Annotated in this window: 113 protein-coding genes and 3 tRNA genes (1 of these 116 only partly in view); 41 read left to right on the forward strand and 75 right to left on the reverse strand. The window is 68.6% G+C overall.

Annotation, left to right across the window (positions count from 1 at the left end):
* Positions 1-142: 142 nt before the first annotated feature.
* The 4 genes from DW298_RS13100 to DW298_RS13115 are packed head-to-tail and all read right to left on the reverse strand — an operon-like array spanning position 143 to position 1681.
* Positions 143-709, reverse strand: a complete 567-nt coding sequence (locus DW298_RS13100) for a hypothetical protein (RefSeq protein WP_136042899.1) — start codon at positions 707-709, stop codon at positions 143-145.
* Positions 706-1011: a hypothetical protein gene (locus tag DW298_RS13105; RefSeq protein ID WP_205820374.1), complete on the reverse strand. Its 306-nt coding sequence runs from the start codon at positions 1009-1011 to the stop codon at positions 706-708. The genes DW298_RS13100 and DW298_RS13105 overlap by 4 nt, the downstream gene beginning before the upstream one ends.
* Before the next feature lie 38 nt (positions 1012-1049).
* On the reverse strand, positions 1050-1241 hold the full coding sequence (locus DW298_RS13110; protein ID WP_136042901.1) for a DUF2273 domain-containing protein: 192 nt from the start codon (positions 1239-1241) through the stop codon (positions 1050-1052).
* Positions 1238-1681, reverse strand: a complete 444-nt coding sequence (locus DW298_RS13115; RefSeq protein ID WP_240745128.1) for an Asp23/Gls24 family envelope stress response protein — start codon at positions 1679-1681, stop codon at positions 1238-1240. The genes DW298_RS13110 and DW298_RS13115 overlap by 4 nt, the downstream gene beginning before the upstream one ends.
* A gap of 176 nt (positions 1682-1857) precedes the next feature.
* On the opposite strand from DW298_RS13115, the gene DW298_RS13120 reads away from it, so the two are divergent.
* From DW298_RS13120 to DW298_RS13135, 4 genes are all read left to right on the forward strand, one after another.
* Positions 1858-2469: a TetR/AcrR family transcriptional regulator gene (locus DW298_RS13120; RefSeq protein ID WP_136042903.1), complete on the forward strand. Its 612-nt coding sequence runs from the start codon at positions 1858-1860 to the stop codon at positions 2467-2469.
* Positions 2470-4140, forward strand: a complete 1671-nt coding sequence (locus DW298_RS13125) for an MDR family MFS transporter (protein ID WP_136042904.1) — start codon at positions 2470-2472, stop codon at positions 4138-4140.
* 109 nt (positions 4141-4249) lie between these two features.
* Positions 4250-4561 carry a hypothetical protein gene (locus DW298_RS13130; RefSeq protein WP_240745129.1) on the forward strand — a complete coding sequence of 104 codons (312 nt, stop codon included), beginning with the start codon at positions 4250-4252 and terminating at the stop codon, positions 4559-4561.
* Positions 4562-4649: 88 nt separating this feature from the next.
* A complete protein-coding gene (locus DW298_RS13135) occupies positions 4650-5480 on the forward strand; it encodes a CPBP family intramembrane glutamic endopeptidase (RefSeq protein ID WP_136042905.1) in 831 nt (276 codons plus the stop codon).
* Between the two features lie 70 nt (positions 5481-5550).
* Here the strand turns inward: DW298_RS13135 and DW298_RS13140 are convergent.
* The 8 genes from DW298_RS13140 to DW298_RS13175 form a co-directional block, all read right to left on the reverse strand.
* Positions 5551-5624, reverse strand: a tRNA-Met gene (locus DW298_RS13140).
* Between the two features lie 34 nt (positions 5625-5658).
* A tRNA-Thr gene (locus tag DW298_RS13145) sits at positions 5659-5730 on the reverse strand.
* A 69-nt stretch (positions 5731-5799) separates the two neighbouring features.
* A complete protein-coding gene (locus DW298_RS13150) occupies positions 5800-6963 on the reverse strand; it encodes a M23 family metallopeptidase (RefSeq protein WP_240745130.1) in 1164 nt (387 codons plus the stop codon).
* A 225-nt stretch (positions 6964-7188) separates the two neighbouring features.
* Positions 7189-7983: an inositol monophosphatase family protein gene (locus DW298_RS13155; RefSeq protein ID WP_136042907.1), complete on the reverse strand. Its 795-nt coding sequence runs from the start codon at positions 7981-7983 to the stop codon at positions 7189-7191.
* Positions 7980-8975 carry a hypothetical protein gene (locus DW298_RS13160; RefSeq protein ID WP_136042908.1) on the reverse strand — a complete coding sequence of 332 codons (996 nt, stop codon included), beginning with the start codon at positions 8973-8975 and terminating at the stop codon, positions 7980-7982. The genes DW298_RS13155 and DW298_RS13160 overlap by 4 nt, the downstream gene beginning before the upstream one ends.
* Before the next feature lie 117 nt (positions 8976-9092).
* A complete protein-coding gene (locus DW298_RS13165) occupies positions 9093-9893 on the reverse strand; it encodes an enoyl-CoA hydratase/isomerase family protein (RefSeq protein ID WP_136042909.1) in 801 nt (266 codons plus the stop codon).
* A 45-nt stretch (positions 9894-9938) separates the two neighbouring features.
* Positions 9939-10430: an FBP domain-containing protein gene (locus DW298_RS13170; protein ID WP_136042910.1), complete on the reverse strand. Its 492-nt coding sequence runs from the start codon at positions 10428-10430 to the stop codon at positions 9939-9941.
* 9 nt (positions 10431-10439) lie between these two features.
* Positions 10440-11339, reverse strand: coding sequence for a bile acid:sodium symporter family protein (locus DW298_RS13175; RefSeq protein ID WP_136042911.1), 900 nt, complete (start codon positions 11337-11339; stop codon positions 10440-10442).
* A 121-nt stretch (positions 11340-11460) separates the two neighbouring features.
* On the opposite strand from DW298_RS13175, the gene DW298_RS13180 reads away from it, so the two are divergent.
* Positions 11461-12039 (forward strand): DUF2087 domain-containing protein, encoded by a 579-nt coding sequence (locus DW298_RS13180; RefSeq protein WP_136042912.1) that lies wholly within the window; start codon positions 11461-11463, stop codon positions 12037-12039.
* Here DW298_RS13180 and DW298_RS13185 read toward each other — a convergent pair.
* The 9 genes from DW298_RS13185 to DW298_RS13225 all read right to left on the reverse strand — a co-directional run bounded on the left by DW298_RS13185 (position 12019) and on the right by DW298_RS13225 (position 27344).
* Positions 12019-12492, reverse strand: coding sequence for a heme-binding protein (locus tag DW298_RS13185; protein WP_136042913.1), 474 nt, complete (start codon positions 12490-12492; stop codon positions 12019-12021). The two genes, DW298_RS13180 and DW298_RS13185, sit on opposite strands and share 21 nt — an antisense overlap.
* A gap of 175 nt (positions 12493-12667) precedes the next feature.
* Positions 12668-12752: transfer RNA gene (locus DW298_RS13190), tRNA-Tyr, on the reverse strand.
* A gap of 86 nt (positions 12753-12838) precedes the next feature.
* The gene (locus tag DW298_RS13195; protein WP_136042914.1) at positions 12839-13768 is read right to left on the reverse strand and encodes a PfkB family carbohydrate kinase; all 930 of its coding nucleotides are present in this window, start codon (positions 13766-13768) and stop codon (positions 12839-12841) included.
* 344 nt (positions 13769-14112) lie between these two features.
* The gene (gene rpoC / locus DW298_RS13200) at positions 14113-17988 is read right to left on the reverse strand and encodes a DNA-directed RNA polymerase subunit beta' (RefSeq protein ID WP_029261838.1); all 3876 of its coding nucleotides are present in this window, start codon (positions 17986-17988) and stop codon (positions 14113-14115) included.
* Between the two features lie 85 nt (positions 17989-18073).
* Positions 18074-21577, reverse strand: coding sequence for a DNA-directed RNA polymerase subunit beta (locus tag DW298_RS13205; RefSeq protein ID WP_136042915.1), 3504 nt, complete (start codon positions 21575-21577; stop codon positions 18074-18076).
* A 297-nt stretch (positions 21578-21874) separates the two neighbouring features.
* Complete coding sequence (locus tag DW298_RS13210; protein ID WP_136042916.1) at positions 21875-23581, reverse strand: ABC transporter ATP-binding protein; 1707 nt, start codon at positions 23579-23581, stop codon at positions 21875-21877.
* A complete protein-coding gene (locus DW298_RS13215) occupies positions 23578-24543 on the reverse strand; it encodes an ABC transporter permease (RefSeq protein WP_136042917.1) in 966 nt (321 codons plus the stop codon). The genes DW298_RS13210 and DW298_RS13215 overlap by 4 nt, the downstream gene beginning before the upstream one ends.
* 34 nt (positions 24544-24577) lie before the next feature.
* A complete protein-coding gene (locus DW298_RS13220; protein ID WP_136042918.1) occupies positions 24578-25582 on the reverse strand; it encodes an ABC transporter permease in 1005 nt (334 codons plus the stop codon).
* An 88-nt stretch (positions 25583-25670) separates the two neighbouring features.
* The gene (locus DW298_RS13225) at positions 25671-27344 is read right to left on the reverse strand and encodes an ABC transporter substrate-binding protein (RefSeq protein ID WP_136042919.1); all 1674 of its coding nucleotides are present in this window, start codon (positions 27342-27344) and stop codon (positions 25671-25673) included.
* Between the two features lie 163 nt (positions 27345-27507).
* Between DW298_RS13225 and DW298_RS13230 the strand changes: the two genes are divergently transcribed.
* Positions 27508-28428, forward strand: coding sequence for a sugar kinase (locus DW298_RS13230; RefSeq protein ID WP_136042920.1), 921 nt, complete (start codon positions 27508-27510; stop codon positions 28426-28428).
* Positions 28429-28530: 102 nt separating this feature from the next.
* On the opposite strand, the gene DW298_RS13235 is transcribed toward DW298_RS13230, so the two are convergent.
* The 5 genes from DW298_RS13235 to DW298_RS13255 are packed head-to-tail and all read right to left on the reverse strand — an operon-like array spanning position 28531 to position 34027.
* A complete protein-coding gene (locus DW298_RS13235) occupies positions 28531-29400 on the reverse strand; it encodes a MurR/RpiR family transcriptional regulator (RefSeq protein WP_136042921.1) in 870 nt (289 codons plus the stop codon).
* A 15-nt stretch (positions 29401-29415) separates the two neighbouring features.
* On the reverse strand, positions 29416-30924 hold the full coding sequence (locus DW298_RS13240; RefSeq protein ID WP_136042922.1) for a glycoside hydrolase family 3 N-terminal domain-containing protein: 1509 nt from the start codon (positions 30922-30924) through the stop codon (positions 29416-29418).
* Entirely contained in the window at positions 30921-31754 is an 834-nt protein-coding gene (locus DW298_RS13245) for a carbohydrate ABC transporter permease (protein ID WP_136042923.1), read from the reverse strand. Before DW298_RS13245 ends, DW298_RS13240 begins: the two co-directional genes overlap by 4 nt.
* Entirely contained in the window at positions 31751-32725 is a 975-nt protein-coding gene (locus tag DW298_RS13250; protein WP_136042924.1) for a sugar ABC transporter permease, read from the reverse strand. Before DW298_RS13250 ends, DW298_RS13245 begins: the two co-directional genes overlap by 4 nt.
* A gap of 15 nt (positions 32726-32740) precedes the next feature.
* The gene (locus DW298_RS13255) at positions 32741-34027 is read right to left on the reverse strand and encodes a sugar ABC transporter substrate-binding protein (protein WP_091035297.1); all 1287 of its coding nucleotides are present in this window, start codon (positions 34025-34027) and stop codon (positions 32741-32743) included.
* A 205-nt stretch (positions 34028-34232) separates the two neighbouring features.
* Here DW298_RS13255 and DW298_RS13260 point away from each other — a divergent pair, with 205 nt between their 5' ends.
* The 4 genes from DW298_RS13260 (at position 34233) to DW298_RS13275 (ending at position 37601) form a co-directional block, all read left to right on the forward strand.
* Complete coding sequence (locus tag DW298_RS13260; RefSeq protein ID WP_136042925.1) at positions 34233-35501, forward strand: LCP family protein; 1269 nt, start codon at positions 34233-34235, stop codon at positions 35499-35501.
* A 29-nt stretch (positions 35502-35530) separates the two neighbouring features.
* Positions 35531-36391 (forward strand): fused MFS/spermidine synthase, encoded by an 861-nt coding sequence (locus DW298_RS13265; protein ID WP_136042926.1) that lies wholly within the window; start codon positions 35531-35533, stop codon positions 36389-36391.
* 146 nt (positions 36392-36537) lie between these two features.
* Positions 36538-37065 carry a hypothetical protein gene (locus tag DW298_RS13270; RefSeq protein ID WP_136042927.1) on the forward strand — a complete coding sequence of 176 codons (528 nt, stop codon included), beginning with the start codon at positions 36538-36540 and terminating at the stop codon, positions 37063-37065.
* Positions 37066-37112: 47 nt separating this feature from the next.
* Complete coding sequence (locus DW298_RS13275; protein ID WP_136042928.1) at positions 37113-37601, forward strand: SprT-like domain-containing protein; 489 nt, start codon at positions 37113-37115, stop codon at positions 37599-37601.
* A 15-nt stretch (positions 37602-37616) separates the two neighbouring features.
* On the opposite strand, the gene DW298_RS13280 is transcribed toward DW298_RS13275, so the two are convergent.
* From DW298_RS13280 to DW298_RS13335, 12 genes are all read right to left on the reverse strand, one after another.
* Positions 37617-38036, reverse strand: coding sequence for a DUF3054 domain-containing protein (locus tag DW298_RS13280; RefSeq protein WP_136042929.1), 420 nt, complete (start codon positions 38034-38036; stop codon positions 37617-37619).
* A gap of 164 nt (positions 38037-38200) precedes the next feature.
* A complete protein-coding gene (locus tag DW298_RS13285; RefSeq protein WP_136042930.1) occupies positions 38201-38860 on the reverse strand; it encodes a 2-phosphosulfolactate phosphatase in 660 nt (219 codons plus the stop codon).
* A gap of 18 nt (positions 38861-38878) precedes the next feature.
* A complete protein-coding gene (locus DW298_RS13290) occupies positions 38879-40339 on the reverse strand; it encodes an FtsX-like permease family protein (RefSeq protein ID WP_136042931.1) in 1461 nt (486 codons plus the stop codon).
* Positions 40336-41097, reverse strand: coding sequence for an ABC transporter ATP-binding protein (locus DW298_RS13295; RefSeq protein WP_136042932.1), 762 nt, complete (start codon positions 41095-41097; stop codon positions 40336-40338). The genes DW298_RS13290 and DW298_RS13295 overlap by 4 nt, the downstream gene beginning before the upstream one ends.
* 191 nt (positions 41098-41288) lie before the next feature.
* On the reverse strand, positions 41289-41924 hold the full coding sequence (locus tag DW298_RS13300; RefSeq protein ID WP_136042933.1) for a response regulator transcription factor: 636 nt from the start codon (positions 41922-41924) through the stop codon (positions 41289-41291).
* A complete protein-coding gene (locus DW298_RS13305) occupies positions 41921-43099 on the reverse strand; it encodes a histidine kinase (RefSeq protein WP_136042934.1) in 1179 nt (392 codons plus the stop codon). Before DW298_RS13305 ends, DW298_RS13300 begins: the two co-directional genes overlap by 4 nt.
* Before the next feature lie 65 nt (positions 43100-43164).
* Complete coding sequence (locus DW298_RS13310) at positions 43165-43956, reverse strand: class I SAM-dependent methyltransferase (RefSeq protein WP_205820375.1); 792 nt, start codon at positions 43954-43956, stop codon at positions 43165-43167.
* Positions 43957-43961: 5 nt separating this feature from the next.
* Positions 43962-45038, reverse strand: a complete 1077-nt coding sequence (locus DW298_RS13315) for a hypothetical protein (protein ID WP_136042936.1) — start codon at positions 45036-45038, stop codon at positions 43962-43964.
* Between the two features lie 23 nt (positions 45039-45061).
* Positions 45062-46216, reverse strand: a complete 1155-nt coding sequence (locus DW298_RS13320) for an AMP-binding protein (protein WP_136042937.1) — start codon at positions 46214-46216, stop codon at positions 45062-45064.
* Between the two features lie 13 nt (positions 46217-46229).
* On the reverse strand, positions 46230-47150 hold the full coding sequence (locus DW298_RS13325) for a 1,4-dihydroxy-2-naphthoyl-CoA synthase (protein ID WP_136042938.1): 921 nt from the start codon (positions 47148-47150) through the stop codon (positions 46230-46232).
* An 81-nt stretch (positions 47151-47231) separates the two neighbouring features.
* Positions 47232-48227 (reverse strand): permease prefix domain 1-containing protein, encoded by a 996-nt coding sequence (locus DW298_RS13330; protein ID WP_136042939.1) that lies wholly within the window; start codon positions 48225-48227, stop codon positions 47232-47234.
* Position 48228: 1 nt separating this feature from the next.
* Complete coding sequence (locus DW298_RS13335; RefSeq protein WP_136042940.1) at positions 48229-48561, reverse strand: PadR family transcriptional regulator; 333 nt, start codon at positions 48559-48561, stop codon at positions 48229-48231.
* Positions 48562-48811: 250 nt separating this feature from the next.
* Between DW298_RS13335 and DW298_RS13340 the strand changes: the two genes are divergently transcribed.
* Positions 48812-49795 (forward strand): o-succinylbenzoate synthase, encoded by a 984-nt coding sequence (locus DW298_RS13340; RefSeq protein WP_136042941.1) that lies wholly within the window; start codon positions 48812-48814, stop codon positions 49793-49795.
* Between the two features lie 54 nt (positions 49796-49849).
* Here DW298_RS13340 and DW298_RS13345 read toward each other — a convergent pair whose 3' ends face one another.
* On the reverse strand, positions 49850-50473 hold the full coding sequence (locus DW298_RS13345; RefSeq protein WP_136042942.1) for a TetR/AcrR family transcriptional regulator: 624 nt from the start codon (positions 50471-50473) through the stop codon (positions 49850-49852).
* Between the two features lie 131 nt (positions 50474-50604).
* Here DW298_RS13345 and DW298_RS13350 point away from each other — a divergent pair, with 131 nt between their 5' ends.
* The 3 genes from DW298_RS13350 to DW298_RS13360 are packed head-to-tail and all read left to right on the forward strand — an operon-like array spanning position 50605 to position 55681.
* Positions 50605-53394: an MMPL family transporter gene (locus DW298_RS13350; protein WP_136042943.1), complete on the forward strand. Its 2790-nt coding sequence runs from the start codon at positions 50605-50607 to the stop codon at positions 53392-53394.
* Entirely contained in the window at positions 53391-55364 is a 1974-nt protein-coding gene (locus tag DW298_RS13355) for a YhgE/Pip family protein (RefSeq protein WP_136042944.1), read from the forward strand. The genes DW298_RS13350 and DW298_RS13355 overlap by 4 nt, the downstream gene beginning before the upstream one ends.
* A gap of 17 nt (positions 55365-55381) precedes the next feature.
* The gene (locus tag DW298_RS13360) at positions 55382-55681 is read left to right on the forward strand and encodes a hypothetical protein (RefSeq protein ID WP_136042945.1); all 300 of its coding nucleotides are present in this window, start codon (positions 55382-55384) and stop codon (positions 55679-55681) included.
* 195 nt (positions 55682-55876) lie between these two features.
* On the opposite strand, the gene ccsB is transcribed toward DW298_RS13360, so the two are convergent.
* The 5 genes from ccsB to DW298_RS13385 form a co-directional block, all read right to left on the reverse strand.
* Positions 55877-56851: a c-type cytochrome biogenesis protein CcsB gene (gene ccsB / locus DW298_RS13365; RefSeq protein WP_136042946.1), complete on the reverse strand. Its 975-nt coding sequence runs from the start codon at positions 56849-56851 to the stop codon at positions 55877-55879.
* A 4-nt stretch (positions 56852-56855) separates the two neighbouring features.
* Positions 56856-58703, reverse strand: a complete 1848-nt coding sequence (locus DW298_RS13370; RefSeq protein ID WP_136042947.1) for a cytochrome c biogenesis protein ResB — start codon at positions 58701-58703, stop codon at positions 56856-56858.
* Positions 58684-59469, reverse strand: a complete 786-nt coding sequence (locus DW298_RS13375; protein WP_136042948.1) for a cytochrome c biogenesis CcdA family protein — start codon at positions 59467-59469, stop codon at positions 58684-58686. Before DW298_RS13375 ends, DW298_RS13370 begins: the two co-directional genes overlap by 20 nt.
* Before the next feature lie 16 nt (positions 59470-59485).
* Positions 59486-60136 (reverse strand): TlpA disulfide reductase family protein, encoded by a 651-nt coding sequence (locus tag DW298_RS13380; protein ID WP_136042949.1) that lies wholly within the window; start codon positions 60134-60136, stop codon positions 59486-59488.
* Between the two features lie 63 nt (positions 60137-60199).
* Positions 60200-60604, reverse strand: coding sequence for a MerR family transcriptional regulator (locus DW298_RS13385; RefSeq protein WP_136042950.1), 405 nt, complete (start codon positions 60602-60604; stop codon positions 60200-60202).
* Between the two features lie 56 nt (positions 60605-60660).
* Here DW298_RS13385 and DW298_RS13390 point away from each other — a divergent pair, with 56 nt between their 5' ends.
* On the forward strand, positions 60661-61566 hold the full coding sequence (locus DW298_RS13390) for an NAD(P)/FAD-dependent oxidoreductase (RefSeq protein WP_136042951.1): 906 nt from the start codon (positions 60661-60663) through the stop codon (positions 61564-61566).
* Positions 61567-61637: 71 nt separating this feature from the next.
* On the opposite strand, the gene DW298_RS13395 is transcribed toward DW298_RS13390, so the two are convergent.
* Positions 61638-62267 (reverse strand): histidine phosphatase family protein, encoded by a 630-nt coding sequence (locus DW298_RS13395; protein WP_136042952.1) that lies wholly within the window; start codon positions 62265-62267, stop codon positions 61638-61640.
* Between the two features lies 1 nt (position 62268).
* The gene (locus tag DW298_RS13400) at positions 62269-62667 is read right to left on the reverse strand and encodes a DUF5684 domain-containing protein (protein ID WP_240745131.1); all 399 of its coding nucleotides are present in this window, start codon (positions 62665-62667) and stop codon (positions 62269-62271) included.
* Between the two features lie 114 nt (positions 62668-62781).
* On the opposite strand from DW298_RS13400, the gene aspS reads away from it, so the two are divergent.
* A complete protein-coding gene (gene aspS / locus DW298_RS13405; RefSeq protein WP_136042953.1) occupies positions 62782-64563 on the forward strand; it encodes an aspartate--tRNA ligase in 1782 nt (593 codons plus the stop codon).
* 91 nt (positions 64564-64654) lie between these two features.
* On the opposite strand, the gene DW298_RS13410 is transcribed toward aspS, so the two are convergent.
* On the reverse strand, positions 64655-65482 hold the full coding sequence (locus tag DW298_RS13410; protein WP_136042954.1) for a TSUP family transporter: 828 nt from the start codon (positions 65480-65482) through the stop codon (positions 64655-64657).
* 66 nt (positions 65483-65548) lie between these two features.
* Between DW298_RS13410 and DW298_RS13415 the strand changes: the two genes are divergently transcribed.
* The 6 genes from DW298_RS13415 (at position 65549) to DW298_RS13440 (ending at position 70517) form a co-directional block, all read left to right on the forward strand.
* Positions 65549-66064, forward strand: coding sequence for a GNAT family N-acetyltransferase (locus DW298_RS13415; RefSeq protein WP_136042955.1), 516 nt, complete (start codon positions 65549-65551; stop codon positions 66062-66064).
* Positions 66065-66295: 231 nt separating this feature from the next.
* Positions 66296-67435 (forward strand): ABC transporter substrate-binding protein, encoded by a 1140-nt coding sequence (locus DW298_RS13420; RefSeq protein WP_136042956.1) that lies wholly within the window; start codon positions 66296-66298, stop codon positions 67433-67435.
* The gene (locus DW298_RS13425; RefSeq protein ID WP_240745132.1) at positions 67432-68370 is read left to right on the forward strand and encodes an ABC transporter permease subunit; all 939 of its coding nucleotides are present in this window, start codon (positions 67432-67434) and stop codon (positions 68368-68370) included. The genes DW298_RS13420 and DW298_RS13425 overlap by 4 nt, the downstream gene beginning before the upstream one ends.
* Positions 68367-69161 carry an ABC transporter permease subunit gene (locus tag DW298_RS13430; protein WP_136042958.1) on the forward strand — a complete coding sequence of 265 codons (795 nt, stop codon included), beginning with the start codon at positions 68367-68369 and terminating at the stop codon, positions 69159-69161. Before DW298_RS13425 ends, DW298_RS13430 begins: the two co-directional genes overlap by 4 nt.
* Positions 69158-70249: an ABC transporter ATP-binding protein gene (locus DW298_RS13435; RefSeq protein WP_136042959.1), complete on the forward strand. Its 1092-nt coding sequence runs from the start codon at positions 69158-69160 to the stop codon at positions 70247-70249. The genes DW298_RS13430 and DW298_RS13435 overlap by 4 nt, the downstream gene beginning before the upstream one ends.
* Positions 70250-70337: 88 nt before the next feature.
* Positions 70338-70517, forward strand: coding sequence for a YegP family protein (locus DW298_RS13440; protein WP_136042960.1), 180 nt, complete (start codon positions 70338-70340; stop codon positions 70515-70517).
* A 101-nt stretch (positions 70518-70618) separates the two neighbouring features.
* Here the strand turns inward: DW298_RS13440 and DW298_RS13445 are convergent, their stop codons facing one another.
* The 11 genes from DW298_RS13445 to DW298_RS13495 form a co-directional block, all read right to left on the reverse strand.
* Positions 70619-71374 carry an amino acid ABC transporter ATP-binding protein gene (locus DW298_RS13445; RefSeq protein ID WP_136042961.1) on the reverse strand — a complete coding sequence of 252 codons (756 nt, stop codon included), beginning with the start codon at positions 71372-71374 and terminating at the stop codon, positions 70619-70621.
* Positions 71371-72168: an amino acid ABC transporter permease gene (locus DW298_RS13450; RefSeq protein WP_136042962.1), complete on the reverse strand. Its 798-nt coding sequence runs from the start codon at positions 72166-72168 to the stop codon at positions 71371-71373. Before DW298_RS13450 ends, DW298_RS13445 begins: the two co-directional genes overlap by 4 nt.
* A gap of 34 nt (positions 72169-72202) precedes the next feature.
* Positions 72203-73021 (reverse strand): basic amino acid ABC transporter substrate-binding protein, encoded by an 819-nt coding sequence (locus DW298_RS13455; RefSeq protein ID WP_136042963.1) that lies wholly within the window; start codon positions 73019-73021, stop codon positions 72203-72205.
* 173 nt (positions 73022-73194) lie between these two features.
* Positions 73195-73497 carry a Dabb family protein gene (locus tag DW298_RS13460; protein ID WP_136042964.1) on the reverse strand — a complete coding sequence of 101 codons (303 nt, stop codon included), beginning with the start codon at positions 73495-73497 and terminating at the stop codon, positions 73195-73197.
* Complete coding sequence (locus tag DW298_RS13465; RefSeq protein WP_136042965.1) at positions 73494-73790, reverse strand: glutaredoxin family protein; 297 nt, start codon at positions 73788-73790, stop codon at positions 73494-73496. The genes DW298_RS13460 and DW298_RS13465 overlap by 4 nt, the downstream gene beginning before the upstream one ends.
* Entirely contained in the window at positions 73787-74089 is a 303-nt protein-coding gene (locus DW298_RS13470) for a rhodanese-like domain-containing protein (RefSeq protein WP_136042966.1), read from the reverse strand. Before DW298_RS13470 ends, DW298_RS13465 begins: the two co-directional genes overlap by 4 nt.
* 78 nt (positions 74090-74167) lie before the next feature.
* Positions 74168-74266 carry an AURKAIP1/COX24 domain-containing protein gene (locus tag DW298_RS13475; protein ID WP_003792170.1) on the reverse strand — a complete coding sequence of 33 codons (99 nt, stop codon included), beginning with the start codon at positions 74264-74266 and terminating at the stop codon, positions 74168-74170.
* A 112-nt stretch (positions 74267-74378) separates the two neighbouring features.
* Entirely contained in the window at positions 74379-74864 is a 486-nt protein-coding gene (locus tag DW298_RS13480; protein WP_136042967.1) for a hypothetical protein, read from the reverse strand.
* A gap of 18 nt (positions 74865-74882) precedes the next feature.
* Entirely contained in the window at positions 74883-75074 is a 192-nt protein-coding gene (locus DW298_RS13485) for a helix-turn-helix domain-containing protein (protein ID WP_017204627.1), read from the reverse strand.
* 75 nt (positions 75075-75149) lie between these two features.
* Positions 75150-76073 carry a cyclase family protein gene (locus tag DW298_RS13490; protein WP_136042968.1) on the reverse strand — a complete coding sequence of 308 codons (924 nt, stop codon included), beginning with the start codon at positions 76071-76073 and terminating at the stop codon, positions 75150-75152.
* Between the two features lie 39 nt (positions 76074-76112).
* Positions 76113-77045 carry a TetR family transcriptional regulator gene (locus DW298_RS13495; RefSeq protein WP_136042969.1) on the reverse strand — a complete coding sequence of 311 codons (933 nt, stop codon included), beginning with the start codon at positions 77043-77045 and terminating at the stop codon, positions 76113-76115.
* Between the two features lie 103 nt (positions 77046-77148).
* Here DW298_RS13495 and DW298_RS13500 point away from each other — a divergent pair, with 103 nt between their 5' ends.
* Together DW298_RS13500 and DW298_RS13505 are read left to right on the forward strand one after the other, a co-directional pair.
* Entirely contained in the window at positions 77149-78042 is an 894-nt protein-coding gene (locus tag DW298_RS13500) for an ATP-binding cassette domain-containing protein (RefSeq protein ID WP_205820376.1), read from the forward strand.
* Positions 78039-78866 (forward strand): ABC transporter permease, encoded by an 828-nt coding sequence (locus DW298_RS13505; protein WP_136042970.1) that lies wholly within the window; start codon positions 78039-78041, stop codon positions 78864-78866. Before DW298_RS13500 ends, DW298_RS13505 begins: the two co-directional genes overlap by 4 nt.
* Positions 78867-79075: 209 nt before the next feature.
* On the opposite strand, the gene DW298_RS13510 is transcribed toward DW298_RS13505, so the two are convergent.
* Positions 79076-79483, reverse strand: coding sequence for a metalloregulator ArsR/SmtB family transcription factor (locus DW298_RS13510; protein WP_136042971.1), 408 nt, complete (start codon positions 79481-79483; stop codon positions 79076-79078).
* 106 nt (positions 79484-79589) lie between these two features.
* Here DW298_RS13510 and DW298_RS13515 point away from each other — a divergent pair, with 106 nt between their 5' ends.
* The 4 genes from DW298_RS13515 to DW298_RS13530 all read left to right on the forward strand — a co-directional run bounded on the left by DW298_RS13515 (position 79590) and on the right by DW298_RS13530 (position 84113).
* Positions 79590-81020, forward strand: a complete 1431-nt coding sequence (locus tag DW298_RS13515) for a potassium transporter TrkG (protein ID WP_136042972.1) — start codon at positions 79590-79592, stop codon at positions 81018-81020.
* On the forward strand, positions 81013-81684 hold the full coding sequence (locus DW298_RS13520; protein ID WP_021198064.1) for a TrkA family potassium uptake protein: 672 nt from the start codon (positions 81013-81015) through the stop codon (positions 81682-81684). The genes DW298_RS13515 and DW298_RS13520 overlap by 8 nt, the downstream gene beginning before the upstream one ends.
* A 78-nt stretch (positions 81685-81762) precedes the next feature.
* Positions 81763-82539, forward strand: coding sequence for an ABC transporter ATP-binding protein (locus DW298_RS13525; protein ID WP_136042973.1), 777 nt, complete (start codon positions 81763-81765; stop codon positions 82537-82539).
* The gene (locus DW298_RS13530) at positions 82521-84113 is read left to right on the forward strand and encodes a hypothetical protein (protein ID WP_136042975.1); all 1593 of its coding nucleotides are present in this window, start codon (positions 82521-82523) and stop codon (positions 84111-84113) included. The genes DW298_RS13525 and DW298_RS13530 overlap by 19 nt, the downstream gene beginning before the upstream one ends.
* Before the next feature lie 13 nt (positions 84114-84126).
* Here the strand turns inward: DW298_RS13530 and DW298_RS13535 are convergent, their stop codons facing one another.
* Both DW298_RS13535 and proC read right to left on the reverse strand, forming a co-directional pair.
* Positions 84127-84414: a DUF1905 domain-containing protein gene (locus DW298_RS13535; protein WP_136042977.1), complete on the reverse strand. Its 288-nt coding sequence runs from the start codon at positions 84412-84414 to the stop codon at positions 84127-84129.
* 3 nt (positions 84415-84417) lie between these two features.
* On the reverse strand, positions 84418-85257 hold the full coding sequence (gene proC / locus DW298_RS13540; RefSeq protein ID WP_136042979.1) for a pyrroline-5-carboxylate reductase: 840 nt from the start codon (positions 85255-85257) through the stop codon (positions 84418-84420).
* A gap of 59 nt (positions 85258-85316) precedes the next feature.
* On the opposite strand from proC, the gene DW298_RS13545 reads away from it, so the two are divergent.
* Positions 85317-86288 carry a cation diffusion facilitator family transporter gene (locus DW298_RS13545; RefSeq protein ID WP_136042980.1) on the forward strand — a complete coding sequence of 324 codons (972 nt, stop codon included), beginning with the start codon at positions 85317-85319 and terminating at the stop codon, positions 86286-86288.
* A 12-nt stretch (positions 86289-86300) separates the two neighbouring features.
* Positions 86301-86726 (forward strand): hypothetical protein, encoded by a 426-nt coding sequence (locus DW298_RS13550; protein ID WP_136042982.1) that lies wholly within the window; start codon positions 86301-86303, stop codon positions 86724-86726.
* Between the two features lie 28 nt (positions 86727-86754).
* Here the strand turns inward: DW298_RS13550 and DW298_RS13555 are convergent, their stop codons facing one another.
* Entirely contained in the window at positions 86755-87210 is a 456-nt protein-coding gene (locus DW298_RS13555) for a nucleoside deaminase (protein ID WP_136042983.1), read from the reverse strand.
* A gap of 94 nt (positions 87211-87304) precedes the next feature.
* Between DW298_RS13555 and upp the strand changes: the two genes are divergently transcribed.
* Positions 87305-87937 (forward strand): uracil phosphoribosyltransferase, encoded by a 633-nt coding sequence (gene upp, locus DW298_RS13560; RefSeq protein ID WP_021198071.1) that lies wholly within the window; start codon positions 87305-87307, stop codon positions 87935-87937.
* Positions 87938-88038: 101 nt separating this feature from the next.
* On the opposite strand, the gene DW298_RS13565 is transcribed toward upp, so the two are convergent.
* The gene (locus DW298_RS13565; protein ID WP_136042984.1) at positions 88039-91509 is read right to left on the reverse strand and encodes a bifunctional RecB family nuclease/DEAD/DEAH box helicase; all 3471 of its coding nucleotides are present in this window, start codon (positions 91507-91509) and stop codon (positions 88039-88041) included.
* Positions 91510-91598: 89 nt separating this feature from the next.
* Complete coding sequence (nadE, locus tag DW298_RS13570; RefSeq protein WP_136042985.1) at positions 91599-92417, reverse strand: ammonia-dependent NAD(+) synthetase; 819 nt, start codon at positions 92415-92417, stop codon at positions 91599-91601.
* A gap of 109 nt (positions 92418-92526) precedes the next feature.
* Here nadE and DW298_RS13575 point away from each other — a divergent pair, with 109 nt between their 5' ends.
* On the forward strand, positions 92527-93084 hold the full coding sequence (locus DW298_RS13575) for a nucleoside phosphorylase (RefSeq protein ID WP_136042987.1): 558 nt from the start codon (positions 92527-92529) through the stop codon (positions 93082-93084).
* Positions 93085-93129: 45 nt separating this feature from the next.
* Here the strand turns inward: DW298_RS13575 and DW298_RS13580 are convergent, their stop codons facing one another.
* The 5 genes from DW298_RS13580 to DW298_RS13600 form a co-directional block, all read right to left on the reverse strand.
* Positions 93130-96126 carry an SMC family ATPase gene (locus tag DW298_RS13580; RefSeq protein WP_136042989.1) on the reverse strand — a complete coding sequence of 999 codons (2997 nt, stop codon included), beginning with the start codon at positions 96124-96126 and terminating at the stop codon, positions 93130-93132.
* Positions 96127-97296, reverse strand: coding sequence for an exonuclease SbcCD subunit D (locus DW298_RS13585; protein WP_136042990.1), 1170 nt, complete (start codon positions 97294-97296; stop codon positions 96127-96129).
* Positions 97297-97407: 111 nt separating this feature from the next.
* The gene (locus DW298_RS13590; RefSeq protein WP_136042992.1) at positions 97408-98853 is read right to left on the reverse strand and encodes an MFS transporter; all 1446 of its coding nucleotides are present in this window, start codon (positions 98851-98853) and stop codon (positions 97408-97410) included.
* Positions 98854-99163: 310 nt separating this feature from the next.
* The gene (locus DW298_RS13595) at positions 99164-99646 is read right to left on the reverse strand and encodes a DIP1984 family protein (RefSeq protein WP_136042994.1); all 483 of its coding nucleotides are present in this window, start codon (positions 99644-99646) and stop codon (positions 99164-99166) included.
* Positions 99647-99698: 52 nt separating this feature from the next.
* Positions 99699-100007 carry a GNAT family N-acetyltransferase gene (locus tag DW298_RS13600; protein ID WP_136042995.1) on the reverse strand — a complete coding sequence of 103 codons (309 nt, stop codon included), beginning with the start codon at positions 100005-100007 and terminating at the stop codon, positions 99699-99701.
* A 332-nt stretch (positions 100008-100339) separates the two neighbouring features.
* Here DW298_RS13600 and DW298_RS13605 point away from each other — a divergent pair, with 332 nt between their 5' ends.
* Genes DW298_RS13605 through DW298_RS13615 form a run of 3 tightly spaced genes read left to right on the forward strand, consistent with a single transcriptional unit; the run spans position 100340 to position 102273 of the window.
* Positions 100340-101047, forward strand: coding sequence for a winged helix-turn-helix domain-containing protein (locus DW298_RS13605; protein WP_136042997.1), 708 nt, complete (start codon positions 100340-100342; stop codon positions 101045-101047).
* Positions 101048-101090: 43 nt separating this feature from the next.
* A complete protein-coding gene (locus DW298_RS13610; RefSeq protein ID WP_136042998.1) occupies positions 101091-102053 on the forward strand; it encodes a DNA-3-methyladenine glycosylase 2 family protein in 963 nt (320 codons plus the stop codon).
* Between the two features lie 22 nt (positions 102054-102075).
* On the forward strand, positions 102076-102273 hold the full coding sequence (locus DW298_RS13615; protein WP_136043000.1) for a hypothetical protein: 198 nt from the start codon (positions 102076-102078) through the stop codon (positions 102271-102273).
* A 28-nt stretch (positions 102274-102301) separates the two neighbouring features.
* Here DW298_RS13615 and DW298_RS13620 read toward each other — a convergent pair whose 3' ends face one another.
* From DW298_RS13620 to DW298_RS13635, 4 genes are read right to left on the reverse strand one after another with little or no spacing between them, the layout of a single operon-like run.
* The gene (locus tag DW298_RS13620; RefSeq protein ID WP_136043001.1) at positions 102302-103057 is read right to left on the reverse strand and encodes an ATP-binding cassette domain-containing protein; all 756 of its coding nucleotides are present in this window, start codon (positions 103055-103057) and stop codon (positions 102302-102304) included.
* On the reverse strand, positions 103054-104091 hold the full coding sequence (locus DW298_RS13625; RefSeq protein WP_136043003.1) for an iron chelate uptake ABC transporter family permease subunit: 1038 nt from the start codon (positions 104089-104091) through the stop codon (positions 103054-103056). The genes DW298_RS13620 and DW298_RS13625 overlap by 4 nt, the downstream gene beginning before the upstream one ends.
* 4 nt (positions 104092-104095) lie before the next feature.
* Positions 104096-105082 carry an iron chelate uptake ABC transporter family permease subunit gene (locus tag DW298_RS13630; protein ID WP_136043005.1) on the reverse strand — a complete coding sequence of 329 codons (987 nt, stop codon included), beginning with the start codon at positions 105080-105082 and terminating at the stop codon, positions 104096-104098.
* Positions 105083-105130: 48 nt separating this feature from the next.
* Entirely contained in the window at positions 105131-106123 is a 993-nt protein-coding gene (locus tag DW298_RS13635; protein ID WP_136043006.1) for an ABC transporter substrate-binding protein, read from the reverse strand.
* A 100-nt stretch (positions 106124-106223) separates the two neighbouring features.
* Here DW298_RS13635 and DW298_RS13640 point away from each other — a divergent pair, with 100 nt between their 5' ends.
* The 5 genes from DW298_RS13640 to DW298_RS13660 all read left to right on the forward strand — a co-directional run bounded on the left by DW298_RS13640 (position 106224) and on the right by DW298_RS13660 (position 109784).
* Positions 106224-106991 carry a siderophore-interacting protein gene (locus tag DW298_RS13640; protein WP_136043007.1) on the forward strand — a complete coding sequence of 256 codons (768 nt, stop codon included), beginning with the start codon at positions 106224-106226 and terminating at the stop codon, positions 106989-106991.
* Positions 106992-107083: 92 nt separating this feature from the next.
* Complete coding sequence (locus DW298_RS13645) at positions 107084-107470, forward strand: MmcQ/YjbR family DNA-binding protein (RefSeq protein WP_136043009.1); 387 nt, start codon at positions 107084-107086, stop codon at positions 107468-107470.
* Between the two features lie 31 nt (positions 107471-107501).
* Positions 107502-107906, forward strand: a complete 405-nt coding sequence (locus tag DW298_RS13650; protein WP_136043011.1) for a VOC family protein — start codon at positions 107502-107504, stop codon at positions 107904-107906.
* Positions 107907-108184: 278 nt separating this feature from the next.
* Positions 108185-109354: an RtcB family protein gene (locus tag DW298_RS13655; protein WP_136043012.1), complete on the forward strand. Its 1170-nt coding sequence runs from the start codon at positions 108185-108187 to the stop codon at positions 109352-109354.
* A gap of 184 nt (positions 109355-109538) precedes the next feature.
* Positions 109539-109784 (forward strand): hypothetical protein, encoded by a 246-nt coding sequence (locus DW298_RS13660; RefSeq protein ID WP_240745133.1) that lies wholly within the window; start codon positions 109539-109541, stop codon positions 109782-109784.
* Between the two features lie 11 nt (positions 109785-109795).
* Here DW298_RS13660 and DW298_RS13665 read toward each other — a convergent pair whose 3' ends face one another.
* Positions 109796-111256, reverse strand: a complete 1461-nt coding sequence (locus tag DW298_RS13665; protein WP_136043015.1) for an MFS transporter — start codon at positions 111254-111256, stop codon at positions 109796-109798.
* Positions 111257-111311: 55 nt separating this feature from the next.
* Complete coding sequence (locus tag DW298_RS13670) at positions 111312-112661, reverse strand: M20/M25/M40 family metallo-hydrolase (RefSeq protein ID WP_168429459.1); 1350 nt, start codon at positions 112659-112661, stop codon at positions 111312-111314.
* Positions 112662-112803: 142 nt separating this feature from the next.
* On the opposite strand from DW298_RS13670, the gene DW298_RS13675 reads away from it, so the two are divergent.
* A protein-coding gene (locus DW298_RS13675) for an NAD(P)H-binding protein (protein WP_136043018.1) crosses the window boundary here: on the forward strand, positions 112804-113343 show its 5' portion. Its footprint extends 210 nt past the window's final position; only the first 540 of its 750 coding nucleotides appear in the window; its start codon is at positions 112804-112806; its stop codon lies beyond the right edge, outside the window.

Below are 113343 nucleotides of genomic sequence, written 5' to 3' on the forward strand. Positions count from 1 at the left end.
CCGGGGGCCCCCGCCCGCCGCAGCCACGCGGGCGGCTCCCCCGCGGCGAGCAGTCCGGCAGCGAGCGCGACGGCTCCCGCGGCCAGCAGTACCGCGCCCACGAGGAAGAGCACGCTGCGATTCACGAATCGGTTCGTCGCGTTCATGCGACCACTCCGTGCGCTTCGATGACGACGCGCGGGGTGGCCGAGAAGCCGAGCCCCGCGAGGATGTCGTTCGCCGCGTCCTCGGCGTCGGCTACCCGCACGAACACGCCGCTGGTCGGAGTGATGCGGACCTCGACCGTGCGCCGGCCCACGAACACGGCCACGCGACCGCGGTCGACCCCGGCGCGACGGGCGACCGCCGCGGCGATCGAGTCGGCGATCACGCCGTCGTCCACGAGCAGCGCGGTGCGCTCGGTGATGCGCGCGCGCCGCGCCCGGCGCCCGGGCAGCAGTGCGAGCGCGAGGAGCACGACGGCGAGGACTGTGAGCCCCCCGCCGATGCCGAACAGCACCGCCGGCTGCTGCACCCCGACGGAGATCCCCTCGAGCCGTGACGCGGCCGCGTCACGGAAGCCACCGTCGACCAGCCACCACACGGCGCCCGCAAGCAGCGCGATCAGGAGCAGTGCGCCGATGGACGCCACCACCATCGCCGCGGCCGTGCGAGACGTGTACGTCTCGCGACGCAGGACGCGGCGATACGTCGTCTGTTCGTTCGTCATCGCACTCTCCTCTCGGTACTCCGGCGCACGCCCGAGTACCGGACGTCCACGGTGCCGACCTCGCGGCCGGCCAGTTCTCGCATGCCGTCGATCAGACCGTTGCGGAGGTCCTCCCCGCTGTCGACCAGGGGCCGTCCGCTCTTCGTCGCGATGGCCACGGGCACCGTGACCGCGATCCGCAGTGCACCGTGCTCATCCGACAACTGCACCCCGACGTCGCGGACGGAGACCCGGGCGACATCGTGCGCGATGCCGACGGCGAGCCGCTGCAACGCGCGGGCGGTGAAGGTCGTCGTCCCCACGACGATGCCCTCCTCCGCCCGCGATGAGCGGTCGACCGTCATGAGGAGGAGCGCCGGCCTCGGAAGACCGCGGCGAGCGCCCGCAGGTCGAGCCGACCGTCGATGATGCGGCCGGCGACCGCGCCCACCAGCATCGCCAGAGCCACGAGCACGAAGGCCCAGAAGCCCAGGGCCAGCCAGGTCAACGCGAGAGCGGCCGCAGCCGCCGCTCCGATCACCGACGCGGTCACTGGACTCGCGTCTCCTGCGTGCCGTCGCCCTCGTCGTCGGAGGGGATGTGCACGTCGTTGACGGTCACGTTGACCTCGGCGACGTCCATGCCGACCAGTTCCACCATGGCGCGGTGGATGGCGGCGCGGACCTCATCCGCGACCTTCTGCAGGGAGACCGGGTACTCGGCGACGATCGTCACGTCGACCGCGACCTGCGTCTCGCCCACTTCGACGCTGATCCCCTGCGAGAGGTCGGTCGTGTTGAGCGCATCGCGGATCGCTCCCACCATGCGCGCGGCTCCCCCGCCGAGCGCGTAGACGCCGCTGACCTCGCGAGCAGCGATGCCGGCGATCTTCGCCACCACCGCATCCTCGATCGTGGTCTTCCCCGCAGCAGCCCCCAGCTGCGGTGCGACGATCTGGGTCTTGGGCTGAGTACTGCCGGTCACGTTCGCCATCTCGAGCTCCTTCATCCGTGTGTCCGTTCCCCCTGCGGAGTGCGGGTCGCCGTACAGCGACACCACTAGGACGGATGCCGGGCGGAGAACGTCACAGATTCGTCGGAACGTTTTCCGATCGATGGGTACGGACGCTCACAGTGCACTCCAAGGAAGAGAGTGCAATATTGCACTCCATGAGCGACAGTGCAGATTCATTGCGAGAGCAGCGCAAGCGCGAGACGTCCCGCGCACTCACCGATGCCGCACGCCGACTGACGACCGAGCAGGGCTTCGCCGGTTTCACCATCGAAGAGCTGTGCGCCGAGGTGGGTGTGTCCCGACGCACCTTCTTCAACTACTTCGAGAGCAAGGAGAACGCGGTCTTCGGGTTCGCGACCATCGACTCGCGTCAGGAGGCCCTCGAGGAGGAGTTCGCCTCTCAGCACGGCGACCTGCTCGACGACTTCATCCAGCTGACCATCCGCCGCTTCGAGCTCTTCAACCCGGTCGAGGATGCTCCGGCGATGTTCGCCGTGATCGAGCAGGAACCGCGTCTGCTCAAGGCCGCGTTCGAGCAGCTCGCGAAGAACGAACGCCGCGACATGGGGCTGATCGTCCGCCGCACCCCGGATGCCGCCGACGCCGAACTCCGCGCCGAGGTGATCGTGCACACCGTCGGCGCGCTCGTCCGGATGAGCATGGACCAGCTCCTGCACCACCACTCCACCGAGCCGTTCAGCGACCTCATCGCGCGACGCCTCGACCTCGCCCGCTCGCTCTACGCACCGTCACAGAAAGACCACTGAATGTCCGCCACCGCCACGAAGGATGCGCCCTTCCTGCTCACGAAGCGCCGCATCTGGATCATCTTCAGCGCGCTCATCGCGGGCATGCTGCTCTCCAGCCTCGATCAGACCATCGTCTCCACCGCCATGCCGACCATCGTCGGGCAGCTCGGCGGCGTGGACCACCAGGTCTGGATCACCACCGCCTACCTGCTGGCCACGACCATCGTGATGCCGATCTACGGCAAGTTCGGTGACGTCCTCGGCCGACGCAACCTGTTCCTGGTCGCCATCGCCCTGTTCACGCTGGCTTCGGTCGGCTGCGCGTTCGCCACCGACTTCTGGATGTTCGTCGTCTTCCGTGCCCTGCAGGGCCTCGGCGGTGGCGGTCTGATGATCCTGTCGCAGGCGATCATCGCCGACATCGTGCCGGCCAACGAGCGCGGCAAGTACATGGGCCCGCTCGGCGCCGTGTTCGGCCTGTCCGCTGTCGCCGGTCCGCTCCTCGGCGGCTACTTCGTCGACCACCTGACCTGGCAGTGGGCGTTCTACATCAACATCCCCGTCGGCATCGCCGCGTTCATCATCGCGCTGGTCGCGCTGAAGCTGCCGAGCAAGAAGGCCGAGAAGCCGATCGACATCTTCGGTGTGATCTTCCTCTCCATCGCGACCACCTGCCTGATCTTCTTCACCGACTTCGGCGGCGACAAGGAGTTCGGCTGGGATTCGCTGGCCACCTGGGCCTGGGGCGCCGGCCTGATCGTCGCAGCCACGGCCTTCGTGATCACCGAATCGCGGGTCAAGGACCCGATCATCCCGCTCAGTCTCTTCCGCAACCCGATCTTCGTGAACGCGACTGCGATCGGGCTGGTGCTCGGAATCGGGATGTTCGCGGCGATCGGCTTCGTGCCGACGTTCCTGCAGATGTCGTCCGGCACCTCGGCGGCGGAATCCGGTCTGCTGATGATCCCGATGATGGTGGGCCTCATGGGCACGTCGATCTTCACGGGCATCGCGATCTCCAAGACCGGCAAGTACAAGATCTATCCGATCCTCGGCACGATCATCACCGGCATCGCGATGGTCTCCATGACCACACTGTCGGCCTCGACACCGATCTGGCTGATCTGCACGTTCCTATTCGTGTTCGGCGCCGGGCTCGGCCTCATCATGCAGGTCGTCGTCCTGGTCGTGCAGAACGCGGTTCCCGCGGGCGAGCTCGGCACGGCCACCAGCACGAACAACTACTTCCGCGAGGTGGGGGCGTCGCTGGGCACCGCCGTGTTCGGCACGATCTTCACCACGCGCCTGACCGAAAATCTCACCGGGGTCTTCGCCGGGGCCGGAGCCTCGCCGGATGCCGCATCGCAGGCTGCGTCCACGATCGACCCGGCGACGTTGAGCACCCTTCCCGACGAGGTGCGCGACGGCATCGTCACCGCCTACGCCGATGCTCTGGCGCCGGTGTTCTGGTACCTCGTGCCCTTCATCGTGCTCGCGCTCGTGCTGTCGCTGTTCCTGAAGCAGATCCCCCTGTCGGATCAGGCCGGACTCGGCGCCCGCGGCGAGGCGATCAGCGGCGAGGAGGCGGAACGGCTGGAAGCCGAGCAGCGCGGCATCGCCCGTCCGAACGATCTCGCTGCGATGGAGGCTGGACCGGCCGACACGGCTCCCACCCCGACCGTCCGCTGACGCCGCCGGCGCCCTCGCCTTCCGATGAAGGGTGAGGGCGCTGTGGTGTCAAGCCCCTCCCCTTCTGCCACGCCATCGGTCATTCTTCACCGTGGGGACAGGTAGGAGAATGATGGAGCACGACCCGGACCGCAGGTTCGCCCTGGTGCACGTCAGCGACACCGATTGGGCGATCCACGATCTGCACTACCCGGAGGGCGACCACCGCCGGGTGGTCTGCACGATCTTCGAGGACGCACCGACGGAGTTCGAAGTCCTCTGGCGACGCGACCTCCCCCTCGCGTTGCGGTACTGCTCCGCCGAGGAGGTCCTCGACGCCGTGCGCCGGTTCCAGGACGCCTCACGGGCGACCCGCCCCATCCCCATCCCGCACCTGCCTCCGACGCGCAACCGGGGAGCCGGTCGAAGCGCTCCTCGCTGACGCACCGAGTCACCCTGCTGGACGCGATGGACCGGTGTGCGCAAAACTGACGAGAACACGCCGGCCTTCCCCACCGCCTGGAGCCCCCATGTCCTCTCCCGCACCCGCCCCCTCGTTCTGGAAGAGCTTCTGGGAGAAGGGCGGCTGGTGGCGAGCGCTCCTCCTCACGGCCGCCTACTTCATCCTCTTCCAACTGCTCTCGCTGGCATTCACCCCGCTCGCGCTGAACATCGAGGAGCCGAGCAGCGCGGCGGGCATCGCCGTGTTCTATGTGCTCCCCGAACTCGTCGGAGCCGTCATCCTCGCCGCGTTCACCCTCTCGGTCGGGTGGTGGGCTGAGCTCTTCGGCCGGCAGCCGATCCGCGGGAGGGGCTGGATGTGGATCGCCATCGTGGTGGTGCTGCTGTTCAACGTCCTCCGCTTCGCGACGATCGACTACGGTCGCGCCGGTTTCGACGTCGTCGCGACCTGGCTCCTGGCGGGACTCCTCATCGGGTTCACCGAAGAGGTGCTCACGCGCGGTCTGGTGGTGAACCTGTTGCGGAAGGCCGGCTACCGCGAGGTCGTGGTGGCCGTGATCTCGGCCGCGCTGTTCGCGGGGCTGCACGCGGGCAACCTGCTCAGCGGGCAGAACCTCTTCGCGACCGGATTCCAGCTCATCTACACCTTCGCCTTCGGCATCCTGATGTACCTCGCCCTCCGCGTCACCGGGACGATCATCGCGCCGATCCTGCTGCACGCGAGCACCGACCCGAGCATCTTCCTGCAGACCGCGTACCCCGCGGAAGGCGCGCTCACCGGCGTCGCCGGGTTCGGCAACATCGCCGTGATCGTCGCCGGCTTCGTGCTGATCTTCTTCATCCGCGGACGGGTGGGTGACGCACAGCCGGAATTCGCCGTGCCGAGCAAGTCTGCGTAACCGCCGCGCCGAACGGGTCGACGGTCTGCAGAAACGACAAAACCCCCGGGAAGCCGGGGGTTTTCGTCTGTAGCAGGAGCGGGGCTTGAACCCGCGACCTCACGATTATGAGTCGTGCGCTCTAACCAGCTGAGCTACCCTGCCGCGAGGCATCCGTCCGCGTGAGAAGAATGCTGCGAGCCCCGAGTCAGGATTGAACTGACGACCCCTTCCTTACCATGGAAGTGCTCTGCCACTGAGCTATCGGGGCGTGCTGCCCCTCGCGGGGCAACCGTACGAGAATACCATCACTGTGGCGTCCTCATGAAATCCGGGCCGGTCAGTACGACGTCCGCCCGGCGTTCTCGTTGAGCCAGGGCATCGGATCGATGGTCGACCCGTTGACGATGAGCTCGAAGTGCATGTGTGCGCCGTAGGAACGACCCGTGTTTCCGGTCTTGCCGACGATCGTGCCGACCTTGACGGTCTCGCCGGCCTTGACCTGCAGCGAGCCGTACTGCATGTGCGAGTAGTGGCTCGTGATGACCGACCCGTCGATGACGTGGTCGATGTAGACGGTCACGCCGTAGGCGCCGCCCTGCTCGGTCGCGATGCGGACGGTGCCGTCGGCGATCGCCTGGACCGGGGCGCCGTCGCCGGGAACGAAGTCGATGCCCTCGTGCAGGCGGCCGCTGCGCATGCCGTACCCGTAGCTCATGCCGACGCCGACCAGGAAGGGCCACTGGATGGCCGCGTCGGGGTCATTCGTGAAGATCTCGCCCGAGTAGTTGATGCCCTGCTCGGCAGCGACCTGGACCAGCGAGATGGTGCTGAAGTCGTCGGACCGTGCGAGCGACTCGTTCTCGACGCCCGAGGGTGCGACGAAGGCCTGGATCTCGTCGTCGGCCGCCCCTTTCGCGTCGGAAGCGGCAGCCGAGACCAGCGAGGTGGCCGCGACCGAGGTTCCCTGAACCGCGGCGACCGCCTCGGCGGGAAGAGTCATGGAGACGGCGAGGAGTCCTGCGAGGCTCATCACACCGACGCTCGCGCCGACGGCCACGACCTTGCGGAAGTTGCGCGGGCGACGGGAGGCGACATGCGCGGACGCCTCGGGCCGCTCGGAATCGGCAGCAGACTTGTGCGCGGTGAACGCGGAGGCGGAAGAGTCGACCGTCGGGATCGACCCCGTGCGGAAGGCTCGTGATGCGCGCTCGAAGGCGTCGACGTCATCTTCGAGCGGCAGGTCACTCGCCGGCTCCGGCGTCAAGTCGGCCGGGGCAGCGTCGACCTCATCGCCGACGACGATCTCGATGATCTGCTCCGCCGTGTCGACGGCCGACGGCGTGGCAGGCACATCGGCGATGATCGGCTCGGGAGTCGCGGCGATGAAAGGCTCGACGGGGGATTCGACCACGACGTCGTCGGTGGCCGGTCTCTGGCGTGCGGCGCGACGGGAAAGCGGTGCGACGACAGCGAGGGCGACGGCGGCGGCTTCTGCGGCCACGCTGGGTGCCGTCGTTCCCGCCGCGGAGGCTTCGGGCGCCTCAGTGCGGAGTCGGCTGGACCGGCGCGTGGGCGCAGAGGCAGCCTGGGGATTCTCGAAGGGCAAAGCGTTTCTCTCGGTCGTGCGTCAAGCTCGGGAGGGCAAACTCACACTTTCGCCTTCGGGTGGCGAAAGTAACGATCGGGTAAACCCTACCCTGATCAGCCTGGGAATGCCATGAATCGATCAGTGTTTCGGGGCGAGGATCTCGAGCAATCGCGCGTGCACATCGCGTCCTCCCGCGACGAGCATCGGGCGCGGTGATCCGACGTCGATTCTGGAGACGCGGCCTCCCGCCTCCGTGATCAGGAGCGCCCCGGCAGCATGGTCCCAGGGGCGGAGCCCGCGCTCGAAGTACCCGTCGAGTCGCCCGGCGGCGACGTAGGCGAGGTCGAGCGCCGCAGCACCCATGCGTCGGAGATCGCGTGCCATCGGCATGACCCGCGCCACCGTGGCGAGGTCGCCGTCATGGGTGGCGGGGTCGTAGCCGAAACCGGTGCCGAGGAGCGCACCCGCGGGAGTCTCTTCGGTCACCGCGAGGCGACTTCCCTTCAACCATGCCCCGTGACCGCGAGCCGCAGTGAAGGTCTCGCCGAGAGCGGGCGCGTCGACGGCTGCAGCGAGCGCCACCCACGACTCCGGATCGGGTTCGCCCTGCACGGCCGCGATGCTGACGTTGTACGCCGGGATGCCGTAGGCGTAGTTCACCGTGCCGTCGATCGGATCGACGACCCACGTGATCCCGCTCGCGCCCTGCTCGGCCCCCGACTCCTCGCCGAGGAAGCCGTCTTCGGGACGGGCGGCGCGCAGGCGCTCTCGGATGAGGGCCTCGACCTCGCGATCGGCATCGGTCACGATGTCGGCGAGCGTCGTCTTGGTCGCTGCGAGACGCACGCCCTCGGACCGACGGGTGCGGGCGAGCGCTCCGGCTTCCCGGGCGATCTCGGTCGCGAGCTCGCTGAGCTCTATCTCGAGCGTCACGGCGCGGGCTGCTGCGGTACGGGGGGCGGCGGGGGGAACGCCGGCGGTTCGCCCTGCTGCGGGGTCGGCGGCTGACCTCCGGCAGGAGCGGGTGGAACGAGGTGGCCACCAGGAGCCGCGGGCGGTGCGGGCTGCGACGGTGCGGGTTGCGACGGTGCGGGCTGGGGCGGGGCGGGCTGGGGCGCAACCGGGAAGCTCGTGGTGGGCGCTGCAAGCTGCGGCTGCTGCGGCGTCGGGTAGCCGGTGTAGTAGGCGTTCCAGTCGGGCGAGGAGTCGGGAAGCGCCGGCAGCGGGGTGATCCCATCGGCATAGGTCGGCCACGACGGGGCCGCGGCCAGCGCCGGAACCGCCGAGACCTTCTTCTTCGGCGCGAACAGCGCATTGAGCAGCGGGATGAGCGTGGTTCCGACAGCGACGAGGATCGTCAGCGCGACGACGATCCTCCAGTACAGCTCGCCGTAGTGGAAGGTGTTCGGGAAGGCGAGGAAGAACACGAGCATGCCGACGAGTCCGACCAGGAACGTGACCGTGACGATGTAGATCACCCGCGTGAATGTCGTGACGTGCCGCTGAGCGGCCGGAGTGAACAGACGCACATGCAGGAGGGCGAGCTGAAGGATGCCGATCACGAGCAGCAGCTGGAAGAAGCGCTCCGCCCCGAAGAACACGCCTTCTTCGGGGAGCCAGATCTTGACGGCACCCACCAGCAGCGCCACGATCCAGCTCACCATGCTGGCCAGTTGCAGCCAGTCGGGGCGATTCGGTGCGAGGCCCGCCTCGAGGATCGCGATCCCTGCGAAAGCCGCCAGGAGCAGGATCGTCAGGAACGCCCTTCCGATCAGACCGTCCTGGTCTCCCACGAGCACCCAGATGACGCACACGAGCGCTGCGGCGATCAGGGCCCCGATGGCGATCCAGAGTGAACCTCGGATCAGCAGCGACATATTCTTCTTCTCACCCTGCGGCTGCGTGGTGATGTCCGGCTGGGACATGGCGATCCTCTCGTCGAGCGGCGATGCCTTCATCCTGCCACGCGCATCGCCAGAGCCGACGGCCGAGCGCCGCACTGAGGAGAAGTCTTCGCAGAACGCCGATGCGGGGAGGAGAGGTCAGCCCGACTTCTTCGCGGATGCGGCGGCGAAGGCCGCAACCCTGGCCTGCGCATCCGGAGTCTCCAGGGCTGCGCCGATCGACCGCGCCTCTTCGGTCAGCTGCTCGACGAAAGAGCGTTCGGGCTGCGAGCGCACGAGCCGCTTCGCCTGTCCGTACGCGTCGGCTGCTCCGGCGAGCCAGAAGCGTGCGATCTCCTCACCGCGGGCCCGCACGGCATCGGCCTCGGCGGACCCGTCCGCGCCCGTCACGGCCTCGGCGACGAGCCCCCACTCCACCGCCTCCGATGCCGACAGCAGCCGATCCTGGAGCACGAGCTGCAACGCGCGCCGCTGGCCCACGGCTCGGGCGAGCTGCGCCGAGACCGAGAGGTCGGGAGTCAGGCCGATGTTCGCGTACAGGCTGCCGAGCTTGGAACGCGAGCCCACGACCGCGTAGTCGCTGGAGAGCAGGATGCCGAGGCCTCCGCCGGCCGTGGTGCCGTGCGCGGCCGCGACCACGGGCACCGCGGACTCGGTGAGCGAACGGATACCGGCGTTGATCACCTCGGCGAGCGCGGTGATCTCCGCTCCGGATGCGCCCATCGTCGTGGCCATGTCGATGACGTCGCCGCCCGCGCAGAAGGCCGGGCCTGCCGCATCGATGAGGATCGCCTTCACGTCGGGCCGCGATGTCGCCTCGGCGGTCGCATCCTTCCACGCGTGCGCGAGGTCGGCGTTGAACGCGTTGAGTCGAGCAGGGCGGTTCAGCGTGAGCCGAGCCATACCCTCTTCGACGGCGAACAGGATGGCATCACTCATGGCTTCTCCTTCGAGCACAGGACGTGTGGTCCAGCGTAACCGCGATCAGCTCTGCTCCCAGACCCGCGAGACGAAGCTCTCCATCCGTCGCCGTGTGCCGTCGAGTCGGAAGTCGACCTGCCCGGGAGTCCTGATCTCGTTGGGCGCGAGCGGGTGCGCCAGACGCACGTTGTCGTGGCAGGAGAGGTCGGCGCACATGTACGTGCCGAACGAGTCCCCCCGTCGCCCCGCCTCGCCGGCGCGCCGTGCGGAGAGGAGCGCGATCTGGTTGCCCGGCTGCATGGTGTGGCAGATGTTGCACATGCCGGAGCGTCCGCGCCCCGGCTCGGTGGCGCGAAGCACGATGCCGACGACCCGGTCGCCGTGCGGGATCAGCACGTAGCCGCGGCGAGTGGCGCTCGGATCCTGCCAGGCGAAGAAGTCGAGGTAGTCCCAGTCGATGAGCACGAAGTCGTGCGGCATCTCCATGGTCCGCAGCTCATCGGCATCCGCATTGACGAACGATGCCCTGACGTCGGCCTCTGTGAGCGGTCGCATCACTCCAGTCTATGAACGCTCGACGCCCGACGGCGCCGTGACATCTTCTGCGCCCGCGTCCGACCGATCCCGGATGAGGAAACCGAAGCCGAACGCGATGAAGAACATGAGCACTCCGTAGACGGCTGCGGGGAGGCTCAGCTCCACGGAGCCGAGCACGGACTGCGCGATCACGATCGCGAGCGTCGCGTTGTGGATGCCGATCTCGAACGACGTGGCGATCGCCTGTCGCTTCCCCACCCGCAGCATCCGAGGGACCAGGAACCCGATGGCGAGGCTGATCAGACAGAACAGCACGGTGATGAGGGCGAGTTGCGTGAAGTTGGCCACCAGCAGCGTCCAGTTCGAGGCCACAGCGCCGGCGATCACGACGATCAGGATGATCACCGAGGCGATGCGCACCGGCTTGTCCATGCCCGTGGCGAACTTCGGCCAGAAGCGCCGCACGAGCATGCCCAGTGCCACCGGCAGCAGCACGATCGCGAAGACCTCGAGCGCCTTCGACCACTGCAGTCCGAGTCGATCGTCGAACGGCTGGAAGTAGGCGATGGCGAAGTTGGTGATGATCGGAAGCGTGATCACCGCGATGACCGAGTTGACCGCAGTGAGCGAGATGTTCAGCGCGATGTCCCCGCGGAACAGGTGGCTGTAGAGGTTGGCGGTGGTTCCGCCGGGAGATGCGGCCAGCATCATCATGCCGACTGCGAGGATCGGCGGGAGCTGGAACGCCAGCACGAGTCCGAAGCAGATCGCCGGCAGCACGACGAGCTGGCAGAGCAGTGCGATGATCACCGCCTTCGGCTGCTTCAGGACCCTCGCGAAGTCGGCGAGGGTGAGGCTGAGCCCGAGGCCCAGCATGATGATGCCCAGAGCGACGGGCAGTCCGATGGTGGTCAACGCTGATCCCATGGGACTCAGTGTGACGGATGGAGGGCCTCGGTGTCACCCGTTATCGCGTCAATCGATGCATACATACGACCAGGGCGACTAACATGTTAGCCGCCCCTCGCGCAGCAGCAGCTTGCCGACGATGCCCCGCGATCAGCGCAGGAGCACGGGCCCTGCTGAGGAAGAAGATGATGAGATGAACGATTCGCACGCCTGGCGCCCGCTGATTGCCCTTCTCGCGAACCCGGAGACGCGCCGGGTCGCGGCCGAGGTAATGCTCGGTGGCACCGTCGAGGCGGCGACGGCCGGGCTCTCCCCCTCGCGACGCCGGCGGGTATCGGAGGCCATCGTGCAGAGCGGACTGGTCGACGCGGAGACCCAGGCGCTCGCGCCCGACGTGTTCCGAGAGATTCTGGCGTCGGCCACCGTTCCCCGGCGCGAAGGAATCGAACGGTTCACGGACGGGAAGCGAATCCGCCAGTACCCGGCGAACCTGCAAGAGCGCGGCGAGCTCCTCGCCTGGGTCGCCCGCGAGGTCTTCTCCGCCGACGAAGTGCTGCCGGAACGGGAAGTGAATGCGCGGCTACTCCCCTACTCCGAGGACGTGGCGGTGTTGCGCCGATACCTCGTGGACTACCAGCTCGTGGAACGCCGCGCGGACGGCACCGAGTACGCGCTGACGGGCAGCGCCCCGGTGGTGCTAGCCGACGAGGAGCCCTAGACCGCGGATGCCGTCGACGACGTTGTCGTGATCCTCTGCCGAGGGCAGACCCGATATCGTCGCGACCGCGACCACGCCCACTCCCTCCACGCGGATGGGCACAGCACCGCCCGCGACGGTGTACGCAGCGGGATCGAGCCAACCCGATTCGTGCATATCGCGCCCGCCGTTCTCGATGCGCGCTTCCAGCAGCGCGGTGCTCGTTTCGAAGCGGAGGGCTGTCGCGGCCTTCTTCTCCACCCAGGAATCGTTGTCGGCGGTCGCGCCCGGCAGCGACGCATGGAACAGGATCCCTGACGAGGTGCGAACGTCGACGGCGACTGGGTGGCCATCTGCGAGCGCCCGTTCTGCGATGAGACGCCCGAGTTCCCATGCGTCCTTGCGGTCGAACCGCCGCAGCACGAGTTCGAGGTGTTCTTTCTCCAACTGGGCGAGCCTTGCTGCATCGGTCATCGGCGCTGCCTCTCGTAGACGGTTCGGTTCAGACTGTAGCGGGCGGCGGCAGGAGTCGGTCGACGCGCAGCGAGTGCGCGTTCGACCCCTGCGCGTCTGAGAGCTGAAAGAGACCACGCGACAAGCCGAAAGGCCGCCGACTCGAGTCGGCGGCCTTTCGGACCATCACGGCGTTTGGTGGCGAGTGAGGGATTCGAACCCCCGAATGCAGAGCAGTCTGATTTACAGTCAGATCCCTTTGGCCGCTTGGGTAACTCGCCAGAGCGCACCCGTCCGACTTGAACAGCCAACCGGGGGCACGAAAGACAAGCATACCTGCCCGAGGCGGGTGCAAGAAATCGAACCGTCAGCTGCCGCGGACCCCGCGCTGGGCATCCGCCGACGACTCCGGAGTGCGCAGCAGACCGCCCTCCGCACGACACGTCGCGGCCGCGATGTCCATGGCCCGGACGAGGAGCACGCGCCATTCATCCAGCGCGGTCGGTGAGTCGGACACCAGCCCGGCGGCGACGGCTGCGAGCGTCGCGTCTCCCGCACCGACCGTATCGATCACGTCACCGGCGAGCGGGGTGATCGGTGCGGAGACGATGCCCGCGTCCGTGTCGAGCGTGGCCCCGGCAGCACCTGCTGTAGCCAGCACCGCGGCGGCGCCGATCTCGCGAAGGCGCCCGCGCAGCGCGTCGAGGTCGCCGTCGTAGAGAACGGCCGCGTCGTCGGCGCCGACCTTGACGATGGCGGCCGATGCGGCGATCCGCTCGAAACCGCGGACGAACTCGACGCGATCGCGCAGCATCCCGAGGCGGGGATTGGGGTCCACGGCGACACGGGCATCCGCGAGGGCGTCGACGAGAGCAACCACCTCTGTCGGCTCGTCGAAGGGGAAGCAGCTGATCGCGACGAGCCCGGCATCCGCGATCGCCGCTCGAGCTTCGTCCGAATACCGGATGCTGCGCTGCCGGGCGGCCTCGTTGAAGACGTACTCCGGTTCACCGTTCGTCGCGCGCCGCACGATCGCCCGCGACGAGCCGAGCGGCGCATCGCTCGAGATCAGGCGCACCCCGTGATCGGACAGATACTCACGAATGTGCCCGCCGGCCTCATCCTCGCCCACCATGGCGATCAGTGTGGTGTCGATCCCCAGCCGACGAAGGCCCACGGCGACGTTCAGCGCTGCCCCGCCGACGAGCTCGCGCACACCGGCACGGTCGTGGATCTCGTCGATCAGAGCGTCGCCGATCACGACCACGGACCGGGAGGAGGATGTCTCGTTGCTCACCCGCCGACACTACCGCGCCCACTTCCCCGCCGGCCCCGCACCTCGCACGCGCCACACGATGTCCCCAACCGATCGAGGCTCCTCTCGGCGACGCGTCCGCCGCACAACTTCGGAGATCAGGCCCGACACGCCGCGCCGACGGCCCAGAGGGCGGCGCGCCCACCGCGATCTCCGAAGTTGTGCACTCGGCGGGACCGGCAACATCACCGAGAGCACGAAGAAGGCCCCGGGGCGAACCCCGGGGCCTTCCTCAATCACTCAGCACTCAGTTGTGTCGCGACTTCGTCGCTCGACAACCTCAATCGGCTCGGCCGGACGAGCAAGCTCGCCGGCTCTCGCCTCAATCAGTTATAAGTACCGGGGGTGATGTCGTCCGTCGAGAACGCGTCGAAGTCGACGTAGCCGAAGTCGCCGTCGGCGTAAGCACCGTCGGATGCGAAGATCCGGTTCGGGTAGCGCTCGCTCTTGGCTTCCTCGGTGGCCTCGACCGTGACGTCGCGGTACTTCGAGAGACCGGTTCCGGCGGGGATGAGCTTACCGATGATGACGTTCTCCTTGAGACCGACCAGCGGGTCGCGCTTGCCCTGCATCGCAGCCTCGGTGAGCACGCGGGTCGTCTCCTGGAAGGAGGCGGCAGACAGCCACGACTCGGTCGCGAGCGACGCCTTCGTGATACCCATCAGCTCCGGTCGTCCCGACGCGGGGCGCTTGCCCTCTGCCACGGTCTCGCGGTTGATCGACTGGTAGCGCTTGAGGTCGACCATCTCACCCGGCAGCAGGTTCGTGTCGGCGTGATCGACGACAGTGACCTTGCGGAGCATCTGACGGACGATGACCTCGATGTGCTTGTCGTGGATCGGCACACCCTGCGAGCGGTACACGCCCTGGACGCCGCCGACGAGGTAACGCTGCACCTCGCGAGCACCCATGACACGCATGATCTCCTTGGGGTCGAGCGTGCCCACCAGGATCGGCTGACCGACCGTGACGTGCTGCCCGTCCTCGACGAGAAGCGTCGCACGCTTCAGCACCGGGTAGATGACCGGCTCTTCACCGCTGTCGGGCGTCAGGATGACCTTCTTGCCCTTGTCGGTCTCGTCGATCGCGATGCGGCCATCGGCCTCGGCGATCGGCGACGCGCCCTTGGGGGTACGCGCCTCGAAGAGCTCCTGCACACGGGGAAGACCCTGCGTGATGTCGTCCGCCGATGCCGAACCACCCGTGTGGAAGGTACGCATCGTCAGCTGGGTACCGGGCTCACCGATCGACTGGGCCGCGATGATGCCGACGGCCTCGCCGATGTCGACGGTCTTACCCGTCGCGAGCGAACGGCCGTAGCACTGCGCGCAGACACCGACGGCGGAGTCGCAGGTCAGGACCGAGCGCACCTTGATGGTCTCGACGCCCAGAGCGACCAGCTTGTCGATCAGCACGTCACCCACGTCGTCACCGGCAGAAGCGAGGACCTCGCCCTTGCTGTCGACCACGTCGGAGGCCAGGGTACGAGCGAACACCGAGTTCTCGACGTTCGCGTCGCGCACCAGCTCGCCCTGCGAGTTCGGAGCGGCGATCGGGAGCTCGAGGCCCTTCGACGTGCCACAGTCCTCTTCGCGGATGATGACGTCCTGCGAGACATCCACCAGACGACGGGTCAGGTAACCCGAGTCGGCGGTACGCAGAGCGGTGTCGGCCAGACCCTTACGGGTACCGTGCGTCGCGATGAAGTACTCCGCAACCGACAGACCCTCGCGGTACGAGGAGATGATCGGACGCGGGATGATCTCACCCTTGGGGTTGTTCACCAGACCACGCATACCGGCGATGTTCCGGATCTGCAGCCAGTTACCACGGGCGCCCGAGGACACCATGCGGTTGATGGTGTTGTCCTCCGGGAAGTTCGCCTTCATCGCGGCCTGGACCTCGTCGGTCGCCTCGGTCCAGATCTTGATGAGCTCCTGGCGACGCTCGGAGTCGGTCGTCAGACCCTTCTCGTACTGCGACTGGACCTTCGCGGCCTGCTTCTCGTAGCCCGCGACGATCTCCGCCTTGTTCGGCGGGGTGAGGATGTCGCTCAGGGCGACGGTCACACCGGAGCGCGTGGCCCAGTAGAAGCCGGCGTCCTTGATGCGGTCCAGCGATGCAGCGGTCTCGACCTTGGGGTACTCCTCGGCCAGCTTGTTGACGATCTGCGACAGCTTGTTCTTGTCAGCCTGCTCGCGGACGAACGGGTAGCCCTTCGGCAGCGTGTCGTTGAAGATCGCCTGACCCAGCGAAGCGTCCACGAGACCGTGGCGCTCGTAGCCCTCGGGAGCTTCGCCCTCGAGGAAGGTCAGACCCGGGATGCGGATGCGGATCTTCGCCTGCAGGTCGAGGGTGCCCTCGTCCTTGGCCAGGATCGCCTCGCCCACCGAACCGAATGCACGACCCTCACCGGCTGCGCCCTCCTTGACCGTGGTCAGGTGGTGCAAACCGATGATCATGTCCTGCGAAGGCAGGGTGACCGGGCGTCCGTCGGACGGCTTCAGGATGTTGTTCGACGCGAGCATCAGCACGCGGGCCTCGGCCTGAGCCTCGACCGACAGCGGCAGGTGCACAGCCATCTGGTCACCGTCGAAGTCGGCGTTGAACGCCGCGCAGACGAGCGGGTGCAGCTGGATGGCCTTGCCCTCGACGAGCTGCGGCTCGAACGCCTGGATGCCGAGGCGGTGCAGCGTGGGTGCACGGTTCAGCAGAACCGGACGCTCACGGATGATCTCCTCGAGCACGTCCCAGACCTCGGGACGGGTGCGCTCGACCGCGCGCTTGGCGGCCTTGATGTTCTGCGAGTGGCCGAGGTCGATCAGACGCTTGATGACGAACGGCTTGAAGAGCTCCAGAGCCATCTGCTTGGGCAGACCGCACTGGTGCAGCTTCAGCTGCGGGCCGACGATGATGACCGAACGGCCCGAGTAGTCGACGCGCTTGCCGAGCAGGTTCTGGCGGAAACGACCCTGCTTACCCTTCAGCATGTCGCTGAGGGACTTCAGGGCACGGTTGCCGGTACCGGTGACGGGACGACCGCGACGGCCGTTGTCGAACAGTGCGTCGACGGCCTCCTGCAGCATGCGCTTCTCGTTGTTGACGATGATCTCGGGGGCACCGAGGTCGATCAGACGACGAAGACGGTTGTTGCGGTTGATGACGCGGCGGTACAGGTCGTTCAGGTCGGACGTCGCGAAACGGCCACCGTCGAGCTGGACCATCGGGCGCAGCTCCGGCGGGATGACCGGAACGACGTCGAGGACCATCGCGGCCGGGCTCATGCCGGTCTCGAGGAACGAGCTGACGACCTTGAGGCGCTTGATCGCACGGATCTTGCGCTGGCCCTTGCCCTCGGAGATCTGCAGGCGCAGGTTCTCCGCCTCGGCGACCAGGTCGAACGCCGCGAGGCGACGCTGGATCGACTCGGCACCCATGTAGGCCTCGAAGTACTGACCGAAGCGGTCCTGCAGCTCGTGGAAGACGTCGTCCTCCGGGCGCAGTGCGCCGACCTCGAGGGTGCGGAAGTCTTCCCACACGCGCTCGAGCTTGGCGATCTGCTCGTCGGCACCCTTGCGGATGAGGGACATCTCCTTCTCGGCGGCGTCCTTCACCTTCTTCTTGGCGTCGGCCTTGGCACCCTCTGCCTCGAGGGCAGCGAGCTCCTCCTCCAGCTTGGCCAGGCGCTCCGCGATCTTGGAGTCGCGGCGGTCGCCGAGCGTCTTCAGCTCGAGACGGATGTTGTTCTCCTGCGTGCCCAGGTCGCGGTGACGAGCATCCTCGTCGACCGAGATGACCATGTAGGCGGCGAAGTAGATGACCTTCTCGAGGTCCTTCGGCGCCATGTCGAGCAGGTAGCCGAGACGCGAGGGCACGCCCTTGAAGTACCAGATGTGGGTGACGGGAGCGGCGAGCTCGATGTGACCCATGCGCTCACGACGGACGGAGCTCTTGGTGACCTCCACGCCGCAGCGCTCGCAGACGATGCCCTTGAAGCGGACACGCTTGTACTTGCCGCAGGCGCACTCCCAGTCGCGGGACGGGCCGAAGATCTGCTCTCCGAAGAGACCATCCTTCTCCGGCTTCAGGGTGCGGTAGTTGATGGTTTCGGGCTTCTTGACCTCACCGTACGACCACGCGCGGATGTGGTCCGCGGTGGCCAGGCCGATGCGAAGCTCATCGAAAGTGTTTGACTCGAGCACTGATTCTCCTGTGTCGGAATTCTTTTTGAGAAGTCTGGGCTTCGACAGGCTCAGCCACCCGGTGGGCACTGAGCCTGTCGAAGGGTTAGATCTCGTCGATCGAGGCGGCCTCGAAGCGGCTGGAGATGTTGATACCGAGTTCTTCTGCGGCGCGGAACGCCTCATCGTCGGTGTCGCGGAGGTTGACCAGCGTGCCGTCGGCCGAGAGGACCTCGACGTTCAGGCAGAGCGACTGCATCTCCTTCATGAGCACCTTGAAGGACTCGGGGATGCCGGGCTCCTGGATGTTCTCGCCCTTGACGATCGCCTCGTACACCTTGACGCGGCCGAGGATGTCGTCGGACTTGATCGTGAGGAGCTCCTGGAGCGCGTATGCGGCGCCGTAGGCCTCGAGGGCCCACACCTCCATCTCACCGAAGCGCTGTCCACCGAACTGCGCCTTACCACCGAGCGGCTGCTGGGTGATCATCGAGTACGGACCCGTGGAACGTGCGTGGATCTTGTCGTCGACCAGGTGGTGCAGCTTCAGGATGTACATGTAGCCCACGGAGATCGGAGCCGGGAACGGCTCGCCCGAGCGGCCGTCGAACATCTGGGCCTTTCCGGAGGAGTCGATCAGGCGCACACCGTCGCGGGTCGGGATGGTCGCGTCGAGGAGACCGGCGATCTCCTCCTCGCTCGCACCGTCGAACACCGGGGTGGCGACCTTCGTGCCGGGAGCGGCCTCGAATGCGTCCTTCGGGAGCTTCGCAGCCCACTCCGGAGTGCCCTCGACCTTCCAGCCCTGCTTGGCGATCCACCCGAGGTGGGTCTCCAGAACCTGGCCGAAGTTCATTCGACCGGGGATGCCGAGCGGGTTGAGCACGATGTCGACCGGAGTTCCGTCCGCGAGGAACGGCATGTCCTCGATCGGGAGGATCTTCGCGATGACACCCTTGTTGCCGTGACGGCCGGCGAGCTTGTCACCCTCGGTGATCTTGCGCTTCTGGGCGATGTAGACCACGACGCGGCGGTTGACGCCCGAGCCGAGCTCGTCGTCGCCGTCCTCGGCGTTGAACTCCTTGACGGCGATGATCGTGCCCTGCTCACCGTGGGGCACCTTCAGCGAGGTGTCACGGACTTCGCGGCTCTTCTCGTTGAAGATCGCGCGGAGCAGACGCTCCTCGGCCGAAAGCTCGGTCTCACCCTTCGGCGTGACCTTGCCGACGAGGATGTCCCCGGGGCGGACCTCGGCGCCGATGCGGATGATGCCGCGCTCGTCGAGGTCCTTCAGCAGCTCCGGGCTGACGTTGGGGAGGTCACGGGTGATCTCCTCCTTGCCGAGCTTGGTGTCGCGGGCGTCGACCTCGTACTCCTCGATGTGGATCGAGGAGAGGGTGTCGTCCTTCACCAGGTCCTGGCTCAGGATGATCGCGTCCTCGAAGTTGTAGCCCTCCCACGTCATGAACGCGACGAGGAGGTTCTTTCCGAGGGCAAGCTCGCCGTTCTCGGTGGCGGGGCCATCGGCGATGACCTCTCCGACCTCGACGCGCTCACCGGCGTTGACGACGACCTTCTGGTTGTACGACGTGCCCTGGTTGGAGCGGTCGAACTTGCGCAGGTGGTACTCCTGCGTGCCGCCCTCGTCGAGCATGACGACGACGCGGTCCGCGGAGACCTCGGAGACGACACCGGCCTTCTCGGCGGTGAGCACGTCACCGGCGTCGATGGCCGTGTAGCCCTCCATACCGGTTCCGACGAGCGGCGAGTCGCTGCGCAGCAGCGGCACAGCCTGACGCTGCATGTTGGCACCCATGAGGGCGCGCTGTGCGTCGTCGTGCTCGAGGAAGGGCACGAGGGAGGTCGCGACCGACACCATCTGGCGCGGGGAGACGTCGATGTAGCCGATCTCCTCGGGGACGAACAGGTCGACCTCGCCGCTGCCGCCCTTGGGGCGGGCCAGGACGTGGCTCTCGCGGAAGCGACCCTTGGCATCGAGCGGGGCGTTGGCCTGCGCGATGTTGAAGTCGACCTCTTCGGAAGCCGTCAGGTAGTCGATCTGCTCGGTGACGACACCGTCGACGACCTTGCGGTACGGGGTCTCGATGAAACCGAACGAGTTGATGCGCGCGAACGTCGCGAGAGCACCGATCAGACCGATGTTCGGGCCTTCAGGCGTCTCGATGGGGCACATGCGGCCGTAGTGCGACGGGTGGACGTCACGGACCTCGACGCCGGCGCGGTCACGCGAGAGACCACCGGGGCCGAGCGCGGAGAGACGACGCTTGTTCGTCAGACCCGCGAGCGGGTTGTTCTGGTCCATGAACTGCGACAGCTGCGACGTTCCGAAGAACTCCTTGATCGCGGCGACGACGGGGCGCACGTTGATCAGGGTCTGCGGCGTGATCGCCTCGATGTCCTGCGTGGTCATGCGCTCGCGGACGACGCGCTCCATGCGGGACAGACCGGTGCGGACCTGGTTCTGGATCAGCTCGCCGACCGCGCGGATGCGACGGTTGCCGAAGTTGTCGATGTCGTCGGTCGCGAGACGGATCTCGGCCTTCTTGCCACCGCGGATGCCCGTGAAGGTCTCCTCGGTGCCTGCGTGCAGGCGGACGAGGTACTTGATCGTGGCCACGATGTCTTCGACGGTGAGCACCGACGAGTTCAGCGGCTGGTCCAGGCCCAGCTTGTGGTTGATCTTGTAACGACCGACCTTGGCCAGGTCGTAGCGCTTCGGGTTGAAGTAGAAGTTGTCCAGCAGCGCGCGAGCGGCCTCGGCGGCCACCTGCTCGCCCGGACGGAGCTTGCGGTAGATGTCGCGGAGCGCATCTTCCTTCGTGACGATCGTGTCCTTCGCGAGCGTCTCCTCGATGGAGGTGTAGCCGGCGAACTCGGCGAGGATCTCCTCGCTGGTCATGCCCAGCGCCTTGAGGAAGACCGTGACCGACTGCTTGCGCTTGCGGTCGACGCGCACGCCCACCTGGTCGCGCTTGTCGATCTCGAACTCGAGCCAGGCACCACGGCTCGGGATGACGCGAGCGGACACGATGTCCTTGTCACTCGTCTTGTCGGGGGTCTTGTCGAAGTAGACACCCGGCGAGCGCACGAGCTGCGAGACGACGACGCGCTCGGAGCCGTTGATGATGAACGTTCCCTTGTCGGTCTGGAGCGGGAAGTCGCCCATGAAGACCGTCTGGGTCTTGATCTCACCCGTGAGGTGGTTCATGAACTCGGCCTCGACGTACAGCGGAGCGGCGTAGGTCTTGCCACGCTCCTTGCACTCCTCGATCGAGTACTTCTCCGGCTCGAGGTACGGGTTCGTGAACGACAGCTGCATCGTCTCGCCGAGGTCCTCGATCGGAGAGATCTCCTCGAAGATCTCGCCGAGACCGCTGTTCTCGTTGACGTCGGTGCGACCCTGCTTCTTGGCCTCGGCGACGCGCGCCTTCCAGGCGTCGTTTCCGACCAGCCAACCGAAGGACTCGGTCTGCAGGGCAAGAAGGTCTGGGACAGTCAGCGTGTCGGAGATCTTGGCGAACGAAAGACGGGAAGCTCCGCGTCCGTTCTTGGTGGTGGTGGATGTGGATGCGTTGCGAGCAGCAGCCAAGGGAATAACCTCCGTGAGCCCCGCAGGGCTTCTCGATTCCTTTGTCGTCAGGTGGAGTGTGCGCCCGGGAACTCAACAGATGCCGACCACCATATGAGGGCAGGGAGAAGCGAGCGCAACTACCAACTATACGCACGATTGTGCGACATGGCAACCTCAATCCTTGACCAATCTCGGATGCTGCGGTATGAGCATCCGATCACCTCCGTCGAGACCCCGTGTTCGCGCCGAGACCCCGGCCTGCCGATGCCCGCAGTGCGGGGTCTCGGCGGAAGACCGGGGTCTCGGCGAGGCAGCTCAGGACGCGATGTTCAGCTCGTTGCCCGGGATCGACGCCAGCAGACGCCGCGTGTACGGGTCGCGCGGGTTCGTGAAGATCTCCTCCGAGGACGCCGCCTCGACGAGCTTCCCGTCCTTCATCACGCACACGTAGTCGCTGATGAGGCGCACCACTGCGAGGTCGTGCGAGATGAAGAGGTAGCTCAGCCCGTACTCGCGCTGCAGGTCGCCGAGCAGTTTCAGGATCTGGTCCTGCACCAGCACGTCCAGCGCCGACACCGGCTCGTCGCAAACGATCAGATCGGGAGACAACGCGAGCGCCCGCGCGATCGCGACACGCTGCCGCTGACCGCCGGACAGTTCGGACGGATACCGGCGCAGCATCGACTGCGGCAGCGCCACGTCGTCGAGCAGCTGGCGAACGCGCGCACGCCGGTCGGCGCTGCTCCCCCGCTTGTAGAAGTCGAGCGGCTCCCCGATCAGCCGCTCGATCGTGAACATGGGGTTCAGGCTCGAATACGGATCCTGGAAGATCGGCTGCACCTGCTGGCGGAACTCCTTCGTCTCCGCCTTGCTCAGCGACGCGATGTCCTTGCCCTCGTAACGGATCAGCCCCCTCGTGGGTTCGATCACCTTCAGGAGCATCCGCGCGGTCGTGGTCTTGCCCGAACCGGACTCCCCCACGATCGCGACGGTCTCGCCGCGGGGGATCACCAGCGATACATCGTCCACGGCCACGAAGTCCTCGCCGCGACCCCGCACCGGATACACCTTGGTGAGGTTCTCGATCTCGACGATGTTGTCGGCGGGCGCTGCGTCGACGACGGCATCCGCCTCCGCATCCCTCTCCTGCACCCGGAACGCCTCCGGCCGCAGTCGCGCCGCCGCCACCGACGGCGCCGCTTTGACGAGCGACTGCGTGTACGGATGCTGCGGGTCCTCCAGGATCTGTCGGGCAGCGCCCTGCTCGACCACCTTGCCTCGATGCATCACGACCACCCGCTCCGCGCGTTCGGCGGCGAGTCCGAGGTCGTGCGTGATGAGCAGCACGGCCGTCCCCTGCTCGCGGGTCATCTGCCCGATCTGGTCGAGGATCGTCTGTTGCACCGTGACATCGAGCGCACTGGTCGGCTCGTCGGCGATCAGCAGTCGCGGATTGCACGCCAGACCGATCGCGATCAGCGCTCGCTGACGCATGCCGCCGGAGAACTCGTGCGGATACTGCTTGGCACGGCGCTCCGGGTCGGGGAGGCCGGCGGCGGTCAAGGCCTCGACCACCTTCGCCTGTACGTTCTGCCGAGTGGCGAGTCCGTGCGCGAGCAGCGCCTCCGCCACCTGGGTGCCGATCTTCGCCACCGGGTTCAGGTTCGACATCGGGTCCTGCGGCACGAGGCCGATGTCGCGACCACGGATCATCCGCAGCTCGTGCTCCGGCGCGTGGGAGATCTCCTTCCCGTCGAGCCGGATGCTGCCGGACGCCACCTTCCCTCCCCCGGCGAGCAGGCCGATGATGGCCATGGCCGTCGTCGACTTGCCGGAACCGGACTCGCCCACGATCGCGACGGTCTCACCGGGACGGATCTCGAGGTCCACCCCCTCGACGGCGTGCACGACCCCGTCCAGAGTGGCGAAGTCCACCGCGAGTCCCTGGACCGACAGCAGCGGCTCGGTCGACATCTGATTCTCCTTCGCGGCGCGCATCGCGCCTTCGTCGCGGGCGTTCATCGCGCCCTCGTCCGTGGGTCCATCGCCTCGCGCAGCGCTTCTCCCAGCAGGGTGAAGCCGAGCGCGGTGACGGCGATGCAGATGCCGGGGAGGAACGCGAGCCACGGTGCGATCGCGAGCTCGGCCTGCGCGTAGGTGAGCATGCGCCCCCACTCGGCGGTCGCGGGTCCGCCGCCGCCGAGACCGAGGAACGACAGCGCTGCCGCATCGATCACGGCGGTCGCGAGCGTCAGGGTGCCCTGGACGATCACGGGACCGATGGCGTTGGGCAGCACGTGCGACATCGTGATGCTGCCGCGGCCGAGCCCCAGGGTCTGCGCCGAGAGCACATAGTCGCTCGATCGCTGCTGCATCATCGAGGCCCGCAGCAGACGCGCGAAGATCGGCACCTGCGACGCCCCGATCGCGATCATGATCGCGAACGGGGTCTGCCCGAGGATCGCAGCGATCGAGACCGCCAGCAGCAGGTTCGGCACCGAGAGGATGATGTCGACGATGCGCATGATGAGCGTGTCGACCCATCCGCCGAACGTGCCGGCGAGGAGGCCGAGGATCATTCCGCCGGCGAGCCCCATCGCGGTGGAGATCACGCCGATCATGAGCGATGCCTGTGCACCCCAGATGAGCTTGGACAGCACGTCGCCGCCGAAGCGGTCGAGTCCGAGGGGGAACTCCGGCACCTCGCCGGGACCGGGGATGTGGGTCGGGGTGATGTACTTCGCGCCGGGCAGTGCCGTCTCCGGATAGGGAGCGAGCCACGGCGCGAGGGCGGCGACGAGGAGGAACAGCAGCACGATGATCGCGCCGATCCACGCCGTCGGATTGCGGCGGAGCCGGCGGAACACGTCTCGCCAGTATCCGCCGGAGCCGTTCTTCAGATCCGCCTGGGCGATCGCGACGGTGTCGATGCTGCCGCCGCTCTCTGCGGACGGGCCCTGGGCGGGCGGGAGAGCGATGCTCATACGACCGCCTCCTTTCGGACGATGGGGAGGGACATCACTGCACCCTCACTCTCGGGTCGATGAAGCTGTAGGACACATCGACCGCCAGGTTGATCAGCGCGTACGCGATGGCGATGAAGATGATGAATCCCTGGAGCACGGGGAAGTCCCTGGTGAAGATGGCCCTCGCGAGGAACGACCCGATGCCGGGGAACGCGAACACCGTCTCGGTGAGCACGGCACCCGAGATCAGGAGTCCGGTCTGCAGACCGATGGTCGTGATCACCGGGAGCATCGCATTGCGCAGGATGAAGCGGCTGCGGAGTGTCGAGGATCCGACGCCCTTCGCCCGCCCCGTGCGCACGTAGTCCGCGTTCTGCACCTCCAGCACGCTGGCCCTGGTGATGCGGACGATGATGGCGAGAGGGATGGTGCCGAGCGCGAGCGCGGGCAGGATCAGGTGCAGGATGGCATCCCACGCGGCGTCGAACTCTCCGGTGATGATGCCGTCCCACACGTAGAACCCGGTGGGATGGGTCGCGTCTATCCGAGGATCCTGACGGCCATCAGACGGCAGCCATCCGAGCTGCACGGCGAAGACGTACTTCAGGATGAATGCCAGGAAGAACACCGGGATGGTGATGCCGACCAGGCTCATCACCACCGACGCGTGGTCGGTGAACTTGCCGTGCCGTCGAGCGGCCCAGTATCCGAGCGGGATACCGACGCCCACCGCGAAGATGAGCGCCATGACGCTGAGCTCGAGCGTCGCCGGGAAGCGGCGCATGAACTCCTCGACCACAGGTCGGTTCGTCTGGATGGAGGTGCCGAAGTCGCCCTGGAGGAGACGTCCGATCCAGATGAAGTACTGCTCGATGAGCGGCTTGTCGAAGCCGTAGAGCTCGTTGACCCTGGCGACGGCCTCCGGTGTGGCCTTCTCGCCGAGAAGGGCGACCGCGGGGCCGCCGGGAAGGGCTCTGACCCAGGCGAACAGCAGGATGCTGAGCCCGAACAGAGTGGGAATGAGGAACAGCAGTCGCCTGCCGATGGTGCGCAGCACGAAGATCTCCGTCGATCAGAAGGTACGCCGTGCCCCGGTCCCGCACACGTGCGGAACCGGGACTCGGCATATCAGGTGGTCAGGCCGATTACTTGGTGAGGACGATGTCGGTGAAGACCTCGTCGTTCACCGGGCTGGCCGGGTAGCTCTTCACGCGGGGATCGAACGCCAGTGTCGGCGCCGGGTGCGCGAGCGGGACGCCGGGGATGAACTCGGCCACCATCTCGTTGATGTCCTCGTACAGCGGCGTCTGCTCCTCGAGCTTGGAGACGCCGCGCGCCTCGGTCAGCTTCTGGAACAGCTCCGGGTTGTCGAAGCCCCACTCGGAGCTCTTCTGTCCGAAGAAGACGCCGACGAAGTTGTCGGTGTCGTTGTAGTCGCCGGTCCATCCGAGCAGGTGGATGCCGTGCTCGGCGGTGCCGGTGGTGCGATCGAGGTACTCGACCCACTCCTCCGAGACCGGGGTGGTCTCGACGCCGACCTCGGACAGCTGCGACGACAGAACGGTGTAGATCTGCTCGGGGTCCGGCATGTACGGACGCGAGACGTTGACCGGGTAGTTGAAGGTGAGCTTCAACGGGTTGGCCTCGTCGTAGCCGGCCTCGGCGAGCAGCTCCTTGGCCTTCTCGGGGTCGTACTCGAACGTCGTGACGTCGGGGTTGTACCCGTTGACGACCTCCGGCACGAACTGCGTCGCCTTCTGGGTGCCCTCGGGGAGCACCTGGCTGATGAGGGCGTCCTTGTCGACCGCGTACGACAGCGCTTCACGGACCTTCGGGTCCTGCAGCTCCGGGATCGCCTGGTTGAACGCCAGGTAGAGGATCGTGAACGGCGGGCGCGACACCATCGTGAAGCCGTCGTCGTCCAGCGCCTTGGTGTCGGCCGGACCGACCAGGTCGTAGCCGTCGATCGAGCCGGACTCGAGCGCCTGGCGGCGAGCTGTCGGGTCGTCGATCGTGCGGAAGATGATCTCGTCGACCTGGCCTGCCTCGCCCCAGTAGTCGTCGTAGGCCTTGAGCGTGACCTGCTCGCCCGGCGCCCACTCGTCGAACTGGTACGGGCCGGTGCCGACCGGGTGCCCCATCGCGTACTCGGACAGCTGCGGTGCCTCGGCGGAGCCGGCGACCTCATCCGCCCCGAACTCCTGCAGCGCCGAGGGGCTCTGCATCGCGAACGACGGGAGCGAGAGCGACGGGATGAAACCGGCGAACGGCTTGTTCAGCTCGATCGTGACCGAGTAGTCGCCATCGGGGGTGCACGACTTGTACACGGCATCGGCCGCGTTGGAGGCATACCCCTTGAACAGCTTGTTGTAGTAGTAGCCGAACGCCTCGGAAGCGGCGAGACCGGTCCAGTTGAACCAGCGGTCGAAGTTGACGCAGACGGCCTCGGCGTTGAACGGGGTGCCGTCCTGGAAGGTCACGTCCTCCTTGAGGGTGAACGTGTGCGACATGCCGTCGTCCGACGACTCCCACTCCTCGGCGAGGAGCGGTGCCGGGTCTGCCGTGCCGGGCTTGGTGCCGACCAGTCCCTCGAAGATCTGGCGCGAGACGCGGAAGCTCTCGCCGTCCTGAGCGAACGCGGGGTCGAGACTGGCCGGGTCGGAGGATGCCGCGAACACGAACGTGCCGTCGACATCGCCGCCGGCGTCCGAGCCGTCATCGCCTCGCTCGCTGGCGACACACCCTGCGAGGGCGATCGCGGCGATCGTGGCTCCGGTGACGGCGATGAGTCCTCGCCGACGCTTGACTGATTGGTGCATTGTGTGACCTTCCCTGTCGGGCGCTTCGTTGCGCGTCCCGAGGCTTCTTCGCCTCGGCGACGGTGATGACTCGACGGTACCCAGCAGATCCTCAGATGCCAAACCGATACACGTTGCAATCCGGTATCGGCGTGAGCCGCGTCGATCGGGTAGTGTCCAGACCGTGTCCGACTCCACCCCGCTCGCCGTCTGCTTCGGCGAGGGCATGGTCGCCCTCGTCGCCGCCACTGCCGGACCGCTGGAGGACTGCCGCACCTTCCATCGCTCCCTGGCCGGCGCCGAGTGGAACACCGCGATCGCCCTGGCCTCTGCGGGCATCCGGACATCGGTGCTCTCCCGCGTGGGCGACGACGGTTTCGGTCGCTTCCTCACCGCGGAGCTGCGCGCGCACGGCGTGGACGACGCGGCGGTGGAAGTCGACGATCAGGCCCCGACCGGGCTTTACGTGAAGGAGCTCTCCGCCCGCTCCGACGGGATCGTCGACGGGACGATGCACTACTACCGGGCGGGTTCCGCCGCCGCTGCTCTCTCACCCCGGACGCTGGTGACGCCGACGGCATCCGCCCTCCTCTCCGAGGCCGCGCTCGTGCACACCTCCGGGATCACGCCCGCCATCTCGGCATCCGCGCTGGCTGCCCAGGATGCGCTGTTCACGGACCGTCGTCCCGATCGGCTGGTGAGCTTCGACCTGAACTGGCGGCCCGCCCTGTGGCGTGGGCGTGAAGCGGAGGGCAAAGCGATCGTCTCGGACTTCGCCCGCCGCGCCGACATCGTGTTCTGCACCCGACCGGATGCCGAGGCCGTGTTCGGGACCGGCGACCCGCAGGAGCTGCGCGCGCTGTTCCCCCAGCCTCGATACCTGGCGGTCACCGATTCCCGCGGTGCCGTCGCCTTCGACGGCGAAGAGCGGGCGGAGAGTGACGCACTCGATGTGCCGGTGGTGGAGACGATCGGTGCGGGCGACGCGTTCGCAGCCGGATTCCTCGCCGGGGTGCTGACCGGCTTGTCCCTCACGGGGAGCGTCGCCCGCGGGCACCGCATCGCGACCCGGGCACTCCTCAGCACTCGCGACCACGTCGACTGAGCCGCGCGCCGCGGGCGGAGAACTCGCCGTGGGGCGGACCTCTGCCTCGGGCTTCTCCGCCTGACACGGAGGACTCCTCCCCACGCGGGGAGGGCATGGAGTTCAGCTGCGGCGGCGGCGGGCGGGGACCGCATCGTGCGTGCGCTGCAGCGATACGGCGACCGGTTCGCCCCGGTGCTGCACGACGCGCACGAACAGCACGTCGACCAGAGCGAGCTGGGCGATGCGGCTCGACATCGCCGCCATCCGGAACGGCGACTCGTGCGCGTGGGTGAGCAGCACCACATCCGCCGCGAGCGCCAGGGCGGACTCCGCGACGCTGGTGACGGCGACAGCCAGCGCGCCGGCGTCCCGGGCGACCTCGAGCGCCCGCAGGGTCTCTGCAGTCTCACCGCCGTGCGAGAACGCGATCGCGACGTCGTCCGAGGTCCGCAGCGAGGCCGTCGTCACCGCGAGATGCGGATCCGGCGAATGCGAGACCGAGCACCCGATGCGCGACAGCTTCAGCAGCAGGTCCTGCGCCGTCAACGACGAAGCCGCCTGGCCGAAGAGATCGATGTGTCGGGCGTCGACCACCGCACGAGCCACCCGGTCGAGGGCCGCAGCATCGAGGGCGAGCGCGGTCTTCTCGATCGCGTCGATCTCCTGCGCGGCGAGTTTCGCGGCGATCGCCATCGGCCCGTCGTCGGGGTCGATGGCCGTCGTGTCCAGGCCGAACCGCGCCTGCTGCGCCTGTTCCAGGGTGATCGCACGCGCGACCGCCACCCGCAGCTCCCGGTAGCCGCTGTACCCCAGCGACTGGGAGAAGCGCGCCACCGTCGACAGCGAAGTGCGGCAGAGCTGGGCGAGATCGTTGATCGCCAGGTCGACGACGAGTGTCGGGTCGCCGAGGATCGTCTCCGCGACACGTGCCTCCGCCGCGCTCAGCTTCGAGAGCGAGCGCCGTACACGTGCCAGAACGTCATCGTCCATGGAGTGATCCTGTCCTCAGCCGGCGCTGGTCCTCTGCTGCACGGCGAAACGTCCGAGAAGCGCATCGCGAGCCATCTGCGCACCGAGCATACTGGCCGCGGCTACCTCGACGGTCGGAAGCGGCAGCGCGTTCGCCGTCGGAAGACCGACGTTCACGACGACCGCTGCCGGATCGCGCACCGCCACCCGCTCGACGAGAGCCCGCTGCGCGTCATCCGTGTCCGGTCGGTCGATCAGCAGCACCGTCGTGCCCGGGGCCGCGGTGACCTCGTCCAGCACGCGGTCCTGCTCGGCGAGCGGGGCGGATGCGACATCGAGCCGCACGCGCACGCCTTCATCGGCAAGGGCGTTCGCGACATACGAGCCGGCGCTGTCGACCGCGAGCGTCGAGCGGCGACGGGCATCGATCACGGCGAGCTCGGATGCCGCAGCGGGGGCATCGCCGGTGACCGTCAGGACGCGACGCACGATCTCCGCGGCGTCGAAGTCGTCGGCGGGTTCCTGGTCGCGGTCGGCGGCGGCCCGGAGCTTCGCAGCGAGGGCGGCGACCCGGCGGGCCGCCTCTTCGACGCGCTCGCGCGAGAGCGAGCCGTCGCGCAGTGCGGCGACGATCCCGTCGCGGGTAGCGCGGAAGTCCTGCTCGTCTTGATCGGGGAGCGCGGCATCGCCCGGGTTGGTCGGGTTGCCGATGCAGAGCAGGTCGGCGCCGGCAGCGAGTGCCAGGGCCGCTCCCCCGCCGAGCCCGACCGTCTCGCGGATGGCGGCCATGTCGAGCGCGTCGGTGATGATGACGCCGTCGTAACCCCAATCCCGCAGCATGCCCAGCACACGCGGGTTGAGCGTCGCGGGTTGCTCACCCCAGGCGGGGACCACGATGTGCGCGGTCATCACCGCATCCACACCGGCATCGACCGCGGCACGGAACGGCTCCAGGTGCACGCGTTCGAACTCGTCGAGGTCGAGCGTGATGTCCGGGAGCGAGTGGTGCGAGTCCATGTGGGTGTCGCCGTGACCCGGGAAGTGCTTGACGCATGCAGCGACCGCTGCGTCCTGGATGCCGTCGATCGTGGCGACGACGTGCCGCGAGACGAGTGCCTCGTCGTCGCCGAACGCCCGCACGCCGATGACCGGGTTGCGGGGGTCGGTGTTGACGTCGGCGACCGGGCCGAGCACGACGTTGGCGCCGACCGCGCGCACGCGTCGGGCGAGCTCCGCCCCGGTCTTCTCCGAGGCCACCAGGTCGTCGAGGAGACCCAGCTGAGCGGCTCCCGGGACCGTGGACCCCGTGGCGGATTCCAGGCGGGTGACGCTGCCGCCCTCCTCGTCGATGCCGATCAGGGCGTCGGGGTTCGCGTCGAGGATCGCCGCGCTGAGCGCCGGGAGGCCTTCGCCGACGTTCTGACCGAAGTACACGACCCCGGCCAGGCCGTCACGCAGTTCGGCGCGCAGCCACTCCGGCGCCTCGGTGCCGAAGAATCCCGGCCACAGCACCCCGTTCGCGAGGCGCTCGAGCTCGTCGGTCATCCCTTCACGGCTCCCGCGACCATGCCGGAGGCGAGCTTGCGCTGCACCAGCACGAAGAAGATCATGACCGGGACGGTGATGATGGTCGACGCCGCCATGATGCTGCCCCAGTCGTTGGAGTGCAGGCCGAAGAACGACTTGAGACCGATCGAGACCGTGTACTGGTCGGTCTGGGCACCCAGGATCGTCATCGCGAAGATGAACTCGTTCCACGCCGTGATGAAGCTGAAGATGCTCGTCGCGACGAGGCCGGGCATGACCAGCGGCAGCAGCACCGAGCGGAACATCCGCCACCAGCTGGCGCCGTCGATGTAGGCGGCCTCCTCGAGCTCGACCGGGACGGCGGCGACGAATCCGCGCAGCATCCAGATGCCGAAGGCGAGCGACAGGGCGACGTAGACGACCATGAGGCCCAGGATGCTGTTGAGCAGTCCGAGGCTCTTGACCTGCAGGAACAGCGGGATCACGAGCGCCTCGAGCGGCACCATCTGCACCACGAGGATCATCATCAGGATCGTCGTGCGGAACTTGAACTTGAATCGCGCCACGGCGACAGCCGCGAGCAGACACACCAGGGCGCTGACGAGGACCGTGACGAGGGCGACGATGGCCGAGTTGCGCAGGTAGGTGCCGAAGCCGCCGTCGGTGAGGACGAACGCGAAGTTGTCCCACGTGAACTCCTGCGGGATGAGCGACTGCCCACCGCTGGAGGCCTTGCCGTCGAATGCGCTGGAGACCATCCAGTAGACGGGGAAGAGCGTGAAGATCAGGACCGCGGCGACCGCGATGCCGAGTCCGATCCGGGAACGGAGCCGAGGGCGCGGGTTCACAGCTCGTCCTCCTTCATGAGGGAGCGGATGTAGACGATCGTGATGCCGATCAGCACGAGCGTGAGCAGCACGGCGAGCGCCGCGCCGAAGCCGTAACGGTTCTGCCCGAACGACTCCACGTAGGACCAGACGCCGAGGTTCAGCACCTGGCGGTTGCCGCCGCCTCCGCCGGGCATCAGGTAGACCTGCGCGAAGACCTTGAAGTCCCAGATGGTCGAGAGGATGATCACGACCGAGAACACGGGACGCAGCGTCGGGAAGATGATCTTCCAGAAGCGACGCCAGGCGCCGGCGCCGTCGAGAGCCGCCGCTTCGAGCATCTCCTTCGAGACGCCGAGGAGTCCGGCGAGCACCGTGATCGCCACGAACGGGAAGCCGTGGTGCACGACGTTGAGGAGCACGATGGCGTAGAAGGACCACTGGTTCGTGAACCAGTTGACCGGGTCGTCCATGAGCCCGAGGTCGGTGAGGACCTGATTGAAGATGCCGCGGTCGGCGTCGAAGATGAAGGTCCAGACGTAGGTGCCGGTCACGGCGGGCATCGCCCAGGCGACCATGATGCAGCTGGAGACGATGACGCGCCACGTGGTGCCGAGCCGCGCGAGCAGCAGGGCGACGAGCGTGCCGACGGCCACGGTGACGAACACCGCCACGGCGGCGAAGCCGACCGTGTTGGGCAGCACCACCGTCCAGAGAGTCGGGTTGGTGAGCGCCTCGACGTAGTTGTCGAGACCGATCCAGTTGCTCTCACCGGTGTTGATCTCGCGCAGGCCGTAATCCTGCAGCGAGTAGATGAACACCTGGACGAGAGGCCAGAGCATGAGCACCGCGAGGATGACCAGCCCGGGCGCGAGAAGAAGCCAGGGGCGGGCCGCGACGATCGAGAGACCGCGTCGCTTCCGGCCGCCGGCCACGGAGGCGGAGGGGGACTCCGCCTTCGTGGCCGGCAGTGGCGCTTGCACCATCGACATGGAAGGGATGCTTCCTTACTGGTTGAGCAGTTCGGTCATCTCGGCGGAAGCGTCCTTCGTCGCGGTCGCGACGTCCTTCTGTCCGCTGAGGATGGCCTGGATCATGGAGTTGGTCGTCTTCTTCGCCTGGACGGCGCCGAAGTTCGGGGTGACCGGGACGGATGCTCCGCCGTCGACCATCTGCTCGGCGAACGGTGCGACCAGCGGGTCGGTCGAGGCGAGGGCCTCTTCCATCGCGGACTGCACACCCGGGAAGTAGCCGGTCTCATCCGACCACTGCTCGGCGAACTCGCCGGTCGTGACGAGCTTCACGAACTCCCACGCCAGGTCGGCGTTCTTCGTCGTGTTGAAGATCGAGAGGTGCGATCCACCGAGCACCGACGGGGCGATGCCGCCGTCCTGGCCGGGGATGACCGCGGCGCCGATCTTGCCCTCGAGGTCGGGGTTCGCCTCGATGAGCGAGTTCGGCGTCCACGAGCCCGAGAGCATCATGGCGACGTTGCCCTGCGTGAACGCGTCACGAAGGTCGGTCTCCTTCCAGGTGGTGGCACCTGCGGAGGAGAAGCCGTGCTCGGTGGCGAGGCCGGTGTAGAACTCGATGCCGGCCTGCGACTCGGCGCTGTCGAGCTCGCTGGTCCAGGTGTCGCCGTCCTTCGTGGCGATCTCGCCGTCGGCGCCCCAGACCCAGGGGTAGACCTGGAACTCGGCGTCGCCCGGAACCGGGAACGGCAGCATGTCGGGCTTGGCGGCCTTGATGGCGTCACCGGCGGCGACGATGTCGTCCCACGTCTTCGGAGCCTCGAGACCGAGCTCCTCGAACACGTCGGCGCGGTACATGAGAGAGCGGACGCCGGCGTACCACGGCATGCCGTACAGCTCGTCTTCGTAGGTGCCGGCGACCTCGAGGCCCTCGACCAGGTCGTCGCGCAGACCCTTCTCGCCGTCGACGTACTCGTCGATCGGGAGGAGCGCGCCGGCGTCGGCGAACTCTGCGGTCCAGGTGGTGCCGGTCTCGGCGATGTCCGGAGTCGTGCCACCGGCGATGGAGGTCACGAAACGGTCGTGTGCGTCGGCCCACTGGATCTCATCGATCTTGACCGTCGCACCGGTCTCCTTCTCGAACGCTTCGGCGACGTCGTCGTAGAAGGCCGTCGCGTCGGGGTTGGTGCCCTTCATGATCCAGACGGTGAGCTCCTTGCCCTCGCCGTCGGTGGAGCCGGTGTCACCGCCGCCGGCGCAGCCGGCGAGGGCGAGCGTGGCCACGGCGCCGAGCGCCACGGCCGGAAGAATGCGCTTGTGCATGCGGGGATCTCCTCTTTGAAAAGTCCAGGCGAATATCGGGTACTCACCGGGGGTTAGGAAAAAGTATCCACGACTAACTAATTACCTGCAAGTTCCTCTCACAATCGTCATGCGGCCGTAACATCAGCTCAACGCGGGCTCTCCCAGGTATTGCCCAGGCTCGGCCTGCGCGGCGCCCGCAGGGTCCGCAGGTAGGCTCGCGGGCATGCGCCGCCACGACGAAACCGACCGCTCCACGGTCGCGCGCCACGCGACACTCCCCACTCCCGGGCCCGCCAAAGGCTTCCTGAAGATCGCCGGGATCACGCTGGGCGTCATCCTCGTCTCCGCGATCGCCGTCGCCGCATTCGTCGTGACGGACTACTTCAACCGCTTCAGCGATGGTGCGGTCACCCTCGAAGACGCCCCCGAGGTGGAGCCGCCCCAGATCGGCGCCTTCCCCGGCGAGTTCAGCATGCTCATCATCGGCACCGACGAGTGCGGTGAGGTCTCGACCGGGTTGCTCGGCGAGCGCTGCTCGGAGGCCGACGGCGGGGTCCTCAACGACGTGAACCTGCTCGTGCACGTCTCGGCCGAGCCCCGCAACGTCACCGTGGTCTCGCTCCCCCGCGACCTGATGATCGAGACCCCGGAGTGCACCCTGCCGGACGGATCCGTCGCCTCGGCCACGAGCAAGACGCAGATCAACTCGATCTTCCAGCGCGCCGGCCTGTCCTGCGTCGCGAAGACGGTCACCCAGCTCACGGGCATCGAGATCCCGTTCGCCGCGAAGATCGCCTTCGATGGCGTGATGGAGGTCACCGACGCGATCGGCGGAGTAGAGGTGTGCATCGGCGGAGAGGGTATCCGCGACCGGCACACGGCGATCGACTGGGAGCCGGGACCGCGCACCGTCTCTGGCTACGAGGCGCTCCAGTTCATCCGCACCCGGCACGGTGTCGGCGACGAGAGCGACATGGCCCGCGTCTCGAACCAGCAGCAGTACATGTCTCGACTGGTGAAGAAGATCATGAGCGACGAGGTGCTCACCGATCCGGGCAAGGTGCTGGGACTCGCCGACACCGTCGTCGACAACATCGACCCGAGCGACGAGCTGGCCAATCCCGTCCGGCTCGCCCAGCTCGCGCTCTCGATCAAGGACGTGCCCTTCTCGGACTTCGTCTTCCTGCAGTATCCGGTGTTCGGCGACCCCGACGACTCCGACCGGGTCGTCCCGAACTATGACGCGGCAGCCACGATCTGGGACGCATTGAAGGCGGGTCAGCCCGTCCAGCTCACCGGCGACGTCAGCAACAACGGGGGCGTCGAACTCGTCGAGCCCGCACCGGGCACCGAACCTGAGGTGCCGGCGACCACCCCGCCGTCCACCGACGCCCGGGCGACCCAGACTCCGGCGCCGCGCGCGACGCTCGACCCGGCCATCTCGGGTCAGACGGTGGAGCAGGAGACCTGCGCCAACGGCAGGCTGCGCTGACCATCTCACCCGGCGCGTAGGCTCGGGCCATGGGCCGAAACCGATCGCGCGACACCGAGCACCCGCAGGTCCGCCTGGACCACGGCGGCATCGCAAGCATCGTGCCGTCGGAGTTCACCAGCGGGTTCGAGCTCATCGTGGACGACACCCCGCAGTCTCACGTCGACCTCGATGATCCGACCCACCTGCACTTCGAGTACATCGTCCGCATGGGCGCGGTGATCGATCAGCTCGCGCCGGGGCCACTGACCGCGGTGCACCTCGGCGCGGGCGCCCTCACGATCCCGCGGTACATCGACGCCAGCCGTCCGGGTTCTCGCCAGCAGGTCATCGAGCTCGAAGCGCCGCTCGCCCAGCTGGTCCGCGAGCACCTTCCACTGCCGAAGGGCGCGGCCATCCGCATCCGCATCGGCGACGCCCGGGAGGGAGTCAGCAAGCTGCCGAGCGCCCTGCAGGCGAGCTGCGACCTCGTGGTCTCGGATGTGTACTCCGGCGCACAGACCCCCGCCCACCTCACGAGCATCGAGTTCTACCGCGAGCTCTCCGCCCTGCTCGCTCCCGGCGGCGTGCTGCTCGTCAACGTCGCCGACGGCCCGGGACTCGCCTTCGCCCGCCGCCAGGCCGCGACGATCGCCGAGGTGCTGCCCGAGATCGGCATCCTCGCCGACACGCAGGTGCTCAAAGGACGGCGGTTCGGCAACCTCGTGATCGCGGCATCTGCCACTCCCCTGCCGTCCGAGTGGCTGCCGCGGATGCTGGCGGCCGGTCCGCACCCGGCGAAGATCGCGCAGGGAGCCGAGGCCGAGGCTTTCCTGCAGGGAGCAAGAGTCGTCACGGATGCCGATGCCGTCGCCTCGCCTCGCCCCGACGCCTCGCTGTTCCTGCGCTGACCTCGACCGTCTCTGCGCCCCGTGACCGATCGACACGGACCCGCGCCGCGGTATGTCGCAGCTCGGATGCGCCGACCAGGGCGCGCCGCCCCGTCGAGCACGCGACCGGAAGGCAGACTGGACGGGGACGCTGCGGAAGGAGAGCAATGAGTTTCATCCGGGGATACGACCAGGAGACGCTCCGCGAGAAGGTCGATCTCGATGAGTGCGCGGCCCGCCTCGCGGAGATCGAGTCGCAGCGCAGCCTGCCCGCTCTGCTGGAGCGCGTGTGGCTGCTGAAGGTGCTCGACCGTCTGGACGAGGCACTCGTGCTCGCCGACGAGACCGTGCGCCAGGCGCGCATGGCCGGCACGCGCAAGGATGTGCTGCGCGCGCGAGTGCTGCACGCGACGATCCTGCAGTACCGGGGTGCGCACGCCGCCGCCGAGCAGGAGCTGGCCACCTGCGCGACCGAGGCCGAAGGGCAGCGCTGGCTGTCGATCGCGGCATTCGCGTATCAGCACCACGGCAAGAACGCCTTCGACGCGGGCGACTACGAGACCGCACGTGACAGCTTCAAGCAGTCGCTGTTCCTGCGGCGTGAATCCGGCGCAGAGGACCGCGAACTCGAAACCGTGCTGCTCGCGATCGAGGCCGCAGAGCGCCGCCGTCCGTCTCAGCTCATCGCGGGTTGAGCCTGCCCTCGACCACGAATGTCGGTCGCAGGGCATAATCTGGGCGCATGGCGGAACTCGACCGTGTGCGCGTCTGGGGCGAAGCACTGATCACGCTGCATCTCGATGACAGCTGGAGCTTCGGCTTCGACCATGCCAAGCGGCGGGCCGGGCAATGCGACTACACGAAGAAGCGCATCACGGTCTCGCGCTACCTCGCCGCGCGCTTCGAAGACGACGAGATTCACCAGGTGCTGCTGCACGAGGTGGCGCACGCCCTCGCCGGACACGCGGCCGCGCATGGGCCGGCATGGAAGCGCGTCGCACACGACCTCGGCTACGTCGGCGGAACGACGCATCACGGGGAGACCGCCGTCGAGCTCGCCCCCTGGGTGGGTCAGTGCCCGGCCGGCCACGTGACCTACCGGCATCGGCGGCCGACGAGGGCCACCTCGTGTGCACGCTGCTCACGCACGTTCGACGCCCGGCACGTCTTCGCATGGACGCGCCGAGAGATCCCGTCCAACGTGCGACTCGCCGCGCAGATGCCGCGCTGACCGCCGCTCAGGGCGTCAGGCCGTCGGGCCCTCGGTCTCGGTCTCAGGAGCGACGGATTCCTCGTGCGCCTCCGCGGCGGAACGGCGTCGGCGCAGCAGGGCGGTGATCGCCCGCCAGCCGACCAGGAACACACCGAGCACGATCGTGGCAACGATGATGAACGGCACCTCGGCGGTGTCGCCGCTGAGCACGCGGATGAGCATGCCCCCGGCGACCGTCACGACCCACACCACCGCGCCCCACAGCACCGACCACGGTCGACGGTGCCTGCCGGGGAGCAATGCGGCCAGCAGGTGTCCGACCACCACGGCGATCAGGAACGGCCAGGCGGTGAGCAGGAACCCCGCCGGATTCTCGTCGTGCGAGGCACGACCCATCGCGGCGAAGATGAGCACGAACACGATGTCGACGATGACGGCGGGGAGGTACCTCATGCCACGACCCTACGTCGCGACGCCCGAACCCCCGCCTCCCGCGCGGTGTGGGGCGGAGATCCGCGTGTGGGGAGGAGAGTTCGACGACGAGCGTCCGCCCGACGGGGAGAATTCCGCCCGAGCGGCGCGGGCGCGTTCCGGCCGCGGAGCGAATGCGGCGCGGTTCACTCGAACCGGGTGAATGACCCATCGCGCAAGACGGGGACGACGTCGACGGCGTCGAGCGCGGCGGCATCCGTCGTCGCGGTCGGCACCAGACCGGATGCCTCGATACGAGCGGTGGACGCCACGCCCTCGGCCAGCTCGCGCCCCGACCCGCTCGCGCCGATCATGTGCCGCAGCGCGCCGCGGAGGGCCCGGAAACCCTCGGCGGCGACCGCGGCATCCGGCGAGGTGTGATCGATGCCCCGATCCGAGAGCGCCAGGATGATCGCCCCCGCACCGAGCTGATCCTCGACCGCGAAGCGCAGCGTGCCCGTGGCATCCGCCTCTCCCGCAGCGATGACCGCGACCGAGGTCCGCGCCTGTCGACGCTCCTGGATGGTCTGCACCTCACGGGCGACGGCGGAGGCGTTGCGGATGCCGCCGACGAGGACGATCGCCTCCGGGGAGGCTGCGGCGGCGACCGCTGCACCGTTCCGCGACCATCCCTCGGCTTCAGCCAGACTCACGTCACCTCCGGCGGCTGCGGCATCGATCACCGTGGACGAGAACCGCAGGACATCCACGACCACGACGATGTCGGCGGGTGCGAGACGGGCGAGGCCCGCGCTACCCCAGTCGAGACGGACCTGGTACGTGGACTGATCGAACGGCGACGGCATCCGACCAGCCTAGAGCCGTCAGTCGGCCGCGAGCGCCTCGACCGGAGCCACCCGGGTGGCCAGGCGCGTGGGCGTGGCAGCAGCGACCAGCGTGAGCACCGCCGTGGCGACGACGATGATGGCGACGGGGATCCACGGGACCTGCGGGGCCACGAGCCCGGCGGGTGTGAAGTCCGGCAGCGTCGGCACCGAGCCCAGCAGCGACTGCGCCGCGATCCACCCGTACACGATGCCCAGCACGAGACCGGTCAGCGTCGCGGCCACCGTGATGTGCGTGGCCTCGAGCAGCACCATCCGCCGCACCTGACGGTTCGACAGCCCGATCGAGCGCAGCAGGCCGAGTTCGCGGCGTCGCTGCACCACACCGATCGTGAACAGGTTGACGAGTCCGACGGCCGCGATGACCGCGGAGACGGCGACCAGCACCATCATGATCGCCGCGAACGCGTCGAACGGGGCGAAGAACTCCTCCGGGATCTCGCCGGTCACCTGACTCATCATCAGACGCTTCGCGGACTCGAGCGCGACGGCGAACATGGTCACGAGCGTCACGCCCATCACCACGCCGATCGCCATCCGCGACGACCGCTCCGGATACCGCAGCGCATTCTCGGCAGCGAGACGAGCGGTGGCGCTCGAACCGAACATCCTCCCCACCAGACGCAGCACCGGCGGCATGAACAGCACAGATCCGAGAGCGAGCCCGGTGAACGAGAGGACTCCGCCGAAGAAGGCGATGACGACGCCGAGCGGGGTCAGGAGTCCAACGACCACCCCCGCCGCGAGGAGCACCGCTCCGGTGATCAGCAGGATCCAGGCGCCGACGTGCCGGCCGGGCTTCCCCGACACCTCGTCGTGGGTCCGTTCGACGGATCCGCCCAATGCCTGCAGCGGCGTCACCGACAGCACCCGACGCGAGCCGGCCCATGCCGCAGCCCAGGTCGTGAGTGCGACACCGATCGCGGGCAGGGCGATGAACGGCTGTGCGAGCGAGAACGAATCCGGCACGTTGTCGATCAGCTGCGACCCGATCTGCACCCCGATCACGGCCAGCACGATGCCGACGAGCAGACCGATCGCGGCGCCGAGCAGACCGACGACGAGACCCTGCTTGCCGACCTGTGCCCGCTGCGAGCGCGCGGTCGCCCCGATCAGACGCATGAGGGCGATCTGCCGCGTGCGTCCGGCGATGATCGTCGAGAAGGTGTTCGCCGTGACGATCGCGGCCACGTACATCGCGACGACCGTCAGCAGCACCGACAGCAGGGCGACCACGAACGCGAGCGTCTCGCTGTCTCCGATGAAGGGATCGGCCTGCAGGACCGCGCCGATGTAGGCGGTGATCTCGACCAGAAGCACGCCGAACGCGGCCGACAGCGCGGCGACGAGGATGCTGGCGCCCATGCCCCGGTCGCGCAGCCAGGCCAGGCGGGGTCCGGTCGCCCGCGACTCGGGGACGACCGTCGCGACCGCGGTCATGCCGCCACCTCCGCGGCGAGCATGTAGGCGGAGATCTCCTCCGCGGTCTGACGCGGGTGGTCGGCGACGATCCGACCGTCGCCGAGGTAGAGCACGCGGTCGGCGTGGCTCGCGGCGATCGCGTCGTGCGTGACCATCGCGATGGACTGGCCGTGCTCACGGCTCGCGGTGGCGAGCAGGCGCAGCACCTCGCGCCCGGTCTTCGAGTCGAGGTTGCCGGTGGGCTCGTCCGCGAACACGAGGTCGGGGGCGGTCGCCAGGGCGCGGGCGATGGCCACGCGCTGCTGCTGCCCGCCGGACAGCTGGTGCGGCCGGTGGTTCAGGCGGGAGCCGAGCCCGAGCGACTCGATCAGTCCGTCGATGCGCGCGCGTTCGATCGCACTCGGGCGGCGGCCGTCGAGCTCGAACGGCAGCATGATGTTCCCGAGCGCGTCGAGCGTGGGCACCAGGTTGAAGGCCTGGAAGATGAAGCCGACGCGGCGGCGGCGCAGGATCGTCAGGTCGATGTCGCCGAGGCCCGTGATCTCCGTGTCACCGATCCACGCGCGCCCTTCCGTCGGGCTGTCGAGCCCCGCCATGATGTGCATCAGGGTGGACTTGCCGGAACCGGAGGGACCCATGATCGCGGTGAACTGTCCGCGGCGGATGCCCACGCTGACGTCATCGAGCGCACGGACGGTGCCTTCGCCCGAGCCGTAGGTCTTCTTGAGGTGCTGGACGCGGGCGGCGAGCCCCAGGTCGGTGGTCGTGATCTCCATGCCTTCGACGCTATTTCCCGAGCCTCGCGCCGGTCATCGCCCGACCGGAGCATCCGCGTACATCGCAGGGATGATCTGCAGCCGTGACGATCCGCCGAGGTCATGACGATCTGCCGACGGATTCGCACAAGTTCCTCGGCGCAGCGTCACCGAGTCCGCGAATCGTCAACGGACGCCGTGGTGGGTGCCGGTCAGGCGAGGCCGTGCTCGAAGGCGAAGACCACCAGCTGCACGCGGTCGCGCAGCGCGAGCTTGGTGAGGATGCGGCTGATGTGCGTCTTGACGGTCGCCTCGCTCAAGTACTCCCGGCCCGCGATCTCGGCGTTCGACAGGCCACGGGCGGCGAGCGCGAAGATCTCCTTCTCCCGGTCGGTGAGCGTGGAGTACTGCGGCGGGACGGGCTTGGGCGCTTCGGCGAAATGCGCGAACAGATCACGCGTCGCCGAGGCGGCGATCACACTCGAACCCGAATGCACGGTGCGGATCGCGGCGAGCAGGAACTCGGGGTCGGCGTCCTTGAGCAGGAAGCCGCTGGCTCCCTGCCGGATCGCGCGCGCGGCCGCCTCGTCGAGGTCGAACGTCGTGAGCATGACGATGCGCGGCGGCTCCGGCCGGGCGAGGATCTCGGCGGTCGCCGTGAGACCGTCCATGACCGGCATCCGGATGTCCATCAGCACCACGTCGGGCCGCGTCGCGCGGACGACGTCGAGCGCCTCCTGGCCGTTGCCGGCTTCGCCCACCACCTCCAGGTCGGTCTGCGAGGCGACGAGCATCCGGATGCCGGCACGGAACAGCGCCTGGTCGTCGACGAGCACGACTCTGATCATTCGGGGACTCCGATCGGGAGCGTGGCGTGGACGACGAACTGTGCCCCTCGGCGCTCGGCTTGCAGACTACCGCCGACGAGCTGCGCCCTCTCCTTCATCCCGATGACCCCGTGCCCTCCGGACGCGATCACGGTGTCCCGCGACACGGTGTTGCGCACGTCGACGTCGACCCGATCCGGGAACCAGGCCAGGTGCACGTCGACAGCGCCGTCGCCGTGGCGGATCGCGTTGGTCAGCGCCTCCTGGAGGATGCGATACACGGCGAGCTGGATCGCGCCCGGCGGCTCCCCCGGAGGCATCGGGTCGACCGTGACGCGCGGCTCGATCCCCGCCTGCCGCACCTGTGCGAACAGGGCTTCGAGGTCGGCGAGCGTCGGCTGCGGGCCATCGCCCTGCCGATGCCGGAGCTGCGTGAGCAGCATCCGCACGTCGCTCAGCGCCCCGCGCGCCGTCTGCGCGATCGTGCCGAGCGCTTCCGTCGCCAACTCGGGTTTCGCCGCGGCCGCATATCGCGCGCCGTCGGCCTGAGCGATGACCACGGCGAGCGAGTGAGCCACGATGTCGTGCATGTCGCGGGCGATGCGCACGCGCTCCTGCTCTTCGACCGCGAGAGACTCGGCCTCGAGCTGGGCCGCGCGAGTACGGCGCGCGCGCAGCACGACCCGCCACAGGAGTCCGCACACCCAGGCGAAGCCCAGGGCCATCACGGACACCACGAGGAGGAGGGTGCCGGCCGTCACCTTCTCCCATCCGGTGCCGGTGCCGAAAGCGACGCCGTTCACGACCACCATGTAGAGGGCGGCGACGAGTCCACCGAAGAGAGCGGACCCGAAGCCCCACCAGAGCACCCGCCTCGTGCCCCACGCCGCCGTGGCGTAGAGCACGAGCAGGATGGCGAAGTCGATCGGCAGCGGGCCGAAGCCGGCGACCATCTGCAGTATCGCCCCGGCCCATGCCGCTGCGAGCGCCCAGCCCGGCGCGAGCCGTCCTATCGCGACCGCGCCGAACATCAGCACGGCAGCGAACACGACCGCCACGACGGCCGCGCCTCCGATCGCCGTGTTCCCGGTTCCCGGTCCGTAGAACACCAGCGACATCGGCAACAGGACGAGGAAGAGCAGCGCCGCCCCGACGATGTCGAGCGCGAGCGCCGTGCGGGAGAGCGGGCGGATCACTCCCCCACGCTACGCGAGCACACCGCACGGGACATCCGTCCGTGGATGTATCCCTGCGGTGTCGGTCAGGCGCGAGCGAGGATCTCGCCGTGAGGCACGAGGAACCAGCCGTCGCCGTCGTCGGCCCAGCGCTTCCAGGCGTCGCTGATCTCCTGCAGATCGGCGGACGTGGCCATATCGCTGTCCACCAGCTGTCGGGCGAGCGCGGACTCGAGGATGCGGTCCGCCCACATCCCGCCCCACCAGGCTCGCTCCGCGGGAGATGCATAGCACCAGGTGGATGCCGTCGCGGTGACATCCTCGAAGCCCGCGGCCCGCGCCCAGGAGAGCAGTCGGCGACCGGCATCCGGCTCGCCGCCGTTCGCGCGGGCCGCCGCCTGGTACAGAGCCAGCCACCGATCGAGCTCGGGCAGGACCGGGAACCAGAGGAAGCCCGCGTAGTCGGCGTCGCGCGCGGCGACGATCCCACCGGGCACCGCCACGCGACGCATCTCCCGCAGTGCCTGCACCGGGTCGCCGACATGCTGCAGCACCTGGTGCGCGTGCACGACGTCGAAGGAGTCGTCGGGGAAGCTGAGCGCGTGCACATCTTCGACCGAGAAGTCGAGGTTCTCGATGCCGCGATCCGCCGCGAGGGCACGCGACAGCGACAGGGCGTCCTCGTCGATCTCGGTGGCGGTCACGTGCGCGACGACGCCGGCGAAGTCCACCGTGATGGAGCCCGGCCCCGCTCCGACGTCGAGGAGCCGCGTCGCAGCTGTGAGGTGCGGACGGAGGTAGGCCGCGGAATTCGCGATGTCGCGCACGTTGTGCGAGCGGAGAACTGATTCGTGGTGTCCGTGCGTGTACGTGACCATGCGGTTCATTCTGGCAGAGCACCCCCGTCGGCAAACTCGATCACCCTGTCGACCACCTGCCTCACCGATGGCCTCGACGCGTCGATCAGGGTCTCTCCCGCGCGCAGCGGCGATGCATGCTGACTCTCTCCGATCCCGACGATCCTCTCGATCTCCGCGGCAGACGCGCCGAGCAGGTCGTCCCCGGCCAGGAGTGCGCCGTCCGCGCCCTCCGCCCTCCGGACCGCATGGTCGCGGCGCGTGCGCTCGTCGGCATCGAGGCGGAAGAAGCGGACGTCCGCTCGAGGGAAAGCCGCGCGCACTTCTGCCGGATCCACCTCGAACGGCGCGACGGCGATCAGGGTCTGCGCGTCGACCGCCTCGAACACCCGGTGCAGGGCGGCGGCGTTCTCGACCCCGCTCATATGCCTCACATTCCAGGCGAAACTCAGCTGAGCCACGTCGACGAAGCCCGTGCGCTCGCCCGCACTCCACCGGGCGCGGGCCAGCTCCCAACCCACCCGCGAGGCGCCGGAGCACCGCGGACCGGTGACCCAGATGACCCGCCCTGTCACATGCCTGTCGGGGAATACGGTCTCGACGGTCGTCTGCGCCCCCACGGCCCGGTGGTCGATCACGGACTCCACGATCTCCTCGATGGTCGACCGCTCCGTGTCCAATCGCTCCCAGCCGGGGTGCGCCGTCCTCGCCTCCCGAGTACCGGCGGCGAGCGCGGCGTCGACCTGGTCGCGTTCCCACCGGCGGGGAGCCAGACGCTCCCGCCTCGTCTCCTCATCCGCGTCGAGCCACAGAGAAACCGTCGGATGCCCGTTCATCGGAGGCGGCTGGGTCGGATCGGCGACTCCGGACACGATGAGCCGCTCGACGCCCGCGTCGCGGAACCGTGCGGCGAGCCGGACGAGCGCGGTCTCCTTCAACGCCCAGCGGTCCGGATCGTCAGGTGGAGCGGGATAGCACATGCCGAGCTGATCGATGTCGAGATACCCGGTCGGCACTCCGTCGGACGCGAGACGCTCGGCGACAGCCCACGCGACGGCGCTCTTCCCGACTCCCGGCACTCCTGCCAGCCGCAACACATCCATGCGACCCAGTCTGGCAGCGGCGCTCAACGCAGGTCGGCGACGGCCCGGCGGATGGCTTCGCGGTCGGGCTTGCCGGAGACCAGGACATCCATCTCGTCGACCAGGATGAGGCGGGACGGGCGGGCATGCTTGCCGAGTTCGTCCGCCACGGCCTCACGCGCCTGTGCGAGCTGCTCGGACTCGCTGCGCCGCAGCACCTCGCCGCGCGCGGCGACGATCACCGACGCCTCGCCCCAGTGCTCGTCCTCCACGCCCACCACGACCGCCTCGTGCAGCCCCGGGATGCGCCGGACGATCCGCTCGACCCGATCGAGCGAGATGTTGATGCCCCCGGACACGATCACATTGTCGGCGCGGCCGTGCACGCGCACCACCCCGTCTTCCACGAGCCCGAGATCACCCGTGCGGTACCAGCGGATGCCGTGCTCGTCCCGCACGAAGGTGCGCGCCGTCAAGGAGGCGTCACCGAGATACCCCTCGGCGAGCATGGGCCCGGCGATACGCAGCTCCCCGTCGACCGTGCGCACACCGACGGTGTCGAGCGGCACACCGTCGTAGACACAGCCACCACTGGTCTCGGTCGATCCGTAGGTGCGGACCACCCGTACGCCCAGGTCGTCGGCGCGCTCGCGCAGCGGCTCCGGCAGAGACTGTCCGCCGACCAGGATCGCCCGGTACGCCGTCAGCGCGGCACGTACGGCCGTGTCGTCGGCGGCATCGAGCAACGTCGCGATCTGCGCCGGGACCAGCGACGTGTAAAGATCGGGAACCCCCGCCCCCGGCGACGGACGCAGCATCGCCAGGGTCGCCTCGGCGAAGGACGCCGGCGAGAAGCGGCCGTCGAGCACGGCCGGCCTGGTGTCCGCGAGGATCGACCGCACGATCACCTGCAACCCTGCGACGTAGCCGGCGGGCAGAGCGAGCAACCAGCGCCCGCTCCCGATCCGCGCCGCGGTGGCCTCGGCACTCGCGCGCAGCGCCTCACCGCTCAGTGCGACCCGCTTCGGGATGCCGCTCGACCCGGAAGTCGCGATCACCGCCGCGATGCCGTCCGCCACGTTCTCGGGCGCGCCGGCCACCATGCCGAGTCCCAGCGCGGGTCCACCCTCGAGGGCGCGCTGCAATGCATCCCGCAGCAGATCCGGATCTTCGGCATCCGTGGGGATCAGGGCGGTCATGCGGATCTCCGACTCAGTAGTGCCAGGGGAACGACGACCAGTCGGCGTCGCGCTTCTCGAGGAAGGAGTCCCGGCCCTCGACGGCCTCATCGGTGCCGTAGGCCAGGCGGGTCGCCTCACCGGCGAACACCTGCTGGCCGACCAAGCCGTCGTCGACGGCGTTGAAGGCGAACTTCAGCATGCGGATCGCGGTGGGCGACTTGGTGAGCACGGTGCGCGCCATCTTCAGCGCCTCCCGCTCGAGCTCAGCGTGCGGCACGACACGGTTGACGGCACCCGCCTCGTAGGCACGCTGCGCCGAGTACTCCTCGGCCAGGAAGAACACCTCGCGGGCGAACTTCTGTCCGGTCTGCCGGGCCATGTAGGCGGAGCCGTACCCGGCGTCGAAGCTGCCCACGTCGGCATCCGTCTGCTTGAACCGGGCCTCTTCTGCCGAAGCGATCGTGAGGTCGCACACCACGTGCAGCGAATGCCCTCCGCCGGCGGCCCATCCGGGGACGACCGCGATGACGACCTTGGGCATGAAGCGGATGAGCCGCTGCACCTCGAGGATGTGCAGGCGTCCGACCGCCGCGCGACTCGCGCCGTCGACGATCGCCGTCTCGGCATCCGAGTACTTGTACCCGTCGCGGCCGCGGATGCGCTGGTCGCCACCCGAGCAGAACGCCCACCCGCCGTCCTTGGGGCTGGGGCCGTTGCCCGTGAGCAGCACCGCGCCGATGTGCGCATCCTGTCGGGCGATGTCGAGCGCACGGTAGAGCTCGTCGACGGTGTGAGGCCGGAAGGCGTTGCGCACCTCCGGCCGGTTGAACGCGATGCGCGCGACCCCGCCGTCGCGCGAGACGTGCGCGGTGATGTCGGTGTAGTCCTCGGCACCGGGCGCGAGCACCCATTCAGCCGGGTCGAACAGGTCGGAGACGAATGCGGTGGTCACGGCATCAGCCTATTCCTCGGTCCGCGCCGAGCACGCAGGAAGCGCCCCCCGATCGGGACGGCGCCTCCTCGACCGCACTGGTCAGCGGCGACCTGCGCGGACCGTCTTCCTCCAGCCGTCGACGATGTCCCAGCCGACGCCCACGGCGATGCCGAACCCCAGCAGCACGGCGAGGATGCGGAACACCCCGCCTTCGTCGGCCGATTCAGCCTGCCCTGCCGCGAATCCTTCCCCGCCGGCCGCGGTGACCTGCGCGAGAAACTCCGGATTCACCAGGTCGCCGGTGAGCAGCAGCACGAGCACCCAGGCGAGGAACGCGACGGCGAGGACCGTGTTCACCACGGCCAGTCCGGTGCTCCAGCGCCCCCGGCGGTAGAGCACGATCGCGAACACGGCCTCCGCGACGATGAGCAGGAACAGGACGCCGATGCCCCACGGCCACAGCTGCGGGTTCAAGATCGGCAACGTCTCGCCGTCCACGTGGACGAAGCCGCGGTAGCGATCCCAGAGGAGAGCGCCGATAGCGATGCCGAGGAAGACGAGTGACGCGATCAGCTCGCTGCGCCCCACTCCCTTCTCCGTGGGCTCCGGCAGCTGGTCGACGTCCCACTTCTCGATCGCCGTCGCACTGCCGCTGCGCTCCAGGATCACGAAGACGAGCGTGGTCCAGAAGCAGATGTGCAGGATCGCGCCACCGGTCGCGAGGATCGAGGTCGAGATGATCTCACCCACGGGGGCGTTGGAGATGGTCTGCCCCAGTGCGACGGCTCCGAGCACGCACACCGGCACGATCGTCAGCAGCAGCTTGAGCAGCCGCCACCAGGTCAGATAGAAGCGCGGGCCGATGAGGTACAGCGGGCGATCCGCATACCCGGCGGCGAGCGCTGCGGGGTCTCCGAGCTCGGTGAGAACGGAGCGTTCGGCGTCTTCCGGCGCCTCCCCCTGCTCGATCCGTGCCTCGATCGCATCGGCGATGGAGGCTTCGAGTTCGGCGCGGACGTCGTCCTGGGCCTCGGGACGGAGGCTGCGGATGGTCGCGCTGATGTAGCGCTCGGTGAGCGTGGCTGTCGTGGTCATGTCAGTTCTCCTCTGCTGTGAGGGACGCGATCGCCGTGGTGAGCGACCGCCATTCGTCGGTGAGGGTGTCGGCCAGGCGGATGCCGGCATCCGAGGTGCGGTAGAACTTGCGGGGCCTGGCCTCGTCGGTGTTCCACTCGCTCGTGAGGTACTCCTGCTTCTCGAGTCGACGGAGCAGCGGGTAGAGCGTGTTGGCGTCGGTCGCGAACCCGCGCTGCTCCAGCTGCTCGAGCAACGAGTATCCGTAACCCGGCGCGCGCAGCAGCTGCAGGCAGGCGAGCACCACCGTGCCGCGCCGCAGTTCCTGCAGGTGCGTGTCGAGTGTCTCGTTCATGTCGATCACATTACTGTGTGTCACACACCATTGTCAACCGCACATCTATGGCTGACACACTCCCGCCCTCCTCAATCGCCGAGCGCACGGCTTCTCGTCGAGCGCACGGCTTCGTCGCGTGCACAGGCCGGGCGCTCGGCAGCAAGCCGTGCACTCGGCAGAGGGGCAGCGCGGGTCGGGGCGGGGCGGTACCGCGACTCACCCGAGAGGCGAACCACGAACGGAGACCTCCGCGGAGCAGAATGGGCACATGATCCCGCCGCTCGCAGACCTGCTCGACTCGGCCAGGGTCGTCGCCCTCCCGATGCACAGCCGCTTCCGCGGAGTCGAGGTGCGGGAGGCGCTTCTCTTCGAGGGACCGGAGGGGTGGGCGGAGTTCTCGCCATTCACGGAGTACGACGACACCGAGGCGGCGACCTGGCTCGCTGCGGCGATCGACTTCGCGTGGCGGGAGCAGCCGGCGCCCGTGCGCGATCGGATCGGCGTGAACGCGACGATTCCCGCGGTGGATGCCGCCCAGGTCGCCGAGCTCCTGGAGCGGTTCCCCGGATGCCGCACCGCCAAGGTCAAGGTCGCCGAGCCGGGTCAGAGCCTCGCCGATGACGTGGCGCGAGTGCGCGCCGTGCGGGATGCGATGGGACCGGAGGGACGCATCCGCGTGGATGCCAACGGCGCCTGGAACGTCGATGAAGCCGAGCATGCCGTCCACGCCCTCTGCGAGTACGACCTGGAGTACGTGGAGCAGCCCTGCGCGACCGTGCCGGAACTCGCGGATCTGCGCAAGCGGGTCAAGTACATGGGCATCCCGGTCGCCGCCGACGAGAGCGTGCGAAAGTCATCCGACCCGCTCGCGGTCGCCCGCGCGGGTGCTGCCGATCTGCTCGTGATCAAGGCGCAGCCGCTCGGCGGGATCACGCACGCACTGCAGATCGTCACGGCAGCAGGGCTCCCGGTCGTGGTCTCGAGCGCGCTCGACACGGCGGTCGGTCTGTCTCAGGGTGCGGCGCTCGCTGCAGCCCTCCCGACGCTGGATTACGACTGCGGACTCGGCACCGCCTCGCTGTTCCTCGACGACGTGGCCGACCGACGCCCGGTCGCCGGCTCGATCTCGGCCGACCGCGTGATCCCCGACGACGGGGCGCTCGACCGACTCGCTGCCTCTGACGAGCGTCGCGAATGGTGGCTCGCCCGTCTCGCCCGCTCCCACTACGAGTTGTCGAGCCGCGCGCGCTGAGCTCGAAGCGCTTGCTGCAGCGAGCGCAACCGACCTCGGGGCGACGTCCGCGCTCTACGACTCGATGATCAGCTGCACGAGGCGACCGAGCTGCTCGCTGCCGGCCTGCCGCAACTGGGCGTCGTCCTGGCCCGCCATCGCTCCGCGCACGGTCATGCCCTCCCAGAGGATCATGAGCATGCGGGCCGCGGTCTCGGCCGGCAGACGAAGCTTCAGCGCACTCACCAAGACGATGTCGTCGATGATCTGCGCGATGCTCGACACCATCTCGCTCTCCTGTGCGAGGTAGGCCTCGCCGAACTTCGCGTCACGCAGGGCGCGGATGCGGATCTCGCTCAGCAGCATCACGCCCAGGCGATCGTCGCCGCCGAGCTCCATGATCTGCTGCACCAGCTCGATGGGATCGCACCCCTCGACCAGAGCGCCCTCCGCCGTCAGCTCCTCGACGCGGGTGCGCACTCCGCTCACGCGCACCTCGGAGACGCTCGCGGCGAGCATGAGGAACAGCTCGTCCTTGGATTCGAAGTTGGAGTAGAACGCGCCGCGGGTGAAGCCGGCTCGTTCACACACGGCCTCGACCGAGGCGCCGTCGAGACCGACCTCGGCGAAGACCTGCGCCGCTGCCTCGAGCAGCCGGGCGCGCGTGTTCTCACGACTGCGGGTTGCGGGTGTCGACATCGAAACCTCCTGACCCTTCACTCTCGCACGATTCACACCCGGCACACAGACTCCGACGCACCGGTCAATTTACGATACATGTATGTATCGGATACACCTGTGTATCCAATCAGCACCCCTCGGAGGAACGCGTGTCCACACTCCTGTCCTCGCTCGGCCGCTGGTCCTTCCGGCACCCGTGGCGAGTCCTCGTGTCCTGGCTGCTCGCGCTCGGCATCGCCGGAGCCGGAGCACTCGTACTGGGAGCGGGCACCGACAACACGTTCTCCATCCCGGGCACGGAATCGCAGGCAGGTCTCGAGCAGCTCTCGCGCTCGTTCCCGCAGGTGAGCGGCACGAACGCGCAGTTCATCGTCGTGGCCGCCGACGGTGACGAGATCACGGACGACGACTACCGCGACCACATCGAGGATGCCGTCGACGAACTCGGCGACCTCGACGGCGTGCTCGCCGCCACCTCGCCCTACGACGAGATGGTCGAGGGCATGATCAACGACGACGACACGGCGGCCATCGTGCGTGTGCAGTTCGACGGCGAATCCACCGACGTCTCGGACGACACGAAGGACGCGCTGCGCTCCGTGGTGAGCGACCTCGACGCCGAACTCCCCGACGGCGCGCAGACCTCCCTCGGCGGCGACCTCTTCGCGATCTCGATCCCCGGCGTCACGCTCACCGAGGCCGTCGGCCTCCTGATCGCGCTGCTCGTGCTGATCGTCACCTTCCGCTCCTTCGTGGTGGCCGGTCTGCCGCTCCTCACGGCCATCCTCGGCGTCGGCATCTCGATGGCGGGCATCTTCACCGCGACCGCCTTCGCGACCGTGTCCTCCACCACCCCCCTGCTCGCGCTCATGCTCGGGCTCGCGGTCGGCATCGACTATGCGCTGTTCATCATGGCCCGACATCAGGACCAGGTCCGCGAGGGCGTCGACCCCGAAGAATCCGCCTCGCGCGCCGTCGGCACGGCCGGGTCGGCCGTCGTCTTCGCCGGTGTCACGGTGCTCATCGCGCTGATCGGTCTCGGCTTCGCCGGCATCCCGTTCCTGACGACCATGGGCATCGCCGCCTCCGTCTCCGTGGCGGTCGCCGTCGCGATCGCGGTCACGCTGACGCCTGCCTTCCTCGGCTTCATGAAGGGGAAGGTGGTGGGCCGTCCGAGGCGCACGCCGAAGGCGAAGAAGAAGAACACCGACAGCGACGATGCGTCCGCAGCCCCCGCCCGCGCGAAGGGCAGTGCCCGTTGGGTGAACGGCGTCACAAAACGCCCGATCCTGGTCTCGCTGGCCGTCGTGATCGGCCTCGGCATCGTGGCAGTCCCGGCGCTCAGCCTCAACCTCGCGCTTCCGAACGCGGGCGTGCTGCCGAAGGACTCGGAGGCGCGTCAGACCTACGACCTCGTGGCGGAGGAGTTCGGGCCCGGCTTCAACGGCCCGATGATCCTCACCGGCACGATCGTCACCTCGACCGACCCGCTCACGCTGATGGAAGACCTCGGCGATGCCGTCGCGGAGGTCCCGGGCGTCAAGGAGGTCGCGCTCGCGACACCGAACGAGACCGCCGACACCGGCATCGTGCAGATCATCCCCGAGACCGCGCCGGACGACCCGGCGACGGCGGACCTCGTCCGCGAGCTGCGGAGCCACCACGACGAGTGGCTCGACGAGTTCGGGATCGACCTCAAGGTCACCGGCTTCACGGCCATCGGCATCGACATCTCCGACCAGCTCGGCAATGCGCTGCTGCCGTTCGGCATCTTCGTGATCGGGCTCTCGCTCATCCTGCTCACCATCGTGTTCCGCTCGCTGTGGGTGCCGATCACCGCAGCCGCTGGCTACCTGCTCTCGATCGTCGCCGCATTCGGCGTGGTCGGCGCCGTGTTCGAGTGGGGCTGGTTCGCCGACCTGCTGCACGTCGCCAAGGTCGGACCGATCATCAGCTTCATGCCGATCATCCTGATGGGCGTGCTGTTCGGTCTCGCGATGGACTACCAGGTGTTCCTCGTCTCGCGGATGCGCGAGGACTTCGTGCACGACCCCGACTCGAAGAGCCCCGATCGGGCGACGCGCCGCGCTGCCGCGCTGCGCACCGTCCGCAGCGGCTTCACCGGCTCGGCCAAGGTCGTCACGGCCGCGGGCCTCATCATGTTCGCGGTCTTCGTGGCGTTCGTCCCCGAGGGCGACTCGTCGCTGAAACCCATCGCCCTGGGGCTCGCGGCCGGCATCGCGATCGACGCCTTCCTGGTGCGGATGACGCTGATCCCCGCCCTCATGGCGATCCTCGGCGAGCGCGCCTGGGAGCTGCCGGCCTGGCTCGAGAAGATCCTCCCCCGGGTCGATGTCGAGGGCGAGGCCGTGGAGCGCGAACGACACCTGGCCGACTGGCCGGGAGACGGCTCGATCGTCGCCGCCGATGTTCTCGACATCAGCGCCGATGCGCCGATCGTCGAGAACCTGTCCCTGCGCATCCCGGAAGGCGGAGCGCTCGTCGCGACCGGTGGCGATGTGCGGGCCCGACGGGCACTCGCGCTCACGATCGCGGGCCGGGTGACGCCCACCGACGGCCGACTCCGCGTCGCGGGTCATCTGCTCCCCGGACGCGGGGCATGGGTGCGCTCGCACGTCGGCTGCGTGCTGGTCGACGACGCCGATGCCGCCCTCGCCGATCTCGCCGAGGCGCTGCGCGGAAAGTCGCAGATCGTCGTGATCGACGGGATCGATCGCCTGACCGGCGGCCAGCGCGACCAGGCGGCCGCGATGCTGCGCGATGCCGCGGCATCCCGCACGCTCGCGGTGTTCGCCACCGCCTCCGATGCCGATGTGGCACTGACCACCCTCGCGGAAGCCGGCTGGCCCGCCCCCGAAACTCTCGACACGCGCGCTCCTCGCCGGAGCGCCGCAGAACCCACCGAGGTGACCGCATGACCCTCCCCATCGAGCGCGCGCGCTCCCGCAAGCCCATCACGTGGCTGACCATCCTCGGCGTGCTGCTGCTTCCCGCGGCGGTCGGCGGCATCCTGGTCGCGGCCCTGCAGAACCCGACCGAGCGTCTGGAGTCGATGACCGCGGCGATCGTCAACCTCGACGAGCCGGTGACCATCGACGACCAGGTCACCCCGCTCGGACGCCAGCTGGCGGCAGGACTCGTCGAGGGGTCGGACGACCTCGACTCCAACCTGACATGGGTGATCTCGAACGAAGAGGATGCGGCCGACGGTCTCGCCGACGGCTCGTACCAGGCGGTCATCACCATCCCCGAGGAGTTCTCTGCGGCGGCGACCTCGGCCGGTCAGGCGATCTCGGACGGCGGCGGCGAGGCCGAGCAGGCCACCATCGCCGTGACCACTCCGGACGACGGCCTCGTCGCCGACGACCTCATCACCGGCCAGATCGCCGACGTCGCGGCCTCGACCATGGGCACCATGCTGTCCGAGGCGACGACCGAGAATATCCTGGTCGGCTTCACCACGATCGGCGACCAGATCGGTGAGGCGGCAGACGGCGCACTGAAGCTCGCCAACGGTGCACGGGATGCCGCGACCGGTGCCGCGGCGATCCCCAAGGGCGCGACGAAACTCGCCTCGGGCGCGGGCGAACTCGGCTCCGGAGCGTCTTCGCTGGCCACGGGACTCGACACGATCGCCGGCAAGACGCGGGAGGCGGCGGCGGGTGCGGCGCAGATCGGGTCGGGGCTGACCGGCGGCGGCAACCAGCTGCAGCAGAGCGTCGCCGGCACGCAGCAGCTCGTCGGAGCGATCCAGGGCGCCTCGGCATCGGCGCAGTCCGCAGCGAACGGGTCGGCCGCTCTCGCGCAGAAGCTGGGCGCGCTGGCGCAGACCGCCTGCACGCCGCCAATCGCGGACCAGGACGAGTGCACCCTGTTCACGTCGCTCGCGAAAGACGCGGGCGCCGTGGCGACCTCTGCAGGAACCGCCTCCGGCGTGCTCAACAGCCCGAAGGTCGCAGGCGGAATCGCCGCCCTCCCCGGCTCGCTCAGCACGATCGCCTCCAGCATGACCCAGGCGGGCGCCGGGGCGACACAGCTGTCCGGCGGACTCACGCAGCTCGCCGACCAGGGCATCGCCGCATCCGCCACCGGCGCGCGCGGCATCGCCACAGGTGCGACCCAGTTGTCCGACGGCGCCACCGCCCTGGCCGACGGCACGACCGAACTGGCGACCGGGATCGACACCCTGGCGACCGGGACCGGCGACCTCGCGGGTGGGCTGCGCACGGCATCCGACTCCCTCCCCTCGTTCAGCGACAGCGACTCGAAGTCCCTCGCCTCGGTGATCGCCGACCCGGTGTCGTCGAACTCCTCGATGGACACGATCTTCGGTCCGACGGCGATCCCGCTGCTCGCCGCCGTCGTGCTGTGGTTCGGCGGACTCGCCACCTTCATCGTGATGCGCGCCCACACGGCGCGCACGCTCACGTCGCGGCGCTCGTCCGCCGCGCTGACGCTGCGGGCATTCGCACCCGCCGCCCTGATCGGTGCGGGACAGGGGCTGCTGGTGTCGCTGATCGTGCAGATCGTCGCGAGCTACGATGCGGCCGCGTGGTGGGCGTTCGCGGGCACCGCGGTGCTCGCCGGCATGGCGTTCGCTGCCGTGAACCAGGCACTCGTCGCCCTGTTCGGCGGCGTCGGACGCTGGATCTCCGCGCTCGTCGGGGTGCTCGCCGTCGCGACAGGTCTCATCTCCACGGTCCCCGGCTGGCTCTCCAGCATCGGAGCCGCCCTGCCGACGGCTCCCGCGTTCGCCGGGCTGATCGCAGGAAGCGGTTCGGCGGTTGCTGCCCTGGTGGTCTGGGGAGTGCTGTCGCTGGTCGCCACGACACTCGCCGTGACGCTGCGGCGCACGACGTCGGCCAAGGCGGTCCTCGCCACGGCCTGAGCTCGTCCCCTGCTCCCGTGCCAAAACGGAGACCATCCGCTCCCGGCCTCGTGCTCCGGCCCACCGCGGGGGTCGGCGAGGTCTACAGAGAAGTCCAGGATGCTGCGCTCGCGCGCCTCGGCATCCCGACACGGCATCCGCACACCGGGCACGTCACGCTCCGAGGGTTCTACGAACCCGAGCGGCGCGAAGAGCTGGCCGAAGTGATCCGCGCATGGGCAGCACGGCAGTCTCCGATCGAGGTCATCGCCGAGGCCGAACTGGTCTGGTACCAGGGCGGCATCGAGCACGCCGAGGTCCTGCCGCTACGAGGCTGACCGACCGACGAGTCCTCGCGGCACAACTTCGGAGATTCGAGCTCGACGCGCCGCATTCGGGAGCTGCGCGCCCGCGTGTCGGCCGGGATCTCCGAAGCTGTGCAGGACGCGGGTGAGGAGCGGGTGGGGCTCAGCCCAAGACGGGGCTCAGCCCAAACAGGACCCGCAGCCCGTACCCGCGGCCCAGCCCGCAGCTCAGCTCAGGCCGGAGTAGGCGTGCAGACCCTTGAAGAACACGTTCACGATGGTGAAGTTGAAGATCACGGCCGAGAAGCCGACGATCGCGAGCCAGGCCGAGGGGTTGCCGCGCCAGCCGCGGGTCGCGCGGGCGTGGATGTATCCGGCGTAGATGACCCAGATCACGAAGGTCCAGGTCTCCTTCACGTCGAAGCCCCAGAAACGGCTCCAGGCGTAATACGCCCAGATGGATCCGGCGATGAGCGTGAAGGTCCACAGGATGAACCCGATGATCGTGAACATGTACGCCAGGCTCTCCAGGCGCACCGCGTTCGGAAACGTGCGGAGGAAGCCGGGCCCGGTCTTCGCGGCGCCCTCTCCGACGAGACGCTCCCGGCGCGACTGCATGAGCTGGATCACCGAGAGGGCGAACGCGAGCGCGAAGAACGCCGTGGCGAGCGACGCGACGAACACGTGGATGACGAGCCACACGCTCTTGAGCGGATCCATCAGCGGCGAGACGTCGACGTAGAAGTTCGTCGCCCCCAGTCCGAGCAGCACCACGACGAGACCGGTGATGAAGGTGCCGAGGAAGCGCAGGTCCAGGCGCGTGAGGACGACGAGGAAGACGGCCACGATGAGCAGCGTGCCCATCATCGCGAACTCGTAGAGGTTCGCCCAGGGCACGCGGCCTGCGGCGATGCCACGGGTGACCGCTGCCGCGAGGTGGAAGACGAATCCGAGCACCGTGAGCGACGTGCCGATCCGCGCCATCACGAAACGCTGCGTCGGGACCTCTGTACCGGGGGCGCCCGAGGCGGCGACGGCGGATCCCCCGCCGGCGCCGACGAGCACCGACTCGCGGACCGTCTGCGCGTCGGCCGTCGCCTGCGAGCGCCGTGCGAGATCGAAGGCGTAGGCCACGAAGGCCGCCGCGTAGATCGCGATCGCCGTCCACAGCAGGACCGGCGAGATCACGTTGAGCTCGAGCATGGTGTCAGTCTACTTTCCGGGTGTCTGGGGCCGGGGCGTCCGGCGCTGCGGACTCCTCCGCGCTGTCGTCGTCGGCGGCATCCGTCTCGGTTCGCACGGTGGTGCCGCCCGCCGCGTCGAGCAGTCGGGCGTGACCTGCGACCAGGTCGTCCACGGCGGCTGCGAGCGTGGGGTCCTCACCGCGGGCGAGCGCGGCGTACTCGAGCGCGATCTCGCCGTCGTGCGCGGTGGCCTTGACCCACACGCGCCGACGCGGCACGAACAGCGCGATCATGAGCCCGCCGAGGGCGAGCAGCGCGAAGCCGAGCACCCACACGCCGGACTCGTCGCGGTGGATCTGCAGCGACGCGAACCTCTTCACCGATTCGGAGGCATCCGTCGCCCCCGCCGGCGACTCGTCGTCGAAGGTGACCGAGCCGAGGCCGTTCGGCAGCTGCGCGGTCTGCCCGGGGACGAGCTCGATCGATTCGACGTCGGTGCTGCGACCGGTGAGCTTGGTCATGCCGGTGGTGTCGAGCACGTAGACCGAGCGCGGCACGCCCTCGTTGATGCCGAGGTCGCCGGTGTACACATCGAGGGTGAGCGTCGGGTTCGTGAGGTCGCCGTACGCGGAGAAGAACGCGCCGCTCTCGAGCACACCCGTCGTCGGGTAGAAGAAACCGACCAGTCCGACCTGCTCGGCCAGGCCGTCCGGAATCTTCAGCACCCCGAGCGAGGTCATGTTCGTGTCCTGCGGGAGGAACGGCGTGCTGTTCGTGAAGACGACGTTGCCGTCCGGATCGCGCACCGTCACGGTCGGGGCGTAGCCGTTGCCGAGTAGGAACACGTCGTCGTCGGCGACCCCGAGCGGCTCGTTGACCTTGACGGCTCCTGTGCGCTCCTCGCCGTTCTCCTGCACGGTGACGTTGGCCGAGAAGTCGCCGGCCTGGCCCGAGCCCGGCTCGCCGAAGGGCTGGTAGGTCACGTCGAACGAGTCGAGCCGCATCGAGTACGGCGAGAAGGCGTCGTCGCCGACGAAGCGGCCGCGGTTCATCGAGTCGTAGTCGAGCAGGGTGTTCGCGAAGGTCTCACCCTCGACCAGCACGCGCTGCCCGGTGTAAGAGAAGCCGCCCCCGACGCCGACCGTGACCAGCACACCCACGAGCGCGAGGTGGAAGAGCAGGTTGCCGGTCTCGCGCCAGTACCCGCGCTCGGCGGAGACCGAGAACGTGCGGCCCCGGTCGTAGCGCTCGACCCGGTAGCCGAGAGCCTTGAGCTGCTTGGTGGCGACGTCGATGGACGCGGCGGCCTCCGCCTCGGCGTCCCCCGTCTTCGTCCCCGAGTCGGCGGCGGGATCGCGGGTCACGGCACGATAGTCCTCGAGCCGCTGCAGTCGTGCGGGGGTGCGCGGCGGACGGGCGCGCAGCGCCTTGGCGTGGTGCTTGATGCGCGGGATCACGCAGCCGACGAGCGAGGCGAACAGCAGCAGATAGATCGCCGAGAACCACGGCGAGAGGTACACGTCGAACATCTTGAGTCCGTCGAGCACCGGGAAGAGGTCGGGGTTGTCGCGCTCCCACTGCGTGACACCGTTCGGGTCGGCCATCCGCTGCGGGAAGATCGAGCCCGGGATCGCGGCGATCGCGAGCACGAGCAGCAGGATCAACGCGGTGCGCATCGAGGTCAGCTGACGCCAGCCCCACCGCAGCCAGCCGACGAACCCCAGCCGCGGCTGGGTGATCGAGTCGTCGCCGTCGACGTGGTCGGACGGGCGGAGCGGATCGCTGGAGTCGCTGTTCACGGCACCCTTGTTCTTCGTGGTGGTCTTCTCGGGGCGGGTCTTCTCGGAGTGGTCAGAGCGGGAGGATGACACTGCCCATCACCGCCGTCAGTCGAGACATGATGTCGGTCCACAGGCCGGTGACCATCAGGATGCCGAGGAGGATGAGCAGCACCCCACCGATGACGTTGACCACGCGGATGTGGCGGCGGAGGAAACCGATCGCCTTCGTCGCCCAGCCGAAGCCGAGGGCGACGAGCAGGAACGGGATGCCCAGGCCGAGCGAGTAGGCGAGCCCGAGGAAGCCCGCGCGCACCGGGTCGCCGGCGTTGAACGACAGCGCGAAGATCGCCGTGAGCGTCGGGCCGAGGCAGGGTGCCCAGCCGATGCCGAGCGCGATGCCGAGCAGCGGAGCGCCGATGATGCCGGCCTTCGAGTCGACGTGGAAGCGGAGCTCGCGCTGCGCGAAACCGAACAGACCGAGGAAGACCAGGCCCATGGCGATGATCACGACACCGAGGATGCGCGTGATGATCTCGCCCCACTGCAGCAGGAACACGCTCGCCACGCCGCCGAGTGCGGTGATCGAGACGAACACGAGGCTGAAGCCGAGGATGAACAGCAGCACGCCGAGGACGAGCCGGCCGCGAGTCGCGGTCTCGGTCGTCTGCGTCGTGGCGCGTCCGTCGCCGCCGCCGGAAGCGACCTGGCGGGGCGCCACGGCACCGCCGAGGAATCCGAGGTATCCGGGAACGAGCGGCAGCACGCACGGAGACAGGAACGAGACGAGTCCCGCCAGCATCGCGACCGGGATCGCGATCCAGAGGGCCCCGGAGCCGATGATCGCTTCGGGGTTCACAACGCTCCCGGGCAGCTCACGAGTCCTCCGCGAGCGCGTCCTTGACGAGCGTCGAGAGGATCGAGGGGCCGTCGATCGGTCCGATGATGCGCGCGGCGACGCGACCCTGCTTGTCGAGCACGAGCGTGGTCGGTGTCGCGGCGATCGGCGTGACCTTGGCGAAGGCGAGTTTGGCCTCGGCGGTGTCGACGTCGATCAGACTCGGGTACGTGATGTCGTACTCCTCGGCGAACGCGACGGCCGTGTCGGCCTGGTCGCGGGTGTTGATTCCGACGAACGCGACATCGTCGTCCGAGAAGTCCTGCCACACGGCTTCGAGGTCTGCGGCCTCGAGCCGACACGGCGCACACCCGGCGTACCAGAAGTTGACGACCGTGACATCCCCGGCGATGTCGGCACTGTCGAACGTCTCGCCGGTCTCGGTGACTCCGCCGAACTCCACGGGCTCGCCGCGCTCGGCGACGGGGATCTCGACGATCGCCCCATCGGCCGCGACGTAGCCGGTGTTCTCCCCGTTGAGGAAGGATTCGCTGACAGGATCGGGAGCGCAGGCGCTCAGACCGATGGCGAGCACCGCAGCGAGCGCGGCACCGACCGCGCGGCGTGAGCGCCGGGTGCGGGAGGAGCGGCCGCTGCGGATCTGACGGACCGTCGAATCGCGTGGCACGACTCCGAGTTTACGCAGAGGATCCTATGCGCGAGGTGGATGCAGGACCGCCTGCGACGGGCGTCAGAACCTCGCCAGGACGTCGTCGACACCGGCCCGGAACTGCGGGCAGGTCGCGATGTCATGGGCCCGGCACCCCATCGCGTGTTCGGTCATCTCGCGCGACCGGCGCATCTCTTCCATGCGCCGATCGAGGTCGTCCAGATGCTGCTGGAGCACCTGATGCCGCCCCGCACTTCCGTCGTCGAGAAGCACGGCGATCTGCTCGAGCGTCATCCCCGCCGCTTTGCTGCGCTGGATGACGGCGATGCGTACGACCTCGTCTTCGCCGTAACGGCGGCGTCCGGCTGAGTCGCGGGGAGGCCGCAGGAGACCCACCGATTCCCAGTGCCGGAGGACGTTGGTCGGCAGCTCGAAACGGGCGGCGACATCTCCGACGGACCACGGATGCTCAGCGCTTGACTTCATGTTGACATGAAGTCACAGACTGACGGAGAACGCAACCTCCATCGGGAAGGACACCCATGTACGACGCCATCGTGATCGGCGCAGGACCGGCAGGACTGCAGGCCGCTCTGACCCTCGGACGCATGCACCGCTCGACGCTGCTCCTCGATTCGGGCGAGTACCGCAACGGCACCGTCCTGCACATGCACAACATGGTCGGCGAAGACGGCGCACCGCCGGCGGAGTTCCGCGCCACCGCCCGCGCGGAGCTCTCCGCCTACGCCGACGTCGAGATCCGCGACACCGGCGCGACCGGCATCTCCGGAGGCGAGGGCGCGTTCCGAGTCGCCCTCGCCGACGGCTCGACGGTCGAGGGACGTCGGGTGATCCTGGCCACCGGCGTCGCCGACGACCTCCCCGACGTCCCCGGGCTGCAGGAACTGTGGGGAACGCTCGCGTTCAGCTGTCCGTTCTGCGACGGCCACGAGCACACGGGCAAGGCCATCGGCATCCTCGGCGCAGCTCCGCGGGCCGCCCATCTGATCGGACTGCTCGGGCGCATCGTCGGCGACATCACGGTCTTCCCCGTCGACGAGGTGTTCGCCGACGAGGACATGCGGATGCTCGAAGCGACGGGCGCCCGGGTGAGCAGCGCCCCGGTCACCTCGATCGAGAAGGACGCCGACGGCGTGCGCGTCCGCACGGACGGCGATGAGCGCCCGGTCGCCGGCATCTTCGTGGCCGCGGGGTCGATGCGGCAGCGGGCGCCGTTCGCCGCGGACCTCGGACTGACCATGCTCGAGTCCGGATCGATCGAGATCGACGACTTCGGCCGCACCTCGATCCCGGGTGTCTTCGCCGCCGGCGACCTCGCCCACCGCGCGAGCCTGCCCGGTCCGATGGCCTCGGTGCTGCTGGCCGCTGCGGCCGGTCAGCTCGCCGCCGTCGGCATCATCCAGTCACTGCTCGCGGCCGAGCACTGACCCGCCTTCCGAATCGCGCAATCGGTCGTATCCGAGACCGAGAGAGGAACATTTGCGCGATTCGAGACGGGTCAGACCGCGCCGACGTCGATCGCGGAGCCCGTCGCGGCGGGCTCCGCGTAGGCGACCTCGCGCCAGACATCCCCGACGCGCTCGAACGAGGTGACGCTCGACAGGGCGCAGCGGCGGGTGCGCGGGTCGTGCCGCAGCGGCAGACCCGCGACTCGGAGGTGCGTGATCCAGATCGGGGCCTGGTGCGACACCATCACGACATCGCCGTCCGGCGCTGCGTCCCACGCTTCGTCCATCACTCCGAGCATCCGCTCCGCGATGGAGGTGTACGGCTCACCCCAGCTCGGCACCGAGGGCTGACGCAGGTGCCACCAGTTGAACGGGTTGAGGAGGGAGCGACGCATCTGCGTGCCCTCGAACACGTTGGCCGGCTCGATCAGGCGGATGTCGATTTCGGGCACGAGGTCGAAGCGCTCGGCGAAAGGCTCCGCCGACTCCTGCGCCCGCTCGAGCGGCGAGGCGTACAGAGCGGCCACGTGCCGGTCGAGCGATGCGACGTGGGAAGCCGCAGCCGCCGCCATCTCGCGGCCGGCCTTGCTCAGGTGATAGTCGGGAAGCCGACCGTAGAGCACGCGAGCCGGGTTGTGCACCTCACCGTGTCGGACGAGGTGCAGACGCGACGCCGTCATGTCACGCCTTGCGGTAGCGGGAGTCGCCGAAGCCGAGGATGAAATACCCGATGAACGAGAACACGAAGAGCAGGAAGAAGGAGAAGACCCCGCCCTTGCCGAAGCGGGCGCCGACTTTCACGGCCACGACGATCGCGAGCACCACGTTGGCGATCGGCACCAGGTAGAGCAGCACCCACCAGCCCGACATGCCGGCGATACGCAGCAGGACGATGGCGTTGACGATCGGGATGAGGGCGAGGATGCCGGGGTAACCGGCCTTGGTGAACACCTTCCACCAGGCGACGGCCAGGAGGATGTAGAAGATCAGAGCCACCACACCGGTGGTTCCGGAGAAGAACTGGCCGAGGAAATCGGGGACGACCGGCACGTCGGCCGCGGGGACGAGAGCGAGATTCATGGGGCACCTTCCGTTCACAGCCACCCTACTGACCGACGGACCCCCGCCGGGAGGAGTCGCACACCCCCGTAGAATGGCCGGGTTCCCCATTTCCCAGATCAGAAGGAATACTCCGTGCTTCGCACCCACTCGGCAGGCTCTCTGCGAGCCGAGCACATCGGTCAGACCGTCACCCTCTCGGGTTGGGTCGACCGCCGTCGTGACCACGGAGGAGTCGCTTTCATCGATCTGCGGGATGCCTCGGGCATCGCCCAGGTCGTCATCCGCGACGAGGAGATCGCCCACCCGCTGCGCAACGAGTTCGTCCTGAAGGTGACCGGCGAGGTGTCGCTGCGCCCCGAGGGCAACGCGAACCCGAACCTGCCGACCGGCGAGATCGAACTCATCGCGACCGACGTCGAGGTGCTGAACGAGTCCGCACCCCTCCCCTTCCAGGTCTCCACGGCTGTCGCCGACACCGAGACGGTCGGCGAGGAGGCGCGCCTCAAGTACCGCTACCTCGACCTGCGTCGTCCTGCCCAGGCAGCGAACCTGCGCCTGCGCTCGAACGTCTACAAGGCGATCCGCGACGTGCTGCACGCCGAGGACTTCACCGAGGTCGAGACACCGACCCTCACCCGCTCGACTCCCGAAGGCGCCCGCGACTTCCTGGTGCCGGCACGTCTGAGCCCGGGCAGCTGGTACGCCCTGCCGCAGTCGCCGCAGTTGTTCAAGCAGCTGCTGATGGTCGGCGGCGTGGAGAAGTACTTCCAGATCGCGCGCTGCTACCGCGACGAGGACTTCCGCGCCGACCGCCAGCCCGAGTTCACGCAGCTCGACATCGAGATGAGCTTCGTCGACCAGGAAGACGTCATCACGCTCATGGAGTCGCTCATCGTCGCGATGTGGAAGACGATCGGCGTCGACGTCGCGACCCCGCTCCCGCGCATCACGTACGCCGACGCCATGGCCAAGTACGGCTCCGACAAGCCCGACCTGCGCTTCGGCCTCGAGCTCGTCGAGGCGACCGAGTACTTCCAGGACACCCCGTTCCGCGTGTTCCAGGCCGAGTACGTCGGTGCGGTCCGCATGCCCGGTGGCGCGAGCCAGCCGCGCAAGCAGCTCGACGCCTGGCAGGACTGGGCCAAGCAGCGCGGCGCCCGCGGTCTCGCCTACGTCCTGTTCAACGAAGACGGCTCGCTCGGCGGCCCCGCGGCCAAGAACCTGTCCGAGGCCGAGCAGGCCGGACTCGCCGCTTTCGTGGGCGCCGAGCCGGGCGACTGCGTCTTCTTCGCCGCCGGTTCCACCAAGGAGAGCCGCGCGCTGCTCGGTGCCGCCCGCGTCGAGATCGGCCGTCGCCTCGGCTACCTGAGCCCGGACGAGTTCGCGTTCACCTGGGTCGTCGACGCTCCGATGTTCGAGCCTGCGGCCGACGCCGTGGCCTCGGGTGACGTGGCTGTCGGTGCCGGAGCGTGGACCGCCGTGCACCACGCGTTCACGGGTCCGAAGCCCGAGTTCCAGGACACGTTCGACACCGACCCCGGTTCGGCCCTGGCCTACGCGTACGACATCGTGTGCAACGGCTCCGAGCTCGGCGGTGGCTCGATCCGCATCCACCGCGAAGACGTGCAGAAGCGCGTGTTCGAGGTCATGGGCATCAGCGACGAGCAGGCCGACGAGCAGTTCGGCTTCCTGCTCGACGCGTTCAAGTTCGGAGCACCGCCGCACGGCGGGATCGCGCTCGGCATGGACCGCGTGCTGCAGCACCTGTCGAAGACCGAGTCGATCCGCGAGGTCATCGCGTTCCCGAAGTCCGGAAACGGCTTCGACCCGCTGACCTCCGCTCCCGCGCCCATCACCGACGCGCAGCGCGCCGAGGCCGGCGTCGACTTCGAGCCCGAGGACGACGAGGCCTGACGCCGAGACCCCGCTTTACCGCCGAGACCCCGGGCAGCCGCCATCCGCAGCCCGGGGTCTCGACGCGTATCCGGGGTCTCGGTGGTGAGGGTCAGCGCATCGCCGCCAGCGCGGGGACGATGTTCTCGTTCCACACGTCGACGCCGAGCTTCGCGATCAGGGCGACCACGACCACGAGGAACACGGCGCGGATGAAGGTCGTGCCGCGCGAGATGGCCATCCGCGAGCCCAGGTAGCTGCCTGCGACGTTCGCCACCGCGAGGATGCCGCCCAGCAGCCACAGCACCGCGCCGTGCGGGATGAACAGCATCAGGGCACCGGCGTTGGTGGCGAGGTTCACGATCTTCGCCTTGGCACTCGCCTGCAGGAAGTCGTAGCCGAGCAGCGCGACCAGCGTGATGACGAGGAAGGTACCCGTGCCCGGGCCGATCATCCCGTCGTAGAAGCCGATGCCGAGCCCGGCTGCTCCCGCCATGATGTGGTGCTTGTGCCCGTGGAAGCGCAGCTTCGTCGCCGCGCCCATCTGCGGCCGGAACGCGGTGAACAGGGCGACGACCAGCAGGGCGATCACGATGATGGGCTTGAACGCGGCGGGCGGCAGCACCGTCGCGACGGCGGCGCCCCCGAACGATCCGATGAAGGCGATCGCCGCCATCGGCAGGGCCGTTCGGATGTCGGGTTTGGCGCGGCGGTAGTAGGTGACGCTGCTGGTCGCGGTGCCGAAGACGGAGGCGAGCTTGTTCGTCGCGAGGGCCTGCACCGGCGAGATGCCGGGGATCAGCAGCAGCGCCGGCAACTGCAACAGACCTCCCCCGCCGACGACAGCATCGATCCACCCCGCGCAGAACGCCGCGATGACCACGAGGACGAGGATCCCCCAGGTGAGCTGCTCCAGTCCGAGCACGGTGCCGATATCCACCCGGCCATGATTCCAGAGAGTCGGACGGACACCGGCATCCGCTCGGCCCGCTGGCAGACTGGTCGCATGCTCGACGCCCTCCCCCTGCCCCACTCGTTCGAATCGCGCATGGGCACGGCGGTGCTCCGGCGAGCGACGGTCGACGACGCGGATGCCGTGATCGGCCTGCTCGCGGACGACCCGATAAGCGCGGCGCGCGGCGATGTGGCATCCGACGAGGACCGCCCCGTCTACGCGCGGGCGCTCACCGAGATCCTGGCCGAGCCCTCGAACGACCTGCTCGTCGTCGAGCTCGACGGCGCGGTCATCGGCACGCTGCAGCTCACCTCGATCCCCGGGATGTCCCGCCGTGGTGCGCGGCGCCTTCTGGTCGAGGCGGTGCGCGTGCACAGCAGTCTGCGCTCGTCAGGCATCGGTTCGGCGGTGATGCGCTGGGTGGGTGAGGCGGCAGCCCCCGCGGTCGGAGCCGCGATGGTGCAACTCACCTCGGATGCCGCCCGCACCGATGCGCACCGTTTCTACGAGCGCCTCGGCTACGTGGGCTCGCACCGCGGCTTCAAGTACAACGTCCGGTCGGCCTGAGCCCCCGGGCTTCCGTCGGCGAATCGCAGCATCCTCGGCCCGATCGTGGGGTTCCGGCCGAGAGAAGCGCAGAAAGCCGAGTGAACTGCCCACCCCACCCCACCACCCCCGTCCCGCCACCGCAGCGACATTCCCCGTTCACCCGACCCGGGACGGTCGGCAACCTGCGCCTCATAGTGTCCTCTCGCAACCCGAAACCGGCGCATCCCGCCGGACACCGAGAGGACACTCATGGCTCGCTTCACCCGCCGCGCGCGCATCGGCGCCGGCATCGCCCTGGCCACCACGGCCGCACTCGCGCTGACCTCCTGCGCGTCCGCAACCGATGCGCCCGCTTCGAGCAGCGAGACGGTCGATGCCGCTGCCGCCACTTCCGTCGAGGACTTCGGCACGTTCGCCGACCTCGAGGCCGCCGCCAAGGAGGAGGGTTCGCTCAACGTCATCGCGCTTCCCCGCGACTGGGCGAACTACGGCGAGATCCTCGACCTGTTCACCGAGAAGTACCCGGAGATCACGATCAACGAGGCCTCGCCCGATGTCTCCAGCGCCGAGGAGATCCAGGCCGCCGAGACCAACAAGGGCCTCGACACCGCTCCCGACGTGTTCGACCTCGGTCTGACCGTCGCGCTGCAGAGCACCGACACCTTCGCTCCCTACAAGGTGCAGACGTGGGACGAGATCCCGGACGAGCTCAAGGAGCCGACCGGCCTCTTCGTCGGCGACTACGGCGGGTACATGTCGATCGGCTACGACTCGTCGAAGTTCGATGCGCCGACCGAGCTCGCCGACCTGCTCTCGGCCGACTACAAGGGAGCCGTCGCGATCAACGGCGACCCCACCCAGGCCGGCGCCGCGTTCGCCGCCGTCGGTCTCGCGACCGTGCAGTCCGACGGCACGCTCGACGACTTCCAGCCCGGCATCGACTTCTTCGCCGACATGCAGAAGGCCGGCAACCTGCTCAAGGTCGACGTCACCACGGCGACCATCACGAGTGGAGAGACCCCGGTCGTCTTCGACTGGGACTACTTGAACGCTTCGCACACCGCCGACAACGAGGACTGGAAGGTCGTCGTGCTCGACGGCACCGGGTACGCCGGCTACTACAACCAGGCCATCAACGTCGACGCCCCGCACCCGGCGGCGGCTCGCCTATGGCAGGAGTTCCTCTACAGCGACGAGGTGCAGAACCTCTGGCTGAAGGGTGGAGCGCGCCCCGTGCGCATGGAGGCGATGACCGAGGCCGGCACGATCGATGCCGACCTCGCAAGCGCACTGCCCGAGGCACCCGAGGAGACCGTCGTCCCGACGGAGGAGCAGTCGACGAACGCCGGCACGCTGCTCGGTGAGAAGTGGGCCGCGGCGGTCCAGTGACCACCCTCACGGCAACGGGAGCGGATGCCGCGGCATCCGCTCCCCCCTCCCCCGCCGGGCCCTCGCCGCATGCGAGGGCCCGGCGGTCCGCTCCGACTCTCGCCTGGCTCGGGCTCGTCCCGTTCGCGGCCTACATCGTCCTGTTCCTCGCCGTCCCGACCATCCTCGCGATCGGCTCGGGGTTCTTCACGAAGGACGGCTCGTTCACGTGGGCGAACATGTCGGCCCTCGCCGACCCCGTCGTACTGAACACGTTCGCGAACTCGGCGGGACTCTCGCTGCTCACCGCCGTCGTGGGCGCCCTGGCCGGAGCCCTCGTCTGCTACGCGCTGCTCGGCATGGACCCCGAAGCGCGAACACGCTCCGCCGTGGATGCCGCGGCCGGCGTGCTTGCCCAGTTCGGCGGCGTCATGCTGGCGTTCGCGTTCATCGCGACCATCGGCATCCAGGGCGTCGTCACGGTCTTCCTGAAGAATTCCTTCGGGGTCGACATCTTCGAGAACGGCACCTGGCTCTATGAGCTGCCCGGGCTGATCCTCCCGTACATCTACTTCCAGATCCCGCTCATGGTCATCACATTCATGCCCGCCCTCGCCGCGCTCAAGCCGCAGTGGGCCGAGGCCAACCTCACGCTCGGCGGCACCCGCGCGAGCTTCTGGCTGCGGATCGGCATCCCCGTGCTCGCTCCCTCGTTCCTCGCGAGCTTGCTGCTGCTCTTCGCGAACGCGTTCTCGTCGTACGCCACTGCCGCCGCCCTCGCCAGTCAGGGCGCGCAGATCGTGCCGCTGCAGATCCGCACGGCGCTCACCAGCGAGACGGTGCTCGGGCGGGAGAACCTCGCCGGCGCCCTCGCGCTCGGCATGATCGTCATCGTCGGCATCGTGATGGCCCTGTACTCCCTGGTGCAGCGACGCGCGGCGAGGTGGCAGTCGTGAACCGACTCGGCCCCTCCCTCGCGACGCGCTGGGTCATCGGCATCCTGATCGGCGCGTTCTTCGCCGTGCCCCTGGTGTCGACTTTCCTCTTCACTCTCCGCGATCCCGAAGGCGGGCTGTCGTTCGTCCGCTGGAGCGCGCTGTTCGACCCCGCGGCAGCGGCGACCCTCAAGCCGATCTGGACGGGCCTCGGCAACTCCCTGATCCTCGCGGTCGTCACGGTCGCCATCGTGCTGCTGCTGCTCGCGCCGACCATGATCCTGGTCAACCTCCGTTTCCGGAAGCTCAAGCCCGTGTTCGAGTTCGCGGTGCTGCTGCCGATCTCGATCCCCGCCATCGTGCTCGTGGTCGGTCTCGCCCCGATCTACCTGCAGATCGGCCGCGCCTTCGGAACCGGCACCTGGACGCTCGCCTTCGCCTACGGCGTCACCGTGCTGCCGTTCGCGTTCCGGTCCATCCAGGCATCGATCGATGCGGCCGACCTGCGCACCCTCTCCGAGGCGGCGCGATCGCTCGGTGCGAGCTGGCCGACGGTCGTGCTGAAGGTGCTCGCCCCGAACCTTCGTCAGGGCCTGCTCGCCGCATCCCTCATCTCCATCGCCGTGGTGCTCGGGGAATTCACGATCGCCTCGCTCCTGAACCGCCAGGTCTTCCAGACCGCCATGGTGGTCGTGAACAAGCAGGACCCCTACGCGCCGGCGATCTTCACCCTGCTGGCACTGGTGTTCGTCTTCCTCCTGCTCCTCGTCATCGGCCGCGTCGCCCGCGGCACCGGAAAGGCCCGCTCATGACCCTCGACCACGCGCTGCCGCGCACCAAGGACAATCTGCTGCTCGCCCAGGCGGGCGAGGGCACCCGCGTCGAGCTTCAGGGGATCGTCAAGAGCTACGCCGGCACGCGGGTGCTGCACGGGGTGGACCTCGACATCGCGCCCGGTGAGTTCGTCTCGCTTCTCGGCCCCTCGGGATGCGGCAAGACGACGCTGCTCCGGGTGCTCGCCGGACTCGAGGGCGCGGACGCGGGTGCCGTGCTCCTGGGCGGTGGCGACGTGTCGCGAGTGCCCACGAACAAGCGGGACATCGGAATGGTCTTCCAGTCGTACTCGCTGTTCCCGCACCTGCGGGTCGCGGAGAACACCGCCTTCGGCCTGCGTCGGCGTGGGATCGGCAAGGCGGAGGCTTCGCGCCGAGCCGTCGATGCGCTCGCTCTCGTCGGTCTCGCCGACTTCGCCGACCGCTTCCCGCACCAGCTCTCCGGCGGACAGCAGCAGCGGGTCGCGCTCGCGCGGGCGCTGGTCACCGAGCCCAAGGTGCTCCTGCTCGACGAGCCGCTGTCGGCGCTGGATGCGAAGGTGCGCGTGCAGCTGCGCGATGAGATCCGCCGCATCCAGCTGCGCCTCGGCATCACGACCGTCTTCGTCACCCACGACCAGGAGGAGGCGCTGGCCGTCTCCGACCGGATCGCGGTGATGAACGCGGGGCGGATCGAGCAGATCGGTTCTCCGGAGCAGCTGTACACGACCCCGTCCACAGCGGGGGTCGCGGCCTTCGTGGGGCTCTCCAGCGTCGTCTCGGGTGTCGCCGAGGGCGACCACGTGCTGGTGTGGGGTCAGCGACTTCCGCTGCAGTCCCCGGCGGATGGCCCGGTCGACGTGTATCTGCGACCCGAGAACGTCTACTTCGCTTCCGCAGCCGACGCCGCCACCGAGGCCCTGGTCGAGGAGAGCACCTTCCTCGGCAGCATGCGGCGCACGCTGGTCCGCACCGAGTCCGGCGAGCTGGTCCGGGTGCAGCACGCCCCCGGCATCCATCCGTCGTTCGGCGAGCGCGTGCGCATCGCGGTCGCCCCGGAGCCCGTCGCCGTGCACCCACGCGGGTGAGGCTGCTCTTCCCTCCGATATACCGGGACCACTAGCGTGAGCCGCGAGGGCGGACTCCCTCCATCGAAGAGAAGAGAAAGGACGCCTCATGGCAGGCACGTTCGAGCTGTACACCGACAAGTCCGGCGAGTACCGGTTCCGTCTGAAGGCCGGCAACGGCGAGGTCATCGCGACGGGTGAGGGCTACTCGTCGAAAGCGGCGGCACTGAACGGCATCGACTCCGTCCGCCGGAACGCCGCCGACGCCGAGGTCGTCGAGACCGACTAGCTCGACACCCCCACTTCACGCCGAGACCCCCTGCTGCAGACATCTGCAACAGGGGGTCTCGACGTGAAGGCGGGGTCTCGGCGGACCCTGTCGCCGCAACCTCAGAGCACGCGGGAGAGGAAGTCCTGCGTCCGCGGATGCTGCGGGTTCGCGAGCACCTCGCGGGGGTCTCCCTCTTCGACGATGTGCCCGCCGTCCATGAAGATCAGGCGCGAGCCGACCTCTCTGGCGAAGCCCATCTCGTGCGTGACCACGAGCATCGTCATGCCCTCGTCGGCCAGCGACCGCATCACCTGCAGCACCTCGCCGACCAGCTCGGGGTCGAGTGCCGACGTCGGCTCATCGAACAGCATCATGTCGGGGTTCATGCACAGGGCACGGGCGATCGCGACGCGCTGCTGCTGCCCGCCGGAAAGGTGTCCGGGGTAGGCGTCCGCCTTCTCGGACAGTCCGACGCGCTCAAGCATGGCGCGTGCGATCAGTTCGGCTTCGTTCTTCGAGCGCTTCTTCACCCGCTGCTGCGCGACAGTGAGGTTGCCGAGCACATCCAGATGCGGAAACAGGTTGAAGCTCTGGAACACCATGCCGATACGGGTGCGCACCGCGTCGATGTCGACGTCGGGGTCGGTGATGTCGATCCCCTCGATCAGCACCCGACCGGCGGTCGGCTCCTCGAGCAGGTTCACCGAGCGCAGCAGGGTCGATTTGCCGGAGCCCGAGGGTCCGATGACGCAGACGACCTCGCCCTTGGTGACCGTGAGGTCGATGCCCTTGAGCACCTCGTTGTCGCCGAACGACTTCACGAGCCCCTGCACGTCGATCGCGGGGGCGTGCACATCGATCTTCTCGGTGATCATCGCTGCCTCGACATCCGTCGCTCCAGCCACGCGCTGAAGCGCGTGAGCGGAATCGTCACGATCAGGTACAGGATCGCCGCCATGATGAGCGGCGTCGCATTCGCGTTCTGGGTGCTCGCATCGCGGGCGAAGTTCGTGAGCTCCTTCGACCAGATGAAGGACCCGGCGATGAACAGCAGAGACGTGTCCTTCAAGAGCAGCACGAACTCGTTGGTCAGGGGCGGGATGATGATCCGGAACCCCTGCGGCACGATGATCCAGAAGGTCGTCTTCAGGGGCGACATGCCCAACGATCGCGCCGCCTCCGTCTGCCCCTTCGGGACCGCCTGGATGCCGGCGCGGATCGTCTCGGCCATGTACGCCGAGGCGACGAGGACGAGACCGATCAGTCCGAGCACGACCGGTCCGCCGAGCTTCGTCCCGGGAACGCCCACCGCGATCGGCAGGATGAAGGCGATGCCGAAGATCGTCAGGATCGCGGGGAGCCCGCGGAACAGCTCGATCCACACCGTCGCGATCCATCGGAACGGCGCGATGACCGACAACTTCATCAGGGCGAGCAGCACCCCGAGGAGCAAGCCCCCCGCGAACGCCACCGCCGTGAACCACAGCGTGTTCACGAGGGCGGTCGTGATGATCCCGGGGAACATCTTCGCCGCGACCTCAGGGTTGAAGAACAGCGGTCCGATCTTCGCCCAGTCGGTGGTCAGGATCGCCCAGACGGCGATCGCGAGCAGCACCGCATACACGGAATACCGATACAGCTTGGCCTTGGTCGTGCGCCTCAACGCCATCGTCGAGGTCCTCCCGCTCTACCGACTCCGCCGGTCACTTGGCCGCGAGGTACTCGTCGTAGATCTCCTGGTACGTGCCGTCGTCCTGGAGCTCCTTGAGCGCCTTGTTGATGGCCTCGCGGAGTTCGTCCTTCTCACCCTTGGCGAAGGCGAAACCGTAGGACTCGTCGGTCGGGTACGTCTCGACGATCTTGTAGTCGGAGTTCTCCTGCTCGTGGACGTAGTTGACGGGCTGATCCTGGAGGATGGCGTCGATCTGACCGGCCTGCATCGCCGGCCACAGCTCACCGTCGCCGCCGTACTGCACCAGCTGGGCGCCCTTGGCGTTCTCGGTCGCGTAGGACTCGCCGGTGGTGCCCTGCTGCACGCCGACGTTCTTGCCGTCGAGGTCGTCGATCGACTCGATGCCCGAGTCGGTGCGGACCAGCAGCGACTGCAGCGAGTCGACGTACGGGTCGGAGAAGTCGATGTTCGCCTTGCGCTCCTCGGTGATCGTCATCGCGGAGGCGCCGATGTCGCACTGGCCCGAAACGAGGATCGCGCCCGACTGCAGCGGGTCGAAGGCCACGTCCTGGACGGAGATCTTGAGGTCGAGCTTCTCGGCGATCGCGGTGAGCAGGTCGATGTCGAAGCCCGAGTAGCCGGACTCGGAGCTCGTGTCCTCGATCTCGAAGGGCGGGTAGGGCACGTCGGAGCACACGGAGAGCGTGCCCGCCTCCGCCAGGCCGTACTCGTCGCCGGCGGCGGGAGCGTCGCTGCTGCCCGCATCGGACGAACCGGTCGCGCAGCCGGCGAGCGCGAGAGTGGCGGTCGCCATGAGGGCGAGACCGGCGATGAGGTTACGACGAGTCATGTCGGCTCCTGAAGGACGAGGGCGGGGTATGCCCACGGACGGGTAGGAGAACATCTAAACATGCGGCTCGTCGCGTGACCAATGACATGGGGCAGCGGACGTATCACGTTTGGGTTGCAAGTGCACGGCGCCCAAGCCGTGAAATCGAGTGCCGCAGCGGATGCGACGCCGTCTCAGAGCTCGAAGTCGACCGCGACGCGGGAAGCGACCACCGAGCGGATGTAGCCGGCGACCTCCTCATGCGCAGGGTGCACCTGGTACGCGTCGATGTCGGCCACCGAGGCGAAGTCGGCCACGAGCGTCACGTCCCAGTTCGTCTCCGGGTATGCCGCATTGGCGCCGGCGGAGATCGAGAGCAGCTGCGGCACGACGCCATGCAGGGCGTTGAGGCGACGAGCGACCTCGGCCGCCTGCTCTGCGCGCAGGGCGGCGTCTTCGGCCGCGAGCTTCCACGTCACGACATGGCGGATGGTCACAGGGACTCCTTCGTCTCGATCTGCGCCTCGCCGCGAACCGCGGCCTCCAGCGCCTCGCGCAACCGGTCGGGCGACACCCGCCAGTGCGCGTGCAGGTCGCCGTCGATCAGGACGACGGGGATCTTCTCCCACCACAGTTCGTACAGCCCGGGGTCATCCTGGATGGACGCCTCGACGATCTCGATCTGCTCCGCCGCGGCGTCGGGCAGCTCGGCGACGACAGCGTCGATCACGTCGGAGGCCACCTCGCACAGGTGGCAGTCGGGCTTGCGGATCAGAGTCAGCGTGGTCACGCCGACGGCACCTCGACAGCGCGCCCCTGGGAGATCCACTCCCCCGTGCCACCCTCGACGTTGGTGGCATCGAAGCCGCGCGACTCCAGCGCCTCGACGACCCGAGCCGAGCGACCGCCGGCCTGGCAGATCACGTCGAACGATTCCGCCGGCAGCTCATCGAGCCGGTTGCCGATCTCGGACATGGGGATGTTGACGGCGCCCGGCACGTGACCCGCGGCGAACTCGTCCACCTCCCGCACATCGATGAGCGGGACGCCCGACCGCTCGGCGAGTTCGGTGACGGTGATCGACTTCATGGCTTCCTCTCGGCGGTACGGAGCTGCGGGCAGAGACACAAAGCGCCCGTCCGAAGACAGGCGCTCGTGTCTGGTCGCTTACTTCTTGTTGCGACGCTGGTGGCGAGTCTTGCGAAGCAGCTTGCGGTGCTTCTTCTTCGCCATGCGCTTGCGGCGCTTCTTGATGACAGAACCCACGGAAACCTCACTAAGTCAGTGGCTGGGTGTCGCCGAAATCGGACACCCGGGTACGGGCACGGAAAATGCCTCGGGTCAGTCTAGCAAATCCGACGGGCTCCGCCGTCCGGCCTCACTCCGGAACCTCGTCCGTCACCAGGAACCGCCACACGAGGGCGTGCCCGAGGGCGACGAGCCCGATGAGCAGGAGCGCTTCGACCTGGATGCCGGTGAGTCCGAACGGGGCGACGAGGTGGGGCGCCACTCCGATCACGGCGACCGCCGCGTACACCACCACGGTGCCGGCCTGGATCCAGCGCACCGACCTCGGCGTCCCGTCTTTCCCGGCCTGCGCGACCAGGCGAATCATGGAGACGCCGCCCACGATCGCGACGACGACGAAGGACAGACGCCACAGGATCGGGGTCTCGGCGCCGCCGACCTGCGCGAAGAGCCCCATCAGGGCGGGCAGCAAGAAGGAGAGGTAGATGCCGCCGATGGTCCGGCGCATCGCGGGATTCGCGGTCCAGTCACGGCGAGCGCGGACGACGTTCCACCAGAGTCCCGTGAGCGTGAAGCACGTGGTGGAGAAGAGAGCGTAGAACGTGCTGACGTCCACGGCGGCTTCTCCCGGGATTCAACCGACGTCGGCGATGGGCCGCTGCAGCGCGTCGGCCACGGCGGATTCGGGCACGCGATAGCTGCGGCCGAAGCGAACGGCCGGCAGCTCCCCGGCGTGGACCAGCCGGTAGACGGTCATCTTCGACACGCGCATCAGTTCGGCGACCTCGGCCACCGTGAGGAATCGGACATCTGGAACCTCGGGCATCCCACGTACCCCTTTCTCGATGTGCACACTCTATGGGGTAGCTGGGACGCATGTAAACCCGTGTGGCCCTTGTGCTCAGAGGGAAGAGCGCACGGTCGCGAACGCGCGGACGGGGAACGTACCGAACCCGCGCACCGCGGGCGGTGCCGCCGTGAAGTGAGCGCCCCGAGCCGGAAGAGCATCCAGGCGGGTCAGATGCTCCACCACGTGCACTCCGGCCGCCAGCAGGATGCTGTGCGCCGGGCGCTCTCCTCCACTCTCGGTGTCGTCGATATTCAGAGAGTCGATGCCGACGAGACGCACCCCGGCGTCGGCCAGGAAGCGAGCGGCGTCCTCCGCCAGGTACGGCGCGCCGTGGGCATACTCGGGCGCGCCGAAGTGTCGGTCCCACCCCGTGTCGAGCAGGACAGCAGACCCGCGGAGATCGCGGTCGGCGAGGGTGGCCGCGCGGATGCCGCGCTGCTCCGGCGTCCATGCATCGCGCAAGTGGAACACTTCGGCGGGCAGCCCGACGAGGGTCCGCAGGTCCAGCGAGGCGAGGTCGCCACCCTCGGCGTATCGGTGGAAAGGCGAGTCGAGATACGTGCCGGTATTGCCGATCATCGTGATGACGTCCATCGCGAACTCGGTTCCCGGCGCGTACTTCGTGCGGGAGTCCTGGCGAGTGAGGAACGGGGTGATCGTCGGCGCGGGGAGCCCGGGGTACGTCACCAGACCCGCCTCGATGGGATGGCTCAGGTCGATCACCGCATCCTCCACCGAATCGCGGACCGTCTCCACGCCTCGACTGCCCCGGTGGGATTCTTGGACGATCCGGAGACCGTGAAGATCGACGGTGCTCACGAGCGCCAAGCCGAGATGCCGGATGAGGAGCGCGCCGATCTCCTCGGATGTCATATCCGGATGCGGGAGGTCGAGACGGAATCCGTCGCCGGTGATGCCGCCTCCGTTCGCGAAGGCGATCGTGAAGTCGAAGTGCGCTCTGTATTCGGCCGTCATGTCCTCATCATGGCGAAGACTGCCGACGCCGCGGGAGGGTCAGACCGACTTCTTGGCCTTGGCCAATCGCTCCCGCGCATCGCGAAGCGCCTGCCGCTCGATCTTGTGAGCCGTACGCAGAGCCTTCTCCGCGTCACGCACAGCCTTCTGCGCGTCCTTGAGCCGGCGATCACCGGCGAGCTCCGCGGGATCGAGATCGACCCACTCGGCCGCTGCGGACCGTGGCTCGGCGCGATCGAGTCCGGCGATGTAGGCGGCCACGCCGTCGAGTGTCCGCTCGACCCCGAAGCGGAACGGATCGGCCGCGGAGAGGAACACGCCTTCATCGATCGCGCGCCGCAGGGCCGGGAATTCCTCCGACGTGATCACCCGGTCGAAGAGTACCGCCTCCCGAGCCGAGACCTCGTCCGGTGTGAGTCCGCTGCCGCGGGCCTGTTCCGTGTAGCCGGCCTGCACGATCCCGCACCAGCGGGCGTGCCCCGTCATCGCGAGCGCGACGGCCAGCCGCTCCTCTGCCGTCAGCGGCGTCTCTTCCAGGGCCGTGAGCCCCGCATCGATCCATGCGGAACTGTTCGGCGTGATCGGTGAGCCGGTGATCGGCAGCGACAGCATCCAGGGGTGACGGAGGTAGAGCAGGATCTGCGCCTCGTACAGCGCCAGCAGTCGCCCGCGCCATCCGTCGACCTCGAGGTGACTCTCGGGAGGAAGACCCGTCGCCTCCTCCTGCATGAGCAGCAGCAGGTCGTCCTTCGCGGTCACGTAGCGGTAGAGCGACATCGGCGTGAAGCCGAGTTTCGCCGCCACCGCCGCCATGGACACGGCGCCGATTCCCTCGGCATCCGCCAGTTCGACGGCTGCGTCGACGATCTTCTCGACGCTCATCTCCCGCTTGGGTCCGCGCTGCGGATTCGCGGCGACGCCCCAGGCGAGCGCGATCCCCCGTGGCAGCTCCGGCGGCTCGGTCTCAGTCATGCGCCCATCCTACTTCTGTTTATTTAATAAACAGTGTGTTACCGTCATACACAGTTGCGTTGCCCATACACAGTTTTCTCCATACACAGAAAGGGATCACCTGATGGATACAGCCATCGAGGTACGAGGCCTGCACAAGGCATTCGCCAAGAAGACCGTCGTCGACGGCTTGGATTTCACCGTCGGACGCGGGGAGGTCTTCGCCCTGCTCGGACCCAACGGCGCCGGCAAGACGACCACGATCAACATCCTCACCACCCTCACCGCCGCCGACGCCGGCACCACGACCGTCGCCGGGTGGGACGTGCGCACGCACGCGGTCGAGGTGCAGCGCCGTATCAGCCTCACCGGTCAGGCGGCCGCCGTCGACGACGCGCTGACGGCGACGGAGAACGTGGTGATGTTCGCCCGACTCGCCGGCCTCGGCCGCGCCGCGGCCAAGCGTCGTGCCGCCGACCTGATCGCCCAGTTCGACCTGACCGATGCCGCCACTCGCACCGTGCGCACGTTCTCCGGGGGAATGCGCCGCCGTCTCGACCTCGCCCTGAGTTTCGTCGTGACACCCGAAGTGCTGTTCCTGGACGAACCGACCACGGGCCTCGACACCCGCAGCCGCCGCGATCTGTGGGACATCATCCGGATGCTCGCCGCCTCCGGCACCACGGTGTTCCTGACGACGCAGTACCTCGAGGAGGCCGACCAGCTCGCCGACCGGATCGCGGTGCTGCACGACGGTCGCATCGCCGCGCTCGGCACACCGGCGGAGCTGAAGGCGCGCATCGGCGGGGACACGGTCGAGCTCCATGACGACCACGGGGTGCTCAACCGCGAGATCCCCACCGACGGCACGGTCGCCGACCTGCGGCGAGCGCTCGACCTGCTCGACGAGGAGGGCGCCGACGGCGTCGTCACGCTGCGCCGCCCCACCCTCGACGACGTCTTCCTCGCCGTCACCTCCCCTGCCTCCACCCCTCGCCCCGTGAAGGAGAACGCATGAACATCACCCTGGCCGCGCCTCGAGCGACGGCATCCGCCCCCTCCGCTCCCACTCCCCGTCCGCGACTGCGCGGTTTCACCGCCGAGGCCGTCTTCGTCGGACGGAGCCTGCGTCATTCCGTCCGCGACGGCGAATCGCTGCTGATGGCGATCATGCTGCCCGTGATGCTCATGCTCATGTTCACGTGGGTCTTCGGCGGCGCCATCGACCCGTCGGGCGCCTACGTCGACTACGTCGTGCCGGGCATCATCCTGACCTGCGCCGGCTTCGGTGCATCGTCCACCGCCGTGTATGTCGCGAACGACATGCGCACCGGCATCATCGACCGCATCCGCACCATGCCGCTGAGAGCGGGCGCCGTGCTGACCGGGCACGTCGTCGCCAGTGTGCTGCGGAACCTGATCGCCACCGCGATCGTGATCGGCGTCGGCGTACTGGTCGGGTTCCGGCCGACCGCGAACCTCGGGGAGTGGATCGCGCTGGCGGGCCTCATCACCCTGTACATCCTCGCGATCACGTACCTGTTCGCAGCCATCGGGCTCGCGGCAGGAAGCCCCGAGGGCGCGAACGGATACGGTTTCGTCCTGCTGTTCCTGCCCTATCTCTCCAGCGCGTTCGTGCCCGTCGCGAGCATGCCGGAGTGGCTGCAGCCGATCGCGGCGAACCAGCCGATCACCCCCATCGTCGAGACGATCCGCTCCCTCCTGATGGATACGCCGCTGCAGGGCGAGGCATGGTGGGCCATCGGCTGGTGCCTGGTCATCCTGCTGATCGCGGTGACGTGGGGCGCGTGGCTCTTCCGCCGCAAGGCGGGCCGCCGGTGATTGCCTTCCGCCACGGCTCGGATCCCAGCTGAGCCATAGGCGCTCCGTGCCGTTCGCTCAGACGAGACTGCGATGGTCGGTACAGGACTCGCACCGACCCCGCCGAGTCCACGCGGGTCTGGGGACCTGCGGATCGCCCCTGACGACTTGCCCCCCGGTCGTCAGGGGCGAGGCGTTCCCCCGGGACTCATTCCGGTCAGGACGAGGGGTCAGGCTCCGAGGCGCTTGAGTGCGTTGGCGACGACATGCTTCGCGGAAGCCGCGGCGCGACCGACGACCTCGGCGGCGTGCGCGGCACTGTCCGGCACGGGGTAGTCGATGTCGGGAGCTTCGTCGCCGTATGCGTCGACGAGGAACGGCACCAGCCAGTCGTCGACGACCTCGAGCGGCTCGACCGCGAGACTGTAGAAACGACGCTGTCCGTCTTCGCGCACGGAGACCAGCTCGGCGTCGCGCAGCACCTTCAGATGCTTCGACACGGTGGGCTGGCTGATGCCGAGATCGGCGACGATCTGGCTGACGCTGGTGCCCGTCTCTCCTTCGGTCGTACGTCGCAGCAGGAGCTGGAGGATGTCTCGCCTCGTACCGTCTGCGATCACGTCGAAGATGTCCGTCATGTGATCAGGGTAGTCGGCTCCGGCACGGAGTACCATGACGAAGGCTCGGCGACTGGCGCCGGGTGTCCGCGGTGTGCGGACGAGAGAGAATCACGAGGGGGCAGCGATGTCGGGCATCGTTTCGGCGTCGTCCCCACGACAGGCCCTCAGAGGTGCCGCCGGACGGGTGAAGCACCTCGTCACGTCGTCGCCGTCCCGCTTCGCGATCGTCGTGTTCGCGCTGCTGATCCTGGTCTTCACGGTGCTGCTGTCACTGCCGATCGCGTCCGCGAGCGGCACCGTCACACCACTGAGCGATGCGCTCTTCACGGCCGTCTCGACCATCTGCGTCACCGGCCTCGCCACCGTCGACATGGCCAACCACTGGTCGCCGTTCGGCCACGTCCTGATCTTCCTCGGGGTGAACATCGGCGCGCTCGGCGTCCTCACGCTCGCGTCCCTCATGGGCATGCTGATCTCGAAGCGGCTCGGACTGCGGGCCAAGCTGTTGGCGGCGGGCGACACCAACCCCCTCCGCGCACACGGCGGCGTGGTCAACGAGAGCCAGACCGTGCGGCTCGGCGAGGTCGGCCAGCTGCTGACCACGGTCGCGGTGTCAGCGCTCATCATCGAAGCATCGTTGGCGGCGCTGCTCTACCCGGCGCTCGTGATGGCGAAGGTCGACCCGATCGCCGCGCTCTGGGAGGCCCCCTACTTCGCGGCGATGGCGTTCACGAACACCGGATTCGCCCCGAACGACGGCGGCGTGGCGGTCTTCGCGGACGACTATCTGGTGCTGTTCCTCCTCATGGTGGGTGTCTTCCTCGGCAGCATCGGCTTCCCCGTGATCTACACCCTCGCCAAGCACGTCTGGCACGTGAAGCGGTGGTCGCTGCACAGCAAGTTGACGCTCGTCACCACCGTGCTGCTGTTCGTGCTCGGGGCCGCGGCGTTCCTCATCCTCGAGTACGACAACCCGAAGACCTTCGGGTCGATGGATGCTGCCGACACGACCTTCCAGGCGTTCTTCCTCTCCGCCATGACCAGGTCCGGTGGCTTCAACGTCATCGAGATGGACGACCTGAACGGCTCGTCCCTGCTCGCCGCCAGCATGCTCATGTTCGTCGGCGGCGGCTCCGCATCGACCGCCGGCGGCATCAAGGTCACCACTCTCGCCGTGCTCGCGATCGCCGTCTGGTCGGAGGCCAAGGGCCGCCAGTCGGTCGAGGCCTTCGGCCGGCGCATCCCCAGCGACGTGCAGCGCGTGGCGCTCAGCGTCGTCGCCTGGGGAGCGACGATCGTCGCCCTGTCCACCATCGTGATCGCGCAGATCACGAAGGCCGACATCAGTCACGTGCTCTTCGACGTGATCTCGGCGTTCGCGACCGTCGGCCTGTCGACGGGTCTCACCGCCGAACTGCCGGACTCCGGCTCCTACGTGCTGGCAGCGACCATCTTCATGGGCCGCGTTGGTACAGTGACACTCGCCGCGGCGGTCGCCGCGACATCGCGAACGCAGTACTACTCACTGCCCGTGGAAAGGCCGATCGTTGGTTGAAGTCCTCCGGGGCGACGCTCCCGTCCTCGTCATCGGTCTCGGTCGGTTCGGCGCCGCGTGCGCCGGAGAGCTCGACCGCCTCGACCGCGAGGTGCTCGCGATCGACGACAACCTCGAGCTCGTGCAGAAGTGGTCGGACCGGGTCACCCACACGGTGCAGGCCGACGCGAAGAACATCGACGCCCTCCGCCAGATCGGCGCTCAGGACTTCCAGGTCGCCGTCGTCGCCGTCGGCTCGTCGATCGAGGCGTCCGTGCTGATCACCGCGAACCTGGTCGACCTGAAGGTGCCGCAGATCTGGGCCAAGGCCGTCTCGCAGTCGCACGGCAAGATCCTCGCCCGCGTCGGCGCGAACCACGTCATCTACCCGGAGCGCGAGGCCGGTGAGCGCGTGGCGCACCTCGTGAGCGGGCGCATGCTCGACTTCATCCGCTTCGACGACGACTTCGTCCTCGCCAAGATGTACCCGCCGAAGTTCATCCGCGGCGTCGGCCTGAACGAGTCCGGCGTGCGCTCGAAGTACAAGGTCACGGTCGTGGGTGTGAAGAGCCCCGGCAAGCCGTTCCGCTACGCCGAGGCGAACACCATCGTCACGAACCACGACCTCATCATCGTCTCGGGCACCAACAGCGACATCGAGCGCTTCGCCGGCCTCGACCGCTGACGCCCGGATACATTCGATAGCTCGACTCCCCCTCGCGGCGGATGCCCCGTCATGCGTCCCCGTGATGGGATGGGACGCATGACCGACAACGCAGCGGCCCCTCCCGTCCTCGCCCTCCGTGGGCTCCGCAAGCAGTTCGGGCAGAAGATCGCGGTCGACGACCTCTCCCTCGACGTGCCGGCCGGGTCCATGCTCGGACTCCTCGGCCCGAACGGTGCGGGCAAGACCACGACCCTCGCCATGACCACGGGCCTGCTGCGACCGGATGCCGGTGCCGCATGGGTGCTCGGCGCGGACGTGTGGCAGAACCCCGCCGACGCGAAGGCGCGGATGGGTGTGCTGCCCGACGGCATCCGCATGCTCGACCGCCTCACCGGCGCCGAGCTGCTGCGCTACACCGGGCTCCTCCGTGGCATGCCCGAAGCCGAGGTCGTCTCGCGCAGTGACGAACTCCTCGCCGCGCTCGGCCTCACGGACGCCCGGGACCGGCTCGTCGTCGACTACTCGGCGGGCATGCGCAAGAAGATCGGCCTGGCCTGCGCACTGATCCATGCGCCCCGCCTGCTGATCCTCGACGAACCGCTGGAAGCCGTCGACCCGGTGTCCGGCGAGACGATCCGGCAGATCCTGCGGGCGTTCGTGGACGGCGGTGGCACCGTGGTGCTGTCGAGCCACGTGATGGAGCTCGTCGAGTCGATGTGCGACCGGGTCGCGATCGTCGCGGAGGGCCGCCTTCTCGCGCACGGAACTCTGGATGAGGTGCGCGCCGGACTCTCGCTGCAGCAGCGGTTCCTCGCCCTCGTGGGGGCACACGACCTCGGGACGGAGACGCTCGCATGGTTGCGCTCCTCGTAAGCCTGCGCTGGCGGCAGCTGCGCCATCAGCTGTCGCGGAATCCGTGGATGATCGTCACCCTGGTCATCACGGGGTTGATCGCCCTCGGCTTCCTCGCCGGCCTCGCCGCAGGATTGGTGGCGCTGCGGATCGCCGCTCCCGACGCCGCCGTCACGGTGATCGTCCTGGCGGGGGCGGTCATCGTCCTCGGCTGGTGGATCGGGTCGATCCTGGTCAGCGCCGACGACTCGCTCGCACCCGAACGATTCGCGCTGCTCCCCCTGACGGCACGCTCCCTGCTGCCGGGCTTCGTGGTCGCGGGGGCGACGACGGTAGGCGGCATCGGCACCACCGTCGCTCTGCTCCTCATGCTCCTCGGCTGGTCGGTGAGCCTGCCCGCGCTGCTGACCGCGCTCATCATGATCCCCGTCGCCATCGCCACCTGCGTGCTGGGCGCCCGCGTCGTGAGCGGTGTGCTGGCCGGCTGGCTCGCCCGACGCAGCGCCCGCGACCTTGTCGTGATCGTCGGCGTGGTGCTCCTCTCCTCGTCCGGCGTCCTGCTCAATGTGGGGATCGGCGCGCTGGTCCGGGTGAACGACGTCGGCGGAGCGTTCACCACCATCGCGGACATCGCCGCGTGGACGCCGGTCGGTGCTGTCTTCGGCGTGTCCGGGTCCGTCGCTCAGGGCGACTTCCCGGCTGCGGCACTCCGCCTGGTCATCGCCCTCGCCACGGTCGCCGCCTTGTGGTTCGCGGCACAGGGGCTGCTCGCTGCGCGGCTGGTCGCCCCCATCCAGGACACCGGCGGCGGACGCGTGCGCTCGGTCGGGCTGCTCGATCGGGTGCTGCCGGCCAGTCCGGTGGGGGCGATCGCCGCCCGCACGCTGCGGTACTTCCGACGCGATCCCCGGCAGATCGTCAACATCGTGATGCTCCTGCTGCTGCCCGCGATCTTCATCGGCCTGTCCCTGATGAACGGGCTGCAGGACGAGTCCATCGGATTCGGCCCCGCGATCACCCTCATCCCGACGATCAACGCCCTTCTCACCGGCACCGTCGTGCAGATGGCGATCGCCTACGACAACGACGCGGTCGCCGCGCACATCCTGAGCGGCGTCAGCGGCGCGGCCGACCGGGCAGGACGACTGCTCGGATTCGGGCTGATCGCGATTCCCGTGACGCTGCTGCTGTGCGTGGCCACCTGCCTGATCGCGGGTCGGATGGACCTGCTCCCGGGCAGCATCGGATCCGCCCTCGGCCTGACGGCGATCTCGGCAGGCGCTGGGGCGTGGGTCGGCAGCTTCCTTCCCGGTCGTGCGCCCGCCCCCGAGGCGAACCCCCTCGGCCGCGGCTCGTCCGGTGGCGTGCAGTCGCTGCTGGCGATGATCATCATCGGACCGATCACGCTCGTGCTCGGGGCACCGGCGTTCGGTTTCGCGATCGCGGGCATCTGGACTCCCGCGTTCGGCTGGGTGAGTCTCGTCTGCGGCGTCGTGCTCGGCGCCGTGGCCCTGTGGGGCGGGACGATGCTGGGCGGCAGCATCCTGAACCGGCGCTGGCCGGAGGTGCTCGCCGAGGTCTCCAGCGAGAGCTGACCGGACGCGAGGCTCAGGCGTCGATGTCGAGGACGAGCTCGACCACGTCATCGACGCCCAGGCCCTCGCGGTCCTGGAGCACCTTCTTGATCGGCACGATGTAGCCGCCGTCCTTCGGCCAGAGGGCCGTCGTCACGGTCGTGGAGCCGATGGTGACGGATGCGGGGATCATCCCCCACCCGTACGTGACGATCGACGCGACGTCGTGGATCATCTCGCTCTCGGCAGGCGGCACGGTGACGAAGTGGAACGGCGCAGGTCCCCGCCAGTACCAGATGGGTCCCCCGATCCGCAGCTGCATGGCTCAGGCCCCGGCGGCGAGTTCCTTCGCCCGTGCGAGGGCTGCGGCCGCGGCATCCGCAAAGGTGCGGTCGAGGTGCGCGTCCTGCAGCACGGCGACCGCGCGCTCGGTTGTTCCCTTGGGGCTCGTGACGCGACGACGCAGCTCGGCGGGGTCCTCCCCCGAGGCGTCGAGCAGGGCGGTCGCGCCGATGAAGGTCTGCTCGACCATCAGCCGGGAATCGGCCTCGGTGAAGCCCATGCCGACAGCGGCCTTCGTGAATTCCTCGATCAGCAGGTACACGTACGCGGGTCCGGAGCCCGAGATCGTGGACAGCGCATCGATCTGCGACTCCGGGAGCTCGACGACGGCGCCGACGGTCTCGAACAGCCGACGGACGAGGGCGAGATCCTCGGGAGTGGCGGCGGAACCTGCGGCGAGGCCGGTGACGCCCTTGCGCACGGTCGACGGCGTGTTCGGCATCGAGCGGATGACGCGGGCGTCGGCACCGAGCACGGCGGCGAAGGTGTCGAGCGTGACGCCGGCGGCGACGCTCACCACGATCGCGTCGGGCGCGAGGTGCGGTGCGATCTCGCGGAGCAGGTCGGGCACCATCGCGGGCTTGACGCCGACGAGCACGATCCGTGCCTGCGCGGCGGCCTCGGCATTGCCGTCCGGCCGTTCGGCGAGCGCGACACTGGTCACCCCGTCGAGGTCGGCGAATGCCTCGGCCTTCTCCGGAGTGCGGTTCGTCGCGATGATCCCGCCGTCGATCCGGATGCCGGAGGCGACCACTCCTCGGAGGATCGCACCGCCCATCGAGCCGGCACCCAGGAAAGCGAGAGAAGGAAGCGAATCAGCCATGTCGTCATCCTACGGCGGGCACTCCCGCAACCTCGGGCGGGCGGTTCTAGACTCGTCCCATGAGTGCATCCGGAGGCAACAAGGCCATCGTCGCGGCGTTCCTGGCGAACCTGGGCATCGCCCTCGCGAAGTTCCTCGCCTGGGCCCTCTCCGGCTCCGCCTCGATGCTCGCGGAAGCGATCCATTCGGTCGCCGACTCGGGCAACCAGCTGCTGCTCATGCTCGGCGGACGCAAAGCGCGACGCGAGGCCGACCGCGCCCACCCGTTCGGCTACGGCCGCGAGCGCTACGTGTACGCGTTCGTCGTCTCGATCATCCTCTTCTCGGTGGGCGGTCTCTTCGCGATCTACGAGGGTGTCGAGAAGCTGACCAACCCGCACGAGCTCGACAAGACCTGGTGGTGGCTGCCCCTGGTCGTGCTCGTCGTCGCGATCGGGCTGGAGTCATTCTCGCTGCGCACGGCCGTCCGCGAGAGCAACCTCGTGCGGGAGAAGGGACAGTCGTGGGTGTCGTTCGTGCGCCGTTCGAAGGCGCCCGAGCTGCCGGTCGTGCTGCTCGAGGACGTGGGCGCGCTGACCGGTCTCACGTTCGCCCTGCTCGGCGTCGGCCTCACGCTGCTCACCGGGAACCCCGTGTTCGACGCGCTCGGCACCGTGATGATCGGCGTGCTGCTGGTGCTGATCGCGATCGTGCTGGGCGTCGAGACCAAGAGCCTCCTCGTCGGCGAGGGCGCGACCCAGGCCGATCACGACCGGATCGTGGACGCCATCAACGCCGGCGACGAGATCGAGAAGATCATCCACATGAAGACCCTCTACCTCGGCCCGGACGAGCTGATGGTCGCCGCGAAGATCGCCCTCAACGCCGACAAGCCGCTGCGTGAAGCCGCCGATGACATCAACGCGATCGAGGCCCGCATCCGCGAAGCCGTGCCGGTCGCGCGCATCGTGTACATCGAGCCGGACGTGTACCGCCCGGCGATCGACCCGGAGCCGTCGACCGACGTCTTCGTGCTGAAGTCGTCGGACTGAGGCCCGGGCTCCATGAGGCGCACGAAGCTGGTCCTGGCCGTCGGCGCCGCGGCCGCACTCACCGTCGGCCTCTCGGCCTGCTCGATGGACACCGTGATCTGGGGAGCCGACGGCGCCGCGGTGATCCAGTCCACCGAAGGCCTGATCGATGCGGCGGCCTCCGGCGACGCCGACGTGTACGTCTGTGAGGGTCACGATCCGGAGCTGCGCGAGCCGGCCGACTGGGAAGGGCTATCGGCTGAGGAGCCGGAGCGTTTCGTCGCCGAGTACTGGCCGGACCAGGCCGTGCTGGATCCGGACTGGAGCATCAATCTCTCCCTCGGCGAGGAGCGGGTGGTCAGCGGCGAGGAGTACCCGGGAGACGTCTTCTACCGAGCGACGGATGACGGGCTGTGCCTGGTCGACGTCGCGTGGTGGACCGTCGAGGTCGAGGGCTGACGCTCTCCCGGCTGCGGGCTTCCGGGGCTCAGCGACGGTGCTCGAAGAACGTCCGCAGCAGTGCGGTCGCGGCGTCCGCTTCGATGCCGCCGATCACCTCGGCGCGGTAGGGCAGCCGCCGGTCGCGCAGCACGTCGTACATCGAGCCGGCCGCACCCGCCTTGTCGTCCCAGGCGCCGAAGATCACCCGACCGACGCGGGCCTGGAGGATCGCACCGGCGCACATGATGCACGGCTCGAGGGTCACGACCAGCGTGTGTCCCTCGAGATTCCAGGAGCCGACGGATGTCGCCGCCCGACGGAGCGCCTCGACCTCGGCGTGCCCGGTCGGATCGTTCGTGGCCTCGCGGGTGTTGCGGCCCTCGGCGACGATCCGCCCGACGGGGTCCAGCACCACGGCGCCGACGGGTATCTCCGACGCCGCAGCAGCCTCGGCCGCGAGCTCGAGGGCCCGCCGCATCGCGAGGTCGTCGGCAGCGGTCATGCGTCGAGCCTACGACAGCTGCCGATCGTGGCCGGAGACGACAGCCGACGGCCTCGATGTCGTTCCCGAAGGCGCGGCGCATTACCCTGTATCCATGCGCGTTCACGTGGCCGACCACCCTCTCATCACTCACAAGCTCTCGGTGCTGCGCGACGCGCGTACCCCCTCGCCGGTGTTCCGGCAGTTGACGGAGGAGCTCGTCACGCTGCTCGCGTACGAGGCGACCCGCAACGTGAAGGTGAGCCCGATCGAGATCACCACGCCGGTCACGACGACCACAGGGGTCAAGATCTCGGAGCCGCGCCCGATCGTGGTGCCCATCCTGCGGGCCGGCCTCGGCATGCTCGAAGGCCTCGTCAAGCTTCTTCCGACCGCCGAGGTCGGGTTCCTCGGAATGGTCCGCGACGAGACGACGTTCGAGCCCACGACCTACGCCGAGCGTCTCCCCGACGACCTCAGTGACCGTCAATGCTTCGCGATCGACCCGATGCTCGCCACCGGCGGCTCGCTCGCCGCAGCGATCCAGTTCCTGTTCGACCGCGGCGCGAAGGACGTCACCGCGATCTGCCTGCTGGGCACGCCCGAGGGTGTCGCCGCGATCGAGGCCATGGCCGGCGACCGCGATGTGACCCTTGTGCTCGGCGCACTCGACGAGCGTCTCGACGAGAAGGGCTACATCGTTCCCGGGCTCGGCGACGCGGGCGATCGCCTCTACGGCACGGTCTGACCCGACGCTGTCCCTCGCGCGGTCATGGGCTGCGCAGTCCTGGGCTGCGCGGTCATCGGCTGCGCGGTCATGGCCGCAGAGGCCGGCGGACCGCGCAATGCTCAGTCCGCTGCGCCGACCAGACGTGCGAAAGCGCTGAGGCGAGCGACCCCCTCCGGCGTATACGGAAGATCGTCGAGCAGCGCCGGCGAATGGATCAGGTAGGCGACCGCCTGAGCCCGCGAGATCGCCACGTTCAGTCGATTCTGCAGCAGGAGGAACTCCGGGCCGCGGGGTGCATCCCGCCCGCTGGAGGCCGCGAGCGACGTGATCGAGACGACCGCCTCCTTGCCTTGGAAGTTGTCCACCGTGCCGACCGGGACATCGTGATACCCCGCCTCCGCGAGCGCATCGAGCACCAGCTGACGCTGCGCGTTGTACGGCGTGACCACGATGATGTCGGCGGGCACCAGCGGCCTCGCCGACCGGGACGCGTCGTTGTCTGTGAAGGTGCGCCCGACCAGGTCGCGGACCAGCCGGACGACCTCCGCGGCCTCCTCGGGAGACTGCGTCGAGTTGCCACGATGCCGCAGCGGGATCACGTGCAGGCCGGCGTCGATCCCGTCGACCGACCGCAGCTCGGTGCCGGGGGCTGACGCCAGCTGCCCGGCGTAGGCGAGCTTCGATACCGGGGCCGCGACGAACGGATGCATCCGCCAGGAGCGCGCCAGGAAATAGCCGTACTCCGGCCGCACGACCGGGTCGCCGTCCATCACCCACCCGAGCGCGGAGGCGTCGACCGGTTCGGGGTGGGCGCCCTGGCTCACCTGTGGAAGCTGCTGCGGATCTCCGAGGAGCAGGAGCCTCCTCGCACCGGCGGCGACCGCGATGGTCGAGGCGAGCGAGAACTGACCGGCCTCGTCGATCACGAGCAGGTCGAGTCCGCCGCGGTCGACGCGCTGGGTGTTGCTGAAGTCCCAGGCCGTCCCGCCCACGACGGCACCCTCACCGGCGTGCTCGGAGAGGAACGACGCCATCCCGGTCTTCGGGATCGTCGTGTACGAGTGCTCCCCGTTCGGGTCTTTCGGGGCCTTGGCGACCTGAGCCGGTGCGACACCGTCGGCCACGACCCGCTCGAGCAGGGTCTCGATGATCGCGTGCGACTGCGCGACGACGCCGACCTTGAAGCCGTGCTCGTTCACGAGGCGCGCGATGACACGGGATCCCGTGTAGGTCTTCCCGGTTCCGGGAGGGCCCTGCACCGCGAGATAGCTGTCGTCGAGGTCGAGCACCCCGGACACGATCGCGTCGACCGTGTCGTCGCCGGCAGCGGTCAGCGGATTCCCCGACACGGTGCGCGGCGGAATCCGGCGGAGGATGTCGGTCGCGGCATCGTGCGGGAACCCCGGAGCTGCGGCATGCACCGCATCGGCCCACTCGTCGATCGCTCCCTGAAGAGACACGACACGCGGCGGCGCGGCTGGAGTGAGGGCGAGCGGCAGTTCGTCCCACGTCTGCCCCTGGACCGCCGATTCGGTGATGAGGTAACCGTCGTCGAGCACCTCCGCCACCGTGACGGTGTGCGGCACGTGCACTGCGCGCGAGGGGACCTCGGTGTCGAACGGCGCGGGAACACCGTAGAGCGCGAACGGCTGCGACCCGGCACCGAGAGTGGTGCCCGGTGACACCTCGCCGCGGATCTCGACGTCGCGGGACATCACCCGGCGCCCCTCTCCGATGCTCCAGTCGCGACGGACCGTCGAGGAGGGGCGGTCGACGCGCACCACGTCGCGCGTACCGTCCCACATCGTCACCGGCTCGCGCAGCCGCTGGAAATGCGACACCCAGAAGCTCTTCGCCTCGCGCGGGAAGTAGTCGATCGCGGCGGCGGCGAGGCGATGCACGAGCCCGTCGTCGCCCGCTTCGACGGCACGCTCGGCATCGGCGAGGAGCGCGACCGAGCGCGGCGACGGTTCGTAGATGACCTCGTCGGCCTCGTCCGGCGGCGCCGGTGTGACGCCCTCTTTGCGTGCGATGTCGATCAGCCAGTTGCGCAGGCGCCTGGTCGACACGCAGTCGTAGCGGTTGTAGTCGGCGAGGTCTGCCAGCACCGCGTCGGCCCCGGCCTGCTCCCCCGCAGCCGCGAGCTCACGAGCCGCGACGTACTGCACGATCGAGTCGTCGCCCTTCTGCACGTCGCTGGTCCGCACGTCTTCGCCCATGTACAGCGGCTCAAGTTTCTTGATCGAGTACGAACGCGAACCGACGCGCACCGTCCGCAGCACAAGCGGATACAGGTCGACGAACACGCCCTCGCGCAGCAGCCGATCCACCTCGCCCTCGCGCACACCATGCCGTGCTGCCATCGCCACCAGGTGCGAGGTCTCATAGGGCGCGTAGTGGTAGATGTGCATGCCGGGGTGGGCGATCCGGCGTGCATTCACGAAGTCGAGGAACGTCTCGAGCGCCCGCTTCTCGTCGGCGAAGGTGTGCGCCCACAGCGCCGAGTACTGGTCGGCGTTGTCGACCCAGCCGAAGAGGTAGTCGATGCCCCAGTGCCCTTCTCCGTCGGCGGCGGGCTCGGTGTAGAGAGGGTCTCCCTCGAAGTCGAAGAAGATGTCGCCGTGGCTGGGAAGCGGGAGGGTGTGGATCGCCGGTGCATAGTGCACGTCGTAGGTGGGCCGCCCCTCGGCATCGGCGAGCAGCTGCAGCCGCGCCTGGGCACGAAGGGTCTCGAACGTGTCGACATTCATGCCGGCCGGCGCCGCGGTAGCTTCGGCCAGGTCATCGATCGTCTCGATGCCGGATGCCCGCAGCCGCGCGCGCTGCACGGGACGCATCCGCGCCACCATCAGGAGATCCCGATGCGCGAGCACCTGCTCCTCGCAGGTCGCGCAGCGCCCGCAGGCCACGACCTGCAGATCGCCCCGATCGTCTCCCCAGGCGAGCGGCTCGCCGGTCGCCCCGTCGGGGATGCGACGGTCGGCGATGAGTGCCCGCAGCCGGGCCCGCCGCACCTGGAAGAGCGGGAGGAGGTCATCCACCTGATGCGTGCTGAGCGTGCCGTCGCCGAGGATGAGGTCGACCTCATCGGACCGCGGGATGCCGAGCCGGTCGAGCTGGTCGACGTATGCCGCGAGCTGCATGAGGGCGGTGACGCGGGCCTTGCGTGCCAGCTTGGAGTCCTGGACGCGCCACCGGCCGTCGTCGTCCTTGCGGAGGAAGTCGGCGAAACCGACGAACTCGTCGGTGGCGAAGGCCGCCTGGAACACCACGAGCGCGTCGGAGCGCAACGCCCTGACCGTCTCGTCGATCGCGGCCGCCAGCGCCTCGGCATCGACCGACGACACCTTCTCGATGCGGTGCACGCGCGCATCACCGAGGTCGTGGATGTACCGGGCCAGCACATTCTGCTCGTGCACGTCGCCGAGTTCTGCGGCACGCTTCAGGGTCGCGTCTTCCGGCTCCTCGACGGCGGGCACCCGCCCCAGCTTCGCGTCGATGGCCCGACACCACGCGAACTCGCATTCGGCGGCCGCCTTGAGGTCGCTCGCGCTCCAGATGACGCGCTGCGCCTGAGTGTCGATCCGCACGATGCTCCCGTTCTGTCGGATGCTTCGACACTATCCGCGACATCAGACACGACGCGAAGCGGAGCACTCCCGCAGAGGCGAGCGGGCGGTCAGCGCCACCAGCTGTCGTCCGGGGTCACCGGGAGGTGTCGCTTGTGCTGCGTGGCGAGGTACCGCGCCTCGATGCGACCGGCGACCTCGGGGTCGACCGAACGCCCCTCGAGGAAGTCGTCGATCTGCTCGTAGGTGAGACCGAGTTCGTCCTCGTCGGCTCGACCGGGCTGGCCGTCGAGCAGGTCGGCCGTCGGCACCTTGAACGCGAGCCGATCCGGGGCGTCGAGGAACTGCAGGAGCGAGCGTCCCTGGCGTTTGGTGAGGCCGGACAGCGGGAGGATGTCGGCCGCGCCGTCGCCGAACTTCGTGTAGAAGCCCGTCACCGCCTCGGCCGCGTGGTCGGTGCCGATCACGAGAAGTCCGTCGTGGCCTGCGAGCGCGTACTGCGTGACCATCCGGACGCGCGCCTTGATGTTGCCGCGGTTGAAGTCGCTGATGTCGCTCGTGACCGCGAACTCGATGTCCTCCTCGACACCGTCGACGCCGTTCTGGATGTTGACCTCGACAGAGGCGTCCGGGGCGATGAAGGCGAGCGCGGCCTGAGCATCGTCGGCATCGTGCTGCACGCGGTACGGCAGACGCACGGCGAGGAACTTCGCCTCGCCGCCCTCGGCCCGCACCCGCTCGACGGCGAGCTGGGCCAGGCGACCGGCCAGCGTCGAGTCCTGCCCGCCGGAGATGCCGAGCACGTAGCCCTTCGCTCCGGTCGTGCGCAGGTAGTCGGCGAGGAAACCGATGCGACGCTCGGTCTCGGCTTCGGGGTCGATCTCGGCCCTGACGCCGAGGTCCTCAGAGATCTGCTGCTGCAACGACATGTGATCCTCCGCTCGTTTCCTGGACCCAGTATCTCCCTTCCGTGTTACGTCAGGGTGACGCCGCGGCGCTCGCATGCTCCTGTCAGTCTCGACCTGAGAGAATGTGGCAGTGAAACTTCTCGTCGCCGCGCTCGCATCCGAATTGTCCGCTTTCCCGGAGGAGCTCGACGGCTTCGACCGACTCGTGACCGGCCCCGGCAAGCTTCAGGCGACGTACGCCCTCACGCGTGCTCTCGACGCCAAGGTCTATGACGAGATCGTGGTCGTCGGCACCGCGGGCGCGATCGATCCCGATCTCGAGGCGACCGTCCACGAGGTCGGCACGGCGTTCCAGCACGACGTCACCGACCTCGACGGCGTCGCCGGTCAGCACGTCTCGCTGCCGGCGCGCGTCAGCACCGGGCACGACGGCGTCCTGATCGCCACCGGTGACCACTTCGTCGAGGACGCCGAGGTCACCGCTGTGATCCGCCCATCGGGAGCGGCGCTGGTCGACATGGAGACCTACGCCTACATCTGGGTCGCCGGCCAGTTCGGCGTGCCCATCCGCGTGTTCCGCGCCGTGTCCGACCAGGCCGAGGACGGCGCGTTGACCGACTGGCGCGAGGCCGTCGCCCGTTGCAGCGTGCAACTGCGCGATTTCATCCGCGCTGAGTACGGGGTCTGAAACGGCGGAGCGCGTCAGCTTGCACCTCGGCGCGCGGACCTCGGTTCAGCGCGCCTCGATGATGCTCGGACCGTTCGGCAGCGCCCGGACCGTGAGCTGAGCCGGGATCTGCTCCTGCATGGCCTCGACGTGACTGATGACTCCGACCGTCCTGCCGCCCTGGCGCAGTTCGTCGAGCGTGCGCATGGCCACATCGAGCGTGTCGCCGTCGAGCGATCCGAATCCCTCGTCGATGAAGAGCGTGTCGAGACGGATGCCGCCGGCCCGCGCCGTCACCACCTCGGCGAGGCCGAGTGCAAGCGCGAGCGACGTGAGGAAGGTCTCACCCCCGGACAGTGACTGCGGCGGCCGCGTCTGCCCCGTGAAGGCGTCGGAGACCACGATCCCGAGCCCCGAGGCGGCCCCTCGAGCCGCGAGCGCATCGGAGTGCTGCAGCTGGTAGCGGCCGGTCGACATGTCGTGCAGCCGCCGGTTCGCCGCTTCGACGATCTCTTCCAGCTCGGCCGCGAGGACGAATGTCTCGAGCGTCATCTTGCGGGTGTTGGCTCCGCGCCCGGCGATCGTGTCGGCGAGGTTCTGCAAGACCTCGAACGCAGCCGCATCTTCGGCGGTGCGCGCGTGCTCGGCGGCGGCGGAATCGATCAGGCTCCCGAGGCGTTCGGCGGTACCCGCAGCTCGGGCCGCCGCGTCGACCGCGTCGGTCCAGGTCGTGCGGGCTGCCACCGAAGCCTCCTCGACGGGAGTGACGTCGATCGGCTCTTCGGGGAGCGTCCGCAACTCCAGGTCGAAGAGGATCGCTCGCTCTTTCTCCCGCTGCACGGCATGCTCGCCGATCCGCTGGTCGAGAGCCTCCTGCGCCGTTGCCGACCGAAGAGCGTGCTCGGCGGCAGTCGCATCGTCGAACGGCGAGTCGGCGAGCGCCGCATCCCGCTCGGCCTCCGCTTCGGCGAGCGCCTGCGCCCTCCGCAGACGTTCGGCGGTCGCCTGGGCGACCGCCCGGGCGGCAGAGATCCGTGCGGCCATGTCGGCAAGGCGCTCGGCGACCGTGTCGAACGTGCCTCGCGCCTCGGTGATCAGCTCGCGGGCCTCCGCGCTCCGCTGCCGCAGCAGAGCGTGCTGCTCCCGCGCATGAGCGAGGGCCGCCACGCTCTCGGTCTTCTCGGCGTCGAGCTGTGCGACCCGGTCGACGAGCTCACTCAGTCGCGTGTCGAGCGCCTTCTGTTCGTCGGCGGCGGCGAGGCTCCGCGCGTGCGCCGCCGCAGCCGCTTCATACTCCGTGTCGGCCTGCTCGATGTCCCGCTCATCGGCGCGCGCGGTGGCGGCCGCCAGCTCGGCGCGCAGGGTCGACGACACCGAGGAGAGTTCACGCTCCCGCTGCGCCGCGACGTCTCGGGCATTCTCCGCTTCGGCGATGTCTTCGGGTGAGACGGGATCGGCGTGCGTGGCAGGAGCCGGATGCTCGAGTGAACCGCAGACAGGACACGGCTGGTCGGCACGCAGGCTCGACGCGAGTTCGCCGGACATCCCGTCGATCCGACGCTGGCGCAGCTGTGCGAGGTTCGTCTGCGCGGTGGCGTGCACGGCGGTGGCGTCGGCGAGCTCGACCTCGGTCAAGGCCAGCGCCGTCTGTAGCCGCTGCGCCTCGCGGGCAGCCGTCCGTCGCGCGTCCGCTTCCTCCTGGGCCGCTCGGGCATCGCCCGCCCGGTCGGCGAGGCGGCGCTTCTGATCGCGTTCCGCCGTCAGCGCGGTGATCGCGGAGGGGAGGTCTGTGCGCTCCGCCTCTCCGGCTTCGAGACGCGCGGTCGCCGCGGCTACGGCCTCCTCGGCGGACAGCAGCTCGGCCTCGAGCGCTGGCACCTGCCCCTCGAGCTCACGCGCCCGCTCCCAGGATCCGCTCTCCCTGGTGCGGTCGGCCACCCAGGCCTCGAGGTCGCCGTCGACGGAGACCTCGTACGCCTCCCACACCCCTCGTGCCCGCTGCTCGTCTTCGGACGCGCGGGCGAGCGCCGTCTGCGCGCGGGCCGCGGCAGTGATCGTCGACCGCACCGCCTCAGCGGCACGCGCGGCCGCGAACTCGGCACGGGCAGCATCGATCGACGGCGCCTCGGCATCCAGCCGCTCCAGCGCTGCCCGGGCGCGATCGCGTTCCCGCTGGGCGTGCTGCTCTTCTCGCACCGTGGCGAGCGCCGCGTCGGCATCAGCCGCACGCTTCTCCGCCTCCGCCCGTTCCGAGGCTCGGCGCTCCGCCCGATAGTCGGCACGCGCCCTCGCGCGCCGGAGGGCTTCGAGGCGATCGTCGACCGGCTGGGGTCCGGACGCCGCCGTGTCGTCGGCCGGCGCTGTCCCGTCGTCGGAGTCGCCGAAGAGCCCGCTCGCCACCACGAGCTGCTCGGCCTCGTCGATACGCGCATTCACCGTCGCGAGCCGGGCACCGAGTGTCTGTTCCGCCTCCCGGCGACGCTCGTCGAAACGCGCCTGCACGTCTTCGAACCGCTGCGTGCCGAACAGTCGCCGCAACAGTGCCTGGCGGTCTCTGCTGCCCGCGAGCAGGAACTCGGAGAATCGGTTCTGCGCGAGCAGGATCACCTGGAGGAACTGCTCGCGACTGAGCTGCAGGATCTCGTCGAGCTCGTTCCCCACATCGACCGCCCGAGCGGCACGACCGATCCAACCGGCGTCGGTCCACTCGTCGAGGGCGACGGCCGATGCCTGCTTGGTCATGCCGCCACCGCGTTTGGCAGGACGCAGGTACTCCGGCGAGCGTGTCACGCGGAAGCGGCCCGCCGGAGTGCTGAACTCGACCACCACCTCCGACGGATCATCGGGCTCGCAGTGATCGCTGCGCAGCCGCTTCTCGCCGCCGTCGTAGCGAGGCACGCCGCCGTAGAGCCCGAAGCACACGGCGTCGAGGATGCTCGATTTGCCGGCCCCCGTGCGGCCGGCGATCAGGAAGATGCCGTCGTCGGCGAAGGCATCGAAGTCGACGACCTGCCGCGAACGGAAGGGACCGAAGCCCTCGACCTCCAGGCGATGGAGACGCATCTAGACGAGTGCCTCCGCGCGCACGCGCTCATCGAGCACCGCGCGGATCAGTTCGTGCTCGACTGCGGTGGGCCCACGACCTGCCCGCACGTGCTCGAGGAACGCCTCGATACGGTCGGCGTCGGTGACGGCGGTGCGCAGCCGCTGCACGTACGACTTCTCTTCCACCTCGGCGACAGCCGCCGGCTGATGCTGCACCATCGCGCAGTGGGGATAGCTCTCCCGCAGACGCCGCATCGGCTCGGACTGCGGCACCGCATCCGTGTAGACGGCGCAGACCCAGTCGTCGGCGTGCTCGGCGACCATGTCGGCTGCGAGGATCTCTTCGAGCGAGCCCGTGAGCGTGACGAGTCGACGCGGGACGGGCAGCTCGAGCCACTCGACTGCGGCGAGTCCCTCGGCATCGAGCTCGACCAGCCAGGATCCGCGCGGCTTGTGCTGCTCGCCGAAACTGTAGTGCAGCGGAGCGCCGGCGTACCGGACGCGCTCGCTGATCTGCTGCCGCCCGTGGATGTGTCCGAGCGCGACGTAGTCGGGGCCGTCGAAGACGCTCAGCGGCACGACGTCGAGTCCGCCCTGGCGCACCTCGCGCTCGAGGCCGGCGGTCGCGTCGACACCCGCCGCGAAGCAGTGCGCGATCGCCACCGAACGCCCCTCGTGCTCGCGCATACTGGCGCGGACCAGATCCATCGCGTGAGCCATGGTCTGCGCCTGCGTACGCAGCTGCCGCCCCGAGCTGTCGCCCTCGGGCCAGTGCTGACGGACGATCGCCGGTTCGAGATAGGGGATGCCGAAGAAGTGCACCGGCCCCTCGGCGTCGGCGATGGTGACCGGCAGACCGACCGCGAGCGGATCGGTGAGCACGTGGATGCCCTCGCGGAGCAGACGGGCCTGGAAGCCGAGCCGCGCGGCCGAGTCGTGGTTGCCGCTCGTGACGATGACGCGGGCGCCCGTCTCGTGCAGTGACACCAGAGCATCGCCGAGCAGCGTGTAGGCGGCGCCCGAGGGGGTCGCGGAGTCGAAGACGTCGCCCGCGACGACGACCACGTCGACCTCGTTCTCGCGAACCTGCTCCGTGAGCGCCCCGAGCACCTCGGCGAGCGCGTCCATGGTCGAGTTGCCATGGAACGTCCGGCCGATGTGCCAGTCGGAGGTGTGCAGGATTCGCATACTCACACGGTACGAACACCCTCGGACATTACGTCCGAGGCGTGCCGCGGCATCCGTTCCCCGGGGCGGGAATCAGGCGATCTGCGCCCGGACGGATGCCGCGGCCACGGCTCAGTGCGCGGCGAGGGACCGCTCGCCCTGCATCGGCATCAGCTCCTCCTTGGTGCCTCGCACCAGGAACACCGCGATCACGGAGGCTGCGACCATGAAGACCGCCGCGGCGATGAACGTCCACCCGTACGCATCGGTAAGCTGCGACGGCGCCAGCTCACCCTGGGCGTGTCCGCCCACGGCGGCGGCGTACACGGCGGTGAACACCGAGAGTCCGATCGACCCTCCGATCTGCATCGCCGAGTTCGCCATGGCGGACGCGACGCCGGCATCGTGCGGAGCCACCCCCGACAGCGCCAGGTTCTGCAGCGGGATGAAGATGAACGCCATCCCGACGCCGAGCGCCACCAGCGCAGGGGCGACCTGCACGAGGTACGCGCCGTCCGGGGTGATGCCCGAGAGGTACACCATCCCCGCGGCGGCGAGCAGCGGGCCGACGATCAGCATCGGTCGCGGCCCGATCACCGGAAGCAGCCGGGTCGCGATCGGCGCGATGATCATGGTCGCGATCGGCAGGGGCAGCGTGGCGAGCCCCGCCGGGAACGCGCCCATGCCGAGCACGAACTGCAGGTGGAACGTGAGGTACATCGTGGCGCCGATCATGATCGCCCCGGCGACGCCCTGGATGAGGAACGCCCCACCCCGGACGCGATCGGCGACGATCCGCAACGGCAGCAGCGGCTGTGCGACCCGGCTCTCGATCCAGACGAAGAGCGCGAGCAGGACGACCCCGAGCACCAGGAACGAGATCGTCAGCGGATCACCCCATCCGTGCTCGGCGAGACTGAACCCGTAGACGAGCGCTCCGAGCCCGAGGGTCACCGTGATGGTGCCCCAGACGTCGTACCGGTTCTCACCCTCGGCCTTGCTCTCGGTGAGGAAGAGGGCACCGCCGATGAGACCGACCACCACGAAGAAGACGTTCACGAAGAGACACCAGCGCCAGTCGGCGAACTCGGTGAGCAGCCCTCCGAGCAGGAGGCCGACCGCGGCTCCCGTTCCGGCGACGGTCCCGAACACGGCGAAGGCGGTGTTCCGGTCGCGGCCGGAGGGGAACGTCACCGTCAGCAGAGCCAGCGCCGCCGGGGCGAGCAGCGCGGCGAAGACCCCCTGGAGCCCGCGCGCGAGGATGAGTTCCCAGCCCTGCTGTGCGAATCCGCCGTACAGCGACGCCGCCCCGAATCCGATCATGCCGATCATGAAGATGCGCTTGCGCCCGATGTAGTCGGCGAGGCGTCCGCCGAAGAGCAGGAGCGCGCCGAACGCCAGCGCGTAGGCGGTGACGACCCACTGCCGCTGCCCGTCGGAGAGGCCGAGAGCGGCCTGGGCCCGCGGGAGCGCGATGCTCACGATGGTGCCGTCGAGCACCACGACGAGCTGAGTGAGGGAGATGACGATGAGTGCCCACCACCGGGAATGTGGATGGGCGCGCAGGGACGAAGACATGGAAAAACCTCCGGTGTCTGATGAGGATGCCGGAGGTTTCGAGCCTCGGATCAGCGCGTACCTGGACGCCTGACCACCTCAGCCAACGGGGCTGAGCAGAACTCCATTCTATCGCATGATGTTCGAGGAGGAAGCGGAAGGTCCCCTGACCCACCCTCGTCGCGACGATCGACACGCGGTGATGCGAGATGCGCTGTGCACCATCACCTGTGCGGCGTGCGGGGCTGCGCGATGCGATATCAGGGCTGCCCTCCGCCCAACAGGTGCCGGCTTGCCCCGCCGGCTGAGGGTTGTGCCCGCTTCGTCGCGACTACCGACTTCCGCTCTCCTCCTCGAGGTCGTTCGCCCAGTTCGCCTGCTGGATCCGGTTGTCGAGCTCGCGCAACTCCTGTGCGACGGCGTCGGCCCTCGATCGCAGCTGCGCGACCGGCAGCGCCGAGACCTGCCGCAGCTCCGACCTCATCTGGCGCAGGTACTGGTCGTTCGAGCCGGATGCCGCGGCCGCCGCGTCCGTCAGCACGGAGTGGCGCAGACGCAGCACATCGCGGGCGGCGAGCGCATCCGTCATCGTGCCGTCGGCACCGAGGTCGAGCCGCGCGTTGGTCGCGTTGATGCGACGGATCAGGTCGCGCAGCTGGGTCAGCGCGGCGTCCGCTTCGACGATGAGCGCCGCGGCGTCCTCGGCCGGCTCCTCACCCTCCTGGTAGCGGGCGTTCGCGACGATGCGGGCGCGCAGCTGCTCGATGCGGCGCTGCAGATCGGCGCGTGCGGTGAGGGCCTCAGCGAGTTTCATGGGCCCATCCTCGCAGCAGCGGGCCGTAACACGGCGTCATAATGCACGCGAGTCAACGCGAGCGCAGCAGCGGCGCGTGCTCGGGGTGCGCTGCGAACCAGTCGGCGACGTACCAGCAGACGGCGTCGACCTTGCGGTCGCCGCGCTCCTCGATGTCGGCGACGGCCCCCTCGACGACCTTCCCGGCATAGCCGTGGCCGCGGAAAGTCGGGACGGTGAAGGCCCTGGTGAGGGCGATCGTGTGTCCGTCGTCGCGGTAGTCGAGAACGCTCACGAGCTTTCCGTCGCGCATGAGCGTGTAGCGCGACGCGTCCTTCTCGTCGGTCAGGATGAAGCCGCCGACGGTGTGCGAGATCGTCATCCGAGCAACGTTACGCCCGCTCGCGGACGCCCGGGCGTTTTGACATGGGCGGTCACGATCGGACATAATCCCCCCATGACCACCAACGCAAGCCCTTTGTCCGCCCAGGAGGCGAACAGGACTGCCGGGATGATGATGCCCGGTCGCGTTGGCATGTGTTGCCGAATGTGTCGCTGAACGAACAGCCACCCCGCCTGACCTGACGCCTCGCCATCTGCGAGGGCAGAGTCACCGAGCATCCACCCTTTGCTCGCTTCCCGGCTCCGCCGGTCATTCATGCAACGCATCAGAGCCCCGCTCGATCCGGGCTCACGTCCTGAGGACTCATCATCATGTCGAACACCGCACTTCTCGAGCGTCCCGCCACCACCGCCGCGATCCGCACGCAGCCCGAGACCGCTGCCCCCCTGGCCGCCGCCGGCGCCGATCTGCCCGCCGTCCGCTCGCCCCGCGGCTTCGCCCTCTATGTCGGACTCGACGAGATCAAGGCAGCCGAAGCCGGAGTCAGCCTCCCCCTCCTCGTCGACGCGCTGCGTCGCACCCTCGCCGAACTCGCACCGGGTGCCGAGACGCACGCCACGGTCGCCCTCGCCCCGCACGGCTCCGGAGGCCGCGACCTCGACGTCGTCCGCCTCGCCCTCCAGGAGCCGGGTGCGATCGCCCGCACCAAGGCCGCCGCCGAAGAGGACGTCGTGGAAGAGGAGACGGGCGTCACCGTCGACATCTCCCGCAAGCGCGTGCTCATCGACGGAGAGTCCGCGGCCTTCACCTACAAGGAGTTCGAGCTGCTGCAGTACCTGGTGCTCCGCGAGGGACGCACCATCGAGCGCAGCGAATTGGTCTCGGCGCTCTGGCAGGCACAGGACGACGAGACGCCCGGCGAGCGCACGATCGACGTGCACGTCCGCCGCCTTCGCGCCAAGCTCGGCCGCTACGAGGACATCGTCCGTACCGTGCGCGGCATCGGGTACCGGTTCGACCGTCACGCCGACGTCGTCATCCGCTACGGCCACGGCACCCCCTCGCCCGACCGCTTCTGAGCGCCCTCGGGTCCGTGTCAGGGCCGGCGCGTAGGGTGGGCGCATGACCCTGATCGAGCATCCTGCGACGACCGACGCCGCGTCTGCGGATGGTCGCAGTGAGACCGTTTACCGGCCTCCGCACCCGCTCGATCTCCGACGCACGGTCGGCATGCTCCGACGCGGTGGCACCGACCCGACGATGGTCATCGACGGCCCCGTCATCTGGCGCGCCATGCGCACGCCGCTCGGGCCCGCGACACTCGCCCTGCGCATGTCGGGCGAAGAGGTCAGGGCCGCGGCCTGGGGCCCCGGAGCCGAACACGCGCTCTCACTCGTGCCCGCCCTCTGCGGTGCCCACGACGATGCCGGGGACTTCGATGCGTCGCGGCATCCCCTCATCGCCGATTCCGCGCGCCGACACCCGGGCCTGCGGCTCGCCCGCACCGACGAGGTGTTCGACGCTCTCGCGTGCGCGATCATCGAGCAGAAGGTCACCGGCATGCAGGCCTTCGGCGCCTGGCGCTGGCTGGTCTCGCGCTTCGGCGAGCGCGCACCCGGTCCGACGCCGCGACCGATGTTCGCTGCTCCCGCTCCCGAGCAGTGGTACCGCATCCCGTCCTGGGCCTGGCACCGCGCCGGGGTCGAACCGCCGCAGTCCCGCACCATCGTGCGCGCGGCCGAGCGCGGCGACCGCATCGCCCGCGCTGTGCACGCGGCTGCTCCCACGGGCGCTGACCGCGACCGTGTGCTCACCAGCCTGCCGGGTGTCGGCGTCTGGACGGCGGCGGAGACCCGTATCCGAGCCCTGGGCGATCCCGATGCGGTCAGCGTCGGCGACTATCACCTCGCCCACGAGGTCGGCTACGCGCTGACGGGCAAACGCACCGACGACGAGGGGATGCTCGAGCTCCTCGCACCTTGGGCGGGTCAACGGCAGCGCGTCGTGCGCCTCATCTTCGCCAGCGGTGTTCAGGAGCCGCGCCGGGGGCCCCGTCTCGCGCCCGAAGACCATCGCCACCGCTGACGCCGCCACCTATGCTGGTGCCATGTCCCGTTCTGCGCTGCGCATCTCCATCACCGTCGGCCTGCTCATCGTCGGCGTCGTGGTCGGGCTGATCTTCCAGAACGTCTGGCTCGGCGTGCTGCTGGCTGCCATCGTCTGGCTGGGATGGTTCCTCGGATACGAGTCGCGCCGAGGCAACAACGCCGGCGTCAACGACGAGGACCACGGCATCGAGCTCTGAGAGCAGCCTCGCGCACCGCATCCGTCCCTCAGTAGTAGACGGCGAGGGGTCCCGAGGGGCCGTCGACGACGTGGACCGGGGTGTCGAACACGCGCGTGAGCACGTCGTCGGTCATGATCTCGGCCGGTGAGCCGAACTCCACCACCGCCCCGTCCTTCATCGCGCAGATGTGATCGGAGTAGTGCCCGGCGAAGTTGATGTCGTGCAGCACGATGACGATCGTGCGTCCGAGCTCCTCCGCGGCCCGGCGCAGGTGCTTCATCATCTGCACCGCATGCCGCATGTCGAGGTTGTTCAGCGGTTCGTCCAGCAGCACGAATTCGGTGTCCTGCGCCAGGACCATCGCGACATAGGCGCGCTGGCGCTGGCCACCGGAGAGCTCGTCGAGATAGCGGCCCTCGAGCGGTCCGAGGTCGAGGAAGTCGATCGCCTGACTGATGATCTCCTCGTCCTCTCGGTTCAGTCGCCCCTTCGAGTGCGGAAAGCGACCGAAGCCGACCAGCTGACGCACGGTGAGCCGGGTAACGAAGTGGTTCTCCTGCCGCAGGATCGACACGACCTTCGCCAGGTCCTTCGACTTCGTCGAGGCGACATCGAGTCCGGCGATCTCGATCGCGCCGGCGTCCATACCGTTCAGTCGGCCGATCATCGTCAGCAGGGTCGACTTGCCGGCGCCGTTCGGTCCGATGAGCGCGGTGATGCCTCCGGCGGGGATCTCGAGGTCGACGGGGCCGATCGCGACCTCGCTGCTGTAATCACGGCGGACGCCGTCGAGTGAGATCACAGTCGGCCCTTTCTGAGGATGACGATGAGGAACACGGTGCCGCCGACGAGCTCGATCAGGATCGACACCATCCCCTGCGCGTAGAAGACGTTCTTCATCACGAAGTACGCGCCCGCGAGGATGGTGAACGCCGTGAGCACCGCGACGGGGAAGATGAGCCGATGGTCGTGCGTGTCGGCGAACTGATACGCGAGGGTCGCCACCAGGAATCCGAGGAACGTCATCGGTCCGACGAGCGCGGTCGATGTCGCCATCAGCACCGCGACCAGGAAGAGCACGATGAAGAGCTCGCGTCGATGGTCGACCCCGAGGGAGCGCGCGGCATCCGGCCCGAGCGCCATCAGGTTGAGCCGCCGGGATCGCAGCCACAGCAGTGCGGAGGCCGCGACGACCAGGGGAATCGCCAACGGGAGGTAGGAGGGATCGGCGTTGGACACGTTGCCGAACAGCCGGGCGGCCAGCACGTCGAACTCGCTGGGCGTGAGCAGGCGCTGCATGAACGTGGCGATCGCGCCCAGTCCCCCACCGATCACGATGCCCACCAGGAGCATGATCTGCAGGTTGCCGTATCGCCCGGACAGCAGCCAGCCGTAGAGCGCGACCGCGAGCCCGACCATGATCGCGACCTGGATCGCGAACTGGCCGACGCCTTGGATCGCCACGAGCCCTGCCACCCCGAACAGGTACACCGTCGAGGTCTGCACCACTCGGTAGAGCGACTCGAACCCCATGATCGACGGGGTGATGATGCGGTTGTTCGTGACCGTCTGGAAACTCACCGTGGCGATGGCCTGCGCGACCGCGACGAGCGCCATGACCGTCACATCGATCCCCCGGTGCTGGGCGATGCGCCAGAACCCCGTCGAGCCGACCGGCATGGGGTTCCCCCAGGCGAGCAGGCCGAAGCCGGAGCCCGCGGCCAGGACGACGAGGAGGCCGAGCACGATGAGGTACCGACGGCGCGCACGAGGGGTCGTGAACGAGCCCGACGATCGCGGCACCGGAACCGGAACCGCCGCCACCTGCTCCCCCACGCCGCTAGCCACGTCGACGCTGCCTGAGCAGGAGGAGCACGAACACCACGGCGCCGACGACACCGAGGATCAGCGACACCGGAACCTCGAACGGCATGATGATCGTGCGTCCGATGATGTCGCACACCGTGACGATCGCGATGCCGAGCAGGCACACCCACGGCAAGTTGCTGCGGAGGTCGTCGCCGCGCACCATCGAGACGATGTTCGGCACGATCAGTCCGAGGAAGGGCAGGTTGCCGACGACGACCGTGACCACTCCCGTGGTGATCGCGATGAGGACCGTGCCGAGCAGGATGATCCGGTTGTAGTTCACCCCGACGTTCGTGGCCACTTCCTCGCCGAGGCCGGCGATGGTCAGCCGGTCGGCCACGAAGAACACGATCACCCCGATGATCGCCACGATCCACAGCATCTCGTACTGGCCGCGCATCACCGAGGTGAAGCTGCCGGCGAACCACACGCCCAGGATCTGCAGGGAGTTCGTGGCGAGCGCGAGATAGGTCGACAGGGCGCCGACGACCGCCCCGAGCATGATGCCGACGATCGGGACGATGAGCGATGACTTGAGCGCGACGCGGCGCAGGAAGGCGAAGAAGACCATCGTGCCGATGAACGCCGCGAGCACAGCGCCCGCCATCCGCAGCGGAAGCGACGGCTGCGGGACGAGGATCATGACCGTCAGGAGCCCGAGTCCCGCCCACTCGGTGGTTCCGGTCGTCGTCGGCTCGACGAAGCGGTTCTGGGTGAGCAGCTGCATCACGAGGCCCGCCATCGCCATCGCCGCGCCCGAGAGGACGAGGGCGATCGTCCGGGGCACGCGCGTGATCTGGAACATCTCCGCGCCGTCGTCGGCGCCGGCGATGTCGTACACACCGGTGAAGAGCGAGATGACGAGGAGCACGACGACGACGAGCACGCCGATGAGCAGCTTGCCGTCGAACAGCCGCCCGGCGTACCGGGGCGGCGGGGTGGTTTCTGTGGGGGTCATGATGACGGTGCGGCGGCACCCGAGTCATCCGGATGCCGCCGCCGTACTTTAGTTCTTCGCTGCCTCGAGGGCGTCGGCGAAGTCCTCGAGGAACGTCGTGTACGTCTGGATGCCCTCGTTCAGGTAGGTGTCGGTGGGCATGTAGACGATCTGCTCGTCCTTCACCGCCGTGACGCCGGCGAGCGCCTCGGAGCTCTCCAGGATCTCGGCCGCCTGCACGTAGTCGGGGGTCTCCGCGGCGAACACGGCGTCGCGGTCGAGCACGAGGATCCAGTCAGGGTTCGACGCCGCGATCGCCTCGACCGAGATCTCGTCGCCCTGGTGGTCGTCGGTCGCGTCGTCGACCTCGAGCGCGGGAGTCAAGCCGAGGATGTCGTAGATCGGGCCGAGCGAGCGGCCGACGGTCGGGGCGAGGTATCCGATCTCGCCACCCGAGGTGTTCACGGCCATGACGGTGTCGGCGTCGTCGTAGGCGTCCTTGGCACGCTCGACCGCGGCATCGAAGTCGTCCACCAGCTTCTTCGCCTCGTCCTGCTTGCCGAAGATCTCGCCGAGCACGGTGACCTGGCGCTTGAGCTCCTCGTCGAAGGGCTCGCCCTCGCGCGGCTCGAGATCGATGATCGTGGCCTCGGGCACGAGATCGGCGATGGCCGCGTTGTGCTGCGTGAAACGCTGACCGCTGATGATCAGGTCGGGCTCGACCGCGACGACGGCCTCGAGGTCGGGCTCGCTGTGCAGGCCGATGTCGACGATGCCGTCGTCCTTCACATACGACACAGTCTCGGGCATGAGTGCCACAGCACCCGCCGAGAGCTCGACTCCCCAGTCGGAGAGCGTCTGGAAGGTGCGGTTGTCGAGGGCGACGACGGAGGCCGGAGGGGTCGCGATCTCGTGAGTGCCGGTGTTGTCCTCGATCGTGACGGATGCTGCCGCCGGTTCGGTCTTCGCCGGTTCGGCCGTCTCGCCGGTAGCGCAGCCGGCGAGGACGAGGAGGCCGACGAGGGCGGTGCTCGTGGCGGTGAGGGTTCTGGGCACGGACATGGAGAGACTCCTGTTCTGCGGGATCTGTGCGCACACGATGGCGCCGGGACGACGAGGTTAGGGTGACCTTCCCTCGGCTTATTTAGGTTAGCCTTACTTCATGAGCGATACGAAATCCGGCTTCTCGATCGAGCGTCGCGGCCTCGAGCTGCGCTTCCGCAACGTGACTCTGAGTGCCCGCGAATGGTTGGCTCCGGACTTCGTGCGGGTGCGGCTGACCGGTTCCGACCTCGCCGGCTTCGAATCGCGGGGTTCCGACGACCACATGCGGCTGTTCTTCCCGGCAGGGCCGGTCGGCTCCGTCGAGGAGCTGCGTGCGTCGCCCAGCCGCGAATACACACCGCTCGCCTGGGGCGAGGACTGGCTCGACGTCGAGTTCGCCGTGCACGGCGACCAGGGCGTCGCGGCGCCGTGGGCGGCGACGGCACCACTCGGTTCCTCGATCGGCGTCGGCGGACCCCGCGGCTCGGCCGTGATCGAGGGCACCCCCGGCTCCTGGCTGCTCGTGGGCGACGAGACCGCGATCCCCGCCATCCGGCGCTTCGCCGCGCTGATCCCCACGGGAGTCCCGGCACGCATCGTCGTGGAGACGGTGAACCAGGGGCGCGAGTTCGAGATCGAGGCGCCGGTCGAGATCGAGTGGCTGCACCGCGGGGATGCTCCGTCGGGCTCAGCCCTCATCGCCTTCCTCGAGGCGCTCACCGCAGAAGACGCCGTCGGGTCCGACCCGTTCGTCTTCATCGCGGCCGAGCAGTCGATCGTCAAGCCGGGCCGGGCCCTGCTCGAGCGCTGGGGAGTCGACACCGCGAACGCCGTCGTGAAGGGCTACTGGAAGCGCGGCGAAGCCGAGTACCACGCACCGCACTGACGCCGTCTCCGCTTCTGCAGCGTCCCTGTCGGTGGGGGTGGGTACCGTAGGTGCGTGCCGTGGTTTCCCGCTGTCTCGAGGGTGGAGTGCTCATGAATGGTGACCGCCTGCAGCGGTGCGCGAAGGACCGCGCCGAGGAACTCCCCGGATCTCGTCTCGAGCATCCCTTCGGTCCGGAATGGGACGTGTTCAAGGTGCGTGACAAGGTGTTCATGCTGCTCACCGCGTTCACCGGAGCGGAGATCGTGACCCTCAAGGCGGCGCCCGAAGACGGCGACGCGCTTCGCCGGCAGTTCGACGACATCATCCCCGGCTATCACATGAACAAGAAGCACTGGATCACGCTCCGCCCAGGTGGGAAGCTGCCGGAAGACCTGGTCCGGGAGCTGGTGACCGAGTCTTATCTTCTCGTCGTGGAGAACCTCCCCCGGCGTCAGCGGCCCGTCGACCCCGCCACATTCGGGAGGATCGCTCCCTGAGCCTGTCGGACCCTTCTGCAACACTGGGGGCATGGCTCTTCTCGATCATCTGGGCATCACCGTCGACGACCTCGAGCGCGGCCGCGCGCAGTTCCATCCGGTCCTCACCGCTCTGGGCTACCGGAGCGGCGGCGAAGACGACCACTCGGTCTCCTGGAACAACGGCGACGAGACCGAGATCATCCTGTACACCTGGGACGAAGACTCCGCCCCGCACCGGCACGGCAAGATCGGCTGGCAGCACATCGCCTTCGCGGTACCGACGCGCGAGGAGGTCGAGCGCCTGCATGCGATCGCCGTCGAGGCCGGGTGGACGGCGGTGCGCGAGCCCAAGGAGTACCCCCGTTACTCCGAGCGCTACTACGCCTCTTTCGTCGAAGACGCCGACGGCATCCGCATCGAGTTCATGTACAACCCGCCGCGCGAGACGGCTTGACTCCCGGGCGTGTCGCCCTCTAATGTGGCAAAGCTGTGCCGATCGGCGCAGCACGCCAGCCCAGGAGTCGACGGATGACCGCCCAGCGGAACCTTCCCATCGGAGCGGTGTTGCAGCTTCAGCCGAAGTTCAATGACCGCTACGAGTCGTACCCTCCGGCGCGCGCCGTGTGACAGCATCCGCTCTCGCAACGCCCCGCACCGTCAGGTCCGGGGCGTTTTCCGTATGGAGAGCAGAACCTTGACCTGTGGCTGGACACCACCACAAGGAAAGGAATCATGGAGAGGCTCTCCACACGGCTGCTGTCGTGGGCATCGCTGATCGACGAGAAGACACTCGCTCAGGCGCACACCACGGCCCGCATGCCGTTCATCCACCCGCACCTGGCGCTGATGCCGGATGCACACCTCGGCAAGGGGGCGACGGTCGGCTCGGTCATCCCGACGCTCGGCGCCATCATCCCCGCGGCCGTCGGTGTCGACATCGGCTGCGGCATGATCGCCGTCCGCACCCAGTTCACGAGAAGCGACCTGGGGGGCCGCGACCTCGCAGAACTTCGGGAGCAGATCGAGCGCGCCATTCCGCTGTCGGCCGGCCGGTACAACCGCAAGGTCGTCACGACGGCCGAGCCGCGCATCGCCGAGCTCGAGGAGCTCGCCGAGAAGAACGGCTTCGACCCCGCACAGTATGCCGGGAACTGGCGGCTGCAGCTGGGCACGCTCGGCTCCGGCAACCACTTCATCGAGGTGTCGGTCGACGAGCTCGACCGGGTGTGGCTGTTCCTGCACTCGGGCTCCCGGGGCGTCGGCAACAAGATCGCCGGGCACCACATCGGTGTCGCGCAGCGGCTATGCAAGCAGTGGTGGATCGACCTCCCCGACCCCGACCTGGCCTACCTCGTCGAGGGCACGCCGGAGTTCACGCAGTACATCCGGGAGCTGCGGTGGGCTCAGCACTTCGCCCTGTTGAACCGGGAGGAGATGATGGACCGGGTCATCCGCCAGGTGTCGGGGTTCCTCGACACCGCGGTGGACGAGCAGGAGCGCATCAACTGCCACCACAACTTCACCGAATCGGAGAAGCACTACGGCAAGCAGGTGTGGGTGTCGCGGAAGGGTGCGATCCAGGCCGACGCCGGTCGTCCGGGGCTCATCCCCGGGTCGATGGGCACCGCGTCGTACGTGGTCGAAGGGCTCGGCGACCCGCAGTCGCTGAACTCCTCACCGCATGGCGCGGGGCGCGAGTACTCCCGGTCGGCCGCGAGGCGGACGTTCACGCACGGCCAGCTGCGGGAGGCGATGACGGGCATCGAGTTCCGTGACACCGACGCCTTCATCGACGAGATCCCGCAGGCGTACAAGCCGATCGACCAGGTGATGGCGGATGCCTCGAGCCTGGTGTCGATCCGGCACACGCTGCGGCAGCTCGTCAACGTGAAGGGCGACTGAGCAGGACCGGGCGGTGGGACCCCCACCGCCCGGTTCGTGTGCCGTCCACGTGGAGGCGGATCGACTGCTCCTCCCCCGGACCGCTCGAGAATGACTTGTCCCCCATTGCCGGGGCACCGATATCTTCGCCGCTCCCGCCCTGGCAGGCTTGCGGAATCGATGCGACGATGACGTGGTGGAATTCATGAATAACGCGCAGATCTGGACCATGATCGGGGCGTTCAGCGCGCTGATGTTCAGCACGTTGACCGTGGTCTCCACGCTGTTCATCCACGTCGTCCGCAGTGAGATCGGCGGACTCCGCAACGAGATGAACGCGCGGTTCGACGCCGTGGACACCCGGTTCGATGCGGTGAACACACGCATCGACGGGCTCGACGGCGACGTGCAGGCCATCGTGAAGCGCACCTTCGGGTTCGATCGCGACTGATCGGCCCGACGTCAGACGACCGGGGCGACCTCCGCATCAACCGACCGATCGGTGAACGCGGTCTTCGGCACGAACACGAGGATGACCGCCGCGGCTAGTGCGGTAACTCCGCAGACGATCCAGACGGTGAAGTAACCCGCGAGCGAACCGGCGGTCCCCTCCGTCGCACCGGCAGTGGTGGCGACGCCGTGCAGCAGCGCGATGCCGAACACGCACGAGGCGATCGCCCCGCCCACGGTCTTCACCGAGTTCGTGAGCCCCGTGGCGACGCCGGTCTGCGTGGCAGGAGCAGCCGAGGCGGCGGCAGCGGGGAGAGCGGCGACCAGCGCGCCGGAGCCGAGCCCCACGACGACCATGTTCGTGATGACCTGACCGTACGTGTCATGGAACGGCAGGAAGAGCAGGAAGCCGAGGCCCACCAGTACAGACGCGCCCATCAGGGTGACCCGCGGAGTGGCCCAGCGCGCGAACGTCGGGAACAGCAGCGCACCTGCGATCATCGCCACGAGGTACACGCCGATGATCAGCGAGGTCGCGAAACCGCTCGTCCCGAGACCGTAGCCGTAGACCGACGGGTCGGTGCGCGCGAACGTCGACAGCGGCGCCTGTGCACCGAGCACGCTGACCCCGAAGAGGCCCGCGGTGAGGAACACCGGGCCGAGTGCGGGCGAACGGAACATGCGCACGTCGATGAGCGGGTCGTCGCAGCGCAGCTCCCAGAGCACGAACGGGATCACCAGCAGCACACCGAAGACGACCACGGCCCAGGACCACGGATTCACGAGGCCGCCCTCGAGGCGGAGCAAGCTGAGTCCGCCGGTGAAGCAGACGAGGGCGAGGGAGATCAGCACGAGGCCGACCGTGTCGAAGATGCCGCCGGTGGGCTCCGGCGATTCTTTGACCCCGAACAGGATCACGAAGAAGCACACCACGATGAGCACGGCCGGGACCAGGAGGACGACGGTGAGCGGCAGCACGTCGATCAGCGCGCCGCCGACGAGAGCACCGATGATCGCACCACCTTCGAGGGCGGCGACCAGGAGACCGGCCGCCTTGGCCGTGATCGAGGAGCGTCCTTCCATGCGGCGCGACCGCGACCAGATCAAGGCGATCTCGAGCGGGAGCCACACGACGTAGAAACCCATGAGCGCCCATGCCGCGAGGAACACGCCGAAGGAGTCTGTGAACGGCAGCACCAGGGCCGCCGCGGCGGTCACGGCGGTGGAGATCAGCAGCATCCGCTTGTGTCCGACCATGTCGCCGAGCTTCGCGAACGCCGGGACGACGAGCGCCGACAGCATGAGCTGCGTGCCCTCGAGCCAGTTCACGTCAGCGTCGTGGATGTCGAGGTGGCGGGCGATGTCGCTGAGCATCGGCGTGTAGTAGCCCTGCAGCACACCGCTCGTGAACTCCACGAATGCGAGGAAGCCGACGACGACGGCGAGGGTGCCCAGAGTGCGGGTGCGCGTCATCGCGTCTCCTGCTTCTTGTTCGGGTACTCCCGCGCGGGGCGGGAGGAGGGTGAGATCACCCTAGCTGTTCGAGGAGTGCGCGATGGAATCGCTCTCCGCGCTCCAGGGCAGCGATCTCCACGCTCTCGTCGACCCCGTGGATCGAGGCGCGCTGCGCGTTCGACATGTCCAGCGGAGCGAAGCGGTAGACCGCGGGCGAGAATCGATGGAAGTGCCGCGAATCGGTGGCGGCCATCATCACGTACGGAACTGCCGGCACCCCGGGATGCGAGACCTCGAGCGCCGCCGCGAGCAGGGCGAACTGCGCGTTGTCGGTGGGCGACTCGGGCGAGGGCTCGCTGGCCTCGACCACCTCGACGGACACGAGCGGATCGCGGATGCGGCGGCGCACGCGGTACACGGTCTGCTGCGTCGTCTCCCCCAGCGCGATGCGGAGATTGACGGTCGCGGATGCCTGGGAGGGCAGCACGTTCGCGGCCGTCCCGCCCGACTGCATCGTCGGGGCGACGGTCGTGCGTACGAGTGCCGCGGGCTCGCCGCCGAGTGCCGCGAAAACCTGCCCGGTCAGCAGAGGCGCCGAGCCGAGGAAGCGCAACAGGTGGCGCGCCGGCCCGGGCGTCTGCGCGGCCAGCTGCGACAGCATCCGCAGGACCGCCTTCGAGGCGCGAGGACGGAAAGTCGCGGGTCCGAGACGGTCGACGGCTCGGGCGATCCGTCGCACGGCGGTGAGCGACGGCGGGGCCGATGCGTGCCCACCCTCGCCGCGCGCCGACAGCCGCAGCGTCATGACGCCCTTCTCGCCGACGCCGATCATCGCCGCCCGACCGGGGACGAAAGGCAGCGGCGCATCCACGACCGCTCCGCCCTCGTCGACCACCAGCCACGGAACGATGCCGCGTGCACGCAGCACCCGCGCGATCTCCTCGGCCGCCTTCCCGTACGTCTCTTCGTTGCCGCCGAACGAGAGGTAGACGTCGCGGGGCGGGACGAATCCGTCGGCGAGCAGATTCTCGACCGCTTCGAGCACGACGATCAGCGGGCCCTTGTCGTCCAGCGCGCCGCGCCCGAACACCGAGCCGTCGGCGATCACGCCGTCGAAGGGCGGATGGGTCCACGCGTCGCTCTCGTCGACCGGGACGACGTCGTAGTGCGCCATCAGCACGGCGGGGCCACCCGGGGCCACTCCTCTGCCCGCCCAGTGGAACAGCAGCCCGAAGTCGGTGTGCCGTTCGAGTCGCAGCTTCTCGTGCGTCAGCGGATAGAGCTCGGCGATCAACGCGACGAAGTCCTCGAACGGGGTGGCCCCGCGCTCGTCGAGCTCGGCGGAGACCGTCGGGATCCGGATCATCTGCGAAAGCCGTTCGGCGATGCCGGGGCGCACGGTCGATGTGGTCACAACCGCCATCGTACCGAGCGCCCAGGCATCGCCCGGAAGCGGTCTCGCGCTCGGGGACTCGTCACGAACGAATTCGGCAGCAGCCTCACATTTCGAGCACCTGTCCGGTCAGCTATGCAGAAGGATGTACCGAGAAGAAGAAGGAGCACACATGAGAATCGCCGTCGCAGGAGGAACCGGGACCGTGGGCCGGCACACCGTGGAGGCGGTGCAGGCAGCGGGGCATGAGGTGGTGGTGCTCAGCCGATCGCAGGGGGTCGACCTGGTGACCGGGCATGGACTCGAGGCCGGCCTCGCCGGTGCGGACGCGGTGATCGATGTGGCGAGCATCCAGACCCTCAAGGCGAGCGCGGCGATCGAGTTCTTCACCGCCGCGACCGGGAACCTTCTGTCGGCGGCAGCGGATGCGGGGGTCCGTCACGTCGTGTTGCTGTCGATCGTCGGGATCGATCGCATCCCCTACGACTACTACGCCGGCAAGGTCGCGCAGGAGAAAGTCGTCGAGGCGTCACGCGTTCCGTGGACGATCCTCCGCGCGACGCAGTTCCATGAGTTCGCGGGTCAGATGTTCGAGCGGGCGAAGGTCGGGCCGCTGCACCTCGCGCCGAACGCGCGCACCCAGCCCGTGGCTGCCGCGGAAGTCGGCGCGCGCCTCGCCGCACTCGCCGCAGCGGAGCCGCAGGGCCGTGTG

Source organism: Microbacterium sp. A20, from assembly GCF_004794515.1.
Lineage (GTDB): Bacteria > Actinomycetota > Actinomycetes > Actinomycetales > Microbacteriaceae > Microbacterium.

Coding starts and splice junctions, on each gene's coding strand:
- DW298_RS13170 (WP_136042910.1), bottom strand. CDS start 10,430: ATGCGACCGCTCACAGAGGCCGACGTCAGGGCATCGTTCGTCAATGCG.
- DW298_RS13595 (WP_136042994.1), bottom strand. CDS start 99,646: ATGAAACTCGCTGAGGCCCTCACCGCACGCGCCGATCTGCAGCGCCGC.
- DW298_RS13315 (WP_136042936.1), bottom strand. CDS start 45,038: ATGGATGTGTTGCGGCTGGCAGGAGTGCCGGGAGTCGGGAAGAGCGCC.
- DW298_RS13665 (WP_136043015.1), bottom strand. CDS start 111,256: ATGACGCGCACCCGCACTCTGGGCACCCTCGCCGTCGTCGTCGGCTTC.
- nadE (WP_136042985.1), bottom strand. CDS start 92,417: ATGTCGTTGCAGCAGCAGATCTCTGAGGACCTCGGCGTCAGGGCCGAG.
- DW298_RS13235 (WP_136042921.1), bottom strand. CDS start 29,400: ATGGACGATGACGTTCTGGCACGTGTACGGCGCTCGCTCTCGAAGCTG.
- DW298_RS13215 (WP_136042917.1), bottom strand. CDS start 24,543: ATGAGCATCGCTCTCCCGCCCGCCCAGGGCCCGTCCGCAGAGAGCGGC.
- DW298_RS13415 (WP_136042955.1), top strand. CDS start 65,549: ATGCTCGACGCCCTCCCCCTGCCCCACTCGTTCGAATCGCGCATGGGC.
- DW298_RS13445 (WP_136042961.1), bottom strand. CDS start 71,374: ATGATCACCGAGAAGATCGATGTGCACGCCCCCGCGATCGACGTGCAG.
- DW298_RS13495 (WP_136042969.1), bottom strand. CDS start 77,045: ATGACTGAGACCGAGCCGCCGGAGCTGCCACGGGGGATCGCGCTCGCC.
- DW298_RS13440 (WP_136042960.1), top strand. CDS start 70,338: ATGGCAGGCACGTTCGAGCTGTACACCGACAAGTCCGGCGAGTACCGG.
- DW298_RS13175 (WP_136042911.1), bottom strand. CDS start 11,339: ATGGGATCAGCGTTGACCACCATCGGACTGCCCGTCGCTCTGGGCATC.
- DW298_RS13490 (WP_136042968.1), bottom strand. CDS start 76,073: ATGACGGCCGAATACAGAGCGCACTTCGACTTCACGATCGCCTTCGCG.
- DW298_RS13525 (WP_136042973.1), top strand. CDS start 81,763: ATGACCGACAACGCAGCGGCCCCTCCCGTCCTCGCCCTCCGTGGGCTC.
- DW298_RS13160 (WP_136042908.1), bottom strand. CDS start 8,975: ATGTCCCAGCCGGACATCACCACGCAGCCGCAGGGTGAGAAGAAGAAT.
- DW298_RS13535 (WP_136042977.1), bottom strand. CDS start 84,414: ATGCAGCTGCGGATCGGGGGACCCATCTGGTACTGGCGGGGACCTGCG.
- DW298_RS13605 (WP_136042997.1), top strand. CDS start 100,340: ATGTCGAACACCGCACTTCTCGAGCGTCCCGCCACCACCGCCGCGATC.
- DW298_RS13505 (WP_136042970.1), top strand. CDS start 78,039: ATGAACATCACCCTGGCCGCGCCTCGAGCGACGGCATCCGCCCCCTCC.
- proC (WP_136042979.1), bottom strand. CDS start 85,257: ATGGCTGATTCGCTTCCTTCTCTCGCTTTCCTGGGTGCCGGCTCGATG.
- DW298_RS13340 (WP_136042941.1), top strand. CDS start 48,812: ATGATCCCGCCGCTCGCAGACCTGCTCGACTCGGCCAGGGTCGTCGCC.
- ccsB (WP_136042946.1), bottom strand. CDS start 56,851: ATGCTCGAGCTCAACGTGATCTCGCCGGTCCTGCTGTGGACGGCGATC.
- DW298_RS13135 (WP_136042905.1), top strand. CDS start 4,650: ATGTCCTCTCCCGCACCCGCCCCCTCGTTCTGGAAGAGCTTCTGGGAG.
- DW298_RS13250 (WP_136042924.1), bottom strand. CDS start 32,725: ATGTCGATGGTGCAAGCGCCACTGCCGGCCACGAAGGCGGAGTCCCCC.
- DW298_RS13280 (WP_136042929.1), bottom strand. CDS start 38,036: ATGAGGTACCTCCCCGCCGTCATCGTCGACATCGTGTTCGTGCTCATC.
- DW298_RS13120 (WP_136042903.1), top strand. CDS start 1,858: ATGAGCGACAGTGCAGATTCATTGCGAGAGCAGCGCAAGCGCGAGACG.
- DW298_RS13130 (WP_240745129.1), top strand. CDS start 4,250: ATGATGGAGCACGACCCGGACCGCAGGTTCGCCCTGGTGCACGTCAGC.
- DW298_RS13335 (WP_136042940.1), bottom strand. CDS start 48,561: ATGAACGAGACACTCGACACGCACCTGCAGGAACTGCGGCGCGGCACG.
- DW298_RS13600 (WP_136042995.1), bottom strand. CDS start 100,007: ATGACGATCTCGCACACCGTCGGCGGCTTCATCCTGACCGACGAGAAG.
- DW298_RS13115 (WP_240745128.1), bottom strand. CDS start 1,681: ATGGCGAACGTGACCGGCAGTACTCAGCCCAAGACCCAGATCGTCGCA.
- DW298_RS13545 (WP_136042980.1), top strand. CDS start 85,317: ATGAGTGCATCCGGAGGCAACAAGGCCATCGTCGCGGCGTTCCTGGCG.
- DW298_RS13645 (WP_136043009.1), top strand. CDS start 107,084: ATGAATGGTGACCGCCTGCAGCGGTGCGCGAAGGACCGCGCCGAGGAA.
- DW298_RS13530 (WP_136042975.1), top strand. CDS start 82,521: ATGGTTGCGCTCCTCGTAAGCCTGCGCTGGCGGCAGCTGCGCCATCAG.
- DW298_RS13395 (WP_136042952.1), bottom strand. CDS start 62,267: ATGACGGCGTCGCGTCTGCACCTCGTCCGACACGGTGAGGTGCACAAC.
- DW298_RS13580 (WP_136042989.1), bottom strand. CDS start 96,126: ATGCGTCTCCATCGCCTGGAGGTCGAGGGCTTCGGTCCCTTCCGTTCG.
- DW298_RS13355 (WP_136042944.1), top strand. CDS start 53,391: ATGACCCTCCCCATCGAGCGCGCGCGCTCCCGCAAGCCCATCACGTGG.
- DW298_RS13635 (WP_136043006.1), bottom strand. CDS start 106,123: ATGTCCGTGCCCAGAACCCTCACCGCCACGAGCACCGCCCTCGTCGGC.
- DW298_RS13295 (WP_136042932.1), bottom strand. CDS start 41,097: ATGGAGATCACGACCACCGACCTGGGGCTCGCCGCCCGCGTCCAGCAC.
- DW298_RS13345 (WP_136042942.1), bottom strand. CDS start 50,473: ATGTCGACACCCGCAACCCGCAGTCGTGAGAACACGCGCGCCCGGCTG.
- DW298_RS13285 (WP_136042930.1), bottom strand. CDS start 38,860: ATGCCGTCGCCGTTCGATCAGTCCACGTACCAGGTCCGTCTCGACTGG.
- DW298_RS13630 (WP_136043005.1), bottom strand. CDS start 105,082: ATGACCCCCACAGAAACCACCCCGCCGCCCCGGTACGCCGGGCGGCTG.
- DW298_RS13670 (WP_168429459.1), bottom strand. CDS start 112,661: ATGGCGGTTGTGACCACATCGACCGTGCGCCCCGGCATCGCCGAACGG.
- DW298_RS13555 (WP_136042983.1), bottom strand. CDS start 87,210: ATGACCGCTGCCGACGACCTCGCGATGCGGCGGGCCCTCGAGCTCGCG.
- DW298_RS13310 (WP_205820375.1), bottom strand. CDS start 43,956: ATGGTCACGTACACGCACGGACACCACGAATCAGTTCTCCGCTCGCAC.
- DW298_RS13585 (WP_136042990.1), bottom strand. CDS start 97,296: ATGCGAATCCTGCACACCTCCGACTGGCACATCGGCCGGACGTTCCAT.
- DW298_RS13390 (WP_136042951.1), top strand. CDS start 60,661: ATGTACGACGCCATCGTGATCGGCGCAGGACCGGCAGGACTGCAGGCC.
- upp (WP_021198071.1), top strand. CDS start 87,305: ATGCGCGTTCACGTGGCCGACCACCCTCTCATCACTCACAAGCTCTCG.
- DW298_RS13320 (WP_136042937.1), bottom strand. CDS start 46,216: ATGACCGCCCTGATCCCCACGGATGCCGAAGATCCGGATCTGCTGCGG.
- DW298_RS13100 (WP_136042899.1), bottom strand. CDS start 709: ATGACGAACGAACAGACGACGTATCGCCGCGTCCTGCGTCGCGAGACG.
- DW298_RS13125 (WP_136042904.1), top strand. CDS start 2,470: ATGTCCGCCACCGCCACGAAGGATGCGCCCTTCCTGCTCACGAAGCGC.
- DW298_RS13275 (WP_136042928.1), top strand. CDS start 37,113: ATGGCGGAACTCGACCGTGTGCGCGTCTGGGGCGAAGCACTGATCACG.
- DW298_RS13510 (WP_136042971.1), bottom strand. CDS start 79,483: ATGACGGACATCTTCGACGTGATCGCAGACGGTACGAGGCGAGACATC.
- DW298_RS13470 (WP_136042966.1), bottom strand. CDS start 74,089: ATGAAGTCGATCACCGTCACCGAACTCGCCGAGCGGTCGGGCGTCCCG.
- DW298_RS13400 (WP_240745131.1), bottom strand. CDS start 62,667: ATGAATCTCGCTCTCGTCCCCGCGGCCGACGTGCCGGTCGTCCCCGAT.
- DW298_RS13185 (WP_136042913.1), bottom strand. CDS start 12,492: ATGACCGATGCAGCAAGGCTCGCCCAGTTGGAGAAAGAACACCTCGAA.
- DW298_RS13610 (WP_136042998.1), top strand. CDS start 101,091: ATGACCCTGATCGAGCATCCTGCGACGACCGACGCCGCGTCTGCGGAT.
- DW298_RS13515 (WP_136042972.1), top strand. CDS start 79,590: ATGTCGGGCATCGTTTCGGCGTCGTCCCCACGACAGGCCCTCAGAGGT.
- DW298_RS13590 (WP_136042992.1), bottom strand. CDS start 98,853: ATGTCTTCGTCCCTGCGCGCCCATCCACATTCCCGGTGGTGGGCACTC.
- DW298_RS13655 (WP_136043012.1), top strand. CDS start 108,185: ATGGAGAGGCTCTCCACACGGCTGCTGTCGTGGGCATCGCTGATCGAC.
- DW298_RS13300 (WP_136042933.1), bottom strand. CDS start 41,924: ATGATCAGAGTCGTGCTCGTCGACGACCAGGCGCTGTTCCGTGCCGGC.
- DW298_RS13265 (WP_136042926.1), top strand. CDS start 35,531: ATGGGCCGAAACCGATCGCGCGACACCGAGCACCCGCAGGTCCGCCTG.
- DW298_RS13485 (WP_017204627.1), bottom strand. CDS start 75,074: ATGCCCGAGGTTCCAGATGTCCGATTCCTCACGGTGGCCGAGGTCGCC.
- DW298_RS13270 (WP_136042927.1), top strand. CDS start 36,538: ATGAGTTTCATCCGGGGATACGACCAGGAGACGCTCCGCGAGAAGGTC.
- DW298_RS13660 (WP_240745133.1), top strand. CDS start 109,539: ATGAATAACGCGCAGATCTGGACCATGATCGGGGCGTTCAGCGCGCTG.
- DW298_RS13225 (WP_136042919.1), bottom strand. CDS start 27,344: ATGCACCAATCAGTCAAGCGTCGGCGAGGACTCATCGCCGTCACCGGA.
- DW298_RS13500 (WP_205820376.1), top strand. CDS start 77,149: ATGGATACAGCCATCGAGGTACGAGGCCTGCACAAGGCATTCGCCAAG.
- DW298_RS13640 (WP_136043007.1), top strand. CDS start 106,224: ATGAGCGATACGAAATCCGGCTTCTCGATCGAGCGTCGCGGCCTCGAG.
- DW298_RS13450 (WP_136042962.1), bottom strand. CDS start 72,168: ATGGCGTTGAGGCGCACGACCAAGGCCAAGCTGTATCGGTATTCCGTG.
- DW298_RS13330 (WP_136042939.1), bottom strand. CDS start 48,227: ATGACCACGACAGCCACGCTCACCGAGCGCTACATCAGCGCGACCATC.
- DW298_RS13255 (WP_091035297.1), bottom strand. CDS start 34,027: ATGCACAAGCGCATTCTTCCGGCCGTGGCGCTCGGCGCCGTGGCCACG.
- DW298_RS13240 (WP_136042922.1), bottom strand. CDS start 30,924: ATGACCGACGAGCTCGAGCGCCTCGCGAACGGGGTGCTGTGGCCGGGA.
- DW298_RS13615 (WP_136043000.1), top strand. CDS start 102,076: ATGTCCCGTTCTGCGCTGCGCATCTCCATCACCGTCGGCCTGCTCATC.
- DW298_RS13165 (WP_136042909.1), bottom strand. CDS start 9,893: ATGAGTGATGCCATCCTGTTCGCCGTCGAAGAGGGTATGGCTCGGCTC.
- DW298_RS13435 (WP_136042959.1), top strand. CDS start 69,158: ATGACCCTCGACCACGCGCTGCCGCGCACCAAGGACAATCTGCTGCTC.
- DW298_RS13180 (WP_136042912.1), top strand. CDS start 11,461: ATGCCCCGCGATCAGCGCAGGAGCACGGGCCCTGCTGAGGAAGAAGAT.
- DW298_RS13650 (WP_136043011.1), top strand. CDS start 107,502: ATGGCTCTTCTCGATCATCTGGGCATCACCGTCGACGACCTCGAGCGC.
- DW298_RS13385 (WP_136042950.1), bottom strand. CDS start 60,604: ATGAAGTCAAGCGCTGAGCATCCGTGGTCCGTCGGAGATGTCGCCGCC.
- DW298_RS13455 (WP_136042963.1), bottom strand. CDS start 73,021: ATGACTCGTCGTAACCTCATCGCCGGTCTCGCCCTCATGGCGACCGCC.
- DW298_RS13210 (WP_136042916.1), bottom strand. CDS start 23,581: ATGAACGCCCGCGACGAAGGCGCGATGCGCGCCGCGAAGGAGAATCAG.
- DW298_RS13260 (WP_136042925.1), top strand. CDS start 34,233: ATGCGCCGCCACGACGAAACCGACCGCTCCACGGTCGCGCGCCACGCG.
- DW298_RS13420 (WP_136042956.1), top strand. CDS start 66,296: ATGGCTCGCTTCACCCGCCGCGCGCGCATCGGCGCCGGCATCGCCCTG.
- DW298_RS13290 (WP_136042931.1), bottom strand. CDS start 40,339: ATGACCGCGGTCGCGACGGTCGTCCCCGAGTCGCGGGCGACCGGACCC.
- DW298_RS13550 (WP_136042982.1), top strand. CDS start 86,301: ATGAGGCGCACGAAGCTGGTCCTGGCCGTCGGCGCCGCGGCCGCACTC.